This is a genomic window from Paenibacillus sp. RS8, from assembly GCF_041956825.1.
GTDB lineage: Bacteria > Bacillota > Bacilli > Paenibacillales > Paenibacillaceae > Paenibacillus_AQ.
In genome coordinates this window covers 3680666-3796008 of record NZ_CP168131.1, presented here as the reverse complement: position 1 = coordinate 3796008, position 115343 = coordinate 3680666, and the positions used below count along the sequence as shown (strand labels likewise).

Below are 115343 nucleotides of genomic sequence, written 5' to 3'. Positions count from 1 at the left end.
ACTGCATTATCCTGGACGTAGCAAAAGTAACGATAGGTGAGAATGTTCTCTTTGGACCTAGAGTAAGCGTATATACCGCTGGCCACCCTATAGATGCGGACGTTCGTATTAGTCTGCTCGAATTCGGTACACCGATTACCATTGGAAACAATGTCTGGGTTGGCGGAAATGCCGTAATCAATCCTGGAGTAAATATCGGTAACAATGTAATCATCGGCGCAGGTTCAGTCGTGACTAAAGATATCCCTGACAATGTAATTGCCGTGGGGAATCCTTGCAGAGTGCTAAGAGAAATTACGGAGGACGATAAACAACACTGGGAAAAACTTAAAGAAGAGTACTATAGAGACACCGAGCAATAAAGATACCCGATTCTGGAGGTTCTCACGTTGAAAAATCGCTTTGGCGGATTTAATAAGGTTTATGCCATGCAATTGGCAACGATCTTTTTGGGGTTTATTGTGTTTGGGATATCCGAAAATATTAAAGGGCCAGCCATTCCAAGAATTCAGTTTGACTTCAGTCTGGACGAAAAGCAGCTAGGTACCCTTTTATCCCTAAACGCACTAGGTTATTTGATCGCCTGTTCCTTCACAGCTTTATTGGTTCGTAAGTGGGGGATCAAGGCTGTCAGTATTATTGCTTTCGCATCCATGATATTCTCTGGCGTTCTAATTTACATCTCACATAGCTATCCCCTCTTCTCGGCTTCATACTTCCTGATGTATATCGGAAACGGAATGCTTGAGATTGGACTTGCCATTCTGGGAGCACGTATCTTCATTAAAAATACCGGGACCATGATGAACTTATCCCATTTCTTTTACGGATTTAGTTCCACGTTAGCTCCCCTAATGGCAACAGGGCTGATGACAGTAAGTATATTCGGTCATACTCTGGATTGGCGCGGAATGTATCTAATAATGCTTAGCTTATCTTTACTGCCTATTGTATTTGCCTTAAGGAGTACGTTTCCAGGTGACGATCTTCCACATGAAGACCGTATTCCCTTAAAAACGCTTGTCCGTGACCCTGCTTTATGGCTAATGGTTCTTATCCTTTCCTTCGGAGTAGTGTCGGAGCTTGCTGTAGGCGGATGGCTCGTAAATTTCCTTGAAAAAGCATACCTGTGGGATACGGTTACTGCATCTGGGATGCTGTCTACCTTCTTTCTTTGCTTCTCGTTAGCAAGACTCCTACTCGGACCCGTTACTGATAAGATTGGATTTAACCTATCGCTTATCATCTTTTCAGCCTTCTCTGCCCTGTGTACGTTTGCCGCAATTTTGGGTGGAGAAAAGCTCGCATTTCTATTTGCCGCTGCAGGAATCGGGATTGCGATGATTTATCCCACGGTTATGGCTTTTATCGCCAAAAGATATCCACATGGTAGCGACACCGCCATCACATTTACGGTCACGTTAATGGGAGTAGGTAGCGTGATTGGTAACTATGCTATAGGTGCTGTGATCGAAGGCGTGAAGCGGCTTTACGGTGCGGAGACGCAAACAGGCTTGCTGCGCGGACTTCAAGCTGGCTATGGATTTATCGGATTATGTGCGGCGATATGCGCCATATCCGGCTGTGTACTCTATCGTTATTTACATCGCCGCCAAGAACTTATCTAACCTAATAGTTGTTACACTTATTTCAGCTTATACATGCCAAAACCTGCCGATATAAATGGCAGGTTTTTTATTGAACTATGGTCTCGCTATCCTTGCTAGGTCAGCTGATGGACTCCGAGCTATTGAGCTGCTGAGTTAAGTGTCAACGAGCAAACGGGCTAATGAGATATTGTGCGATTGACCGAGGAAGATCCCCATCGGACTCAGATAACCTTATTTGCTTCAAAAGAGTCCGTATACTCCGCCAAAAGAAGCAAAATCATGTAATAGCCACTATACAGTCCGCAATCATAGTCCATTCATACTTAAAGCCATCATTCCCACACGTATGGTGCATGCAACAATGGCGTTTGAGCTAGTGATCAGCACTAAACGAAGATCGCAGCCCTTCCGCCAGTTCCATTATTTTTCTAACAATCTGCTCTTCTCCGTTACTCACCTGTTCCGTTGCTATTTCTCCCAAGGCTATATGTTCGCCAACACAAACCGAGTGTGCGGATTGTCTAAACATTTCTATGTCATTAGCATCGTTGCCAAAAGCAATAAATTGCTGCGGTTCTACGCCCAATCTTTGTAGTCCGGTCCATTTGTTTACGCCTTTAGGGCTTATATCAATAATGTCCTCTTGTCCATGTTTATAGATCACAACAGGCATTCTATGTAGCTGCTCTATTAACTGTTCCCCGTTCAGACTACTCAAAAAAACTACTTTCACAAGCTCATCCAGCTCAGATGGACTAACATTTTTGGCGCGTTGCTCTGGATCTACATTTTTACGAATGGGATGGTCATGGGAACCCGAATACGCATAGTCCCAGTGACTGTCAATCAAATAAGTGGCTTTGAATTCTTCGATTAACTTCAAGATCCTATCCGAAGTCTGCGAGTCAAAATGTATGGTCGAAATTACCTCTCCATCCTTTGCAATAAATGCGCCATTCCCCCCTACCATTGGACAATGATGCATATGGGCAGGTAATACAGGTAATAAATCACGAATAGGTCTGGCTGACGCGAAAATGACCTCATGTCCTTTTTCAATAAGTGCATCCAAGGCTTGTACGATAAATTCACTCAAAGGTTTGCCACTAAAACAAATGGTCCCATCTAAATCAAAAACAAATTTCATCGTCTATATCCTCTCCTTTTCCTCTATAATAACGAGTTCATATATAATAGAAAGGACCGATGTCCAAAAAGGAGTTAGCCATGAAAACTATTCAAGATCCACATCTTATAGCACATTACATTACACAATTTAATCTAGACGAAGTTTTCCCTGAATCAATGTATTCTTTGATCCAAATACGTGTTTACGAGCAGAATGAAATCATTTTGCGTGAGGGCGATGAGCTGGACGGAATTTATTTTCAAGTGGAGGGACGTACTAAGGTCTCTTCTAGCGTGGGGACAGGGAAATCCTTGTTATTGCGCTTCTGCTCCGCCTTGTCTTTATTTGGAGATATTGAGTTCGTGCAAGAGGTAATGATCCAATCTCAAGTGGAAGCCGTACAACAGACCAGCCTCTTATTTATTCCGATACAAAAGGTTGAGTCCGACCTAATGGATAACCATAGCTTTAAAGACTTATTGTTGAAACATCTATCTTACAAGCTTCTAACCTGCACATCCGCATCACGGACGAACTTACTGGGCGCTGTCGAGGAACGACTCGCAAGTTATTTATTAACGATACAGCTTCAACGGGAGTTTGGAAAAGAAATTCAGACGCCTTATATCCCAGATATAGCTTCTTTGATTGGGACTACGCCCCGCCACTTAAACCGTGTCATTCAAAGACTCACCGACATGGAGATCTTATATAAAGTTAAGCAAGAAATTGTTGTACTCGATTGGGAGCGTTTGGATGAAATGTCTAACGGAATACGGTATGAGTAGGAGCGCAGTTAATCATTCCGTCAATCAGCGATGGTAACTGCTTTATCGACGATAAAAGGATCGATGTCATCCTAACGGATATCGATCTTTTCTTCGTGCCAGGTTATGTAATGTTAGATTAGTCCTAACTGTCTAGGCAGCCCCCATAGTTGCACTTTATACAATTATAATTTCTCTATCTGACGTCAACACCCATTTAGTTGCACATTGTACACTTTTTTAATAGAAAATGAACAGAATTGTGTGTGATCGGGATTTTTAGTTGTACAAATTACACTTATTTATGGAAAATAGTATCCGCCCCGGCAGCGTCAAGAAGTTTGTGTAAGAGAGTAGAAGGTAACTTCTCGGGTGTTCGTTAGTTAGTGCAGATGTTCCTTGGGGCGGGGGCCCCGCCCCAAGGGAAAAGGGAATTCGAGCTACTTGTTTTACTCTGCCTGCGGTGGATATCGTGCTTCAAACATCTCATTTAGTTTCTTCTTTACTTCTAGATCGCCGAAACCGCGAATGACCCGTTCGCTAAAGCGTTCGTTGTAGTCCATCACGTCGAGGTAAACAATTTTCTCTGCTGCATCCATATTCGTGAGGCTATTCATGGGTTTCAGACGCTTTCGGATTTCCTTGTTCATTCGTTCAATTGGATTGGACGTGTAGATGGCTTCCTTTATGAGCGCAGGATACTTGTAAAAGGTCAGCAGCGTTGGCAACTGTTCTTCCCAAGACCGCATTTCTTTCGGGTAGAGCTTGCCCCATTTGGCCTTCACCGTGTCAAACGCAGCCCGAGCCAGATCGTGGTCTGCAGCCGTGTAGATCGTCTTCAGATCTTCAATGACTTCCGTTTTGTGCTGAATCCGAATTTTCGGGAAGGTCGAACGCACTTTGTGGACGATACAATGCTGCACATCCGCCTTCGGATAAGTTTCACGGAACGCTGCATCGAGTCCCGGAAGCCCATCAAACACGCCCAGCAAGACTTCCTGGACACCACGGTCGTAGAGGTCTTTGAGCACCTCGCGCCAGCCGTTTGCGCTCTCCTGGCCGCCTACGTAAAAGCCAAGGATCTGGCGGTGACCGTCTTCGTCGATCCCCATGGCGAAATAAACGACTTCTCCGCTAACGGTGCTGCGCTTGAGTTTCACATATAGGCCATCCAGGTAGATAACGGAGTAGCGTTTGTTTAACGGGCGCTTCTGCCACTGATGAATGTCGTCAAGTACCGTAGCTGTAATGTTGCTAACGGTCGTGGGTGAATAGTGGCTGCCGAACATACTTTCAATGAACCGGGCCACATCTCGCGTTCCCATACCACTTTTGTACATCTGGATGACAGCCTCCTCTAGCCATCCATCTCGCCGCTGGTAGGGCTCGAACAACTGCGTTTGGAAGGCTCCTTGACGGTCCCTAGGAACGGCCAGATCCTCTACATTTCCGTATTTCGTGTGTAGATCCCGGGTGTAGTATCCGTTGCGGCTGTTGTGGTTCCCGGCTTCTTCACTGGTCATGAATTGCTGGATTTCCGCTTTCATAATGGACTCTAGATTATCTTTTACAAATTGGGTGACAAGATTTTCAAATAGATTATTTAACATGTTTTCGGGTAGAATAGTCATCGAGTAGGGTTCCTTTCTTAGTGGACTTCGACAATCCCGAGAATACCCTACTTTTTTGTTGCCTGACTAGGCTCCAAATCTTGGTACACAACTTACTTTACGCCATCTCCGCCCCTCATATAGTTGTACTTTTTTACAATTAAAATAGCCCTACTGTGCCAGTGAAACTCTTAGGGTTCAGACAAACAGCTAGAATGCACACTAAAATGCCGGGAGTTCACTCTAAAGGTCAAATCCTGAGACAGGTGCTCGCGTATGAAGTATTCGGAAAGATTAACTTTAGCAGCGGCACCTCTTCCAGTAACAAAACAAAGAGCCGATCCTTAAAAACAGGATCGGCCCTATCACTATCACTTCCTAATATTAACGTGTAACCAAGGCCAACTTTTCGTTTATCTTCACAGAAGTACCCGCCTGATTTATGACTTCTGTCGTTTCAGTCGTATTCGTGATGATGATCGGTGTAATAATGCTGAAGCCTTCACGGCGGATGCTTTCCAGTTCAACTTCCATCAAGATGTCGCCTGCCTTCACCGTGTCACCCGGCTGAACCCGAGTGTTAAAGTATTTCCCTTTCAGCTTAACCGTATCTATACCCACATGAATCAATACTTCTGTACCATCATGGCCTACAATGGCGATAGCATGCTTCGATTTAGCAAGGGTAGCAACTATACCGTCAATAGGTGAAGCTACCTGCCTGAAGAAGGTTCAAGCGCCAGTCCTTTGCCCATCGCCCCACTTGCGAACGCCTCATCCGGCACCGCAGAGAGCGGCAATACGTTACCTGTCATCGGACTGGACAACAATGTAGCATTACCCTTGTCCATTTCTACGGCATTGAAGTTTACTTCATTGTTTATCGAATCCTGCACGAACTTGTTACCCGACTCCGGAGATGATACTAGTGTATCATCCTCAATATCTTTGAAACCGAGCATGAGGCATAGCAGAAATGCTGCGACAAAGGAAACAACCATCATAATTACACCATATATAATGTTTGAAGTTCCTTTTTCTCCGGAAAAAGCAAGAAGTGCCATAAGGTTGTTCTGCGGTACATACAAGGTAACATGTACAATCCCAGCGAAGCAGCCCGCGATGCCCGCTGAGATGGCAGCGGCAATCATCGGTCTCTTCAACTTCAAGGCTACACCATACAAAGCTGGTTCTGTGATGCCCATCGTTGAAGAAATCCATGAAGCAGAAGCTAATTGCTTCATCGATTTGCTCTTAGAGCGAATAGCAACGGCTAGTGTAGCTCCACCCTGAGCAAGGTTCGCACAAATCTGAGCGACCAGAATTAACGCTTCCTGCCCGGTAGCTGCGAAGGCAGAGATAAAAATCGGTGTGAGCGCATGGTGCATCCCGGTCATAACAATGAAAGGGAATGCGGCAGCAAGGAGAGCCACCATGACAAAACCGAGCGTGCCTTGCATCAATTCAATCACATAAGCCAGTCCTTGTCCTGCATAATTCCCCAGCGGTCCGACAACGATAAGGGCCAAAGGTGCGCTGATGAGCAGCAGCAGCGTTGGATTCAACAGAATTTTCAGCATATTAGGGACGATTCGGTCTATATATTTCTCAATATAGGACATCATCCATACTGTCAGCAGGACAGGAATGACTGAGGCTGCATAAATGACAGATGGAACCGTCATTCCTAGGAAGGATATCGGATCCTTGGAAGCCACCCAGGAAGAGAAGTTAGGATGGAGTAGAACACCAGCGACGATAACTGCAACTGAAGTATTCACTCTGAATTTCCGGGAAGCACTAACCGCTAACAGAATCGGCATGAAATAGAATGCAGCATCTCCGATAATATCCAAGATTCGATAGGTGTCTGCTTCTGGAGACATCAGATCGAAGGTGGTCAACAGTGACAGAATGACCTTGATCATCCCTGCAGCCGTTAATGCCGGAATCATTGGTGTCATACAACCGGTAATCGTGTCAATGACCTGGCCTATTACTCCCTTGGTTTTGCCGTTCCCAGAAGGCTTACCGGACCCGCTGTCATCAACACTCTGCACACTATGATCAATAATTTCTTTATATACAGCATTTACTTCATTGCCGATAATAACCTGATATTGGTCGGACGTTACGTTCACCCCCGCTACAGCCTCCATCCGGTTTAATGCTTCCTTGTCGGCTTTATCATTGTCTTTTAAACGGAACCGCAAGCGAGTCATGCAATGTTCCAGATCAATGATATTTTCCTTCCCGCCGACCAGATGTATGATTTGTTCAGCAATTAGTTTGTAGTCTTTTTTCATATGCTCTTCCCCTTTAACCGTTTTCATTCGAACGCTTTGAAAATAACGGAGCCGCAAGTCCTCTTCCATAGGACCGCCGCTTTCGTTTACATACACCTCATTAGAGGCACTCGCCGCCTGATTCAATCACTTTTTTATACCAGTGATAACTGGCTTTTTTATAACGTTTAAAAGTACCGTTACCATAGTCATCAGCGTCCACATAAATATATCCGTAACGTTTGGACATTTTGCCCTCACTTACACTAACCAAGTCGATGCAGCCCCATGACAGATAGCCAATTAGCTCTACTCCGTCCTGTTCCACAGCATCCTTCATGTTGCGTAAATGATTGGACAGGTATTCAATCCGGTAATCATCCTGAACATGAAAATCCTTATCCGGTTCATCAGCGATCCCAAGGCCATTCTCGACGATAAACAACGGAATTCGGTAACGATCATACAATTGATTCATTGTTATACGAAGTCCGATCGGATCTATTTGCCACACACTTCCACTAGGTGGCAGATAAGGATTTTTTACCGTCTCAAAACCATTTGTACGACGAGTCTCCAGTCCTTCCGTGGATGCAGCCGTACAAGCGCTTGAGTAATAGCTGAAGGAGACAAAATCTACGGTATTGTTCTTCAGAATTTCAAAATCTCCCGGTTCCGTGTGAATGTTGATCTTATGCTTGGCAAAATACGGTGCAATATAATTTGGATATTTGCCGTATACCTGCACATCAGAGAAGAATAGTGTATGCTTGTCACTTTCCAGAGAAGCGAATACATCCTCCGGTTTACATGTATATGGATACGTCTTGCCAGCCGCTAGCATACAGCCAAACTGAATATCCGGAACCATTTTCTTGCCCGCTTCCACAGTCAGAGCGTTAGCTAGAAGCTGATGATGCGCAGCCTGATATTTTTTCTCCAGCTTGTTGTCAGCCGCTGTAAAGGTTAAGCCCCCTCCTATAAAAGGGATATGCAGGACCATATTCATCTCATTGAATGGAATCCAATATTTCACTCTGTGCCCAAATCGGCTAAGTAGCGTCTTGGCATAAATGACGTAAAAACCAACCACTTGGCGGTTCGCCCACCCCCCGTAATGCTCAACTAAATGCATCGGCAAGTCAAAGTGACTGATAGTAATCACTGGCTCAATGTTATGTTTCTCAAGCTCGTCCAAAATGCTCTCATAAAATGCGAGGCCTGACTCCAGCGCAGTTGCTTCGTCCCCGTTCGGAAATAGACGCGGCCAAGAGATAGAGAATCGGAATGCATTGATACCCATTTCCGCCAGCATGGCGATATCCTCTTTGTAATGTTCTCGGAAATGAATCCCCGTATGGCTCGGATAATGTTGGCCCTCTTCTGTAAAAATATTATCCTCGTCCATCATTACGTCTTTCAAACGACGGTCATTCATTGGCAGAACATCAAAATTGGATAGACCTTTGCCATCCTCCAAATGCGCACCCTCGGTCTGTATTGCCGAAATAGCGCCGCCCCACAGGAAATCTCGGGATAATTTCATAATAAACCTCCAAGTTGCTAACAGTTTGTAAATGCTCTCATTTATAAGCATCAACCTGTTTTCTTTAGTTGCCTATGCCTATAATAAGGCTTGCTGGAGGAGATTGAATCCCTTGATTTTGTCAAATTGTTCTCATATTTGGTCCTGTCCAAAAGCAACTTTGATGGTTGAGCTTTTATATTGCAGAGGAGCGATACCAATACTTTCCTTGAACAAACGATAAAAAGTCTTCGTACTTCCGAAGCCTACCTTACCGGCAATTTCTGTCACAGGATCATCTTCATTGAGGAGAATCCACTTCGCCTTATCAATCCGGTATTCGTTTAAAAAGGTGACGAAGGTTTTGCCGGTATGCTTCTTGAAGAATTTGGTGAAATACGATGGAGTGAAGCCTAGAATTTTCGCAGCATCCGAAAGTTTGATAGGATGGGTATAGTTTTTCTCCACATACTGGAAGACCATAGACAACTGCTCGAGAATTTCACGGGAATAAGGCTTATTGGTAACCATTCGCGGCTTAAAATGATCCATTTCGCGATACATAACAGTGATCAGCTCACACAAGAGGCTTTTGATAGCATATGCGTAACCGATCTGTTGTTCCTTGCCTTCCTGGTATAGCTTATTCAATAACTGAACAATTTTCTGCTGAATAGCCGGTCTCCAGTATGTCGAATACGGTTCAATTGAGGCAAACAGCTCCTCCAGCGAAAAAGGTGTGTTATTCAGAACCATCACGTCCTGAAAAAAACTAAGGTCAAATTGGAAGACCAGCCGCTCACTTTTAGGTGAAGCCATCACATAATGAATATCTCCACCTTTGATGAAGACGAACTCATTTTCTTTTAGCTGCATCGGCTGGTCATTTACTCCAAGGTTCACTTTCCCTTTAACAATCCAGATAATTTCCGTTTCCTTATGCCAATGTGGTGTAGTTAATATACTGCCATCGTTCTCAATACAGCGGTACGGAAAGGCTTTATCAAGTCGTGGGAATTCCAAATAAATGGCCATCTGATCATCTCTCTTACTTATTTAGTGGATTTATAATCTCATTTATAGCGGAGAAAGGCGAGTTTGGCTATTGAAGCTGAAACGTAAAAAGAGCTATCCAGTACCCAACTAGGGAAGCATGGATAGCAACTTTTAGGGATCGTTAATGATTCGATTTCTCTCATTTCGTAATTGATCCACCGTCCCGGCGAAACTGCTTCGGGGTCAAGCCCGTGTATTTTTTAAATAACTGTGTATAGTAACTTTGGCTGCAAAATTTAAACATCAAAGCGATTTCGGAAATAGACTGATTCGTGTGAATGAGGATCGACTGCGACTCCTCAATTCTACGCCGGTTGATAAATTCCGTGAGCGGCATACCCGTTTCACGCTTGAAGCGGTCGGACAAATAACTGGGATGCACACCGACATGCCGAGAGATCAGGCTAAGGTTCAAATCTTGAAACAAATGCTCGCGTATAAAATATACGGATAGATTGACAATATGTGAATAGTGAAGATTCTCCTTTTGCTGGCGCATCACTGTAATGAATTGCAGGACCATTTCATATTCGTATCGATGAAGTGCCTCAAGCTCCGTCGTAGCTTCCACCGCACGAATGAACGTATCACTCAGCTGAAAAGCTGTCTCAGGGTCAACACCACCCCGGATAATCGCACGTGTAAACAAGGTGCAGGATGCAATCATAGCGTTTTTCTTGGAACGCAGCGGATATCGGGCTAGCGTAGCAGCTTCCATTGCGTTAATTCTATGCAGTGCTTCTAGTGCCCGCTTCTCGTCACCGAGTCGGATTGCTTCCAAAAGCTCATGTTCATAATCCAGCGGAGGATGGACAAATCCCTCTGAAAGATCCACAGAACGTGTGGACCAATATTCCGGCAGTTTATGTTGTCCTTTAAGTTGATCCATACATGTTAACCTCACCTAAAAATTTTGATAATATCCTAAATAATTTAGTATAATTCTAGCCCTTTCAGACTTAAAATTCAATTCATAACCATCAAGGGAGGAAACATAAGCATGAGCTGGAGCATTGCCAATCAGGGATTGTCGGCAGATACCCTGCTGAATTTAGAAAGTATTTTTGCGCTGGGGAATGGATATTTGGGCGTGCGTGGCAATTTTGAAGAAGGGTATTCCGATAAAGAAATCCGCAGTATCCGCGGAACATATTTGAACGCCTTTCACGATGTGATTGACATTCCCTATGGGGAGAAGCTATTCGCCTTTCCAGGTACCCAGCAAAAACTGGTTAATATTATAGATTCCCAAGGGATAAATATTTATATAGGCGAAGATATGGAGCCATTTGCACTTACAGCAGAGAGTGTCCTCGCCTATGAGCGTAACCTCCATCTGGACAAGGGATACTCGGAGCGTAAAATCCACTGGAAATCCCCCTCCGGTAAAGAACTCAAGCTGCATTTCCGTAGACTCGTTTCTTTCACTACCCGTGAACTTTTTGCCATTCATCTGACTATTGAGCCTGTCAATTTCAATGGCCCAATCCGAGTTGTATCTCGTGTAAATGGCGATGTTAGCAACTATACGAACCCGAATGACCCGCGTGTAGCTGCAGGACATTCCAAACGACTGAGCGTAGTAGCGTGCGAAGCTCGGGGTGAATATGTATGCTTGGAGAATGAGACGATGGCTTCGGGTCTGCGAACCTCCTGTGTCACCCGTCATGAATGGGTAGGTGACTGGCAAGTTGAAACTCAGGCAGGAGAAACCGATGCTACAGTGACTGCAACCTCCTCCTTGTCTGGGCCACTATTGCTGACCAAATGGAATGTCTATACCGATACACTACGACATGAACAAATGCTTGTAGATACCGGTATTCAGGTACAGGAATCATTGAAGCACCTCTCCTTTGAAGACATGCTGGAACAGCAGGTGCATTATTTGGCTGACTTCTGGAAGCGTTCCGATGTAGTCATTGAGAACGACTTATCGCTTCAGGAAGGAATTCGTTTCAACCTTTATCAACTGCTACAATCAGCCGGACGCGACGCGCATAGCAACATCTCTGCCAAAGGTTTATCCGGAGAAGGATACGAAGGCCATTATTTCTGGGATACGGAAATTTATATGTTCCCCGTGTTCCTAATGACTTCTCCTGATTTGGCCCGGCAGCTCCTATTATACCGGTACTCCAAGCTGGGGGAAGCACGGGAACGAGCTAAAGAAATGGGCCATGCCCAAGGGGCATTGTTCCCATGGCGGACGATCTCAGGTACAGAATGTTCCTCCTTCTTCCCTTCCGGCACAGCCCAATATCATATCAGTGCCGATGTAGCCTATAGCTATATCCAATATCATCTGGCGGAAGAAGATGACGCCTTTTTGCTCCAATACGGCGCAGAGGTGCTATTTGAGACCGCGCGGTTGTGGATGGAAATCGGTCATTTTTACGAAGGTAAATTCCACATTGACGAAGTAACCGGTCCAGATGAGTACACTTGTCTGGTGAACAATAACTATTACACCAATGTAATGGCCAAACATAATCTAAAATGGGCCGCACGCAGTTTCGCTCGGCTTCAGGCGTATGATAAGGTTGCCTTCCAAGCGCTGTGTATCCGACTGCATGTTACTGAACAGGAAGCGGATAGCTGGCTGAAAGCGGCGAATGCCATGTTCCTCCCTTACGATGAGAAGCTAGGCATTAACCCGCAGGATGATACTTTTTTACGCAAAGCAGTCTGGGATTTCGAGAATACACCACCGGAGAAACATCCGCTGCTGCTGCATTACCACCCGCTTACCCTGTACCGTTATCAGGTCTGCAAGCAAGCGGATACCGTACTGGCTCATTACTTGCTGGAAGACGAGCAGTCGCAAGAAACGATTCGCAAATCGTATGATTATTATGAGCAAATCACTACCCATGACTCTTCTCTGTCCTCTTGCATATTTAGCATCATGGCCTCGAAAATCGGGTACAAGGACAAGGCGTATAACTACTTTATCGAGACTGCACGACTGGATCTCGATAATACACACGGCAACACCAAAGACGGATTACATCTCGCTAATATGGGTGGAACGTGGATGGCCATTGTGTACGGTTTTGCCGGAACACGTCTTAAGGAAAACGGCCTATCGCTCGCTCCGTCCCTACCAACTGGCTGGCAGAAATACAACTTCCGGCTCACCTTCCGCGGGCGTCTCATTGCTGTAACCATTCGCGAGGAAGGCGTGGAGCTGGAATTGTTAGAGGGTGAAGCACTTGATCTAATTCTCTACGGCCAATCAGTGACTCTGGGCAACGATAAAACGTTAACTCAGGCACTACAAGCCTAATTCATAAGGAGCACAACACAATGAATGCAGCCTCTCAAATTCAAGCCGTAATCTTTGATCTAGACGGCGTTATTACGGATACCGCAGAATATCATTATCAGGCTTGGGGTATGATCGCGAAAGAACTGGGACTTCCGTTCACCCGAGAGTTCAATGAGAACCTAAAAGGTGTATCACGCATAGCTTCACTGGAATTGCTGCTTGGACAAGCAGCAATTCCGCACACTTACTCCCCCGAAGAGATGGAGAAAATGGCGACCCGCAAAAATGAGTTCTATCAGCAGCTCATTCAGCAGGTAACCCCGGCTGATGTGCTGCCTGGCATCTCTGAATTGCTCACCGAGCTGAAGGCCCACGGAGTGAAGACCGGCATTGCCTCCGCAAGCAAAAATGCCTTTACAGTTATCCGTCTTCTAGGTATGGAGAAAGACTTCGGAGTTATTGTAGATGCAGCCAAGCTTGCCCGCAACAAACCAGACCCGGAAGTATTCTTGACCGCCGCGGACGCGCTTGGGGTAGATCCGCAATTCTGCGTCGGGGTAGAAGATGCAGTCGCCGGGGTAGAAGCGATCAAAGCCGCCGGTATGTTCGCTGTATATATCTCCTTACAGGAGAACTTGTCCATCGCTGATATGAACTTGAACCATACTGCTGAACTTAATTACTCCGAGCTAAACCAGCAATTCGTTGCTACAAAGAATAGAGTAAGCTAAATAATTGGGCATCCCAGCCTCAATATATGTAAATCACGAACTAAGCCGGCAAGCTTCTAAGGGAAGCTTGCCGGCTTTTGTTTGAAATATGATTTTAGCTTGAATGTAGGCTGTTGTAATATGATAGGAAAGCGCAACATCCCTCAGAACATCTGCTTCCGATCGTTTATTATAAACTTTTTCAGACCATCCCAGCGTTATCAGATCTATCTTTAAATAGTTTCTTTATCGTTAGTCCAAATAAAACACAGCAAGTCAGTGCCGCACAAAAATCAGCAATAGGTTCAGCAATAATCACTGCATCTGTTTTCGGGCTAATAAATGTCGGGAGCAAAAGTACTAATGGAATAAGCAAGATAATCTTACGCAAGATCGCGATAAAAATAGAAACTCGTGCTTGTCCCAAAGCAATAAATACTTGTTGAAAAGCTAATTGAATACCAAAAATACAGGTGCCAAGGAAGAATATTTTCATTAATCTAGCAGTCAGAGCCACAAGCTCAGTATTATTAGTAAAAATGATAATGGGCAACTGCGGGACAAAAATGGCTATGCTCCACATCGACAATCCAAAAGCAGCACAAAAAACACTGCAATATAAAATGGTGGATTTTACACGTGCAAAATCGCGAGCTCCATAATTATAGCTAATAATAGGTTGTGCCCCTTGCGCAAACCCAGATAACAACGTCCCAAAGATTTGCATTAGTGTTCCCATAATCCCCATGGCAGCAACGTACATATCGCCTCCAAATTTAGCTAAGGACGTGTTAAACACGATTTGAATTAAACTTTCGGTCGACGTCATAATAAATGGAGATAGTCCCAATGCAAGTACCTTAGCGGCTTCTTTAGGTTTAATACGCATGTTCGATAGACGCAAGCGCAGATGAGCTCGTTTAGAGACTAAGAACCCCAATACCCAAGTAGCTGAAATAAATTGTGCAATGACAGTAGCCAATGCTGCTCCCTTAATTCCCATATTCATCTCAAAAATAAAAATGGCGTCAAGGACGATATTCACAACTGCACCAATGCATACCGTGAGCATGGCTGTTTTGGCATATCCTTGTGCTGCAATAAATGGATTCAACCCTAAAGAAATAAGCACTGCCACAGTTCCAATAAGATATATGCTTAAAAAATCGTCGGCTAGCGGCAATGTATCGTGGCTCGCTCCGAACAACGTTAAGAATGGGGACTTAAAGATAAGAAACAAAGCTGTCAGGATTACGGATGCCATTAGTAGCATAGTACAACAACTTCCTAGTAATTCTTCAGCTTTTTTATGTTCACCTTCGCCCATCTTTATGGACGCTAGGGGAGCCCCTCCAGCTCCGATTAGAGCGGCAAATGCTGAAATCAACATAATAATCGGAAAAGAAATTCCTATAGCGGATAAGGCTAGCGTTCCCCCCTCCTCCATCCTTCCGAGGAACATCCGATCAACTACACTGTACATGGCATTGATTAGCTGAGCTATAACGGCAGGAATAGCCAATAAGAAAATAAGCTTGGGTATACTTTGGTTGGCAAAACGATCCTTCATTTGATTATTCATTAATTCATTTCCACTATAGCTTCTCGGAGGCTTTTAGGAAGCTTTTTGACAACCATATCGTAGGAATGGTCAATCATGTCAAAGACATCCGACGTCGGCAGGGATCCATCGATCATGATTGAATTCCAGTGCTTTTTGTTCATATGAAAGCCTGGTCGTACGCAATCATGCTGCTCTCTTAAGTTCTCCGCAATAATCGGGTCACATTTTAAGTTTAAGCGAACAACCTTCCCTGTTTCCTCAAAAATAAGTGCGAACATTTTATCAGCCACTTTGATGACCAATGGAGTGGGTCCAAACGGATGCTCCTGAGTCGCCCCTTTCTTTTTCAAACAGTATTCGATAATAGTATTCTTCAAATCAGTCTCTCTCCTTCGCTGATCAACAATCTGATCATTTTTGCCATTAACCACGTTTCTTAATTATATCATTTTGTTCACCCTCTCGAAGAGAAGAAGATCATTTTAACAGAGAAAAGACCGTCTCCATCGAGAGCGGTCATTAAGTTCATCGATATATAAATAATAGTAATGTTACAACTTCCCTCAAAATACCCGCTTCTGGTTCCGATCATCAATAATAATCTGCACCGCTTCCTTAAACCGAATGGCATGGATAATCTCCCGCTCCCTAAGGAACTTAAGGCTATCCTGCAGATCCACATCATCTGTCATGTCAATCAGCCACTGGTATGTAGCCCGGGCCTTTTCTTCCGCTGCAATGTCTTCATAAAGATCAGCCAGCGGGTCACCCTTAGCTTGAATGTAGGCTGCTGTAAAAGGTACGCCGGCAGAGTTCGAATAGAACAACGCGTGATCATGCTGCGCAAAATGTGGACCTAGCCCAGCTTCCTCTAGCTCGCATACCGAAGCGTCCTTCGTCAGCTTATAAATCATAGTGGCTATCATTTCCAAATGGGCGAATTCCTCAGTAGAAATATCGTTCAAAACGCCAATCACTTTATCTGGGATCGTGTATCTTTGATTCATATAGCGCAGGGCTGCGGCGAGCTCGCCATCCGCTCCTCCATATTGCTCACTTAAATAACGCGCCATCCGGATATCACATTTACCGACCCGTACCGGATATTGCAGTTTTTTTTCGTAGATCCACATTCGGAAACTTCCCCTCCTCTAGAAATTTAGTTCCTTACAGTTGCACTCTTCTTACACCTGCCAAGGCCAAGGCGTCTGATTCCATTCCCACGGACATTTCGAATAAGCTCGGCCAAAATTCTGAAGCGGACCGTATAATTCCTGAAATTGATTCGCGAGCTTGGTACGTTCCTGAGTCAGCTGATTAAATTGTTCAATACTTCTCAAATCATCAGGATGAGTATTTAGATATAAGTTCAACTCCACTAAGGCAAAGTCAAGTGTCTGCAGCTGCTCAAGCAATTCATAATAACGTTGATCGCAAGGATTTGCCTCCATAATCTATTTCCCTCCTCCTTTGCACTTGGACTCATACGGGCTGTAAAATGCTGGCCATAACGTGCCAACCCTTAGCGCCTCCTGCAAACTAAACTGAGGTAAATCTGGCGGCTGAAAATTAACGAACTGATTGGGTGGAACTACATAAGTCTTGAACGGCACCGGCGGGCAAGGATCAAACGGGCCCCTAAAGGGGGTGTACCTCCGTACCTGTGATTCCATCTTTTCGTACCTCCTTTGTTCCTGTTCCTTCTTTGAAGAATCTGAACATTGCTTCCTTAGCTAACTTATGACAGCAGAACACAATATAAAACGTTATTTACAAAAAAAGCCCCTAGGCTTGAACTTTTCGTGTAATTTACACGAAAAATAAGCTGTCCCCGGAAATATACCGGAAACAGCTTTTCAATTGGACCTTTTTTTAGTATTACGCTTAGGGGTTCGCTCCTTTGAAAGAATCCTCGTGCTTAATCTCAAGGATATCCAACATAAATACAAAGATGGGAATGCCAAGAATAAGTCCCCAGACACCTATATAATGCTCAGAGAACAATAACACGCTGAAGGTGTAGAACATCGGCAAATTCATTTTTGTGGACATCAACTTGGGATTCAAGAAATAGCCTTCGATAAAATGCAACACCGCAATGATCGCCAGCACATAAGTGACTGTTGTCAGACCGCCGATGTTGTAGCCGATGATTAAGAGCGGAATGAGCGAAATCAAAAAACCAACCACCGGAATGAGACTGAGCAGAAAAATCAAGATCGATAGGGCAAATAAATATGGGAAGTTAAGCAACCATAAGCCAATAACAGTAAGGCAGGTATTGAACAAGGCAATAAGAATTTGCGCTTCAATTACTTTCCCAAAGGAAACGATGAATTGTCGGCTGAAATACTCCAGCTCTATATAAAACCAGGCAATCCGGCTCTCTCTCATCCTAGAAGTAAAACTGACGATCCGGTTCTTCTCAAGAATAAACACAAAGCTTAGAATGGTTGATACAACGAAAGTCGCGCCCCAGTTGCTAACCTTCAGTACATAATCGATGCCTCTTTTGATGTAGATCTGATAGTTTAGGTCCTTGAACATATCATACAAATACAATGTAATCTTGTTCTGCGGGAGGTCGTCTGATTTGAGATTGGTAAGGAAGATGGTTAATTGCTTAATCTGCTCCAATACTTTTGGAAGATATTTAGCAAGGGCCAGTACAATCACAGCGATTAAAGCGAGGTATAAAATGACAATAATCACCTTACTGTTAACCTTCACAAATTTACCAATTCCTTTACTAAGCAAGGTCTGAAAGCTGTTCATGACAAAAGCAATCAAAAACGTCAGCAACACCAGATTAAGCATCCCTCGAACACTGTACAGCAGCAGCCCGATAAGTGCGAGAATTAAAAAGCGTCTGGTGGTTATGTTCGCGTAGAATCGCTTGAATACATTCATTGATCTTGCTCCATTCGATTGCGATTAATGATGCTATCATCCAATGACTATAAAAAGGAAAACCTAGCCCCCACAAAAAAGCCGATGGAAACAAAAAGAAGTGACCAGGTTAGCGCTCCTGCAGTCGTTATGAGTATATATTTTTTGAAAGACATAGCACTGATACCAGAAATATAGCTTGATACATGCCTCAGACCGGGAATAAAATAGGCAATAAAAATGGTCCAGTTACCGAACCGCAAAAACCATCTTTTCATACTGGCAAAACGCTTGGGTGTAATCCCCACCCACTTGCCGAATTTTTCTACCACAGGTTGCCCTAGTCTTAAACCAATAGTATAGCTGATAAGCATCCCTGTGATAGATCCCATGAAACAAACCAATACCGAAAGTGAAAAATCCAAAACCATAACGGAGGATAAATAACCTACAAACAGCATTAATACCTCATCGGGTACAGGAAGTCCGATAATCCCAAGTGCCATAAGAGCAAATATGGCTAAATATCCGTACTGCGAAATGATCTCAATAATCCAAGGCATGGGTGTTTCACTTCCTGTTGAAGGATTTTTTAAGGGACGGAAAAGGGATACGACTGACCATCATTACGGATAGTAATGCCATTAACACGATGACCAGACCCGGTTTCATACGTTCATCTAGTAAAGAAATCATCGACAGAATGACTCCGGCAGCAGTGATCGGCATTCCCACGAACCCCTTGGAAGGCGCCGACAGATTAAATCTGGCCAAACGAAGTGCACCACAGATCAAAAAGAAAACCGAAACTGCAGGTCCAATCCAGTGAGCATCTTCTAACTTATACAACAAGATAAGGAAGGTTGGCGCTAAACCAAAGGATATAATATCCGCCAATGAGTCCAATTGTTTACCGAATTCGCTGGTACAATGCAGTATTCTTGCCAGTAATCCATCCAATACATCACATATTGCCGCGAGTAATATCATCAATAAAGCCAGACTATATCGTTCTTGAATCGTGAAATACAAGGATAGGGATCCGAGTCCTAAGTTTGCAAGTGTGCACATTGAAGGCAACCAATTCAATTTCATACGATTTCACCCCTTTCAATATAGTATTTTTAGTGATTCGCTTAACCTTCAAAAGTCACAGTAAAGCTGACACCTTTCTCCGTATTTTTCACTGTATAAATACAAGCGTGCATATCTAGTATTCGCTTCGCAATAGAAAGCCCCAGACCCGTACCGCCCGTCATTCGACTGCGAGAGGGCTCAGACCGATAGAACCGTTCCCAGATCTGCTCCAGCTGATCTTCAGGGATTGATTCTCCTATATTTTGAATCGTGAATACAATAGTCTGGGCATGACTCTCAATATTGACGGTGATGGAGCTTCTCTCTTCCGCATGTCTGATAGCATTGGTCATAAAATTTAGTACCACTTGTTCGATCCAGTTCACATCAGCATAGACCGGTAATTCATTTGCAGGAATAATAATGACCTCCAAATGTTTTTCACTCAGCAAGTGAACCAGCTTGTCCGTCACCTTTTCCGTCAGTTCACTTAACATAAAGGAAGTTTTCCGAAGTTTAATCGTGCCCGACTCCAACCGCGCTAGATCAAGCATGTTTTTAACAAGAAACTCCATTTTATCTGCTTCCTCAATAATCACCTTAATATAGTGATCCTGCTTGCCTGCACTAACGCCGTCTTCCAATCCCTCGGCAAAACCTTTGATAATACTGAGCGGTGTCTTCAATTCATGCGAGGCGTTGGCAAAAAAGTCTTGCTGCATGATCTCCATTCTTTGTTTCTGCTCCATATCCTCAACTAGCTGCTGATTGGCCTCTCTTAACTCTCGTAAAGCAGAATCCAGACTTAGCGATAAGGTGAACATGCTGTTAGACAGGCTGCCTAACTCATCCTTTTGCCGAATCGATGTGTCCCCTGTAAAGTCCAGAGAAACCATCCGTTTGGCTATGTTGTTTAACTTAATAAGCGGACGTGTTACCATTTTTGAAAAGAAGAGAGAAAGAACCAGAATTAGAACAATGCCGCCTATTCCCAGATATAAAAAGAACCAACGCAACGCCTCGTTCGAATCCTTGACTTCCTGTAATGAGGTGACTGTGAATAGTAATTCGATTTCTCCGGTACTTTGCTTCAGGGGCAAAATAATCACAGAATTGCGACTACCACTCCAGGGAGCAATCCAGTCTTGCTTCTGCATTTTCAAATTTTTGAAGTCGTCTATCTGCGCCGGTGTCAAAGGAAACCATTCCTCTAGCGCCTCAAACAATATTCCCTGGCGTGGATTCCATATTTTCAGATCAGGCAGAACAATTTCTGCAACTGTACCAGATGCATGAATCATCCCACTCTCTTCCGCATCCCCTATTGTTCCGCCCCCTTTTTTCGTAATACTTATGGGGTAGAGAATAACGGGTGAAGAATTGTCTTCATCCAGTAGTTCGCCTTCAACACTCAACTGATCATCTACTTTAATGTTCGCTGCTCTAAGCGCATCTCCGTACTGATTCATGAACAGGGATAAAGAGACAAGCATACTCTTTCCGTCATCATCGATTAACTTTATATGAAATGGATCTTCCGAATTCATCTTTCCATCCAGCTTCAAAATAACCATTTGTGTTTTATTCCGCAGCATAAACCGAACGAGTTCCTGGGAGGTCCGAGTGCTTCCCCACGGCTCGCTTATATACCTTGCAGCAAAGCTCTTAAGGTGTTTCTCTACACGGTGCTCTTTTTGCTTCTGATAGAAATTGTCAAATAACAGCAATTGGCTTAGAATCACCATGCCATAGAAGCAAAGGAAAAAGATAACGGTCATCACAAACAGTTTAAAAGTAATCCCCCGTCTTCTCATACCTCTTCCTCGAACATGTACCCTGTGCCAATCACTGTACGAATAAAACGTGATTCATAACCCAATTTACTTCGCAGCTTTTTGATGTGACTGTCCACAACTCTGGAATCTCCTTCAAATTCAATTCCCCAGATCCGGCTAAGGATCGTATCCCTTGAAATGACAATCCCTTTATTTCGTATTAAAAGCCATAAAAGATCGTATTCCTTAGGGGTAAGCTCCACTTCCGCATCTTCTACCTCTAAACGATGAGCCAAGGTATTAAACATCGCGGAACCAAATTTTATTATGCTAGATTCAGGCTGATGGGTGCCTTCAACTCGCTTCATAAGCGCATTTGCACGGGCTACCAGCACCTTTGGACTAAATGGCTTTGTAACATAATCATCCGCTCCTAATTCAAATCCGTAAATTTTGTCGTCATCTGTGGATTTGGCGGTTAACAAAATGATAGGTACCGCTGATTTTTCACGAACTTCACGGCATACTTCGAAGCCATTCTTAGCAGGCATCATGATATCCAAAATCAGCAGATCCGGCAGCAGTGAGTCAAACCAAACCAATGCATCTCTTCCATTATCCGCTTCAAGTACTTCCCAATCATTCTGTATGAAATAATCAGACACCAGTTCACGAATACGAATTTCATCCTCAACGAGAAGAAGTTTCTTTTTCAATCTAGACCCCGCTTTCAAACCATATATAATCATTAGCATAGTCGAGCGTTATGTCCTTTATGTGTCCACAAAAAACTCCCCCTGTCATGAGCTATACAGCTCTAGCAGGAGGAGTTCATTTTATCCTTGATCACCCGGAACAATACGTTACAAATTTCAATAGGTTATTCTTTATCCTCATCTTGTTCTGAAGAGTTTTCTTCATCCTCGGCACGCGGTTCATGATGAATATTAATTCTGGTAATCCGCAGTCTCGTCGATTCCTCAACTTCAAAAACAACATCCTCAACCTTCACTCGTTTTCCCTTGCTTGGATTCCCTTCCAGCTCCTTAAACAACCAGCCTCCGATAGAATCCACTTCATCATCCTCGATCACTACACCTGTAAGATCGTTGACATCTTCAATCAACATCCGGCCCTCAACAGAAATATACTCTCCGTTGCGTTCCACACTAGGACGCTCATCTTCGAATTCGTCATGCAGATCGCCTACGATTTCTTCCAGAATTTCTTCTGCTGTCAGTAGACCAGCTGTACCTCCGTATTCATCGACAACCAGCGTTAGCTGAGCTTTGTTCTTCTGCATAAATCGCAGAGTATGGCTAATCTCCATCGACTCCGGTACGTTAAGGATCGGTCGTACCAGCGTCGTAAGATCATTCTGCTGCTCAGGTGGAGCAAACAGCAGGTCGGTAATATGAATAAAACCAATAATACGGTCCTTATCTTCAAAAGCAACCGGATATCGTGAATGTCTCGTTTCGGTAATAATCTTCATATTTTCTTCGAGCGAAAGATTGCTGTACAGCACATCCATATCCGTACGAGGCAACATGACTTCACGAGCGAGTAGATCAGAGAACTCAAAGATGTTATCCATCAGCTTCATCTCATCTTTATCAATGACACCACTCTTAGCACTCTGATTCATCAGGATGCGAATTTCCTCTTCAGAGTGGGCGGCCTCACTCTCATTTGCAGGCTCAACACCCACTAAACGAAGCAATGCGTTCGCCGATGCATTCAGTACCCAGATAAATGGCATGAACAAATTATAGAAGAACATCAGAGGAGCCGAGAGCAATAAAGCGGACCCTTCTGTTCTTTGAATGGCAAGTGATTTCGGTGCAAGCTCACCAAGTACAATATGTAAAAATGTAATAATCGAAAATCCGATAACGACAGAGACGGTAGAAATCAGAGTACCATCGGTAATTCCCATCTTATACATTAACGGCTCGACGAGCAGCTCCGAAATGGCCGGCTCACCGACCCAACCTAACCCCAGCGACGCAAGTGTAATCCCAAACTGGGTGGCAGATAAGTACGAATCCAGCTTCTTATTTACCTTGAGCGCATATCCTGCCATTTTATTGCCTTCACTGACAAGTTGGGTCAGACGAGACTGCCTGACCTTAACTAATGAGAACTCCGCTGCTACAAAAATACCGTTCAATAATACGAGCACCAGAACAAGCAAAAGATTAAGCATTAATCTCCCTACTTCAAATTCCGTATGCACCACTTTAACAACGCCTCGTTTCTACAGATTAATCGCTTTTCTAGTTTTGAAATCAACTTCCGGATAATACATATCCGCTACTAACAGATTAGGTCCGCAACAACCTGCTGCATCGCAGTAACAGTTCACCTTCTGGTTCAGCGGATGCTTGGTCTGCCAATCGATAAATATATCATCCAGTTTTTGGTTGTCTATATTGCCAAAGGCTGCGATATCAGCGAAATCTGTAACAAAAACATCTCCAGTAAACATATTTACGTTCACACGATTCCGGCCATCCGGATCATTACGAAGTGTAACATTCTTCTCTGCACGCATTCTTCTTAATAACTTCTGATCTTCCTCTAGGAAGCTGCAAGCAAAAAACGGAAGCGTGCCGAATAGCATCCATACCTCTGGATCACGCTGGTCCAATAACGAATGGATCGCTGTCCGCATTTCATTCAAAGATAACACTGGCAGAGCGGAAGCAAAGCTCGAATTGTACATCGGATGAACCTCATGCCGTTTTGCTCCCATGTCGAGAATCAGCTTATGAATTTCAGGCAACTTAGTGTGGGTACGGTAATTAATCATAGTTTCCGCAGAAATTAACATACCATCCTCACTTAGTTGGCGAGAGTTCTCAATCATTGTATTATATAGCCGGTAAGCGGCTTCCTTGGCAACCGCATGACCACTGTTCGCAAAACCGACTTCATGAAAATCGTCACCGTTCACATAATTAAATGAAATATGCATAACATCCAGATACGGAAGCAGCTTCTCATAACGGGAATACGGCATCGTCAGATTTGAATTAATTTGTGATCTGATTCCCCGCTCCTTGGCGTATTTTAACAATGGTACAATGACATTATCCACCGTTCCGGCGCGGAACATGGGCTCACCGCCCGTAATACTAATGGTCTCGAGATGCTCAACTTCCTCTAAACGGTCCAGCATATTCTTAAGCGGTAGCATATCTCCTTCTTTGGAGGTTAAACTATCACCTACAGCACAGTGCTCACAACGCATGTTGCATAAATTGGTTACAGTGAATTCCACACTCGTTAGCACATGGCGGCCATGCTTACGTAGAGAAGTGATTGGATCCCATGGATCGTAACTTGGCGACAGCTCCCTCGGTGAAGATGTTAATGGTCTAAAAACATTCATTTGTACTAGCTCCTTTAAATCTTATTCCTATTATTAACCCAAAATCATGAAGAAAGAACGATGACTTACCCTATATCATACCACGATAGTCAAAAAAACTGCACTTTTGATGTCTTTCTGGCTCTCTTTACTTGCTTCACATTTCAAAAAAATAAAAGCAGCGAGACGAAAAATAGGCTTCCGACATATCTTCGGACAAGCCTAATCTTCTCTCCACGCTGCTATAAATTATCAATTTGGCGTTCCTAGAGAATCACCTTGTTCTGCGACGTCAACTATAACAACGGAGAGGGCTTTACTCAGATCTCGTTCAAACGGTACGACTTTCTCTCCTTCAGGACCCGTAATCACACGTACGGTGGGTCTATGAGGCGTACTTGGATCTATTTTGACCACAACCCCGCTCTCCCCCGTGCTGAGCTTCACCGTAAGACCCAGCGGATAGATAGCTACGCGATCTCTAAACAACTCTAAATGCTTCTGCTCATACAAAGTACCGGAACCAACATAAAGTGCCTCTACGGCTTGATGTGGCAGCATAGCCTTTTTGTAGACTCTATTGGAAGTCATGGCATCGTAGGAGTCCGCTACACCCAGCCACTTGGCATATTCATGGATTTGGGGTCCAGTTAATCCGCGAGGATATCCTGAACCGTCAATGCGTTCATGATGCTGCAAGGCACAATGTGCTGCGAGCAGCGGGATATTCGGCTCCTCCTTTAGAATCTGAAACCCGATCTCAGTATGAGCCTGCATATGGCGGAATTCTTCATCACTGAGCCTGCCGGGTTTCTGTACGATTTTTATCGGGATTTGTGTCTTTCCAATATCATGCAGCAGTGCACCTAGCCCAATTACTCGAAGTTCTTCTTTACTATACCCGTGAGCAATGCCTAGCACCAAAGTGTACAAGCAGACATTCAGGGAATGGACATATAAGTAGTTATCAGCAGTGTGCATATCCATCAGCATGATCATCGGATCTTCTTGTAAAGACATATCGTCTAAAATGTTGTCCATGATCCTAGAAAATTTTTTGTCCAAATGATACAGACCCTTAGTAATTCCTGAAGCCCCGGACATTTGCTGAAATTGATTACGAATCACCTTTAGGGCTTGATTGCGCGTCTCATCCTGGAGTATACCAGTAATCACAATATCGTCCGTGACAGAATCCTCTATGTAGATATAGCCGATATCAATTCTAGCGAGACGCTTGATCAATGCATCCGTAAGCTCCACCCCGTCCGCGAGTAGAGTTAGACCTTCATCATTATATATTTTTTTACCTAATTTCATGCCTGCTTGAAGTTGATTCACGGATACTAAACGCACTAAACTCACTCCTGCCTTTAACGGTAAAATGCTATTCTGTATTGAAATCCTTGGGTCACACGCTTTGTCTATACCGTTTCTTTGGAAATTCAGACAGGTGTACCTTAAAGAAAATCAGATGTGTCCAGGTCTATGCCACGGGCATTAACGCATAATAAACAACCAGAATACAGCAGCAAGAATAAATCGATAAATCGCGAAATGCGTTAATCGAATCTTTTGAATCCATTTCATAAACAAAATGACTACTAAATATGCCACTACAAAGGAAATCAGAAATCCAATTACAAAATAACCAATCGTCTCACTTGTGAAGTTTTTATACGAATCGAGCAGTTCATACCCGGAAGCCGCACACATAATAGGAATCGCTATGAGGAAGGAAAAATCCGCAGAAGCCTTATAGCTGACTCCGCTTAACATCCCCCCAGAAATCGTAGACCCGGAACGGGAGAAGCCCGGCCAAAGTACCGAAATAATCTGATACAATCCAATCGCCAGCGCCTGTCCATAAGACAAATCATCCAGTTCGTGGGCAGTAATACGTATTTTGCGTCTGTTCACCCATTCTGCAACAATCATTAGAATCCCTCCGGCGACAAGCGCCCAGAGTACAGTCGAAGCTCCAAAGAGGCTTTTGATAAAGTCGCGGGCAAAAAATGCCACAGCAAGTGCTGGGGCAATTCCAAGAATCACATGAATTAAGTTCAGACGGGCTGCCGGCATAACGCCTCCTCTGCCTGAACTACTACGTCCAATCCCTAGCAAATTGAGCACTCGCTTGCGGTAAACAAGTGCAATCGCCAAAATCGCCCCTAGTTGAATTACAATTTCATAAGTCTTCATAATCGAATCTTGCTCAGCGAAACCTAATAGCTTCGTAGTCAAGATCATGTGTCCGGTCGAAGATACAGGAATAAATTCTGTGATCCCTTCGACAATTGCTAAAATAATAGCTGTAATCGTGTCCATAACGTCCTCCTATTTTTGGGAATCTAGCACTGTTAAATGGAGTCTATAAGTGTAGATTATGAGCTGTCGGCCTTATTCAGACTTAGCCTCCCAGCGAGTGAGCATGCATTCATCGAGACTGTTTGGACGCTGTAACTCCATCCTTAAGAGATCGCGCAAAAAATGAGGCAATAGAAACAACGCATCCTTCCCATTCGCGATCGTCTCATAGCCGGCTCTGAAAGTAAACATGTCTAGCGTACCAACATTATACTCTCTTTCATCCTCCAGCGGGTTTCCTTCGACAAAAACTGCAACACTCTTATCATACGGTATCATCCGTGGGTCGTACAAGATTTTTAATCCATCTACTGCCAAACTGCCCAGATGATTCCCTCGGAATCCGTACCCGTAAATGACCTTATTATAAAACTCCTCTGTAAGACTCTGTTCCAAAGCTGTGCGAATATCTATACCCTTCAGCTTAATGATGCAAGTATTGATGGGAGAAGGACATAGTGCGTGCAGCATCCCAGTCGTAACCTCGCCTTCCGGCAATGGTCCTAGTAACTGACCCGTGTTGACTAATGACAGACTAGTTCCTGTAAATCTACGTACAGCTTGTGCCAAAAGATTGCCAAAGGGAGACTCTCCCCGCAAGCTCAAAGGAAGCTCACGGTCAGTAATCGCAGCGGTCGTCTGAAGAGATTCTTGGCCATGCTTCAAATGAATAGCCACTGCAGGACCTATAACCTCCTCCTTCAGAAGGGGGTCAATAGGAATACATTCACCCAGCACTAATCTGAAATCAGACTGAGGATCTAGTCGCTCAAATTGAAGACGCCCGAGATACCGACCGAATTTCCCGGCACCGCATACAGCAGTCCCATTAATCATAATAGGCTCCTCTAACAGATGATGCGTATGTCCACCAAGAATGGCATGAATGCCCTCTAGCCGCTCTGCCAACATTTTATCCGTAGGAAGTCCAAGATGAGATAGAACGATTAATATATCCACCTGTGGTGCTAAAAGTAGGCATTGCTCCCGGAGCGCTGTCTCAGGATCTAAAGCATCCCAGCCCAAAAGGGAATAGAACGAAGTAAATGCCGCTGTTGCTCCGGTCACACCTATTCTAATTCCATCCTTCTCCAAGATCGCATGACGCTGCATCCAGCTTGGTGGCTCCCCAGTCGAAGACTCCACAAAATTACAGCATACTACCGGACACTGTAACCCGGAAAAAATGGATGACAACATCTCCTGAGAGAACGTAAGTCCCTCATTATTGCCAATGGTTACAGCATCATATCCTGTTAAGTTTAATACGTCGATGTTAGCCTGACCCATAGTGCCTTCTGTCTCGACAGCTGCACGATCCATATGATCACCAATATCCAGCAGCAGTACAGGCTCTTCTCCCGCTGCAGCCCTTTGTGCGGCGATTTCCGCTGCCACCGGACTTACCATCTCAAAATGGCTATGTATATCATTGGTATGAAGTATGGTCAGTCTTTGCGGCACATGCCCCATAAGCTACATTCCCCCTACCCTAGAGCTGCTCTTTAATGAAGCAGTCGGTGCGTGATCTTACAGAGCCTAGCATAACATTTTCAGACACATTATGGTATATTGAAGACATCAGAACATACATCAGAGGAGAATAAAAATGCATATTACTATCCGACTATTCGCGGGTCTGGCTGAGACCATCGGCTCTTCTTCTCTGTCCTTCCAAACGACTGAGATTCCCTTAACTGCCGGCAAGCTAAAGGAGCTTCTATCCGTCTCTTATCCGGCTGCAGCATCCCAAATTGAGGCTTCTTTAATTGCCATTGACCGGGAATATGCTCCTGATGATTCTATCATCACAGCGTCTTCCGAAGTCGCACTTATTCCTCCAGTTTCCGGGGGTGAGAACGGCACTATATATGAAACTACTACTGATGGTCTCTATATCATAACGGACCAGCCTTTAAATGCGGAGAAGCTTCTAGATGCCGTTCTTGACGTCAATCACGGTGCATCCTTATTATTTATCGGTACGACACGTGAAATGACCGGAGAACAACGGACAACTGCACTTCATTATGATGCCTATATCCCTATGGCCTTAAGTAAGCTGGAGGAGATTGGCATAGAGGTCAAGAACCGCTGGAACGCAAACTGCGCCATATCTCACCGCATTGGGCTTGTAGGTTTAAAGGAAGCAAGTGTTATCATTGCCGTCTCCACCCCCCATCGCGATACCTGCTACGAAGCCAGTCGCTTTGCCATTGAACGATTGAAACAGACGGTTCCCGTTTGGAAAAAAGACATTAATGAATCGGGCCAACATTGGGTGAACTCTGATCAAAAAGCTAACGATACAATCCACAAATAATCTTTTCTCCTTTTTGATTGAAAAATCTGAACTTTGTTGATATTCTGGATAAAATCGGATAAAAGGTGGCATAGGCATTGAGAGTACACGTCTCGGATCTAAAACCTGGTAATCACCTTAACGCGGACGCGTATAGTTCTAGGGGTTTACATGTATTACCAAAGGGATCACTGCTCCAAATAAATGATATCGCCAAGCTGATGCAGCTTGGAGTTGATTATGTTGATATCGAGACGTTAGAAGAAGAGGTATCCCCCCTCAGCAGACCTTCAATCATTCAGACGGTGACCACTAGTTTTGATACTATGATTGACGGCTTCGAGTCTCTTTATATGGAAGCGTTATTAAAAGGAAGCTTCAACCAATCCGTGGTAAACGACATTCTTCAGCCTTCGCTTCAAACTTTGGACAAGCATAAAGATGTAGTGTCACTCCTGCTTTTGCTGGATCGGGAAGATAACTATACCTATAATCACTCCCTTCAGGTAGGCATGCTCTCTTATTATATTGCGATATGGCTTGGTTATTCCAAACAAGAATGTTATGAAATTGGTCGTGCAGGATATTTGATTGATATTGGAAAATGCCGAATTTCACCCTCCCTGTTGAATAAACCAGGTAAGCTAACGCCAGATGAGTTCGAGGAAATTAAACTACATACTAAGTACGGCTACGAAATCATACGTAATTCCATGGACGATTCTTACACAGCTTTGGCTGCTCTCCAGCATCATGAGCGTGAGGATGGCTCTGGCTATCCGAGCGGTCTAACCAAAACCGATATTCATCCTTATGCACAAATTGCAGCTGTAGCTGATATCTATAGTGCGATGACTTCTAAACGAGTCTATCAGTCGAAGCAAGAGCTGATTTCCGTCCTGCGTGAAATAAACAATCTAAGTTTTGGTAAACTGAGCGCTAAAACCGTTCAAGCCTTTATCCAGCATTTAATGCCCAACTTCATCGGCAAGCGTGTGTTGCTGAATACAGGTGATATTGGCGTAATTATTATGAACAATCTGGTCGATATTTTCCGTCCACTGGTACAGGTTGACGGAATGTTCGTGGATTTATCCCGTGAGCGTAACGTTGCGATTGTAGAGATTTACATGGACTAGGGTGCTTCATTCTTCCTCAAAGCTATCTTTTAATCCATGATCCCCCATTTTTTCGGGGGATTTTTTCTGTTGTATTTTTTGCAATTAAAAATAAGAAATTCTTTAGAAACACATTTTTCTGATACTGTTGCACAAAGTGCAGCAGATATTATTTGGTGAGCGGGAGAAATGTTTTCTACTGTAGATACTGCAATGGATGATTGAATTACAATTTACTTGGCTAGACTAATATGTGGCTTAACTATTTCCAGGAGGTAAAAGAGTATGCTTCCAGTCCATGAACGTCTTGCCGAGCTCTTCACTCTAAGTCGTCTACGCCAGCTTACAGCCTCCGAAGAAACGGAACAACAGCAATGCCTTCAGGTGAATGCCACTTACTGTTGGGAGATGGCCCGACTACAGAATGAAATACTGTTAGCAGAACAAACAACGGATACACACTGGCATCAGGATATTTGTGCCCAAATGTTTGAGCTACGTGTAACGGGTAGGCTGCCCAAACGCCCGAAATAATTGAATCTACGATATATAAAACAGCCCATTCCTCATTTGCTTTCGCAAAGGGAATGGGCTGTTGTTCTGAGCTATAGGAAGCGGAATTGCGCTTCTATCAAGCCGTTATACACACCATCACGTGACGTCAGTTCTCGGTGGGTTCCTTCTTCTTTGATTTCACCGTGATCCAGAACGACGATTTTATCCGCATGGCGGATGGTAGATAGTCTATGGGCTACGATAAAGGAGGTCCGGCCCTGAAGTAAGATTTTGAGTGCCTCCTGAATCTTAAGCTCCGTCTCTGTATCGATACTGGCTGTAGCTTCATCAAGGATCAGAATCCTTGGATTCGCCAATAGTGCGCGGGCAAAGGAGAGCAGCTGACGCTGTCCCATGGACAAGGCGCTGCCGCGTTCTTCTACCTCAGTCTCATATCCTCCTGGAAGCTTCATAATAAAGTCATGGGCATCTACTGCTTTTGCAGCATTTTCCACTTCTTCATCGGTAGCATCCAGTCGACCAAACCGGATATTATCGCGAATCGTTCCTGAGAAAATAAAGGTATCCTGCAGCACGATTCCGATCTGCCTTCTCAGACTGTCCAGTGTGACTTCACGGATATCTTCACCGTCAATCGTAATTCGTCCGCTCTTAATATCATAGAACCGGCCAATCAGGTTAATAATCGTACTTTTCCCTGAGCCAGTATGACCCACAAGCGCGATCGATTGCCCCGCTTTTACATCCAGATCGATGCCTTTTAAAGCCGCACGACCTTTTTCATATTCAAAGACAACCTTATTAAAGTTAATATCTCCACGAATCGTGTTTAATGGCTTAGCCCCTGGATTATCTTGAACCGAAGGCTGCTCATCCAAGTATTCAAAGATCCGTTCCGAGGAAGCCATCGCTACAAGCAACTGATTATACATCTGCCCCAAACGGTTAATCGGGTCCCAGAAGTTGCTGACATAAGAGCTGAATGCGACCAGCATACCGACTGTTAGTTCACCGGATTGGATCAGATAAGCTCCTAACCAAAAGAGGATCATCGTTCCAAAACCACCAGTGATCTCGATCATCGGCCCGAAAGCTTGGTTCATCGCAGATGCTTTATTCCAGGACTTTTTGCTGTCTGTATTCATAAAATCGAAATAATTCATATTTTCACGTTCTTGCGTATAAGCCTGTGTGACTCTGATCCCCTGAATCGATTCATTCAAGTGAGAATTAATTCTGGAGTTCTTCATCCGCACATCCTGCCAAGCGATCCGAATCTTCTGACGCAGCTTAGTAGAAATAAAGAACATGATCGGAACCGTAACCATTACTGCAAGACCAAGTTTCCAGTTGATCAATAACAGAATTATGGTAATTCCAAGAAGCTGCACACAGTCAATCATTAGATTGACTACCCCGTTCGTGAACAAATCCTGCAGTGAGTTGATATCATTCGTCACACGGACTAATACCGAGCCAGCTGGACGTTTATCGAAGAAGTTAAAAGAGAGCTTCTGGATATGCTTGAACAAATCAGAACGCAAGTCATAAATGACTCTTTGTCCAATGATGTTCGTGTACTTAATTCGGTATACACCTGCAATCCATTGAATGAGATATAAGACAATCACACCTGCCGTAAGCGAATAAAGAAGTGTTAAGCTGGGATTCCCAACCTTAGGTGCTATGGCACGGTCGATAGCTAAACTTGTCAAGAAAGGAACGGTCAGCTTCGTAATGGTTCCCAGAATCATCATGATAGAAACCAGTGGAAGCATCTGTTTGGCGTAAGGCTTCATATAGCTGAATAATCTGGTGAACTGCTTCCAGTCAAACGCTTTGTCGATAACATCATCATCTTTATACACGAAACGTTCATCAAGTGTCTGCTGCTCGGCTGCTTTACGCTTTGCTCCCGTAGCGGTGTTCTGTTTGGCTTCAAGTTTCATATGCCTCACTCCTCCCCTCTTCCGGTAGCTCTGGCCAGATAGTCAGCATATTGTATCCGGTATACATCTTGGTATGGACCCGGAACTTCAATTAGCTCTTGATGGGTACCACGCTGCTGAACACGACCTTCATTCATGACAATGATTTGGTCAGCATGTCGCAAGGAGGATATCCGATGGGCGATAATAAGTGTTGTACGCCCATTCATGACCTCTTGGAAACCAGCTTGAATCTCATGCTCTGTTTCCATATCGACGGCACTAGTTGCATCATCGAGAATAAGAATACGTGGATTCTTAAGCAATGCTCTTGCGATGGCAATCCGCTGCTTCTGTCCACCAGAGAGCCCCATTCCGCGTTCGCCCACTACAGTGTCATAACCGTCTTCCATCTCCATAATGAAATCATGCGCCTTAGCCAACTGCGCAGCACGGATAATCTCTTCCATGCTTACATTTTTCAAGCCATAAGAAATATTGTTGCGGATGGACGAGGAGAACAGGAATGTTTCCTGGAATACAGTGGCAATCTGTGACCGCAGGCTGCGCACATTGTATTCTCTAATATCAATGCCATCCAGCGTAATACTACCTTCATTAACATCATAAGCACGCATCATCAGTTGAGTAATTGTAGATTTACCTGAACCTGTGCCTCCAAGAAATCCAATAATTTCACCTGATTTAGCTTCAAAATGAATATCAGTAACCGCAGGCAATTTGTTCCCATATGCAAATGTCACGTGATTAAAGGCAACATCCCCCTTAACCTCTGAAGATACCAGTTCACGAGCATTCTCTTTATCCTTCACATCAATATTCTGATTAAGTACTTCTAATACACGTTCTCCCGATGCCTTGGACTGTGTATAGTTATTAATATGGAATCCAAGACCCCACATCGGTCCAATGATATACCAAATCAAGCTGAAAAAGGCAACCAGTTCACCTAGTGACATTTTCCCCTTGATAACTAACGTCCCGCCAACTCCAAGCAGAATAGCTGCACTGATTGAAGCTAAAAACTCCATCGCCGGGAAAAACTTACTCCAGAGCTCTGCCGCAAAAATCTGATTATTCTTATAACGTTCATTACGGTGTGAGAATTTCTCTACCTCGTGAGCCTCTCTGGCAAACGATTTAACTGTACGCACACCGGTAATATTCTCTTGTACAGCCGTTGTCAGAGAACTGAGCGCAAGACGCATCTCTTGAAAGGCTGGGTGAATCTTCGATTCAAATTTTAATGCTATAAACGCCAGAATTGGCATCGTAATCAGAGTTACTAAGGTTAGCTGCCAATTGAGCGAGAACATCATAATTGAACCAAAAAACACCATAAAAAACACATTGAGCAGCTGAGCAAAACCAAAACCGATAAAGTTCCGGATCGCTTCCAAATCCCCGGTCAGCCGGGACATCAGATCTCCTGTTTTCGCGGTATCATAATAACGGAAAGATAGAAATTGCAATTTCTCATAACAAGCGTTACGCAGCCGGTATGCTAGAAAATTACCTAACCGTCCTCCAAAAAAACCATGTGCAAATTGCAGACATGCTTTTACAATTACTACCGCTAACACACTAAGGGCTAACACGGGTACCTCATCAAACTTTAGGGGTACAATTACATCATCGATCAGTCTTCTTAACAAATTGGGGGTAATTAGCCCCACTGCAGTTGCGGCGGCCAAGCATACAATCGAAAGAATTAAATAGTGCAGCTTCTCTCGGTAATAGCCTCGCAGTTGCCTGAGAACATCCATATCTCTCCTCCTTAGAGCTTTACGAAGTAAAGCGGCTTCGTAAGCATTGGCTTAGAGCTTTACGTAGTAAAGCTATTTTTTAGCGCTTACAATTTTAGTGACTTTAAGCAGTGTATCATCCCTAATTTAAAGCGGCAAAGGGTAGATTTGAGCGTTTATCCTGTTATTTCGGAAAAAAGACCCATATATAGGTGATAAACGACCATCATTGTCTTAAAATACTCGAGTTTCCTCCTTAATGCTGTTGAATTAAGAAAGATCATGATCCTTGTCAAGATCAGGTCCCTCAAAGAAAGCCTTTATCAGGTTTTTTACATAAAATTTGGATTAAATCCTATCGATAGAAAAATTCCCTCCGATTCCCAAATGAACCAGTCTTGTTGGATTAAATACAAATGACCTACAAGAAGGACACTCTTTTTCAAAGTGTTTAACTTGTAGGTCACATTTGGGCGCCCCTGCAGTAACTATTCTATTGGAAAATAAAGATCCATGTATTCCGAACCGTTGATCTCCAGTTTCTCTTCCAGCCAGAAGCGTTCCTGATCACAAGAGGTTTTGTAGCCTCTGCTGTTTACCCATCCGGCAAGCTTTTTCCATCCTAGCGGAATACGCTCAAAAGGGTCAATCATCGGCTCGGTAATCCGCAGGATTGCATATTTACAGTCCTCAACATCTTTAAATTTAAGCCCCGATTCAAGGTGATAAGGCTTTTCTTCTACAACCACCCAATATTCGTAGCCCCGTAGCCCTTCCTCTTGATCCTCATCACTAACAGGAATATCAAAACCAAATTGTCTTGCATCTGTCTTAATTCCAGACTTCTTAGCCCATTCAGTGACAAAGTTAATGACCTCATCTTCAGGATTATCACTGACCCTTACCCCACTCACTACCTTCATTGCGCCCAAGCTGCCTATCGTAACGTCACTTAAATAGTCCACTTTAATTCCTCCGCGTAATTGGTTTATTTGTTCATTTAGCAGCGGTTTTGGTGGCAAGGCATATCTTACATTTCTGCAACTACTGGGTACTTGACCGAACTCCTGCTGAAAGGCTCTACTAAATGATCTCTCTGAGCTATAGCCGTAGTCCAGCGCAATGTCCAGAATTCTTCTGCCATTAATGACATCAACCATCGCATAACCCAACCGTCTCCTGCGAACATATTCCATTAGAGTGACATCAAGGTGGATACCAAAGATCCGATGAAAATGAAATTTGGAGAACCCTGACCGCTGCGCACATTCCTCAATGGAAATCGGACCTTTTAGATTTTCTTCGATGTAATCAATAGTTTCCTGCAAACATTCTAGATAACCCAGCTTCTTCACTTCCTCGTTGCAACGATTGATTTTATTATAATCTTAACCTCCGTCCAGGACAGGACATTTCTTGCTGCTTCCATAAGCTTACTGTTCATTGACTAAATTTTGACACAAAAAAAATACGTATCCGAGTGACTTGAGCATAAAAGACTCAAGACCACTGCGAATACGTATTTGATATTAACTATTAGAGTGAAGCCGATACCCCTTGATAAATAAGGTTAACCGATACTTCCTTCCATTTCGAATTTGATTAAACGGTTCATTTCGACCGCATATTCCATCGGCAGTTCTTTCGTGAACGGCTCGATGAAGCCCATAACGATCATTTGAGTCGCTTCAGCTTCTGTGAGGCCGCGGCTCATCAAGTAGAACAGCTGCTCCTCAGAAACTTTAGACACGGTCGCTTCGTGCTCAAGCACGATGTTATCGTTCATAATTTCATTGTAAGGAATAGTATCCGAAGTGGATTCGTTATCCAAAATGAGCGTATCACATTTGATGTTCGATTTCGCACCTTCTGCCTGACGGCCGAAGGAAGCAAGACCACGATAAGTTACTTTACCGCCGTGCTTACTGATCGATTTCGAGACAATAGTGGATGTTGTGTCTGGAGCCAGATGGATCATCTTGGCACCTGCATCCTGATGCTGGTTTTTACCCGCTACCGCAATGGACAGTACTGAACCTTTAGCGCCACGGCCTTTAAGAACCACCGCAGGGTATTTCATAGTCAGCTTGGAACCGATGTTGCCATCGACCCATTCCATCGTAGCATTCTCTTCTGCAACCGCACGTTTAGTAACGAGGTTGTAGATATTTGGAGCCCAGTTCTGGATTGTAGTATAACGAACGCGAGCGTTCTTCATACACAGGATTTCAACAACTGCACTATGCAGGGAGTTCGTGCTGTAGATTGGAGCTGTACATCCTTCTACATAATGCACAAAGCTGTCTTCGTCCGCTAAGATCAAAGTACGCTCAAATTGTCCCATGTTCTCGGAGTTAATACGGAAGTAAGCCTGCAAAGGAACCTCGCATTTCACACCCTTAGGAACATAGATGAAGCTTCCGCCTGACCAAACGGCACTGTTAAGTGCAGCAAACTTGTTGTCAGCAGGTGGAATGATCGTTCCGAAGAACTTCTTGAACAATTCCGGATGTTCACGAAGTGCAGTGTCGGTATCTGTAAAAATTACCCCTTGATCTTCAAGGCTCTTCTGCATGCTGTGGTATACAACCTCAGATTCATATTGTGCCGAGACACCAGCGAGGAATTTTTGTTCCGCTTCTGGGATACCCAGTTTATCAAAGGTTTCTTTAATTTCAGAAGGTACTTCTTCCCAAGTCTTTCCTTGCTTCTCGGAAGGTCTTACATAATACTGGATATCATCGAAATCGAGATCATCCAAGTTGCCGCCCCATTTTGGCATCGGCATTTTGTAAAATTGCTCTAGAGATTTTAAGCGGAAGTCAAGCATCCACTGTGGTTCATTTTTGATTGCTGAAATTTCTTTAACAATTTCGGCCGTCAAACCTTTACCAGACTGGAATATCGACTTATGCTCATCACGGAACCCGTACTGGTATTCTTCCATATCAGGCGCTTTCTTAGCCATGGTGTCAGCCTCCTTGTTCTACTGTTATTTATGTTGCTCTTCTTCGTCAATTCCTTTACGAAGCGCGTTCCAAGCCAGTGTAGCGCATTTGATCCGCGCAGGGAATTTATTCACACCCGATAGGGCTTCAATATCTTCATAATCTCCAAAATCCACGTCTTCACCCTTCATCAGTAAGGAGAAGTTATCGGCTAGTTCAAGTGCACGTTCAACCGTCTGTCCTTTGATCGCTTCAGTCATCATCGAAGCCGACGACATACTGATCGAACAACCTTCACCGTTATAACGGGCATCTTTTACAATTCCATCTTCTACCTTAAGCTGAAGTGTAATACGGTCACCACAAGTTGGGTTATTCAGTTCAATTTTCAGAGCATCATCTTCAAATGAACCACGATTCCGAGGACTTTTATAATGATCCATAATTACGCGTCTGTACAAGTCATCCAAGTTCATAGCCGAAGTACTCCTTTGTCTTGATTAAAGCGTCCACCAGTCGATCTACATCCTGCTCTGTATTATACAGGTAAAAGCTCGCCCGTGCTGTAGAGCTAGCTTCCAGCCAGCGCATCAGCGGCTGACAGCAGTGATGGCCAGCACGGATGGCAATGCCCTCCGCATCTAACACTGTAGCGACATCATGCGGGTGAACGTCACCCAGATTAAAAGTAACAACGCCAACTTCACGACTCATGGGACCATAAATGGTCAAGCCATCAATTTCAGATAGACGCTGCTCTGCGTATGCTGCAAGCTTCTTCTCATGGCTGTGAATCTCATCCATACCGATTTCCTGTAAGAAATCTACGGCTGCACCTAATCCAACAGCACCAGCAATGATCGGTGTACCTCCCTCAAACTTCCAAGGGAGTTCTTTCCATGTCGATTCATAGAGACCTACATCATCAATCATTTCGCCACCAAACTCAACAGGCTCCATGGCTTCGAGTAGTGCTCTTTTGCCGTACAAAGCTCCAATTCCAGTCGGTGCTAGCATTTTATGTCCGGAAAGTGCATAGAAATCACAATCCAGATCTTGCATATCGACCTTCATATGAGGCGTGCTCTGTGCACCGTCTACGACAATGACCGCACCGTGACGATGAGCAATAGCCGCAAGCTCTTTAATCGGATGTGTAACTCCCATAACGTTAGATACATAAGCGATAGCAACGATCTTGGTTTTATCCGTAATCGTCTTCTCAGCATCTTCAAGTGTAATCGTTCCGTCGGGCTGCAACGGTATATATTTTAATGTAGCACCTGTCTTCTTAGCTAGCTGCTGCCAAGGAATCAAATTACTATGATGTTCCATCAGAGTGATGACAATTTCGTCGCCTTCACCCACTGCAGATGGCCCGTAAGAAGAGGCTACAAGATTTAGAGCAGTGGTCGTACCGCGCGTAAAGATAATTTCTTTAGTGCTGCGGGCGTTAATAAACTTAGCTAGCTTCTCCCGGGCTCCCTCGTAGGCATCTGTTGCACGGCTGCCTAGAGTATGAACGCCACGGTGAACGTTGGCGTTATCCCACTCATAATACGACTTGACCGCCTCAATCACTTGGCGAGGCTTCTGTGAAGTAGCAGCACTGTCTAGATAGACTAGTGGATGCCCGTTCACATTTTGGTTCAGTATGGGAAATTGCTCCCGGATGGCGTTGCTAATCATTGACCTAACTTCCTTTCCACAAGAGATTGGAGCTGATTGCGCAGTCCCTCTAGTGGAATTTGCGACACAACAGGAGCCAAGAAGCCATAGATGATCAGAGTTTCTGCATCATGCCGTGTAATTCCGCGGGACATCAGGTAAAAGACTTGCTCGTGATTGACCTGTCCTACGGAAGCGGCATGGCCTGCTGTAACATCATCTTCATCAATCAGCAGGATCGGATTGGCGTCACCACGGGCTTTTGGACTCAGCATCAATACTTTCTCCGTTTGCTGACCGTCGGCTCTTGTAGCACCTTTCTCGATCTTGGTAATTCCGTTAATGATAGAAGTAGCATTATCACGCATAACCGCACGAGTGATCATGTCACTTGGGGTATTTTTGCCGAAATGCTGAACTTGAGTAGTGTAATTCAGTTTCTGTGATCCCGTACCTACAGCAATTACTTTAGCATCCGAGCTAGAGCCATTGCCTTTCAGTACAGACTTGGTATCACTTGCTGTATCACCATAGTTCATCTCACCAACAATCCATTCGATGGTTCCGTCATTCTCAACAACAGCACGGCGGTAAGTTACATCTGTTGTATCTACGCCCAGCTGATGTACTGTAGCATAACGAACTTTAGCACCTGCACCCACGAATACTTCTACAGCACCATTGTGCAATCCAGCTTCCTCTTTATCCGACACGTAGTTGTCTACGTATGTCAGGGAACTGTTAGTATCCGCTACAATCAGAATGTGAGGAACAAATGAAGCTTCCGCATCATCTGTTAAGAGCACCGCCTGAAGTGGAGTTTCAACCACTACATTCTTAGGAACATAGAGGAATACTCCACCGTTCCACAATGCTGCATGAAGCGCAGCGATAGAATGCTCGTCAGGCTGAATTGCCTTATGCAAGTAACGTTGTACCAAATCTCCGTGCTCTTTAACAGCCGTTTGCAAATCGGTAAAAATAACACCTTGTGCTGCAAGCTCAGGAGCCAGTCGTGTATATACTGCACCAGAGTTACGTTGAATAATCAGACTGCCTTCTTCCTGATCCTTGATCAAGGAGGAAATGGAAGCAGGTGCATCCTTCAGTGAAGCAATAGGTTCGCTTGCTTTGTAGCTACCATAATTGTTCACGTTCCAACGATCAATCCGTGTCTTCTCTAATTTAGGCAGTGTCAGAGTAGCTGCCAGTTCAAGTGCTTTCAAGCGGCTTTCTTTCAGCCAACCCGGTTCGCCGCTACTATGCGATAATTCGCTCAAGCGCTCGGCATCCACCGGAAGAATGGTCTGTGTCGTCATAAGTGTTCTCCTCCTTCCTGGCGTTTCTTACGCTTCTTGCCCTACTGTTTCGTCTTCAATTCCAAGTTCCTCTTTAATCCACTCATAGCCTTCAGCTTCCAGACGTTGTGCAAGCTCAGGACCGCCGGATTTCACAATTCTGCCCTGCATCATAACATGTACAAAATCAGGTTTGATGTAGTTCAAGAGACGTTGATAGTGGGTAATAACTAGGAAGCCGCGATCTTCACTCCGCATGGAGTTTACGCCTTCAGCTACAATTTTCAAAGCATCAATATCAAGACCAGAGTCAATTTCGTCCAGAATCACGATTTTTGGATCTAGCATCATCATTTGAAGAATTTCGTTACGTTTCTTCTCACCACCGGAGAAGCCTTCGTTCAGGTAACGGTGTAGAAACTCAGGATTCATGTCCAGTTCCTTCATCTTCGCTTCCATAAGACGGATAAAACGAATCAAAGAGATTTCGCTTCCCTCTTCACGACGGGCATTAATGGCAGAGCGCAAGAAATCGGAGTTCGTTACCCCGGAAATTTCACTCGGATACTGCATAGCAAGGAATAGACCTGCACGTGCGCGTTCATCAACCGCCATCTCCAGAAGGTCTTCACCTTCAAGTGTTGCCGTTCCTTCAGTTACTTCATATTTAGGGTGACCCATAAGTGCGGATGCCAAGGTACTTTTACCTGTACCGTTTGGTCCCATAATGGCGTGAATTTCGCCACCTTTCATTTGAAGGTTAATCCCCTTCAAAATCTCTTTTCCCTCAATCGTCGCTTTAAGTCCCTCAATGACAAAATCTGCTGCCATAATATTATTCCCTCCATTGATCGATTTGCGAAATCAAAAGTTGTATTGAAACAGGATGATCCTGATTCCCAGCACAATTAGATTCTATATCACATTATAATTATTATAAATTGAATCACAGTGATTATCAATGATTCTCAACAATTTTATAACAAACCCTGTTTTTTTACAAATATCTCTTTTTATTTCCCCTATGATATACCGTATAATTCCGCTATTTTCAGCGCTAATCACCCATACAGATTTTTGAGCGGCCTAACGCAAAAAATAAGACCTCCCGCAGGAAGCCTTATTTCATCCGCTTTATCGTTTAGCTAAGGTAAGAACGCAGCATCCATTGATGTTTCTCAAGATCACCACGAATTTTTATAAACATGTCAGATGTTGGCTGATCCTTAATTTCCTCGGCAAGCTCAATACCTTCTGTCAATTCTTCAGAAATGGTAGCGAAGTCTTCAATCAGTGACTGAACCATTCCCCGCGTATCCTCTTTACCGGTAGCTTCTTGTATCGTTGCCAATTCTAGATATTCTTTCATCGTCGCAGCTGGACTTCCTTTGATGCTCAGCAAACGTTCTGCAACTTCATCCATTTGGAGGGTCACTTCATTATATAGATCCTCAAATTTCACGTGAAGTGAGAAGAATTGTTCTCCTTTTACGTACCAATGAAAATTGTGAATTTTAACGTACAATACATTTAAGTTAGCAACCTGACGGTTCAAAATTTGTTCCAGTGAAGTTGTGTTTACTTTATTAGATGCTTTAGCCATGATATGATCCCATCCTTATCCTTTATATTTACCGGTTCACTTCATCTTTCGTCCGGCAGTAACTTGTCTATTCTTAATTTACCCCTTAGCATGTATGACGAAACAAGGAGAACCCTTCCATAAACCTTCGATTGAAATTATTAACACTAAAGACACTACCGATTACGTTAAAATTCTAATCCTTGCAAAAAAAACACAAGAGGCCCAAGGCCTCTTGTGTTTTGGATTTCGTAAGATTGTTCAGTCAGATCATAAGAAGCAATGCATCCGCACCTGTCATGCCTGGTACGATACCTAAACGCTCCGCTTCTAAGGTTACAGACTCCAATGGGGCAGCTAACAGCTGTGACAGTGTTCGTACACCAACTGCCCGGGCTGCGATAATTTGCCGATCACTGAGCTTCTCATTGAGCAGGCCAACATCCAGCGCACCACACATTATATAACCTCGGCTTGTGCTGATTGAGAGCAGCGTTGTTTTCGGAAGCTTAACCTCTACTCCGATCAGCGTATGTTCACCTACGGTAATAGGCTCCATGGTAACCAATAGCAGCACCTCCTTTATTAACGATCCACGTTGTATATGTATGCTCCACGCCCTGCTGATGTGCGGTTGGTAGTCCTAGGCTTTTCGTAAAAAACACAGTACCTTGGTCCCATTTTCTCTAGTGTCAGGTATATGATTATTACTTGTTTAATGTTATAGTTTATTTACATTCTTATAATTGTAAAGGAATGTTCAAACGAAAAGCTGGGGGATCTATGGACGAGAAACTACAACACACAGACGGCAACTATTTATTCAATGTCGACATCCTGATTAATGCCCGTACCAACCCGCTTGCATTGCAATATCTGCTTGAAATGTTGAACAATAATGACAAAATCACAGATTTCAACATTAACTCCGGTCTTGAATTGGGGAGAACCATTGACAGCTTGCTTCGTTCTGCCAAAATAGCCTTGAATCAAAGCTCTGCTCCTCCCACTTCATTAAAGCTGCCACCAAAGACCTCTAAGAAGCAGCTCGATAAACCGATAGATAAACAGGCAGATTTGCCTGCACAGCAGTCAGCTATTGAGACGCCAGCTGATGCATACGGGAAGATTCGACAGTACATTCAGAACAACCAATTAGTACGTTTACGAGCGAATCGGTACGGGAAACAAGTGTCCATGCCCTGTCGGATTTTAAATTTTGATGAAGCAGCCAACTCTATTAGTGTCTATCACGTGGATGAGAAACAGGTATACCGCTTTAATCTAAATGAGATTGACGAATTTCTGTAAGCGCATGCCTTTTATGCAAATAAGCACCCATTCTCTTAGAGAGAATGGGTGCTTATTTGCTGTTATCAAAGTCGCAATAGCCCTAAAACGGAGCTACTACCTCTTTGCACTTACTACGATCCCTTCATTTTCACGCAATGCCCAAATCCTGCTGGTCATTCTTAACGTCTAGAGCGTAGTTTTACGGGAGAATGCCTCTAGGGCTAGGAATAACCAACCCATAATAAAGCATACGCCACCAATAGGTGTAATCGCTCCAAGCACTTTAATCCCTGAGATACTCAGAACATACAAGCTACCTGAGAACAAAATAGTTCCTGCTATTAACAGACGTCCTGCCCAGCGTAACCGGGTGCTTTCTCCCCATTGCCCTACAATCAGTGCAATTAGAATCACACCAAGTGCATGTATCATGTGGTATTGCACACCGGTCTCATATACCTTCATATAATCTTCAGTGATCCTTGACTTTAGTAAATGAGCTCCGAAAGCACCTATTCCTACTGCCAGCATAGCTAGCAAAGCCCCCCAGGCCATCAATTTCCGTTGCATACCAATACAACTCCTTACTATTAGACTTCTTCTATCATAAACGATTGCAGGTTGCTTTTTCCAGCAGCCATTTACGAATTAGCCACAATCAGGGGTTGCTTTTTTAGCATCTATATGAAAAAGTGGATATTAACAACATTTCATTCTTATCTCTCAAGGAGTGCAACCCATGGACCTTAATTCTCTCTCAAAATCTAATGTGCCTACAGCAGAGGTAGGAAATCCCCAACCTTATCCGAGTCAACCAGATGTGGATTCTCAGTCTTCGTATCAAAAAGTAGATCGTGACTTACAACACTCTGGACCGGGTATTGCTTCTTTCATCATCAGCCTAGTGACCATTTTAGGTTATGCAGCCCTCTTTCTCTTCATTATTATGAAGGCTTCTTCAATGGTTAACGAGAACTCGAATCTACTAGCCGAATCATCGCAGTCCATCATGCTTCTCGGAATGACTGTTATTATTCTTTCAGCTCTAAATGTAATTGGTGTTGTCATCGGCATTATAGGACTCTCTATCCGGAAACGGCGTAAGGTGTTTGGCGTTATAGGCACCCTCATCAACGGTATTATTATCCTACTCTTTATGCTTCTTATTACTATTTTCTTAGTCAATGCTGGGACGCTATAACGTTCATTGCAAAATCAAAGATAAAAAGGCTGTTCCTGAAATCAATCAGGAACAGCCTTTTTGTTATTCATAAATGAGTTCTTTTACTTTGCAAGTGACAGCTTTGAAAGCACACGTTGTTTAACTGTTGCATCGCCTTCGACTGCTTTTTCTACATATTCAAAAACTACGGAATCATCCGTATTCAGCTTCTCAAGTATGCTCTCCATTCCAGCTGTAATCTCAAAGGCCGTAGGACCTTCTTTGGTCTCAATCTCAACAGAATGACTATCTATTTGTCCGACGTAAACGCCTGTTCCTTTAATCACTTTAGCTTCTGAATTTGCAGTTGGTTTTGGTGCTGGTGTGCTTGGATTCTCTGTTGGTGCAGTTGTACTCGTACTTTCTGTAGGTACAGGTGTGCTTGTGCTCTCCTCTGTTGGTACTGGAGAAGCTGTTGCAGTTGGTTCTGCAGATGGCTGTGCTGAATTATTAGTAGCACCGCAAGCGGTTAAGGCTAGTGTTAATGCTGCGATTGCAGCTATGGCGGGTAAGGTACGTTGTTTTTTCATGTTGACTGCCTCCTCTATGTTTAGCTGTTGTTTTCAAAGTCATTTTCCACAAGCCTACTCCTTTAAACGTTATCAACTCTGCTTAGGTTTCATAATACGTTAATTATTAATAACTTCCATTGTTTAATAGGCATCCGCCGGATGCAGGCTGAAGCGGGGTTAATACAATAGTGTTGAGCCTGATTTATCCCTAAGGAGTGGTCGCCTTGAGAATCGATATCGGCTGCGGATCCAGTAAAGAAACAGGTTATCTCGGGATCGATCGTATCGCGGGTCCCGATGTGGATATTGTCTGTGACATTAGCCAAGGCATCCCTTTGCCGGACAATACCGCCGAGTTTGTAATGGCTAGTCGTGTATTACCCTATATGGAGGATTTATACGCGGTTATGTCGGAAATTCACAGAATTAGCATCCACAAAGCCATTGTTTGTATTCTGGCTCCTTATGCCCACAGCTTTGCCCATATGTCCAATCCTGCCTTCAAGCAGAAGTTTGATGAATATACTCCGCGTTATTTTACAGGGTCTTTTTTTCAGCCCTCATCCGGCCCAGTATGCCCAGCAATTCCAGACTATCCCATACCCGTGCCACCGTTCGATTACCGGTTGCTACGGATGGAGCTATTCTATCAATATCCATATGAAAGCCCTCTTTACGAAACAGAAGAACTAGAAATATTAAAGACGCTTCAAGCCAATGTTGTGCATGAAATCATGTATCATTTTACCGTAATCAAAGAGGATATTTCCATTCATGAGCTGGAATTGATGAGTAGAGGACATTTCGCTGAACCCCGTGTTCTTATGAAACGCAGGCTAAAATCACACGATAGACAAACTTTCCTATAATTTATTGATGGGACATACAATTATACCCGATTTGCGTCATAGGCTAACATACAGGTATTAACTGTGCCGTCCTGAATATGGGGCGGTTCACTTTTTTAAAAGCAAATTAACCTCGAAGGAGGTGAGAATCATTCCACTAGTCGTACGGGCAACGATCAATGCGACCGGTGCTATCACATTTACAGGCAACACACTTGGACTTAGTCGCTCTGATACAATCGGAGTGCCAGGGACACTGGACAGCATCGGCGGTTTTACCACTGTTAACACTTCATCCGTATTTGGCACCTATCCTAATGGAACTACTAGTCTTTATACTAGCAACAGCTCATCAGCCATACTGGTCCTACCGTCAGGTAGCACTGTACTATATGCAGAGCTGATTTGGGGCGGTACCTATATTAATGGAACCGTGAATCTCAGTGCGGCCATAAACAACCCAGTCTCCTTCATAACCCCTGCCGGGACTACCTTTAGCGTTACTCCTGACTCTGCGACAAGTAACGTAGTCGATTTGGGAGGTGGTGCTTCCGCATATGTACGTTCTGCCAGTGTTACCAGTATTATTTCGCAAGGCGGCGCCGGAACCTACACCACTGGCGGTGTAGTTGGCACGATCGTTATTCCTAGTGATTCCACAGCTAACCATGCGGGCTGGACACTCGGTGTAATCTATCAAAATACATCATTGCCCTTCCGTAATATGTCCTTACGGGCAGGTGCAATACTTGTACAGGCAACATCTGCCCCGGTTTCAACTACGATCACTGGATTCGCAACACCAATAACTGGTGCGCTAGGAGGCAGAGCATTATTCAGCGCACAGGAGGGAGATGCAAACCGTTCAGGCGTTCAGGCCCTATTTGGTCCAACTGCAGCTACACTCGTAGCGTTATCTGGACCCAATAACTTTGCTAACAATTTTTTCGCATCACAGATCAACAATGATTCAGGTAATCTCAATACAACCGGAACATTCGGAACGCGCAATCAGACGAACGGGAATCCAGGAACTAACATCATCGGTGGTCGACAAGGTTGGGATATTACCAATGTTGACGTGTCGGCCAGACTTGTAAATAACCAGTCTTCAGCGATCTTACAATTAACTACCTCTGGCGATGCTTATGTACTCAATGGAAATGCTATACAAGTCGATATCAATGCGCCCAAAATAAACGTTACTAAAAGTGCCAATGTGTCCGGACCTATAGTTGGTGATACAGTAACTTATACAGTAACTGTCAGTAACACTGGTACAGCGAGTGCAGCTAGCGTCGTCTTATCAGATGCGCTGCCTACAGGATCAGCCTTTGTCACCGGAAGTGTTGTAGTGGCCGGCGTATCGAAGCCCACCTTTGATATTACAGCAGGGATCTCTTTGGGCTCATTAGCCTTGAGCACTTCAATAACGGTTACATATCAAGCCAAAGTCACTTCATTACCAAATCCACAAAATATAGCTAATACCGCCAATGCTGCTTTTACGTTTCAAAGCGTAGCTGGCGGTCCTATCATGACGGGGGTCATTCCATCTAATACAGTAACTTTACCGGTATATTCCCCCATTCTTAACATTGTAAAAACTGCCAATACTGCAAATGCGACGGTCGGCGATCAGATCACCTATACTCTTCAAATCACCAACACTGGAAATATCGGTGCTGTAACAACCCTTACCGACAATATTCCTTCAGGAAGCTCATATATTGCGGGTAGCTTTACCGTCAATGGAGCACCTGTCGCTGGAAATCCTGCTACAGGTATTGCTATTGGAACGATAGCTGCTGGCGGAAGCTCTACCGTCCAATTCCGCGTAGTGGTGAACAGTCTTCCTTCTCCTCCGCAGCTGGTCGATCAAGCGAGCGCCGCTTATACCTTTCAAGTTCCAGATGGGCGAACCGTAGCTGGATCAGCCTCATCCAACTCACTATCTATTCCAGTTACAACACCCAATGTTACGGTTGTCAAAAGCGCTGGATTTGCTGACGTCGCTGTAGGTGATACATTACTCTACACCTCAGTAATCAGCAATAATGGAATTGCAGCAGTTTCCAACGTATCGCTTTCAGACAGTATCCCTGTTGGGACTTCACTAGTCTCGGGAAGTGTTACGGTTGGTGGAACGGCACAGCCTTCCGCTAATCCTGGGACCGGGATCTCTATTGGGTCCATCACTCCTGGAGGTTCGGTTACAGTCACCTTTCAGGTCAACGTGATTTCATTGCCAAGTCCTGCACAACTATTAAATAGATCTTCTGCGTCCTTCAGCTCGGGATCGTTTACTGGCATTTCACTTTCCAACACGACTACAACTCCCGTGTACCAACCCGTTATCCAGATTGTCAAAAGTTCGAATGTTTCCAGTGCCACTGTAGGGGGCAATATTCTCTACACGTTGAATGTTCAGAATTCTGGAAATATCGGGGCAACTGTTCTCATCAGTGACAATATCCCTTCGGGAAGTACCTTTGTGTCGGGAAGTGTCACAGTTAACGGTGTTGCTAGGCCTTCTGACTCTCCACTTACAGGGATTAACTTAGGAACTGTAGCTTCCGGGGCTAGTGTTCCTGTAACCTTTCTGGTCTCTGTACAATCTTTGCCTTCACCACCAGTTCTGAACAATCAAGGCAGCAGCAGCTACACCTACCAACTACCAAGCGGAAGATCATTATCCGGGGCCAGCCTCTCTAACATCTTAAGCATTCCAGTCTCCGCTCCAAATATTACGCTAACCAAATCCGCTAACCTTGCTTCTGTAGCTGTCGGTGAAAATCTGACTTACACAATCACAGTGTCCAACACAAGTAGCGTAGCTGTGAATAACGTTGTAGTCTCTGACCCTATACCTACTGGAGGCACTTTTGTAGCAGGTAGCGTTATTGTGGGCGGTTCATCTGTACCAGCCGCTAATCCAGGTACAGGAATATCTATCGGTAGTATTACGGCAGGCAGCTCAACAACCGTCTCTTTTAAAGTGAATGCATCTTCTTTACCAAATCCTGCGCAGTTTTCAAATAGAGCTAGTGCCTCTTTCTCATCCGGTGCCTTCACCGGTTCTTCACTTTCGAATACGGTAGTAACACCTGTGTATCAACCTATTATCAGTATGATCAAAAGCGCGAATACAACTCAGGCATCCGTTGGGGGATCCTTATCTTATTCAATTCTCATCAGCAATACCGGGAATATTGCAGCCACATTACTATTAACTGATACACTTCCACCCCAAGCTGTATTCGAAACGAACAGTGTAATTATTGGTGGAACCCCTCTTCCCGGATATAATCCAGCAACGGGCATTCCAGTTGGACCACTGGCACCAGGTGACAGCGTATCGGTGAGCTTTTTGGTCACGATAACAGCATTACCTCCTTCACAGATGTTGTTGAACTCCGCTTCGGCAACTTATAGCTTCACCCTCCCAGACGGGCGGCAACTCGGAGGAAATGTAGCATCCAACACGCTCTCTGTTCCTGTTTCTGCGCCTAACGTCAAAGTTGTAAAAAGCGTGAACGCTTCTACTGCCGTTACAGGTGATGTTTTGACATTCACCTCTGTATTGACGAACAACAGTATTGCTTCAGTAAGTAACATCATTCTCAGTGATCCTTTACCTGAGAATGTAACCTTTATTTCCGGAACCGTAATTGTAGGCGGCATTGCTCAGCCGTTTGCAGTTCCGTCCGCCGGCATTCCAATCGGTAGTCTGAGCCCAGGCGCGACAGCTACCGTAACATTCGAGGTGAGGATAACAATGCCGATACCATCACAGATTAATAATCAGTCATCCGTCAGTTTTACATCCGGTGTATTCTCCGGTTCTTCTTCATCTAATATTACTAGCACTCCAGTCATTCAACCCCAAATCTCCTTAGTCAAAAGTGCCGTAGATGGAGACGGTGATTTCGATGCGCTAGTTGTAGGCGATACAGTCATCTACACAGTGGTAGTAAGTAATACAGGTAATCTTGCTGCAAATGTAACCTTAACTGATAACATTCCAGCTGGGACTGTTTTTAACCCTAACAGTGTAATTGTAGGGGGTATGCCGCAACCAGGTGCAGCACCCGATACCGGCATCGCTGTAGGAAGTGTCGCACCGGGAACCAGTGTCCCTGTTAGCTTCTCAGTTAACATTGTTTCCCTGCCTTCACCACAACAAATCAGTAATCAAGCTTCTGCGAGCTTTACCTTTACCCCTCCTGACGGTAGACCTTTAAGCGGAACTGCTGTATCTAATACAGTCACACTGCAAGTCTCAGCTCCTAATATCGTCGTTGTCAAAAGCTCAAACTCAACTTCCGTAGCGATCGGAGATACGGTCACTTATAACGTAAATATTACAAATAACGGCTTAGAAGCTGTTAATAGCGTATTACTTAATGATCCAACACCAGCAGGTGCTGCTTTTGTAACGGGTAGCGTATCCGTGAACGGAGTGCCTTTTCCAAACCTGAGCCCTTCTTCCGGAATTTCTATTGGTACCTTGGGACCTGGAGCGTCAGCGCTGGTTGCATACAGTGTTACTGTCACTTCTATTCCTCCCACAGCTACACTCATCAATAAAGCATCCGTAACCTTTACATCAGGTGTTTTTTCCGGCTCCACTTTTTCCAATACCGTTACCATCCCTGTGTACCAGCCGAACATCTCTGTTGTCAAAACAGCTAGTACAAATAACGCTACAACAGGTGACGCTGTCAGTTACACCCTGACCGTTAGTAACACGGGAAATTACCCGGCAAGTTTGATTGTTACTGACAACATACCAGCTGGCACTACCTTCGTTACGAACAGTGTGCTTATTAATGGACTCCCCTTAGCACAAGCAGATCCATCTACGGGGATTCCTGCCGGAGTTATTCCTCCAGGTGGTACAACAGCAGTAGTGTTCACAGTAAATATCACCTCATTGCCAAACCCACAACAACTGGTCAATCAGGGTACGGTAGCGTATAGCTTCACGCTTCCGGATGGGCGTACACTTGGCGGTTCTGTCCTATCTAATACGATTACTATCCCCGTCTCTTCTCCTAATTTGGCAGTAGTGAAATCCACACCAACTACATCAACTACAGTGGGAGACACGATTACCTATACGGTTACGATTACCAATAATGGAATTGAAGCGGTGAATAATGCCGTCTTCACGGATGCCCTTCCTGCAGGTACTACATTTGTATCAGGAAGCGTGCTAGTAGATGGAGTGCCTCGTACGGGGGTTAGTCCTTCCACAGGGGTAACCTTAGGCAGTATAGCACCCGGTGTAACCGTAACTGTAGCCTTCACAGTGAACACAGTCTCATTGCCACCTTCAGGCCTGCTAAATAACCAATCAACAGTTAGCTTCACCTCAGGGGTACTCTCTAATGTAGCTTTTTCAAATATTGTATCAACACCTATTTATTTACCTATTCTAGCCGCAGCGAAAAGCTCAAATTCAGTTCATGCGACCGTCGGTGATACCATTACCTACACAATTAACGTAACCAATACAGGTAATTACGGGGCTTTGGCTACGCTGAGTGATACTATTCCTTCTGGGACGACATTTGTGCCTAACAGCGTACTTATTCAAGGCGCCCCGGCTCCGGGAGCGGATCCTGCAGCTGGCATACCACTCGGCGTGATATCCGCAGGTGCAACACTTTCTGTCATGTTCTCAGTACTCATTACAACACTGCCGGCAAGCCAGCAGCTAATTAACCAAGCATCCGTTGCCTTTGCTTACACCTTACCTGATGGCCGGACATTTAACAGCTCGATCAATTCCAACACGTCGACTATTTCAGTATCCTCACCGAATGTTATTGTAACTAAGTCATCACCAGCTACAGATGCCGTTGTAGGCGATACTATTATCTACAACCTGACAGTTACCAATAGTGGAATAGCCAATATCAGCAATGTAAACATCAGTGATCCCATACCGGCGGGCTCTTCGTTTATCGCTGGCAGTGTGCTCGTTGATGGTATCCCACACCTTAATGCCAACCCTGCGAATGGTATCTCATTGGGCACAATTGCACCGGGCGTTACGGTCAATATCTCGTTTAGCACTATCGTCAATGTACTGCCTAATCCAGCAACGCTAACCGACCAAGCTTCCGTCAGCTTCACTTCTGGAGCCTTCTCGGGATCCTCCTTCTCTAATACACTTGTTATTCCGGTATATCAGCCTATCATCGTTGTTGTCAAAGGTGCGGATAGAACTGCAGCAACTGTCGGAGATACGATTACTTATTCTCTAAATGTAACGAACACTGGTAATCTTATAGCAAATGTAGTTATAACTGACACGATTCCTAATGGAGCTATCTTTGTTCCAAACAGCGTGCTCGTTAACGGAGTGCCACAACCAGGTGCCGACCCGTCTACCGGATTAAATATTGGAGCAGTTGCTCCGGGAAGTACGGTAACAGTGACCATAACCCTTCAGGTTACTATAGCCTCTCTCCCGTCACCGCAGCAATTAGTCAATCAAGCTTCATCAACTTTCTCATTCACGCCACCAGATGGTCGTCTGCTCACCGGAACTTCACTTTCAAACGTCCTTATTATCCCTGTCTCTTCTCCGGATGTGAGTGTCGTTAAGAGCACCACCTCTATCGATGCGGTTGTCGGCGATATCATCACCTATACGATTGTTGTCACCAACTTGGGGATTTCACCAGTTAATAACGTCATCATGGTTGACCCTATCCCAGCAGGCAGCCAGTTTGTAACCGGCAGTATCACTGTAGACGGAACCCCACGACCAAATGGCAGCCCGGCTTCCGGTATTGCCATCGGAACGATTGCTGCTGGTGCTTCTTCAACCATCACCTTCCAGGTTCAGGTAGTAGCGTTATGATTCCCGGCTCACGTACCCAGCCTGTCGTAACCAATCAATCCATGGTACTCTTCAACTCGGCAGCGGGTGTTGACGGCATTGTCTATTCCAATACCGTTAACACCCCGGTCGTGGGCCCGGTACTTTCATTGCTGAAGAGTACAGATAAACTCCATGCCTCATTAGGTGACACCCTTGTGTATACCATTACAGCTTCTAATAATGGAAACACAGAAGCTGTGCTAACGGTGTATGACATTCTTCCAGAGGGTGTTTCCTTTATTTCCAACAGTGTGCTAAGAGACGGTGTGCCTCTCCCAGGGGCTACACCGTCTTCGGGCATAACGCTAGGTTCTATTGCTCCGCAGAGTCAAGTGAGCATCGCCTTTCAAGTCGTCATCATTTCATTGCCCTCTTCGTTAATGCTGCAAAATAAAGCGCTAGGCCGTTTTTCTTTTACTACACCGGAGGGAAGAATCATTAATGGAGATTTTTATTCTAATTACGTACTAGTTTCTTTACGGTCGTACCAGCTCTCTACTTCGTTGACTGCAAGCACTCCAACTTCTTTTATAGGAGATGTAGTTACCTATACATTGCGGCTCACGAACGAAGGCAACAGCCTATTAAACCAAATTACCGCAACGATTTCTATCCCAAATGGAGCCGTATTCATTCCAGGGAGTGTCGTTGCAGGTGGAATCTATTATCCAGAATCAGATCCTACGCAAGGAATAGTACTCGGTCAACTGGATAAAGACCTAAGCATTGATATTACATTTCGGGTTAGAGTTACAGAGATCCCTCCATCCTTGGACCTGACAAATCGTGCATTGGTCACTTATTCCGTCGATGAGGATCCAAATACGACGGAGAGCAACACTGTGGTTGTCTCCCTTGTTCTGGCAGGTGTCAGTATCAGCAAAAGAGTAGATCATGTTACAGCTGCTCCAGGAGACAACCTAAGATATGAGCTAACGATAACCAACAGCGGAACCTTGGCCGTAAATGCGGTTCTGACGGATGCCATCCCTTCTGGTACTCTTTTTGTATGGGATAGCGTTCTTTTAAACGGAGTGATGCTAAAAGGAGCCCGTCCAGCAGATGGCATTCAGCTTGGTACATTAAGAGGTGGAACCTCTACGGTCGTGGTCTTTCAAGTGAGCATACCTGCAGCTATAAATATCCATGCCATTGCAGCTGTACAAAACCATGGTAGTGTTCAATATACCTTTGTGCTCCCGGACGGACGAACAGTAAGACAAACCTCCCGCTCCAATACTGTTACCACCTTAATAGTCACACCTGTCATTTCTCTCGAAACACATGCAAAGCCTACCCTTGTGGAAGCAGGAGAACACGTCCAGTGCTGGATCTCCCTAACGAATAGTGGAAATTGGCCAGCTGAAGTATCCCTTAATCGGCTAACGCCAGAGGAATGTCTTTTGGATCCTAGCAGCATTGTGATTGATGGAATTCCACATCCCCAATCATCATTTAATGGCACTTTGTCGCTAGGGACAGTCAAAGCTGCTGCTACTGTAAACATCCATTATTTTGTCAGGGTAAGTGAACATGTACTGGGTCGTTTCCTTAAAGGCTTAGTAACCGCTCAATATTTCTTCAATCTTGATGGACGTGAATACACTGGCGAGAGCCAGTCAAACAGTTATACATTGACCGTGGAAGAGATCAGTGAATAAGAAATCACATATCCCCCATCCCCATGAATATACTTTAGTTACACCCCAAGAAGTTCAAACTTTGCATAGGTTCCTTCAATCAACATTTATATTCCATGGGAGGTGGTCATCCTGTCGCAATCATCTGGTCCCTTTTCCTTTGTCGTCTCAAAAGAAGACTGGTCCCTTCACCGCAAAGGCCATCAGGATCAGGAACGTCATCAGCAGAAGGTCAGAGAAGCTATCAAGGATAATTTGCCGGATCTCGTGACCGAAGAAAATATTATTTTGTCAGGCGGTAAGCAGATTGTAAAGGTTCCGATCCGCAGCCTGGATGAGTATCGAATCATCTATAACTTTCGTAAGCAAAAGCATGTAGGACAGGGCGACGGGGAAAGTCAGGTCGGTGATGTACTTGGGCGCGATTCACAATCTGCACAGCCCGGTAAAGGGGAAAAAGCAGGCGATCAACCCGGTCAAGATACTGTGGAAGCAGAGGTCAATCTGGAGGATCTGGAGGACATCTTGTTTCAGGATATGGAGCTGCCTCATCTGAAGCCAAAGAATAAGGAAGAGATCGAGGTTAAATCTATCATCTTCAACGATATCCGTAAAAAAGGTATGATGTCTAACATCGATAAGAAACGTACCCTTCTGGAGAATCTGCGGCGTAATGCAAGCAGAGGCAATCCCGGAATACACAGCATAAGTCCTGATGATCTGCGGTACAAAACATGGGATGACATTAGAACGCCTCACTCGAATGCGGTCATTATTGCGATGATGGATACGTCAGGTTCGATGGGTTCTTTTGAAAAATATTGCGCCCGTAGCTTCTTTTTCTGGATGACCCGCTTTCTACGCCGCCAGTATGAAAAGGTGGAGATTGTCTTCCTTGCCCACCACACGGAGGCTAAAGAGGTCAGCGAGCATGATTTCTTCACTCGTGGTGAGAGTGGGGGAACCATCTGTTCCTCCGCTTATCAAAAAGCGATTGAGATTATCGATAGCCGATACCCGCCAGCGCAGTACAACATTTATCCGTTTCACTTCTCTGATGGTGATAACCTTACTTCTGATAACGAACGTTGTGTGAAGCTAATTGGAGAACTGCTTAAACGGAGCAATATGTTCGGCTACGGCGAAGTAAATCAGTACAACCGCAGCAGCACATTAATGTCTGCTTATCGTCATCTGAAGCACGAACAGTTCATGCATTATGTCATCAAAGACAAAAAAGAAGTGTACCAGGCGCTAAAAACCTTCTTCAGTCAAAAGGGTGTTGTTAATTCATAACTCCTTCACTCAAAAACGCGGATGTCCCATCAGCCATTTTATGGTTTTTGGACACCCGTGTTTTTTGACGTTCCTCTCCTTTGAACAAAACACCAAAAATTAACCTCTTTCAATGCAATAGCACTGGAGTCCGAAGCCACGTAAAAGGCGATTCATCGCTAAAAAGCGTCTTCTGGATCCGAAAATATCAGGAGATGAGCTAGAAATTGCGTTTAGGCAACTGAAGAGTAAGCAATGTTTCGAACGCTTTGTGTTTCGCATTTCTGGATCACACCCTTCCATTGCTGGAGGATCACGGTTTTGTTTTTGATTAGGGCAGCTTGCATCAGCATTGGAATATTGACCTATCCATATAAAAAGCCTCCATTCCAGAGCTTGGGAAGGGAGGCTTTTTTCATAATGGAAATCTATTTAATTCTCCAAAACTGTTCCACAATACTATTATTACCACTCAGAAAATAGATGGCAGGAGAAGTCATATTCCAAGTGACTGAAAACTCTACTGCCTAATGTACCTTCTCTCTATCCTTACCTTTGTCAGATTCTCCGGCATTTTTATTCGCTGCTTCCCGGTCTTGCATCATCTCGTCCACTGTCTTTACCTTCAGGCGAGCAGCGCCTTCATTGTTGGCATTCGTTGGAATAATCTCCCCTGAAGCTAAGCGTTCCTTCGCTTTAGCAATAGCTTCGCTGTATTGAGGCAGCCACTGCTCTCCAGCTACGAGCATCTCATCGACCATCTGCCAAATTTCTTTTGGATTACATACGGCACCTACCAACGGATCCATCATAAACGCTTGACGCAGTAGCTTGTCATCACCGTGTACAGCAGCTTCGACGGCTAAACGTTGCACTGAGATACTAACGTTGCACACTGCGGCTGCTCCTAAAGGCAATTCACCCACAAGCGGCATCGATATACCGTTCCGATCCACATACCCCGGTGCTTCAATGATCGCATCATCTGGCAGATTTGAAATTACGCCATTATTCACAGTGTTAAAGTGACCTCTGTACACTCTGCCCGTTTCCAATCCTTCGATAATGAAAGAACCATGCTCTTCTCCGCGATTCTCCACCGTATATTCCAGTGCCGAGTCCTTCATCCAATTCGGAAAATCCGTTTCGAACCAATTCCGTCCTTCTGTGCAGACACGCAGATATCCACCGGTCTCACCGTTAATCCAGCTTCCGAGATCAATCCAATCCATGATTTCCTCACTGCGTTTACGGTACCATGGCACATATTCACTTAAGTGACCATTGGATTCTGTACTGTAATAACCAAAGCGGCGCAGCATATCAATTCGAACTTTTTCCGTGCGACTAAATTCCGGATGATTCTCAAAAGCTTCTAGAAGACCTTCGGTCAAATCCTTCCCCTTATGACTTGCTGAAATGTACCAGGTCTGATGATTGATACCTGCACAAATAATATCGACTTCCGATTTCTTCAAACCATACACATCTGCAATTTGTTGATGCCCATGCTGTACTCCATGACACAGACCAATAGTCCGCACACCACCGTATTTGTTGCAAGCCCAAGTCAGCATCGCCATAGGGTTCGAATAGTTAAGCAGGAGTACATCCGGGGCAGCCATCTCCCTAATATCACGGCAAATATTCAGCATTTCCGCAATCCCGCGCTGCCCGTACATGATGCCTCCCGCACAAAGAGTATCACCTACGCACTGATCAACTCCGTATTTCAATGGAATATCTACATCCGTGGCAAAAGCTTCAAGCCCACCCATTCGAATAGTACAAAATACGTACTTTGCATCCTTCAGCGCTTCTCTGCGATCCGTCGTCGCCTGGATTTGAATATCTAATCCATTCTCTTTAATATCACGTTGGCACAGCTCGGTAACCATCTCCAAATTGTGACTATTAATATCCATAAATGAGACTTCAATATTTTTAAATTCCGGCACGGTTAGTAAGTCTCTCAACAATCCACGGGTAAATCCAATGCTGCCTGCCCCTATAAAAGACACTTTAAATGACATCCTGATCATCCTCCGGTAATGAATTGGTTGTTCCTGTCCATTGTAGCAATTGAACTGAGGGAAGCGTTACCAAAATCATGACCTCTTTTGAAGGAAGGTGTCAAATATCCTAACCTATCTTCTACTGAAGATCCTTCTCTTCATAGCTCCAGGAATGGCGCTCAATAGAATTGCGATATTCTACAGGTGTACAGTCGGCGTATTTTTTGAAGAGGAGATGAAAGTATTGTCTGCTGCTAATTCCTACATAATCGGCAATTTCAGCAATCGGAATATCACTCTGTCCCAGCAGCATTTTTGCTTTTTCCATTCGGAGCATATTCAAATAATCACTGAGTGTCCGGCCAGTATGTGACTTAAAAATACGATGCAGATATCCTGGATGCAGATTGACTGCGGCAGCGATATCCTTAACCTGGATACTTTGGTCATAGTTCTGATACAAAAATTCGATACTCCGCCTGACATAGAGCTGTGAAGGCTGTTGGTTGGCACGAAGTTGATCCTGTCGCAAGCTAGATAATCTAAGCATAAGCTCACAGAACAATAAGTCGACCATACTTCCACCTTTCCCGCCACTTTGATCGAGCTCCAGTACAAGTCCTTTTAGAACATGATAAAGTTCCTCTGGATCAGTCATGACTAGACTGGAAAAGGGAACCTGTAACCATTCAGCAAGTGCCTTTTCTTCTCGAGCGAGCTTGCCGATCGATGGAGCAACCCCTGTATATTCCATAAATCCAAACTCTACATTCAGCATTCGACAGGGCCCCCCCTCCTCGACAATCAATCTGTGCGGTACATTCGCATCGAGGATGATCAATTCTCCCCGCTTTAACCTAAATCTCTCTTCTTGACCCGCCCTCGGATGAACATCCACGACACAGCCTCCAGAGATCAGATACATGATTTCGGTTGAATTGTGCTGATGGTAAGACATATTGTAGTTGTTCCATTGTTTATAATAGTAAGCAAAAAAATGAGGACTATAATCTCCATCAATTAATGCCTGCTGAAAAAGACTCCCACTAAGATGTAGAGGCAAATTCGTCAATCGATCACTCCTTTCTTCTATTAAAATGTTAACCCAAGTGTATCTCTCAAACTACTCCTAAGACAAGAAGAGCTACTTGAAGTGATTAAATTAGAAAAAACGAGCAAAACTCCAATATACAGGAGAGTTACTCGTTTCTATTTTTACTATGAAGTTCTAATTCTCATACTTGAAAAGAAATCATTGATTGCTTTAGATCTGCTGCTAAACTTTCTAGCTTTTGAGATAAGGCCACAAGCTCCTCACTTACAGTAAATTGCTGTGAAGACATAGAAGCTACCTCCTCAGTCGAAGCCGTCGTCTGCTGCACAATGGAACTGACACTTGCCATGGATTCACCTAATTGACGCTGAAACGCTATCAGTTCATGGATAGAAGCAGAGGATTCACTAAGATGCCCCATGAAGTGTTCCATTTCCTCTTTGACACTTGCAAAGATCGTCGACGACTCACGTACGGAAGAAATCTGCTCACGGAACTTTGGAGCGGTCTCATTGATATCTTTAACCGTGTTCTCAATGTGTAGACCAATCTCTTCCGTAATCTTGGAGACCGATTGGATCGAATCATTCGATTGATTTGCGAGCTGTCTGATTTCATCAGCAATCACTATAAAGCCTCTGCCTGCTGCACCGGCTCTTACCGCCTCTATAGTGGCATTTAGCGCCAAAATATTGGTCTGCTTATTCACAGCAATCATAGGACTAAGAATACTGCGAATTAAATGAGTACTCTCTCTTAGCTTATTGGAGTTCTCTTGTATTCGATTGAACATTTCCACCGTAGACTCACTCTGCTCTACTAGCAGCTTCATCAGCTCTGTCCCTTGATCACTAACCTCAATAACTCGTTCCGCCGAAGCGTCCATTACTGTATTTAGTTCGGTTACTTCACTCATCTTGCTGCCAATGATTTCGACATTAGCATGGCTTCTTTCTGCTTCGACAGCAAGGCTAGCTGCTCCAAGTGCAATCTCACCTGTAGCGGATGCAACCTCTCTGGCATGAAGTGAGGTTGTACCTGATGCTTTGACTAATTGTTCCGAAGTACCAAGCACTTCATCCGCTGACATCTCACTCTGGCTTGCAAGCAGAGAAATTTGCTCCATCATTTTGTTAAAGCTATGCCCGAGCCGGCCAATCTCATCCTTACCCTTAAAATTTGTTCGTACACGAAGGTTTCCTCGCTCACCTTCTTCCATTAAGGTCGCCAGTTTACCTAGTGGACGCCCAACCAAACGAACAAGAACATAACCAATTAACAGGGCTATCACGGCAGCTGCAAGCACCACAGAGAACGTAATATAAAGAAGCTTGTCCGCCGACTTCGTAAAATCACTAACTGGTGCATATCCCATGAGTGTCCACTTAGCGGTCGTTAAAGGCTGATAAACGACAAGCTGAGGACTTCCCTTCTCATCGGCTGCTGTAAATGAATGATTCTTTTCTATATCTTGCTCTTCTGATACTTTTATGTAAGAGGGTTGACCCAGTTTAGCATTATCCGTACCATAAACAATGTTACCATCTGTGTTCAAAATTCGAATCTCACCGGTAATTCCAATCTGAAGATTAGATAACATTTCAGTCATGGCCTTCCCTTTAACTTCGATGAGCATGTAGTACTCCGCTTCAGGATGCAATAGATTGCGAAGCAATCTCCCCATAGTTAAAGATGGTTCAGTATAAGCATCAAAGAAGCCCTTCTCACGAACCGGAAACCATACTGGCTCTCCTTTAGCATCCTCAATTTGTTTCAGTCTCTCAGCAATACCTTCATCACTACGGAGACCACTAATACCTGCAGATTTATAAGATTCTGTTTCTTCCAAGCTCTTAGATACCAGTCTGACGCCATACATCCGCTCATCTGAACCTTTAACTAAGTCTAGCTTTCTGCGAATCCGATCTTCTGCAGCAACTTTAGCTACCGTTGTAAGTTCACCACTATTTATTTTTTCCAAGTCACCTTTTAATGCGGAGTCGAGTGCAAATTGCCTCGAAAGCGCTTCATATTCGGTTAGAACAAAATCCAGCTTGTCCGCTGCTTGAACTACAGACTGTGAGGAGGCCGCGGCAACCTCATCTGTAATGATATCTTTGGCAGCAAAATATGAAGTCAATCCTAGAACAGTGGATAAGAGCACTATGGAGCTGAAAAGAATAACGAACAATTTTATCCCAACTGATCTAAACTGTAGAGTCCATAGCTTTTTCATTAAGTTCACTCCCTATGATGGAAAAAGGGTACAGCCTTCCATTTCTGTACAAAGGCTGTACCCAGTTCATTCTTTAGTATGAAGCGAAATTGTTACCCCTTACTAGCTCCTGCAGTCAATCCATCAACAAGCAGACGTTGCAAGAATACAAACAAAATCATAATCGGGATAGAGATCAGAACAGCACCGGCAGAGAATAAGGTAAAGTTAGTGTTTTGGTTCGTGTTAACCATATCCCACATTCCGACTGCGACGGTCCAGTTCTCCTTCGTCCGCAAAATAAGTCTGGCGAAAATGAAATCCACCCAAGGACCGACAAATTGAGTCAGTGCCATGTAAGTGATCATAGGGCGTGACAAGGGAAGAATAACTCGCATAAATATTCCGAAATTGCTCGCCCCGTCAATTCGAGCTGCCTCATCCAAAGAACGAGGAATCGTGTCGAGGAAGCCTTTGGCGATAAAGGTTCCCCCAAGCGGTGCCCCAGCTGCATAAACGATAATCAAGGCAATATGTGTATCCAGCAAATTAAACTCCTTAAGGAGCATATAAATAGCAATCATACTCATAAAACCAGGGAACATACCAAGAATTAGAACGGTGGATAACGCTGTTTTACGCGCTTTAAACCGGAATCTGGATACAGCATAACTAGTTAACAAGGTAAGTACTACACCGATAAGCATGGAGAACACGGCTATTTTCAATGTATTAGCATACCAAGTCCCAAACATATAACTCGGCGATGTGAACAATTCTCTGTAGTGATCGAAGGTGAATTGCTCAGGGATAAATGATTTACTGTACAATGATTTACCAGGCCGGAAAGAAGCAAATAGAATCCAGAGGGCCGGATAGAGTGCCGCTATCGACAAAGCAATCAAGATGATGTAACTACCACTTAAGCGAATAAAGTTCGCGATCTTTCTGCTCATTGGATCATATCCTCCTCTTTGAATGATTTCGTCCGGCGGTAATTGTACAGGGAGAATGAAGCAACAATGATAAAGATAATAATCCCTATTGCCGAAGCCATGTTGTTTTTATTCTGATCAAGTGTTAATTTGTATAGCCAGGTTACTAGCAAGTCCGTGGAACCGGCATATTGATAATCACCATTTACAGGACTACCACCTGTTAATAGGAAGATCGCATTAAAGTTGTTAATGTTACCTGCGAACTGCGTAATTAGAGTAGGCGCTGTGGAGAACAATACCATCGGTAGCGTAACAATACGGAACTTCTGATAACCCGATGCTCCATCCACTTCAGCTGCTTCATACATATCCCGAGGAATTGTAGTCAGTACGCCCATAATAAGTAACATCGAGACTGGAATACCAACCCACATGTTTACAATAATTACGGTAACCTTAGCCCAGAATGGATCTGTCAGCCATGGCAATCCGCCCATTCCAAAATACCCGAGGTATTGGTTGATAGGGCCGAATTGACCGTTAAATAGATTGCGCATGAGCAGCAAAGAGATTAACTGCGGTACTGCGTAAGGCACAATCAGAATAACTCTCCACATTCCTTTGAAACGAATACCCTTTTGGCTCACCAGTAAGGCTACCAATAGTCCTCCGAAATATGTAGTAATCGTTGAAAGAACTGCCCATATAATCGTCCATGTTAATACGCCATAAAAAGTGTGACTCCAGGTTTTGAGAACCAATAAATTACGGAAGGTCTGAAATCCAACCCAGTCAACCAATTTAGCGGGTGGAAGATGATCAGGTGCGGAATAGTTCGTAAACGCTAGCAGGATCATGAAGATGATTGGCATGATCGTAAAGAATAGAACACCAATACCCGGCAAGACCAAGAACGTCTGAGCGAACTTATAATCCAGTATATAGCGAACACTTTGTTTAAAGGTGTTTGCCTGAAGACCGTTATCGCGTTTCTCTCCAGTCTTATAAGCATCTTTAATGTTCAAATACCAAGCGAGGATTATGATGATAAGCATTAGGATGGTGATCAAGCTTTGAATCAAAATATAAATCGAGTGATCCCCAGCTACCATCTTAGCGATGCCTTTTACTTTTACCAACCGGCTAGGGTTTTCTCCTAGTGTAACAAAACCCCATAATGCAGTAGCAAGATTCTGAATAAAATAATAAACAGCGGCGGCTTCTACAACTAAAAACATGATTCCTTTGATGAATTGGCGGTTATATATTTGTCCCAATCCCATGAAAATCGTCGACAGTACTGCGGCCCTCGTGCGATGTCGCTGCATTTCGCTTCCGTTCTCCTCTCCGAGTGAAAATAAGAAGCTGCCCTCCGCTAAACATGCGACGGGCAGCTTGATTCACTGTATGCTGTTAAGACTGTGATTTATGATCCTTATTGAGCAGCACCGTTATTCAAATCTTTGATTTGTTGAACGGCTTTGTCCATTGCTGCTTTTGGATCTACATTCTTATCCCAAATTTCTGGAAGCGCTGCATTTACAGGGCTCCAAACGTTACCCATTTCAGGGATAGAAGGCATTGGTTGGGAACTCTTAGCTTGTGCTGCAAAAGCGGATACGAATGGATCGTCAACGATTTGTGGATCAAGAAGCGCTTCATTGTTTGTAGGAACAGAACCGATCGTTTTGTTCAGTAACAATTGAGCGTCTTTGCTTGATGCAAAATGAGCGTACAATCTAGCAGCATTCGGATATTGAGTAAACGAGTTAACCGCGAAAATCTTGATACCAGAGAATGTAATAGCTGTTTTGCCATTTACTGTAGGGATCGGTGCGATACCAAGGTTATCTCCAAGAGCTGCTTTGTATCCTCCAAGCTCCCAAGGACCTGTGATATCCATCGCTACATCACCTGAGTTGAACAAGCTGCGTTTGATATCACTATTGATATCTCCGCTCTTAATTGGCAATGCTTCTTTCATTTTCACAAATTCTTTAAGGCCTGCAATCGCTCCATCGTTAGCAAGTCCGATATCTTCTTTATCAGTACCGTCCTTACCGAACAGATATCCACCATCAGAAGCGATAAACATGTAGTTGAAGTACAGGTTTCCTACTTCCCACATAATTCCGTATCTGTTCTTGGATTTATCTGTGAATGTTTTGCTGAAAGCAAGAACATCGTCGAAAGACTTAGGTGCTTCTTTAACGAGTGATTTATTGTAGAACAATGCATAAGTTTCTGCTGCTCTTGGGTAGCCATACAATTCGCCATCGTACGAAGATCCGATAATTGAAGCTTCAGTATTGCTAGCTTTTGTTTCTTCACCGAAGACGTCATTAGGAAGAACCAAGCTCGCACTTGCCGCTTTACCTAAGTTGTCGTGAGGGATAAGAACAACGTCTGCTGCTAATCCTGAAGGACCATCTTGCGTAAGTTTAGTTACTTGATCTGGTGGTGCCAACTCTTCAATCTTGACTGGAACGTTATATTTTGCTGTGAACTGCTTAGCAATTTCATCTGCGAATGGTCTTTCTTCCTTACTTTCCCATACAACTAGTGTCGCTCCATCTTCAGGCACAATTTCTTCTGTTGCTGCTGCATCTGTGGTCTCTGGCGCTGCAGTCTCTGTAGTGTTGTTAGCAGCATTAGTAGCTTTTGCTGCGTTGTTACCCCCGGTATTCCCATTGTTGTTCGAACCACACGCTGTAACGGACAGTGCCATAGAAACAGCAGCGGTGATAACCATCACTTTTTTTAACTTCATTACTTTAACCCCTCCCAATTTTAAAAAAGCATAAGATGGTAAAATAGTAGAGCTAGAAATTTGCGCAAACGATTTCAGAAAAGCTAAAAAAAAGTTGTTCTTTTAGCTCGCTCCTTCAAAAGCTGCATTTGGCAGTGCAAGAAAGCGCTTCATTCATGAATACATCATACAACAGTATCGTTTGTTTTTAAAAACGTTTGCACATACCATATTTGACCATTTTCCATTAATTTATAAACTATATAGGCATTTATCTCCATTTTTCACATGATATCTTTTAATTAATCGATTATTCATGTGTTTAAAAATGGAATTGCTTTTTTATTTGCCCCTGATATGCCACAAATTCACTTTTCCAATAGATTTACAATTTTCAGGCAGTAGAAATGCACATATACTCAAGTGAAAATTTGTGCAATGGTTTGAACAAGAGTATTGAAAGCCCTTTTATTCCATGCTATAATCCAAATCGTTAAGAGGCTATCCAACACGAATCATTGCATCTATTGTCTGCCTCCTGTTCTATATAATTAAAAGGCAATGTTACTTATGAAAGGTACAACCTCGGACAAGCTACTTCGCGGCGGTTGTGCCTCTTTGTTATGTGCAAGTTTGCTTCATCATTTGCGCATGTTGCATAAAAAACTGTGCAACCAATAACAATAGCGACATTCTAACACCCGTGCTGTGGTGAATTGTTCGAGGAAGTATTGCTTACCACTCTAAGCGTATGCTTTTGAGGTAGTTTTGCCGAAGCTGATCAGGGAAGTATCGCTTACAAAACTAAGCGTATGCTTTCGAAGTAGTTTTGCCGAAGCTGATCAGGGAAGTATCGCTTACAAAACTAGGCCTATGCTTTCGAAGTGGTTTTGCCGAAGCTGATCAGGGAAGTATCGCTTACAAAACTTTAGGAGGACTTATTCATGTTACTGGAAGCTGTGTACCATCGCCCGCGGTTAAATTGGTCTTACGCCTATAATGAGAGCACGATTCATTTGCGTCTCCGCGCTAAAAAAGGAGATTTAACAGAAGTATTTGCTTTTGCAGGAGATAAATACACTTGGGATACCACAAAAGAGCTAATTCCCATGACCCTCTTCACCTCTGATGCTATGTTCGATTATTGGGAATGTGCCTCTGTTCCCATCTATCGTAGATTGAAATACGGATTCTTACTGCAAAAGGATAATGAGAAAATTTGGATGACCGAAAATGATTTTCAAACGAACCGTCCAGAAAATCCAAACAAGCTGTTCGAGTTCCCATTTATTAACCCCGTTGATGTATTCACTCCACCTGCCTGGGTAAAGGATGCTGTTTTCTATCAGATCTTCCCTGAACGCTTTGCAAATGGCGACCCTAGTCTTGATCCAAAAGATGTTCAGCCATGGGGAGCAGAGCCAACACCAACCAACTTTTTTGGCGGCGACCTGCAAGGGGTTATTGATCATCTGGATCATCTTAACGAGCTTGGCATCAATGCTATTTATTTCACACCACTCTTCACAGCAACTACTAATCATAAATACGATACAGAAGATTATATGCAAGTTGATCCGCATTTTGGGGATATTGCAACGTTAAAAACACTCGTCGATAACTGCCATAAACGTGGTATTCGTGTGCTATTAGACGCTGTATTTAATCATTCCGGTGGAACTTTCGCTCCGTTTTTGGATGTTAAGGAAAAGGGAGAAGACTCCATCTACAAAGATTGGTTCCATATTCGTGAATTCCCACTTCAGGTTGTAAACGGCATTCCTACTTATGACACTTTTGCGTTTGAAGCACATATGCCAAAGCTTAATACAGAACATCCTGAAGTTAAAGAGTACTTGCTGAAGGTCGCAGAATTTTGGATCACAGAAGTTGGAATCGATGGTTGGCGCCTAGATGTGGCCAATGAAGTAGATCATGATTTCTGGCGTGAATTCCGAAAAGTGGTAAAGCGCGCTAATCCTGAGGCCTACATCCTTGGAGAAATCTGGCATGAATCTGCTCCGTGGCTGGAAGGTGATAAATTTGATGCCGTTATGAATTATCCTTTTACTGATGCCGTCCTTGACTTCTTTGTTCATGGAAGCCTTGATGCTGAAGGATTCGCCAACTCTATTGGCCGGCAGTTATCGCGCTACCCACTGCAAGCAAGTGAAGTTGCCTTCAATCTGTTAGATAGTCATGATACTCCGCGGTTGCTTACGCTGGCTGCAGGGGATAAAAATAAAATGCGATTAGCTTCACTATTCCAATTCACCTTTATGGGTACTCCTTGTATCTATTATGGCGACGAGTTCGGAATGGACGGTGATGGTGATCCAGGTTGTCGTAAATGCATGGAATGGAACCCTGAACAGCAGGATCATAATCTATTCGAATTCTATCGCCAGCTCATTCAAATACGCCATGAGCAACCAGCACTTCGTACGGGGACATTTACCTTCTTGGAGGCAGGTCGACAAGGCAGTAAGCTAGCCTATGAGCGCCGAATAGATCTTGAGACTATAGTTGTACTGATTAACAGTGAAGAGACTGCTCAGACGTTCCGTATTGACGTAGACGAGAAAAATTGGGAGAACTTGTTCACTGGCGATACAGTGCGTGCAGAAAGAGGCAAGCTAATCATGAAGATGCCTGCTTATGGTTTCACTATACTTAAGGCAATCGTTTAGTTACAAATACCTCCGATCATATTAAACATAACAAAAACAGGGTATCTCACTAGCTATGATAGCTGCGAGATACCCTGTTTTCTATTAGAGCTTAATAAGAATGACTGTCATATTACTAGCAACTACTAATACTTCGGTGCACTAACATCAGCACACCGAAGTCCAGTTTTACTTGCTCAGTAGCGTATAAATAATTTGTGCGCTTTCGGCGCGGGTCATCCATCCTTTAGGAGCAAAATGATTATTCCCTCTGCCCTGAAGCAATCCTAGCTCTGCTGCAGCCTTCACATAGCTGTCTGCCCACTTGCTTATGCTAGAAGCATCTGCAAACGCCTTAGAACCCGCTACAGGTTCGATCTTCTTAACAGACTTCACTTCAAGCGCACGGATCACCATGACAGCCATTTCCTCACGGGTAATGGAAGCATTCGGCGCAAATGTATCATTGCTGCGACCACTCACAATACCCAGCTTAGAAGCTGTTGCTACATATGATAAATACCATGCATCTGACTTGATATCCGTAAATTGAACCTGCCCTTCTGCCTTTAAACCAAGTGCGCGAACTAGCAATGCGGTAAATTCCGCACGGCTAACATTGCTCTTAGGATCATACTCGGTTGTTGTAACCCCTGAAACAATTTGTTTTGCAGCAAGGGACTGAATGGCGTGGAATGCCCAATAAGTAGATGGAACATCCTTGAACGACTTAACAATCTCAAGTACGGCATATTTACTAAAGTGCGTGACTTGTGTAGATATCACGTCTCCATTGAGCTGTCCACCTACGTACTCAAGCTCGCCATTATCGCCTAAATAGTAAATCCCCAATAGATCTTTATTCGATTGACCTTTAATCTTAAACGATATCGTAATTGGCTCATCGAACTTCTTAACTACTATCCGAGTACCATCTTTCTTCAGAATGCTAAGTCTCAGTTCAAACACATCGGAAAGCGAAGTTACGGTCCCCATCTCTTTGTTTAAACCATCGATTAATGCTTTTGTAGCAGACTGGATCAATGGTTTCAGCTCCAACAGGATTTGAGCACCATCCGCATCCACACCTGAAGCTAAACTTGGTATTGTGCTTAACAGTTTGTTAGGGATAGTAACTAATAGATCCCCCACTTTAAGAACTAAGTCATCAGTTCCCAACGTTTGTGCAGCATGCAATGGTAAGAGGATTGATGTCTTACCAGAGGCGATTTCAATTTGCACCTTACCATCTTTACCGTTTTTCAAACTGTCTTCACTGATAACTTGAGTATCAGCAGGAGTTGTAGGGTTAACAACAGCTCCACCAGGTGTTGGTGTCACTTTAGATACTCCAGATAGAATAACCGTTCCACCATCATCTCTACTCGGTAGATCAATGATTACTTTTTGATCAGCGGATACTGTGTAGGTTTTGCCGCTATATTCATCTGTTACAGATGAGTTAGGAACAAACGGTACAGGAATCGTTGCGGATACTACACTGTTGTTGGTGTTGATAGCCGTCACAACATTCTCATTGCCATAATATTTGTTGAAAGCTAAATAACCTAAATCATCTGAACCCGCCAGCTTCGTGCGCGTACCTTTGGAATACACTTTGGAGTATTTTGCACGAATATTTAACAGCTTCTGATAATGATCATGAAGTGGCTTTTCTGCAGTCAACTGATCCCAAGGCATATCTTTACGATTCTCGTTGAACTCACCTTTAGACATGTCTCCTGCTTTTTTGCCCGATTTCCCCAGCTCTTCTCCGTAGTAAATGACTGGCTGTCCCTTGGCTGTGATTTGCAGAGCGGCTGCGATTTTCAGCTTGCCTTTATCTCCATCCACGTAATTAGACAAGAAGCCATCCTCATCATGACTACTCAGGAATTGAGCCATCATCTTCGTGTTATCAATCTTTAACTCTCGTTCCTGCAAATAGGAATCAACACTGTTAACTTTACCATCAGTAAAGTCTTTCGCAGCATCATTAAATCCAAAATCAAGCAGTCCGTCCATCTGGCCTGTTTCGAGCATTCCACCATTGCTATCAATGGTTCCGCCAAAGTATTCACCGGTCATTTTGAAGTTTGGATCAATTGAAGTCAGTGCATTTTTAAATGCTTTCCAAGTTGTATCTTCTACATGTTTGACTGTATCCACACGGAAATAGTCAATCGTATCTCCACGTTCCGTCCGAGCGTTATCTAACCATCCTGTTTGCCAAGCAATAATTTTTTCACGAACGGCTGGATCTTCCGTTTTGAAATCCGGCAATCCTGCAAGCTCGCCTTTGATTGGATCTGTATCCGCGGATACACCATCCGTACGAAGCATTCCTTCAAAACGTGCTTTATCCTCAGCTGTAATCGTCGGCTCTTTATCCTCAGCCTTTAAACCGTAGCCCGTATGATTGAGTACAACGTCGACCATGATCTTGATGCCCTTGTCATGTGCCTTTTCGATCAATTCCTTGAAGGTCTCCATATCACCAAGATGCTCGTCAAGCTTTGTAAAGTCCTTGGCCCAATATCCATGATATCCGTATTGTTTGAAGCCATCACCTTTATTAAAATCAATATTATCTACAATTGGCGTAATCCAAAGCGTGTTAATACCAAGTTCTTGCAAATAATCGAGATTGTCGATCATTCCTCGGAAATCACCACCGTGGTATGCTTCCAGTTGATCTTTATCTACATTCTCATTATTTGTTGGATCTCCGTCTTTGAAGCGGTCTGTAAGCGCGAAGTATATACGGGCCTCATCCCAATCAAAATCAAGCTTATCACCTGTATAGGTTCTAGCTTTAACCTCGATTGTTGCATTTTGCTTATGCGCATTGCCGTATTGGTCCACGAGTGTAATCGGAATATTCTTGATTCCTGCTGACACCGTGTCCTTTACAGCAACCGTCTGTTTCAGCAGCTCCGTATCCAGTTGAACTTTACTTGGTCCGCCAAGACTGGTCAAATCCATAAACCCATCCGTATAGATGATTTCTTCTAAAGCAGAAGTTTTAACGGTCACGACAGCATTCTGATTATAGAGGTTATAACCTCCGGACTCACGGATGTCGTAATCGCAATTTCAGGGGTACGATATTCAAAAGATGATTCATCATTTACGGTATTCTTTGGATCTGTGTATTCAGTTGTAACTCCGTTTTTCGTGATTAAGTAAGTATACTTATACGTGCCTACTTTTAAATCACGTAATGTGTAAGTGAATAATTCATTAACGGAATCATAAACCATTGGATACTCTTTACCATTTACTTTTACGATTGCAGAAGTGATTGCATCAACATTTCCAATACGGAACAAGGCAGGATCTCGATACCTAAAAGTAGCTGTTCCATCCTTTAAGATCGGTTTTCCAATGCTAGGCTTGATTACAAAATCCTTTACCCCGCTGCTGACGTTCACTTTAATGAACCCATCACCAGGTGTCAAAGGAATAAACCGATCATCACCATAAGGATCCTTATTTGACCAATCTTCGCCTTTACGAATGACGAACCCTACCTTTTTCGCGTCCTCAGCAACCTCAATTAGAACACTCGCAGTATCATTTTCGAAGGTTGTAAAATTAATCTGGTCATTTTTAGCTCCTGTATCCCAAGCCCAGATATTCCATCCCTTATAATCCTTATCGCTACGCGTATAAGTGAATTGGACATATCGCTTGTCGGTAACATTAACAGTAGCCGTTTTAGAAATACCACCATAAGTTATGGTGATTCTGGCTGTTCCTTCAGAGATCCCTTTCACTTGACCTTTACTAGTTACTGTAGCCACTTCAGGGTTGTTGGATGTGTACTTAGCCAATTGGGTAATGTTTCTTCTGCTGTTATCATCATATTTTGCGAAAGCAGAAGATTTGTGCGTTTGACCTATTGGCAGGCTGTAGCTCGTGCTGTCAAGCTCCAAGGCTGTAAATCCAGCGGCTGCAGCTTCCTTTTTAATAATCACAGCAGTCAAAGGATCTAGGGTAATTGAATTTGCTGTTAAGGAGAAGCCACTCCATTGACCAACCGGAATCGCAGCAACACCTGCTTCATCATTGTCGACAAGCACCTGACCAGTCGTCAAATCCTCTGAAAGGGTCAGTGTTCTAGCTGTGCTATCGCCATTCATGAAAACATAATAGATACCTGTGCCATCTGTAGCTTTGTTTGAATAACCAATAACAAGATCATCTGTCTTCATTTCTGGAGCAGGAATTAGGTTAACATTGGAATCTACCAGATCCTTGTCTCCCAATCGGAATGCGTCGGTAGACTTTCTCAGTTCCATTAGACCTGAAGTATATTTTCTTGTCGTATTCTGAACAGGGAACTGTGATTCATCCGTTGCTTTCGTCCAGTCAAACATGTTGACCGCATCCGAAGAATCATACGAATCGTGAATGAAATAACCAAAGGATTTACCTTCGCTATCAAACATTTCAGTGTATTTATCCTGAGGAACCGCAGTATCCTTCCACTGCTTAGTACGACCATATTCCTGGCCTGCATGAATAAAGGCCGTTCCTTGAGAGGTTAGAACAAGCATGTTGCCAAGTCTAATCCGCTTCTGGATTTCAAGCTCATTCTCTGCAATTGTAGGATCCTTCTTGATCGTTTGTGCGATCACATCATGTAGCGTCAAGTTGTCATGCGCTTCGATGTACGGAACGATATCCCCTGGATCATCAGCGGGCGTATTTGATGGTTGTGCTTTAATATTGTTAAAGATTGTCGTAATTGGACGCGCACCGCCGGTAATAAATCTAGGTTGACCTTCAGAGCCATAACCAGATTTCAATTCATTACGGAATTCATCAGAGAAAACACCGACGCTATCCGTTTTGTCCATCCAGTCCTGATCCGCACCTTTCCCAGCAAGGGAAGGATCGGCTGCAGCGCCACCAAATGTTCTCCACCCTTCACCGATAAAAAGAGCCTTCGGATTAATTTCTGCCGCGGCATCATAAGCATGCTGCACAGCCTCTGCTGTCGCATCGCCCATCATATCCCAGCGCATTCCATCAATCTTGTACTCTTCAAACCAGTATTTCACGGAATCTACCATCAATTTCTCAGCCATTTTGTGGTTGGTGGCCAGATTGTTTCCGAAGCCTCCGATAAAGCTGCCATTTGCATCTTGGAATGCGTAATAATTAGGTACGATGTCGTTTAAAAATTCTTTTTTAGCCATGTGTGTGTACACTACATCCAGAATGACACCCATTCCAGCTTCATGTACAGCGTCAATCAAACCTTTTAATTCTTTGATTCGCGCTTCAGGATCAGCAGGATGCTGAGAATAAGCACCATCTGGGGAGAAGTAGTTGTGAGGATCATATCCCCAGTTGTATTCATTGTTTTTAGCGGAATAATCTGTTTCTCTATTCCCCATCTTCGTTTCGTCCCCATAATACCAAGCCATTACAGGAAGCAATTGAATATGAGTTACACCGAGAGACTTAATATAATCGAGCTTCTTTTCAAAGGCGCTATAAGAGCCCCATCTTTCGCCACTCAAGCTATCCACGATCGACACATCCGATGTAAAGTCTCGAACATGAACTTCGTAAATGATAGCGTCCTCGCGTTTTTCGTAACCTTCTATGTCAGCATAACCAAAAGTATCAGGATTCGTCTGACTTAAATCAACGATAGCCGCTTTACCAACTGTATCCCCGCCAGCACCAGCAGCACCAGTGGTATCCACAGTAAATACCGCCATTGACTTAGCATAAGGATCAAGCACGTTATTGGTTAAACCATCATTCGTTACTTCATATTGATAAAAGAATCCTCTTACATCATTCGTGTTTGTGCCAGTCAAATCAGTCGGCTTCAAATTGACCGACCATACTCCCTTCTCTCCGCTCGTTAAATCCACACTACCCACGTGCACGTTGGAGTCATTTTTATCGTATACATTAACAACGACCGAACTTGCTTTAGGTGCCCACAATTTTAATGTGGCTGTTTTGTCAGCGTTATACGTAGCCCCTAAATCGTCTCCTGTATAATTGTACATTTCATCAAGCATTCTCCAGCCACTAACGGCTGAAACTGTTTTACCAGAGTAAGTAATACTAAGCGGAACATTATCCAGATCAAAAGCTTCTGTATCCACTTCTATTGAAGTTTTGCTAGTAATGGTTACAGCAGACACAGGAATAGAAGCACCGTCTTTATCTTTAACGGTAATCTCATTCTTTAATACTGCTGCATCCAAACCGTCAGTTAACGTGAAGCCAAGAAGTATTTTGCTTGTCGATAACACTTCTGCGGAAACTAAACCGATAGGTGTTTCACCAAACGGTGAAACATATACATTGTTGTCTCCTTCTTTAACCCACAGCTGATTATAACGATCTAACAAGCTGAAGGTTTTATTGTCCCCGTCTTTATCTCCGTTCGAAGGCTTCATTACAATAAAGCCAATTTTCTTGGCACCCTCTATGAGTGGAACATCGACATAAGCACCGAAATTGTCCTTTTGATCCACTTGGAAAGGCGTCGCAGGAGTCGGCCAAGAACCAAGTGTATCCGAAGGTGTGGACACATCATCCCACAGCCATAATCCATACTGATCATGATTAGTATCAGATCTCATATAGTGGATCCGAACGGTATTTTCCGGAAGCTTAACAGGTTCATAAGGTGTAACCACATCGGAACCTTCAGTGATCCATACTTCATTAGTTTGTGGAGTGTTAATTGAGAAGTTCTTGTCTCCACCGTCTTTGGCACCACTAGCACGTTTAAGTGCAATAAAAGAGATTTTCTTAGCCCCATCCTTAATCGGCACATCAACGTAAACTCCAAAGGAATCAATTTGCCCATCAGGGAAAGGAGTCGCACCCATAGCCCAATCAACAGAAGGAGTTACAACATCACCCCACAGCCACAATCCCTTATCGGTGTAATCGCTAGCCTTATAGTGAACACGTATGTGTCCTGCTGGAACTGGAGTAACCTCTACTGGTCCAGTAGGAATTTTATATTCTGCGCTCACACTGTGATCTGCAGAATTGTACATGAAGGTTACCTTAAGATCTAACGGTAAACTCAATGTCAGATCGGTCTCTGGATAAGATATATCTTCTGATTCTATAGCTCCCGGTACAAGCACCTTATAGGTGTAATCTCCCTGCGGCACAGTAACAACTGTACTGTACACACCATCAAAATCAGGATCTGATAATGTGGATAATGCATCTGCTGGCAGGCTTCCTGTCAATCTTGGCAGCTTACCCGCAGCAATTGGCGTATAGTACGTAGAATCAGCTATTTTATGAGTAATATCATTATAATAAAAGGTTACAGTTGAATCTGTTTCTAGCTTTATGTGGATATTCTCCCCATCATTTTTCCCTTGAGGATTTGTGTACTTTGAAAATCCATAGTTCTCAGTCCAGCTATCATTTAGGGTAACCTTGTAGTTATATTCCCCTGCTGGCAAATTGCCTGTAAATGTATACAGACCATTTTCCGAGTATGTCATTTGGGTGACTACTGATTTCTCATCCCAATTCTTTCCAGGAGTTTCTGACCCAGTGGATGTAAACTTGGACTGTAAATCTCCGACCAAAACTACCTTAGTCGTTTCTGCTGAAACCTTAACTGGGTGTAACCCGAGACTGGAGAACACAAGAGCAAAGATCATGAAGATCGCGAACGCCCTCTTGCCCCATAAAGTTATTTTCATTCTGTAAAACCTCCCATGATTATGAATTCCCTTTGTGCAAGCGGATACATGATTTCTCGGAAGTAGTCAATTTTTCTTATGTAATGAAATCATGTGTGTTCCTTCTTATAGTTTGAGAAGGTCTATGTTGCGGCTCGTCGGACCAAATTAACAGCATCACCACCCTTATCATAATAAAAAAATCTCCATTAACACAAAAATAGTGCAAACGTTTGCAATTAGTCGTGCACAAACCTAAATACATAAAACTCATTTCTCAGCACAACTGATATCGACCCAAATTACCCCAATGTAAACGCTTGCTATATTTTGATTTACATACTAATCCTGTATTTATGGTATTGTCAACCAGTATTTTTATGTGCTGAACAAACTCGAATTCTTATAAAAGTAAAAATAAAGAAAATATATCCAGATAATCCTATCGGGAATAACCTGATGATATATAAATATCACTCATTTCATTTCTCGATTTGAATTGAATATATGCTTCATCGAATATAACAAAAAAATTTAAGCCACACGTTTGCATTTACTAATTGCTCCTTTCGAAGAAATTGGATATCTTTTATTCATATTAAGATCAATCTTGCTAAATCATTCATTCTTTTTTGGTGAAAACAAACAATTTTACACATAAATTTCTAATACTCTTTCCAAAAGTTGCAATATCGCCCTTCCAAATGACTTTATCTATTTACAATTTAGAACTCTTGGATTAATATTACTTTGTAAAGCAAACGGTTCCATAAGGAGGTTTCTATGACAGTTACCATTAAGGATGTGGCCAAGAAAGCGGGAGTATCTCCCTCCACGGTATCCCGGGTATTGTCCAATCACCCCAGAATCAGCCTGGAAACTTCCCGCAAGGTTAAAGCTATTATGGAAGATATGGGCTATACACCTAACATGATGGCTAAGAGTCTAGTGTCGAAAACTACAAACAGCATATGCTTCAGTCTTCCTAAACCAGCTGAAGAGCTGTTCTCAAATCTATTTTTTATGGAATTAATCCGGGGGATCGTTACACAAGCTAGCCGTTCCGGCTACGATGTGTTAATTAGCTCCGGAGCAAACGAGAAGGAAGAATTGGAAGCCGTTTCAAGACTTCTAAAGGGTCGTCGAGTAGATGGTGTTATTCTGCTTTACTCTCGTACAGATGATGCTGTTATTGACTTTCTAGAGAGTAACGATTACCCATTCGTACTGGTAGGCCGAAGTGATCGATATGAGAATATTTTATCTGTCGATAACGATAATGTGATGGCAGCATATGATGCTACAAACCACCTCATTTCAATGGGTCATGAACGTATTGGCTTCGTAAGTGGACCGCCGAATCTAATTGTTTCTCGCGATCGTCTCGCAGGATACCGTAAAGCATTGCTGAATAGCGGTCTTGAAATGCGTGATGAATGGATTGTAGAAGGTGAATTTCTACAGGATAGCGGATATAGAGCGATGTCTTTTTTCATGAATTTGCCTAACCGGCCTACTGCTCTTGTTGCAGTGGATGATATGGTGTCGTTCGGAATTTTACGCGGATTGAATGAACTGAACTACAAAGTTCCTGACGATCTCGCTATTGTAAGCTTTAACAATATTCCATTATCTGAATTATCCAGCCCTCCGATCAGTAGCATTGATATCGGAATTTATCATCTTGGATACACTGCATCTCAGGTACTTATTCAGAATATCAAGAGTCCGAATCACGATGCTGGTTATACGAACCGATTTGTTATTCCACATCGCCTGATCGTGAGAGAGTCTTCTATGTACTCTCATGCTAAGAACAAAACCGAATGAATAAGTGAAGCGATTAAACGCTTCATTTATTTTTTGAAAATGTGTACAAACGTTTGCGCTAAATCATTTAAATCTTCTTGATCCAGTTCTTTTCAGGGTGAATATTCGATTGTGAGGTTAGGATAAACTTAACTATCTTAAGCTAAGCTTATACGTTCGAAATAAAACTCAGATACGATTAGCAACGGATCACGATACTGTCACAACTTTTTAGGAGGTACTACAATGACGGAAATTAAAGCCTGCTTGTTCGATTTGGATGGTGTTATCGTTGATACTGCCAAATACCATTATATCGCATGGAAAGAGCTTGCAGATGGACTGGGGTTTCTCTTCACAGAACAAGATAACGAACGCCTTAAAGGAGTCAGCAGAACTGCCTCATTAAATATTTTGCTGGAAATCGGCGGACTAACTATCGATGAAGAAGAGAAAGCTAAGCTTGCGGAACAAAAGAATAATCGTTATGTCGAATATATTGCGAAGATGGATAGCTCAGAGATTTTGCCAGGTGCGCTTGATTTTCTGAAAGAATGCCGTGAGAATGGCATCAAAGTTGCCCTCGGTTCTGCTAGTAAGAACGCAATGACGATATTGAATAATACAGGATTGACCCCTTACTTTGATGCGATCATCGATGGCACACACACTAGTGCTGCTAAACCTGATCCGGAAGTTTTTCTTTTAGGAGCCAAAGCACTAGGTGCTGATCCTAAACACTGTGTTGTCTTCGAAGATGCAGAAGCAGGAATTGAAGCTGCGTCGCGTGCTGGAATGTTCAGCGTTGGAATTGGTTCACCAGAAACACTCAATGCTGCAAACATCGTCGTTCCTTCGCTCGCTCATATGAGTGTGCCACAACTCAAAAAATCTTTTGCTTAAATTCTAACGAACATTAATCAACTGAACGTGTTAATGTGATTCGCCCTGCTGCATCCCACTTATAAATGAAATGTCTAGAGGTTAGCTTGAAGTGGAGATGGCGAAAGGATTATGTAGAAGCGTTTGCGTTCGCCTTTGTCCCCAGATGCTTACCTTTAATTCTCAAGTCTATGCATCTGAGGACAACAGCGATCGGAACAACCTTCGCCATCGGAGCGTCTCACAAGCACCAAAGTAGAGATATAGTTCATTATATATCCCCACAACATATTTAAAGGAGCCGGTTATCGTGAAACAATATTTAACAATTGATGAATGGTCCATTATTGAAGAATCTTTTGATCCACAGACACAAGAAATCTCTGAAAGTGTATTTAGCCTTGGCAACGGATTTATGGGTGGCCGAGCTAATTTTGAAGAACAATATAGTGGAAGTAGCCTGCAAGGCAGCTACATGGCTGGCGTGTACTATCCTGACAAAACACGGGTCGGCTGGTGGAAAAACGGCTATCCTGAATATTTTGCAAAAGTACTGAACAGCACGAACTGGATCGGTATTAACATCGATATTGACGGAACTCCTTTAGACCTGGCAAAATGTACGGTTTCCGATTTCCGTCGTGTCCTTAACATGAAGGAAGGTACGCTTTCCCGTTGCTTCACTGCCACACTCGAAGATGGTAAGGAAGTTAAAGTTGAGAGTATCCGTTTCGTCAGCATGACTCGTCAAGAAATTGGGGCTATTCGTTACTCCATCGTTCCTGTTAATTTCTCAGGTAAGATTACAATCACACCTTATCTCGACGGTGATGTGAAGAATAAGGATTCCAACTATGACGAGAAGTTCTGGAATGAAGTTGAGAAGCAAGCAGGCACTGAAGGCGGGTATCTTACCCTCAAGACCAAAAAACTCGATTTCCATGTAACCTCTACTATGGCTTTTGATGTCCTAATCAACGGTGAGAAGGTCAACACTGAAGCTGAAGCCATTGAACAAGAGAAATATGTAGCCAGCAAAATGAATGTATCCGTACAATCTGGCGACCAAATCGTCATCTATAAATATGTTGCTAACGTAACCTCGCGTAATCACGGTCTTGGACAATTGGTCGATGCCGCTCAAACTGCTCTGCAAGCTGCTAAGGAAGCTGGTTTTGTAACCCTTCTGAAAGAACAAATAGACGCTTGGAGAGAAAAATGGAAAGAAAGCGACATCATTATTGAAGGCGACGTGTCGGCACAGCAAGCGATTCGCTTCAATATTTTCCAGCTGAATCAAACTTACAATGGTGAAGATGATCGTCTGAACATCGGACCTAAAGGCTTTACAGGTGAAAAATACGGCGGCAGCACTTACTGGGACACAGAGGCGTATTGCGTTCCCTTCTATCTCAGTACAGCAGACTCCTCTATTGCCCGCAACCTGTTGATTTATCGTTACAAGCATTTGGAGAAGGCTAAGGAGAATGCTCGTAAGCTAGGTTTCGCAAAAGGTGCATTGTACCCAATGGTTACCATGAACGGAGAAGAGTGCCACAATGAGTGGGAAATTACATTTGAAGAAATTCACCGTAACGGCGCCATTGCTTATGCGATTTACAACTATGTGAACTACACAGGAGACAAAGCTTATCTTGGTCAATATGGCCTTGAAGTTCTGGTGGAAATCTCCCGCTTCTGGGAAGAACGTGTTCACTATGCAAATCGTAAAGACAAATACGTGATGCTTGGCGTAACGGGACCTAATGAATATGAAAATAACGTAAATAATAACTGGTACACCAACCGGATGGCTTCTTGGACTATGGAATATACCTTAGAAGCTCTGGATTATCTGAAAAAGAACGAATCCACACGCTATGCAGAACTAGTTGACAAACTAGGACTCCAAGAGAGCGAAACCGCAAAATGGAATGATATCATTGCCAAAATGTATTATCCTGCGGATGAAGAACTGGGTATCTTCTTACAACAAGATGGCTTCCTAGATAAAGAGATTATACAAGTCAAGGATCTGGCAGCTGAGAACCTGCCATTAAACCAAAAATGGTCTTGGGATCGTATCCTTCGTTCTTGCTTCATTAAACAAGCGGACGTTCTGCAGGGATTATATTTCCTAGGGGACCGTTACGATCTGGATACCAAAAAACGGAATTTCGACTTTTACGAGCCGATCACTGTTCATGAGTCCTCCCTATCCCCTTGTATCCACTCTATTCTAGCCAGCGAACTAGGATATAAGGATAAGGCTTATGAAATGTACTTGCGTACTTCAAGACTGGATCTTGATAACTATAACAATGATACCGAAGACGGCTTACACAGCACTAGTATGGCCGGTACTTGGATGTCCATCGTACATGGCTTCGGCGGATTACGTGTTCATGATGGTAGACTGACTCTGAGCCCATCGAACCCAGGTCACTGGACAGCGTACTCTTTCAAAATCATGTTCCGCGGCTCCCGTCTAAAAGTAAGCGTTTCGGACGCACAGGTTACGGTTACGAATGAAACTGATATTCCAGCTTCTATTACTATCTATGACAAAGAATATACCGTGAACGGACTAAGCAGCATCACTGCTGACAGCAATTCCGTCACAGTATAAACCGACACCACAAGAGACCCTTGAAGCTAATAGCTTTTAGGGTCTCTTTATTTTTTCTCTAAATGGATAACTTATATAAGGAGTGATTATTAATGAAAAGAACCTTTTGGAAGGAAGCTGTCGTTTATCAAATCTATCCACGCAGCTTTCAAGATAGTAATGGTGACGGTATTGGAGATCTGCAAGGAATCATTTCACGTCTGGATTATTTGCAGAAGCTCGGTGTCGATGTAGTTTGGTTATCACCTGTATATAAATCGCCAAATGATGATAATGGTTATGACATCAGCGATTATGAAGACATTATGGATGAATTCGGTACGCTAAAAGACTGGGAAGAACTACTGACCGGACTTCATGATCGTGGCATTAAACTAATGATGGACCTTGTAATCAACCACTCTTCAGATGAACATCAATGGTTCGTAGAGTCCCGTTCGTCAAAAGATAATCCGTACCGTGATTACTATATTTGGCGTCCAGGTGGACCAAATGGCGAACGCCCAAACAATTGGAGCTCCATATTCAGCGGACCCGCTTGGGAGCTAGATGAAACTACCGGTGAATACTATCTACATCTGTTCTCACGCAAGCAACCGGATCTCAACTGGGACAATCCAAAGCTGCGTGAAGAACTATACAAGATGATCACCTTCTGGCTCGACAAGGGTGTGGATGGATTGCGGATGGACGTCATTAATTTGATTTCTAAAGCGGAAGGTCTACCTTCCTTTCAAATCGAAGGCCAAGCGCCAGAGGAACTAGCTTGGGGCGGCGATTACTTTATGAATGGACCCCGGGTCCATGAGTTTTTACATGAAATGAACCAAAAGGTGCTTTCGAGCTATGACATTATGACCGTCGGGGAAACGCCAGGAGCTTCGGTAGAGGATGCCGTTCTTTACACCGACGAAGATCGCGAAGAGCTTCAGATGGTATTCCAATTCGAGCATATGGACGTAGATTCCGGCCCTGGAGGCAAATGGGACGTAGCTCCATGGACATTAACCAAGCTGCGCGACATACTCCATAAATGGCAGGTTGGTCTGGCTGACAAGGGTTGGAATAGTCTATATTTAAACAACCATGACCAGCCGCGCATGGTTTCACGATTTGGCGATGATGGGAAGTACCGCGTAATATCTGCCAAAATGCTTGCTACCTTACTACATACACTTAAAGGCACCCCCTATATTTACCAAGGCGAAGAGATTGGAATGACGAATGTAAAGTTCACAACGCTGGAAGATTACAAAGACATCGAAATTCTGAATATGTACCGTGAAAAAGTTACGGAGGGTGGCGCAGATCATGATACAATTCTGAACGCTATCCATATCAAAGGCCGGGACAACGCCCGTACTCCAATGCAATGGGACGCATCATTTAATGCTGGATTTTCAGAGGGAGAACCATGGCTCAAAGTGAATCCGATCTACAAAGATATTAACGTAGAACAAGCATTGGCGGATTCTGATTCAATCTTCTACTACTACCAAAAGCTGATTGCTTTGCGCAAAGAGAATCCGATTATGGTATATGGGGAGTATAAGCTAGTGCTACCTGACCATGAAAATATCTATGCCTACACTAGAACTTTAGATGATGAGCAATGGCTAATCCTGCTGAACTTTAGCGGGGCTCCTCAAACCGTTGATCTCTCCGCTGAGCTGAGCACCGTTACTGATTTAATCATTGGAAATTACCCAGATGAATCACCAACACAAGAAATTCTGCGTCCTTACGAAGCAAGAGTGTACAGATTACAAAGCTGACTCTCTCCACCTTCCTGAGTTATACTATATAGGATGATTTTGTTAAGATCATTCTTCCATCAGCAACCTGTCATTAGAGAGCAAGGAATAACAGGATTTGCAAATGGTGGCATGATAGTATGAACTCAAAGGGAGATGGCAGACTTGGAATGGCTTATCCGCATGAAAGAAGCTTTAGATTATATGGAGAGCAAGATGGAGGAACCCTTTAATACAGAAGATATAGCAAAGGTAGCTTATTCCTCCCCCTTTCACTTCCAGCGCATGTTCTTCATGCTTACCGGAGTATCAGTCAAAGACTATATCCGTAAACGGAGATTAACTCTGGCGGCACAGGAACTCGCTATTTCTAAAGTTAGGGTGCTAGATGTAGCATTAAAATACGGATATGACTCTCCCGAATCGTTTGCCAAAGCATTCCGCAAGGCACATGGAATTACACCATCAGCTGCGCGGGAGTCAGGGGTAGAGCTCAAAGCTTTCCCAAGACTCTCCTTCCATCTATCACTGAAGGGAGATAAAGAAATGGACTACAGAATTGAGACAAGAGACGCCTTTAATGTTATCGGACTTGTTGAGGAAATGACAACAAAAAATGGGGAGAATCTGCGCCGCATCCCCCAGTTGTGGATAGAAGCAAACGCAAATGGTACGTCGGATAAACTGATTGAGATAGGTGTTGATAAGGACATCCTTGGTATTTGTAAAGATTTTAATCACGAAAAAGAAACTTTCTCCTATTGGATTGCTGTCGAAGCCTCTCCAGAGACGGATGCTCAGGGATTTGCTTCTACGACGATACCAGCTGCGAGTTGGGCTGTGTTCACCTCAGTTGGGCCGATGCCGGATGCTATCCAGCAGGTATGGGCACGTATTTTCCAAGAGTGGTTCCCTTCCACAGGCTACGAGCATACAGGTGGACCTGAGTTTGAGTTATACCTTCCGGGAAGACCTGATGCAGAGGATTATCGCTGTGAGATCTGGATACCGGTTATGAAAAAAAATTAATGCTTACTTAGACTATCCGGAATTGCGGATAGTCTTTTTTTCTTTCAGAATTTCTACGATTTCATTTTGAGAATCGGCTCAATCTTGGTATAATAAATAGATTATGTGATTCAATAATGACGATTGTCGTCCGATTATCGGTGAAGGAGAAATTCATGTCTAATGTAAAAATATTTTCAGACAGCACTTCCGATTTACCTCAGAACTGGAAGGATACTTATAACATCGGCATCGTTCCGCTTTATGTAGTATTTGAAGAAGGAACCTACAAAGATGGTGAAGATATTACACCCGAGGAAGTGTATCGCCGTGTAGCCGCTAGTGGTGTATTGCCCAAAACGGCAGCACCTTCGCCTGCAGATTTCATTGCTGCATTTCAACCCGTAATTAGCAGTGGAAATGATATTGTATATATTAGCCTCTCCTCGTCACTATCCTCTACATATCAGAATGCACTTTTGGCTGCTGGGGAATTTCCTGAGGGGCGTGTACAGGTTATTGATTCACAGACTTTATGTGGAGGCATTGCTCTTCTCGTTATGAAAGCTGTCAGAGCCGCTGAAAAAGGTCTAAGTGCTGTTGAGATTTCAGCTATGCTGGAACGCAGCCGCAGCCTTGTAGAAACTGAATTCGTTGTGGATACGCTAGATTACTTATATATGGGTGGACGCTGTTCAGGTATGCAGAATTTCATCGGTAGCCTGCTCAAAATTCGTCCTGTTCTTAGACTTGTAGACGGCAGCATCGTACCTACTAGTAAAATACGTGGTAAAAAAGAAAAAGCCGTGGAACAAATGCTCCAGAACGCCATGGTTAACGTTGATCGAATGGATAAAGAGCTGCTCATCGTTGTCCATACCTTGGCGGAAGAGGATGCTCGCTATCTGGAGACAGCACTACGAGAAAAAACTCAAGTGAACGAAATTGCTACGCTCCATGCTGGCTGTGTAATTGGCAGCCATTGCGGCCCGCATACTGTAGGACTTATGTATATGCTTCAAGATTAATAATCACACACAAATCTCCGGCCATTACTTCGTAAGTCAATGGACCGGAGATTTGTGTTTACCCCTCTTGATTTGAAGTTAGTTTTAACTCAGCCTCTTCTTTTATGAAGGGTAGCATAAACCGGAACGTTGAACCTATATTCTCTTCGCTTTCTACAAAGATTGTCCCCCCCATCAACTCAACAAGCTGCTTACAAATAGCGAGTCCTAATCCTGTACCGCCATATTTACGGTTGATGGTTGGGTGCAGCTGAGAGAAGGATTGAAACAATAAGTTGAGTTTATTATCGGCAATCCCTACTCCTGTATCGCGTACCGAGAATTCCAGTAAATATTCTTTTGAATCCGAAAGTGGAATGTTCTTAACCGATAGCGTGACGCTTCCATATTCTGTGAATTTCAGAGCATTGCCTACCAGATTGACAATAATCTGCCGCAAACGGATCGGATCGGCTAGTAATGTTGTGGGAACACTCGTATCCGCCCACCACCGTAATGCCAGTTTCTTCTCTTCCGCTTTAGGCGTAAATAAATCAATGATGCCCGCCATCATCTCTCGGAGCTCAAACGATTCGGTTTGCAGTGGCATTTTACCCGCTTCCATCTTGCTGAAATCAAGAATGTCATTCAAGATCTGTAATAGCGTGTAACTACTGCTTCGTAAAATCTCGACATACCCTCGCTGTTCTTCTCCTAGATCCGTTTCAAGTAAAAGATCTGACATGCCAATCATTCCATTCATCGGTGTCCGGATTTCATGACTCATCATCGCTAAGAAATCAGATTTGGCTTGCGCCGCCTGCTCTGCAGATTCCTTAGCGCGAATGATTTCTTTTGCATTCGTGATATCGCTAAAAGCAATAACCGCACCTGCAATCATCCCCCCATCCATAAGAGGAGACACCCGATAATTCACAAAAAAGCTGGTTCCATCCTTACGCCAGAAGATCTCATCATCTTTTCTGCGGATAATACCATCTGCAATTGTAAGACTGATCTGACAGTCAGGAGTTGAATAACGTGAGCCATCACCTTGGATTTGATGAATATATTCCATCAGCTTCATACCAATCAATTCTATAGGCTGGTAGCCCAGCATATCTGCTCCCTCACGGTTAATAAAGAGCGTTCGCCCCATATTATCTAGTACGAATATCCCAGCTGAGACGGAATTCAGAATAAGGTTCGCTCGCTTCTCCTCGACTACAGCAGTAAAAGTTGGTTTGAAGGTTGTCTCCAGTTCACCCTTACCAAATAATTTAGCTTTAAAAGAATCCGCCAATCCATTTAGCCAGTCATGTAACCCTTCCGAATAATGATGATAGTTGCCGTTATCCACTTGAATAATCGCAAATACCCCGACAATTCCCTCATCTATCGTTATAGGAATAAAGTTCCCCCTCACGGCATCCGCTTTGGGGTCATTCACATCTTGTAACTCAAAGCTAGAGGAACTTCCTTGGAGTGCAGCCTCAAAATCAGCTATATCAACAAGGTATATTCTCTTAAGTGCTGTCAGACCTATATCTTGGACCGATGCATCTGCACTGGATTCCAGATAGAACGTACGATTCGTTCCTACGCAGCGACCTTGCCGATCCAAAACAAATATCACATTAGGATGATGGTTGTATAACGATGTATAAGCGCTCTCTTCGGAAAGCAATCGTTTTAGAATGGACGTCCAGTCTTTATCCACAATTCATTTCACCTCAGGCTCTCTCATCCATTATCATTACCCTAAAATGAACGGAAATTATCTCAAATTTTAAATTATTCTATTATGACCATTATAGCAAATTTACTTTATTCAGTCGCAGATAAACACCAAATCCCCCTATAGAATCCAGCCACGATGACTTACACATCGTACTGAGATTCTTAAGAGGGATTACTGTAACTGTCTTAGGCTATATCTTTATGGTCAATATTACGAATCGCCATATAGGCAATACCTGCTCCTAACAAGCCAAGCGAGATCGACACCGCCGCTAAATTACCTAAGCGAGCTTGATCAAATCCACCAGAAATTAAGGAAGTAACCAACACAGCAGACACGATGGTAGCAGGGACTGATTTTTTCTTCATCCCAAAGTACAATGGAATTAGAGCGATACCCGCTGCATAAAATGCGTTTGCGCCTAACTTGATCAACTCTGAACTGATCATTGAAAGGTCTAACTCACCCGGAATAAGCCCTACAAAGGAATTGAATCCTATTAGGATAGCGCCAACCACAATGTCAGACACGATGATGGCAACAAATGTGAAGGCGAACACTATCAATATTTTCGCAGTCATTAGCTTTTTGCGTGAGATAGGATACATGAAGAGAAGAGTGATGGTGTTGTTCTTGTACTCATCAATCACCAGCTTGCTAATAATAACCGAAGCGAAAATAATATAAGCAGCCTTCACAAAAACGAACACACCCTCAAACATATCTGCATACGAAGCGAAGGACGGTTCACTCTCATTTCGATCAACGAATAACACCATAATCATAAAAGCTAGAATAGCAAGATTGACGATTGATGCGCCTGTAAGAAGCGTTTTTAGCTTATTCTTCCGAATCTCCAAGGATATTAATTTAAGCAACACCCTCACCTCCGATCAGTTGTAAAAAAAAAATCTTCCAGCGTATGTTGTTTCTTGCTGATGCTCTCAATTTCCACATCTGCCAGCACTAGCGCCTTATTCAGATCACGTTGTGAGATTCCACCGTCATATATTCTTACTGTAATATGATCCAACACTTTGAAATTATTGAGGCCAAGCTTGTGCTCCAACACGTACACTGCTTTGTTAATCTCATTCGTCACCACTTCGATATATTCTGTATTTTGACCGCGAATGGAATCCATCGCCACTTCTTCTACCAGAGCACCCTCCCGGATCACACCGATAGTATCAGCAATCTGTTCGATTTCTCCCAAAATGTGGCTAGATACGAGTAACGTCATCCCATATTCACGACTAAGCATCCGGAACACTTCACGCATCTCTTTGATTCCCACGGGGTCTAATCCATTAATCGGCTCATCCAGAATGAGTAGCTCAGGTTTCGTCATGAAGGCTCTGGCAATACCAAGCCGCTGCTTCATCCCAAGCGAAAATTGCTTCACCGGCTTTTTATCGATACCCGTAAGCTTTACCAGCTCCAGTGCTTCACCAATCGCTTGCGGATCATAATAGCCCATGTATTCTCCATGCAGGATCAGATTTTCTTTGGCTGTCAGCTTATCATAGAACACTGGATATTCAATGATGCAGCCCATCCGTTTGAGCATTTCATAAGAATGATTTGTCATTTTTTCATTAAAAAATTCAATCTCGCCACTCGTAGGTTTAACGAGGTTCGTGATCATTTTCATGACCGTTGTTTTGCCGGCACCGTTCGGTCCAAGAAAGCCATAGATTTCACCTTGTTTAATATTCATGTTTACATTGCTAACGGCTTCTTTGCCTTGATAGTTTTTTGTTAAATTTCTTGTTCGAAGTATCGTAGTCATTTCCGCGCTCCCCTTTGTTTTCGTCTCGTCTTCCTTAGTTCTTATTGTACACAGCAGAATTTTCTTTTTTATTACTCGATTCTTACGAAAATCTTAAGCTGTGCATAATTTCATTCCTTAGAAGCTTAATCTGCGAAAAGAAAGGGTAAATACCGTTCTCACAAACGGTTGACTAACCAGTGTAATGGTTCCATTCATCTGCTCCGTTAATCTTTTGGTGATGGTCAGACCCAGACCGCTGCCTTGATACGATCGATTTCTCGAATCCTCCAGTGTATATAGCCGTTCGAATACTTTATCCTGGTGTGCTTCGCTAATGCCTTTTCCCCGGTCCCAAACATCTATGTATACTTTGTTCTTATCACTATAGAGTTTCAAGCCTAATACACCTCCGGCATCGCCATAAGCAATCGCATTCGATAACAAATTAGACAAGATCCGGTCAAGCGCCTCTTCGTTCCCCATGAAGTAAAGTAACTCATCAGGGATCTCTATTTCCACCTCACTGCCCTTGGCGCTAAGGATATCATAGAAGGAAAGAATATTTCGTCTGCATACTTCGCCTGCCTCAACACGTGTAAGATTGATATCTCGATCCCCCGACTCCAGCTTGGCCAAATCAAAGAACTTGTTCATCAGACGGATCACTTCATTCGCTTTTTGGTGAATCGTATCCATCATGCGTTCCCGTTCCTCGGCTGGCATATGCTCATCCTGCTGAATCGTTTCAATATAACCGAGTACTACCGTTAGCGGAGTCTTAAGATCGTGGGAAATATTTGACAGCATATTACGCATGGACTTCTCCAGCTTCACGCGCTCAATGCTTCCTTTATGGTTAACATCGAGCAGCCGGTTTAGATCGATCAGCACACTTTGCAGCTCCGCATTACTGCTGAATAACAGCAGTCTTTCATGTGAACCTTCAGCCATGATGCTGCTTAGCTTGTCATGAATATATTTCAGATCACTTGAAGCTTTACGCGAATTCTGATATTGCCATCCAATGACGACGAGCAGGAGTACAATGACCATACTAAGCGCCATGCTCATTATAGCTGCTCTCCCAGCTTATACCCGATCCCCCATAACGTCTTGATGTACTCTGGATGGGAGGGATCATCTTCTATTTTTTCGCGTAATCTTCTCATATGTACATTAATAACGTTCTCATCCCCGAAATAATCATCTGCCCACACGATTGCATAAATCTGTGCTTTGGTGAAGACTCTACCCGGATGCGTGACAAACAGCTTAAGAATATGAAATTCCTTAGATGTTAACTTCACTTCTTCCCCGTTCTTTAGTGCAGAGAAATTATCCAAGTCCACGGTCAGGCCACCAATGGAAATCTTTTGCTTCACCGGAATCGAAGCTTCCGCTTGGATGGTGGGTGTAGCATAACCCGCTCTTCGTATCGCAGCCTTCACTCTTGCAGCTAATTCGATCATGGAAAAAGGCTTGGTAATATAATCATCCGCTCCAAAGCCAAGTCCAAGTGCTTTATCCACATCGCTGTCCTTGGCTGACATGATCAACACAGGAACTAGACTTGTCGCACGGATCGTCTGGAGAATGTCAGTGCCGCTGCGCTTGGGCAGCATGAGATCTAATAATACAAGATCAAAAGGATTACTGATACGGAATGCCCTTTCTGCTACTTCACCATCAAACGCTGTTTCCACTTCATAGCCCTCTTTTACTAAATAGGACCTAACCATTTCACTAATCGCTTCGTCATCTTCAATTAACAATATACGGTGCATGAATGCTGCCTCCAATGATTTGAGAATAAAAATCAGTTACAGTTCCAAAATTCCCTCCGTCACTCCGTTCCCTTTTCTAAAGTTTCAAAATTCAATTTATATATTGTAATTATTCGTAATGCCCCTTAACCTCAGGCAGTTGCTTATAAATACTTCCAGCCTGCACGATCTTAATGATCGCTTGAGCCAATTCAGTCATTTGACCATCATCCTCAGTATTCTGGCATTCTGTCCACTGATAATGACGCTCTCCACTATTAATCTGAACCGTTAAATCGTAACTCACAGCAGGTTTTCGATTACACTCTGTAGATACTTCTTTTTCATCTAAATAATTCGCCAGAACCATTTCTTTATAGATTTGTCCACGTTCCTGTTCAGTAAGCACAAAATCGTTAACACTGGCAACTTCCCCATTCTGGAGATCTTTCACTAGCTTCATATCAATGGTGTTGATCTCATTCTTTAAGTTCACGCCATACTTTAAAACAAACTCAAACTTATCTTGTTTCGTTACGTCAAAAGAAATCTGGAGCAGTTCGATCTTTGCTTGTTCGCCCTCGCAGCCCGTTAAGGTATACGACAGAAGTTTATCCGTTTCGTTTCTAACAAGGTTCTGACAAGTGTATGTGGTTACTTGGGGACTACCAAACGTATCTTCAGAATTATCATGCCGCATTTCAATCCCTTGGTCAGTATATTTCAAGTCATTAAAGATCGGATCACCTTCAATTGTGTAATGAACCACACGCTGTGTACCCGTTTTATTTTGGATAAAGTCATCCAGCTTCTCAAGATTCTTAACAATCATTCCATGGCTGTTTATCACATCTTCTTGTTCATTAATGGTTGTAGTAAACTTGTCTTCTCCATTAGATAGCTGATTAAAGCAACCGGTTATTACAAGTGCTATAAAAAGAAGAAGAATTCCGCTCGATCTCATCGACCATAACCTCCTTAAACACTCCATAAGTAGATTCATTTGTTAAAGTATACCAATAATTACGGGGGCTGGGTATCCCTTAAGGGGGTATCAGAAGATTGAGTGATTGATAGAAATTCAAACTAGATAGCAAAAAAGCCGATTGGAAAACCAATCAGCTGTGCTCCAGTGTAAGACTCAAATTAACTTCTGCAGATCGTCTCCAAAATGGGTTATCGAATGAGCTGTAACAGCTCAGCTGGATCAGACACATACTGAGGATTAAAGTCATTCGATTTCATGTAAGTGATGATACTGGAAAGAAACTGTCTTCCTTCTGGCACCTCACAAACCTTCTCAGCATCTATCGCACTTATAAGTAGCTTCCCCTTGCCAACACGACATTCGAAGAGTAAACCTAATTTATGATTTCGTTCAAAATTATCGATCGATTGAACGATTGGACTCCAGTCTTTACTCACACCATCCATAATAATCGACTTAGCATTCGATACGATGTTCCACCAAGGATACGTGGAGAATTCATCGGATGGGAAATTTGCGAACACCGGATGATCCTTAGCAATCACTAATCCCATTGTTCCAACTGGCACCGGGCGGTTCATGCTTTCAGATATGGAGCGAAACATGGGGTAACACCAAAAATCAGTACAATAATAACCTTCAATTGCATTAGATAAATGCTCCGGCTTTGGCATCAATAATACATTCTCACCCGCCTCCAGTAAGGACAGCGCTTGACTCGTAAGCGAATCAAAATGATGAATATCTGAAAAATCCACATCTACTTGCTTCGGATAAATCCAAAGTGGATAGGTTTTACGAACATCCGTCCCTACGATGCTGAGATTCAAATTCACCTTACACATCTTATTAACGCGCGGCAAACTGATGTTCAGATCACATAAATCCAAATAATTTGACTTGCTTGGAACAGTCACAGTTACTGACCCGTCTGACCATACTTCACTCTCATAAGCCAGCTCCCACTTTAAATCGAACTGCTTAGGAGGATCATTGCGGAACCAGGACAGCTCAACATGCGCATGAAATTGTTCTTCAGCTACACAATTATAGCTTGAGAACCTAGCCATAAGGACAGCATCGTTACAGAAGGTACGCCATTCGTCAGGTTCGATTAATCCTTTTGAATCCATAAATGCATCTAACATGCCTACCAACGCTGTTCCTTGTCCACTGAAATCTTGAAGATCTAAAAGTTGGAATCCAGCGAGTTTCTTCGAACGAAATGCTGCTTCGAGCTCCTCTTTATAGCAAGCAACCGCCAGCTGGCCAGAGCATTCAAAGAATTTAGCTGCCAAATGTCCCATACCTTTCTCTTCTAACCGCTCACGAAAAATCTCGAAGTTTTTTGCCTTCAACGATCCTGTATATTTCTGAATTTCATCAAAATTAGGGAAGGTCGCATATTGTCCAATCTCATGAGAGATAACAGGTATCTCAGGAATCCATTCTTCCTTTATATCATCAACCTTCACATTTTTTGCTTCTGTTCCATACTGAATTTGAATGGTATCGCCAGCCTCATTGGATTCAATGTTGCTAACCTCCAGATTCGCAGGGCTAATCATTTCATCATAATCCCAAAGTGTATTTGGTACTAAGGTCTGAACATTCCCCAGCGGTGCATCGCACATGGCATAGGAACCCCGAATCAGCCTCTCCTTTGAGAACCGAACTCCGCAGAAGAAATCATCATGCTCCAATATTTCCGGAATAAATTGATGATTATTCGAACCTTGCGTGTACAATCTTCTATTATCGAATGACTTATAAGCCTTCAATATAGCATCTATCGTAGACCTGCTTCCCCATAGCTCATTGCCTAGCGACATCATGACAAAAGATGGATGATTCCCAAACGCTTTTAGAATAGCATATCCTTCTTGGATTAAATATTCCTGTTCTGCAGGATTATGCCCTTCATCTGACGCCTCTGTGATCGTCCCCCAGAACGGCAGCTCTGGCTCCATGTATATGCCAAGCATATCTGCTGCTGTAAAAGCTGCTTCTGGAGGACAGCAAGTATGAAAACGATAATGATTAATACCATATGATTTAGCAATGCTAAGAACGCTGATCCAGTCCTCCAAATCGGTTGGAGCAAAACCTGTAAGCGGAAAGATAAGTCCATCGTGCTTGCCACGGAGAAAGGTTTTCTCCCCATTAATAGTGAATTTATCCCCTTCCGCTTTAAATTCCCGAAGTCCGAAAGTGATCTCTTGTCGGTCAAGAACCTCACCTGATTCCCCCTGTAATACAACCTTTAATTGATATAGATTCGGTTCCGCCTCACTCCACAGCATTGCGGCTGGACCCATATCATACGTAATAGAAACCTTTGAATCGAGCATGTCATATACTTGTTCAGCTGCATCATGTTTATTGGCAGAGTTCAGGCTTGAGGCGGAAACGAATAATTTCCCTTTGACCTCACCCATCATATCGGCAATAACTTCTATGGATCGTGCCGAGATATTCGGGTAAATTTGAATACCACTGAGATAAGATTCGCTAAAGAACTGCAACTCCATTCTCCCTGTAATTCCGTTCCAATTGGTCTGTGTATCCGGAGAGGTCATATGCCCACCTTTCGTCGGATAATCGGTATTATTCACACAGATCGTAAGGGTCTGCGATCCACAAGATAGATGTCCTGTCAGATCATAAAGATGTGGAGCATTCAGACTATGACTTGATCCAATTTGCACATCATTTATCCACACTCTCGTCATTCTTGTCCGCTCTAAATAAAGAAAACAGTTTTTCTCTACTAGCTCCATAGGAATATCAATCTCTCTTGAAAACCAAGCGTATCCTTCAAATAAATATTCATCGGTCAATGATTCTACGAGAGCGCTTACGTTTTTAGGACCTTTTCTAGCATGTGAGGTCGTACCAGGTAAATCCATAGAATCAATAAACGGTAAAGATAACCCTTCTTTTCTACCATCCAATTGCAACTTCCATTCACCAGCAAGATTTATATTTGTTAGCAAAAAAATCACTCCTTATAATAATAATCTCTAAACCGTATATGAAATAATCTAAGTATTCTATCATTTGGACACCCCCAAAGTAAAGAATTAATAGGGTCATAGCATAGTTGAATTTTAGATTTACTGAAATGTTAAAGAGTAATAACAATTATCCCCTAACAAAATAACCAGTCACCGAAAATTGATCGGTAACTGGTTATTTTATAGTCTCATTTAACAACGATTCCAGAGAATGATCGGATGCTCATAATGCATGACCATAAGGCGGAGAGCCTCGATTATTACGTCATTGTAATTCAGCAGAATCCAGGAAGTAGGTGATATCGTAGTTGCCTTTCCCGAGCCAATAGGACCCTGGTCCGAACGTGATGATGAAGGTTGTTTGGTGAACTGGTAATTGAATGCGGTCTTTGAAGTTGTCTATCTTGCCTTGTGCTTCTGGAACAAAATAATCTGCAATCTTGGCATCCGAAAAATAACCCAATGCACGGTTCTCTGTAATATTCTCTTTAAAGTACGTACGAAGCTCTTCGCTTGTCTTCATAAAGCTATCGGTGCCGATAAAAACCGTCTTATGCCCTTTTTGTTCCAATACATCTATCAGCCTGGCTAGAACATGCTGATATTGGGCATCGTGCGTACCGTCAATAGCAACGTGAATAACACTAGTGGTATTCAGCGCTGCTTGTTGAAGTAGAGGGGGCAATATTGCCTCAAAACCTAGCTGTACTCCGTCTTTTGCATAAGGCTTAACTGTATCTGGCTTCATTTGTTGAATGAACCGAATGGGGTTTATAGGTCTATTTTCGAACATAGTTGTCACTCCTCTACAGTTGTATGCGTTCTAACCCGCTCATGGTAACTATACCTTAGGGCAATATGCCTGATTCTAATGCCTTCCACACAAGCTGTGCGAACTGGCTGTTCGACCAAGCGAACCATTCACGAGTAAAGCTAGTTGGATCATTAACATCAAAGCCTTCATGCATAAACCCAGTACCCGCATCTGTCGATTCACAGATTTCAATCATCTCAAGAATCTCTTGCGGATCAACTGCCGTTAAGCCCTGCATCGTGTAAGCAAGATGCCATACGAATCCTGCGCTTGTATGCGGACTGCCAATGCCGCTCAGCTTCTCCCCTTTGAAAAAATAGGGATTATCCTCACTCAAAGCAAATTTGCGGGTATTCAAATATACCGGATCGTCTGGCGCACAGTAACCTAGATAAGGCGCTGACATCAAACTAGGAGTACCTGCATCATCCATCAGTAAATGGTTACCGAAACCATCCGTTTCGAACGCGTACATTTTGCCGTATTTGGAATGGTCAATAATTCCATAAAGCTCAATGGCATGCCGGATTTCTTCTTCCATGGCCGACATTCGGGCTACGAGATTTGAATCTCTATATACATATTGAGCAATTTCCTGCAATTGTCGAAGCGTTACAGCAGCGAACATATTCGATGGAATATTGAAGTGAAAGTCACACGCATCGTCGCTTGGGCGGAAGCCTGACCAGATCAGTCCAACATTATTTACCGGCATCCCCAAACCGTTCTTACGTAAAGTATCTATCATGATGCCGTTGTGACGTTGAAAGCGGTAGGTTGACTGCTCCTTGTGCTCCTGTTCAATCTGCCATACATTCAGCATCTTCAGTAGTGATGTTCGAAATACTTCATCAAAGATCCCTGTACGCCCGGTTTCCTTCCAATAGAGATATGCCAAGCGGAAGGAGAAGCACATGGAATCCAGCTCAAATTTACGCTCCCATACCCAAGGCGAACTGTCTGTCACATCCGTTGCATTCCAGTGCCAATCATTTGCAGACTCGTTAAAGGCATTCGCATAGGGATCGATCTGAATATAGAACATATGACGGCGTATTAAGCCTTCTAGAATCCGCCTAAGCTCAGCATCTTCCTTAGCAAAAGGAACATAGTGAATTACCTGCTCAACGGAATCACGCAGCCACATCGCCGGAATATCTCCAGTTAACACAAATGTTGTTCCGTCATCCAGCAGCTTAGTAGTTGTTTCTAATGTATTCGGAAAACAATTTTGGAACAATTGACGAAGCTTCGGACGATCAGCCAGACGTTCACTAGTGTCCTTCATTACTTGTTGAACAGCCTGAGGCAGAGGAAACTTCTTAATTTCAATAGTAGGCAAACGATGCTCTTTCATGATTGACAACCCTCCAGTGATAACTAACTCAAGCTACGAGGAACAACCTCCAAGCTTGTTGAAATGGTGGCGCTTACATTTGATCCTATCATGATCTCAAATTTGCCGGGCTCAACCATCCATTGCAAATCAGGGCCGACAAACTGCAGTTCCTGCGGAGTAATATGAAATTGAACCCTGCGCTTCTCACCAGGCTCAATATAAATCTTCTGAAATCCTTTTAGCTCTCGCTCCGGGCGTGTGATCATGCTGGTGCAATCTTTTATATATAGTTGAACCACCTCATGACCGGCTACATCGCCAATATTCGTTACCTCCACGGATACAGTGCAACAATCATCCAACTCTATTTGCGGTTGATCCAAGCGAATATGATCGTATTGATAACTTGTATAGCTAAGGCCATAACCGAATACATATTGTGGATGAAAGTCCACCTCAAGATAGCGGTGACCTCGGGAGCGCTTCTTATTATAGTAAACTGGTAATTGCCCTAGATGCTTCGGAATGGACAACGTAAGCCGACCGGATGGGTTATAATCTCCGAATAAAATATCAGCAATTGCATGCCCTCCCATCTGTCCCGGATACCAAGCCTCCAAAATAGCATCCGCATGCTCATCTACCCAAGGCTCGACAATGGGCCGACCGTTGATATAAACAACAATCAGTTTTTTGTTCAAGCTGTGCAGCTCCTGCAGCAGCTCAAGCTGTACACCGCATAAGTTCAGCTCTGCACGATCGAAGCCTTCTCCACATTCCATATCACTAAGACTAAATTGATCCGTAATGACGGCAGCCCCTGTCTTCAAATCAATCGTGCCTTCACCGAAATCACGTGCACTTGATCCCCCGACAACTGCAATAATGGTATCCGCTGCTGACGCCACCTCCATTGCCAACTTAAAGCCTGCTTTCGATGGATCTTTCACGCGGCAGCCCGGGGCATACAGCACTTCGCTATGTCCTGCACATTTAGCACGTACCCCGTCCAACACGGTAACGATGCGATGACGCTCCTGTGGGGAGGTATAGTCACCCAATTGATTGTATATATTGTTGGCGTTCGGTCCAATAACGGCAATTTTACCAAGTGACGGAGAAAGCGGTAGAGCCTGTGCATGATTCTTCAAAAGAATGATACCTTCACGCGCAGCTTGTCGCGCCATATCTAAATGCGATTGTTGTCCAACGACCCGCTGTGCTGTAGCTGGATCAACAAATGGACGTTCAAACAATCCTAATTCGAACTTCACATGCAGAATCCGTTCAACTGCGAGATCAATATCGGTGATGTTAATCAGCTGTTGCCGCAATGCGCTTATCAGACATCTCCCAAAGGTTTCACCAGACATCTCCATATCCACACCAGCTTTAAGTGCAAGACTCGCCGCCTCTTCTTCGGTCTCACAAATCTGGTGACCGTGTTTAAGCTGGCTGATCGCACCACAATCCGTAATGACGAAGCCATCAAAGCCCCATTGCTCACGAAGCACCTCTGTTAATAACTCTTTACTCGAAGTACACGGAACACCGTCAATCTCATTGTAAGCGGTCATAACAGATTTAGCCCCAGCTTCAATTGCCTTCTGGAATGGCAGCAAATCCTTCTCCATTAACTCGCGTTTTCCCATCCGTACGGTGTCAGCATTACGACCACCATCCGAGCTGCCATACGCAACGAAATGCTTTAATGTTGCCAGGATCGTATGGTCTGTATTTAATGAATCACCTTGTAAGCCCCTCACTGCAGCAGATGCCATTTCACTATTTAAATATGGATCTTCTCCAAAGCATTCTTCTGTTCGGCCCCAACGCGGATCACGTACGATATCTAACACTGGGGAGTAGGTTGCTGCCCCTCCTTGAGCGCGAGTCTCTGCAGCCACTGCTTGGCAGATCTGCCGGAATAATTCCCTATTCCATGTACTTCCAATGGCAAGCGGTACGGGAAAGACGGTGTTGCCAATCGCCATATGACCATGAGAGCATTCCTCGCCCAGCAGAATCGGAATACCCAGACGTGTATGCTCAATCGCATATTGCTGGATCAGATTCGTTACTTCTGCGCCTTCCAAAGGTGACAACCCAGTTTCCAATGTTACCTCTGTCCAAGGATCTGCACGCAGCACACCATACAAAGAACCCACGCCACCGTTAGCAATTGCTTCCTTAAATACTTCTGTCAATTGAATCTTGCCTTCTGATTTCTCATACGCCTTCCAGCCAAAGGGCTGGAGGAGCTGCCCGATCTTCTCCTCCAGCGTCATTTGAGCCAATAAATCTATAGCACGCTCATGAATTGGCAAGGATGAATCTTTATATCTCATAGCTTACAATTCCTCCCGTTCACATGAACTAGAATTGTCTCCACGCCAGGATTCCGGCATTCATCCCCCGACACATGTCGAACGATACTTCAGGGCTGTTAAACTTCTCCCCCCATGTAATGTAATAGCGGAATTCATAGAAGCCGCCAAGCGTAGCTGCAAAGTTGGTTTCCCAATAGTTATTCATCACCCAGGCGTACAAGTGCGCAGGGTCCTGTTCCAGTCTTGCATCGCCATTAAGTAGACGATATTTATGCTCTAAAGCACCCACTTGAATCAACGGAGTGTCTGGCATCGCAATCACAATACCTTGCTCCTTTGAAATGTATGCAGCACCTTCGCCAACAGCCGTATAATCGGCCAAGCTGCCTGGTAATTGATCCTTGCGCAGACGAGTTAGTGCATCCATCTTATCTACCCACAGCTCCTGCGTAGAGGTTGTCAATGCGCCGCCAAACGGAAGTGAAATATACAAATTCTCAGGCTTCCATACACTTTCCTTATGCATCCGTACCGACACGTCGACACGAGGACGATCCGCATACACGGTTAAGAATAAGGAATAATGCTCACAACCGGAGACTTCATAGGTCAATTGAATCATGCTATAAAGCTCTCCCTGTCCAACAATTTCTGCACTTGTCAACACACCTGTAGATACAATCGCATTCGGACCTTTCCGATTACGGCCCATAAGACGACGAACCTCCGTCATTTCGACCACCTTTGTGGCTGGCGTAACATCATATACCGGTGTGAATGCATGATGGTTCCGGTCTGCACGTAGCAGCTCCTGTCCAGTCTCCTTATCCTTCCAAGAGGTGATTCCTTCACCCTTCTTCCATTCAATACGTACAAATGGTGTTTCAGCATATGTGGATGTCACATGGAAGTCCTTTACTTCATGGGTAACATCCAAATCCAATACACGATCCGATGCCACATAATCGTTCATATATGCGGTTTTGATTGTTGGCTTAACCGCTACGATATGAAGCACTTTTTCTTCCTGAGGCTCCAGCATGACCGGAATGGTTACAATAACCCCGCGATGCGCAAGACGCAGTTGAGATGGGAGCACCTCACCTGTATTGAAATCACGCACCTCAAACCCTTCTTTAATCTGCTCGTAATACCAACCCTCAAGAATAAGATGAGCATGATCCTCCTGAACATAGCTGTAAGGATTGCAAATTTTGAACTTCATCGGCCGACCCGGTGCAAGCAGTGCATCTCCCTTGGCTTCAAGGATTTCGTACAATGCGCGATGTGCAGCGGTGCTCGCATTTGCAGCAAATGCCTCCTTACGCAAGCCCAACTCCTGAACAAACGGGTTCCAAGGCTCCGAAATGGAAGAATGATAGCCCCATGTGTGCTCAGCGAACATCGTTAATTGATATTCCATTTCCTTAATAGCTTCCGGGGAAATGATGTCATAATTAGGATCTAGTCTTCTTACCTTCTGGTACACCCGCTGCGCCTCACGGAATACTTGTACATGCTTTGGTGTCGAGCCAACCCCATCCGTCCACCAATCTGGCCAATCTCCCCGATAGACAGGAATATCTTCCGGGTGCTGTGCTGCATGGGCACGAACTTCTGCAAAGAAGTCATCTAGCGTTGCCATTTGAATTAAAATCCGGTCCCCATGCTTGGTGTTCCATTGTTGGATAAACTCTATTGCCGCCGCATTTGGCGGGTTATTATCCGTTGGCAAGCCTGAGAACATCGCCGGAAAGAAATCAAATGCATAGCCATCCTCTGTCAGACGATCGATATAACGCCCGATCCGTTGTTCAGCTATTTCAAAATCCGCGCCCTTGCTCATATCGAATTCATCTTTAATTGTATATTTTCCACCCATGCCAGGTACCAGCCCCAGATCATTTCCGAACACATAATGCTCTCCGCTCCACGTCAACAGGCGGTCCCCTGAAGGCATCTCCCACCAGAACGGCTGCTGCTTCTTCCAGCAAGGAAACATTCCATGATGCGTATGAATACAGGTGGACAGGTTCTGAATCCCAGCATCCAGCAATACCTGACCATATCCCCAGCTAAAACCGTTAATGTCCGCTGTCATTGCCGATGTTACAGGAATTTGAATGGACTGTCCGTAATCACACACACGCGCAATCATGGATTGGAACAGCTCTTTACCCATCAACTCTGTCATATTCAAATACGTTCCCGACAAGCCGATATCTCCCTGTTTCACACCTTCAGAGAACTCTATCTTCTCTTGCTCGGTAGCCTGCTTCAGGAAAGTTTCGATCGGCCAAAATGTCTCACAGACCCACTTAAAGCCTTGCCATTCCGGATGACGTCCCGATTTGCTTTCCCGTAAAATATGCAGGACCTGGCGAATGAAATTGACATGATATTGCTGAATTTTCTCTTGACGCTCTGTATACCCGATATCTGTATGAGAATGATGAATTGCGTATATCTTCCAAGGTCTTTTGGCGGACATTGCGATCTCTCCCTATGGTTATTTATACTTGCCACGACGCTTCGCCTTCTCTACTAGTTCTGGAGCGGATACTTATCCATATAGTCGAACAACTCATCCACAGTTGTGAAGGCTACGCCTGTTACGGTATCAGCACAGCCATAGTAAATTGCAATTCGGCCTGTATCGCCATCCGAAAGTGCTGCGCAAGGGAAGGTGACATTCGGCACATCTCCTACACACTCATACAATGTCTCTGGTCCGAGAATATAATTTCGTGAACGTGCTAACACCTTCCATGGCTCATGCAAATCTAATAAAGCAACACCCATCCGATATACGAACCCGTTACACGTATTTATTACACCATGATAGATTAACAACCATCCGCGATTTGTTTCAATTGGAATCGGCCCTGGACCAATTTTCTTCGATTGCCATGCAGAAGCGTCCGAGTTGATCGTACCCATCACGTAACGATGCTTTCCCCAGTACGTCAGGTCAGGGCTCTCACTAAAAAAGATATCTCCAAATGGTGTATGCCCCGTATCACTTGGGCGGCTTAACATGGCATATTTGCCATTTATTTTGCGCGGAAATAATACACCATTCCGGTTGTATGGCAGGAAAGCGTTTTCTAATTGGTGAAAGATTTTGAAATCATACGTATATGCGAGACCAATTGTAGGACCATGGTATCCATTACACCAAGAAACATAATATTTATCCTCGATTTTGCAGACGCGTGGATCGTAACGATACTCCCGCTTTGTTACATATTCGTCGCCTTCGAAGTGGATCGGATTCTCATTAATCTCCCATTGAAGCCCGTCCTGACTGAAGCCAGCGAATATGTCCATACTTACAGATCTGGAGTCACAACGGAATACCCCTGCATATCCCTCTTCAAAAGGAATCACCGCGGAATTAAAAATACTGTTCGAGTTTAACTGTGCATCTCGCTGAATAATCGGATTATGGGTATACCGCCACACTGGAGCGTTATAGCCACTCGGCTTATCCTGCCAAGGAATATTTGATAGTGCTTCACCAATTATTTTGCTCATTTCATAAACTCCTTCCATGTATACAATTGTGATCTGCAACAACGTTTTCAGGATATCTAACCCTACTTGCACCCCTACTTTAAATCATAATAAAGCGCATTAAAAGGGAATTTATCCTGAATCTAACGTTTGTTGACTGAAGTATCATGTTTCTTAACTAATTGAACAGGTAGCTCACTTCACGCTCTCATATAAGCCTGCATACAGTGCATCAAGCAACGTGTGTGTCTTATCACAGCTATATTCCCAGAACATGGCACCCGCAAGTTTTTCACGTTTGACATACTCACATTTATGTGTAATCGAATCCACGTCATCGTAGGAAATAAACGTGTCTCCATTAAATAAAAACGGTGCTTTGGCCTCATCGTCCCAATGTCGTGTGTAGCCATTCTGATTGATGTAATTAGCAAACAGCTCTGTATATTCTGGGCCATAGCCACCCGTTGTGCCCGCCATTTGTAGAAATCCATGATTCTTATCCGGCACCTGCTTCCACATTCGGGAATAGAACGCCACGCCAATGACGATTTTCTCTCGGGGAACGCCTGCCTGAATGAACATATTCACCGATGCCTCTGTACTGATACGATACAAATCTCCTGTCGTATGAAATAAATTCGTATGATGTCCCGTTAGAATCTGGAAACCGCCACGCATATCGTAGGTCATCAGCTGTATAAAATCCAAATATTGCTGTACTTGATCCATCTCGGTGCCATCAATATAATACTGATCAGCACCTGCCGCAATTGTAAGCAAGTAATGCCTGCTATCCGCTGTACCTTTTACATCCAGTGCATCTCGAATCGCCTTTAATAGCAGTGTGAAATTGTATTTATCATCCGGCGACGATTTAATATCCGCTTCACTGTAACAAGGATATTCCCAATCCAAATCGATTCCATCGAACGGGAAATCTGTTACCACTTGCACAGCCGACGCTGCAAATTTCTGACGTCCTTCTTCGGTAGAGGCAGCCTCAGAGAAGCCCCCATTCCCCCATCCGCCTACGGAGAGCATCAGCGTCAGATTCGGATACATCGCTTTCATCTCTTGTAGCTGGTTTGTGCATTTCAAATGTGCTGTTGTAATCTGATCATCTTTCACATAACCAAATGCAACGTTGAGATGCGTTAACTTCATCAAGTGGTCACCCGATAACTCAGATAGTTTGGAATCACTCATGTAGCCTGCTACAATCATCTGTTGATCCATCCTTTCACACCCTTGTTAAGATTTGAATCGCTTCCTTGCTCGCTGCAATCTTATATCCTGATGACATGTAACGAATCTGATCTTCACGGTCCACAATGATAAGATGCGGGAAGCCCGCTTCACTCGCTTGGGACGATGCAAATAATTCGGGCAATAGATTATACGTTGAATCACGTACAAACACTGCATTTGCAGGAAGATCTGGATAGTCCTCGGGATGAAACGAAGCTGCCCATTGCTTATCACCAATAATAAGAATGATGGGAGCACCTAGCGCATTGAACTCCTGCTTCAACTCAGAGAGTTCACGAAGTAAATGCTTTGAAGGCTCTCGTTCCGGCTCCAGCCAAGCGACATAGGCGCCCTTTCCACCAATAAGATCTGCGAAAGTCTGTTCTACTCCTGCCCATGAGGTCAGCTGCTTGAGTCGTTCCACCTTGCCGTACACTGGAATTTCCAATGTAGATTGACGATATTTCATGACCAGCTTCGTCTCTTCCCCTTCTGCAATATGAAAATAAGTGAACTTGATAAGCACAGTACCATCTTTTAATCGTACGCCTGGTCGTCAGACGGTATACTCCCTGCTCAACCTCAAGTGGTGTATCATATAGGTCATTTGCGCCATGCGGGTAACATAAGGTTTTATAAAAACCGTTCTCCAGCCGAGCTAATGTGAAATTCTCATAGTATGAAGCCGTTGGTTGGACTGTCCCTGCACCCTGATCACGCTGAAGTATGAGAGTGCCATTCGCTAATTCTATCCCGCCTCCAACAACGCCTTTGGTAAATTGAGCATCCACGAAAATATGATCCACCATAAATTGCGGCTTGGATTCAATGGGATGAATTCGCGCTGGGATTCCTAAACTACGACAAATGGATACGAACATGATATCCAGGGAACTGCGATCGCCTACGCGCAATTCAAAGGTACCCACTGCCGTTCCCTTCCCTTTCAGATTCGGAAGGTCTGTCCATATATCCCACGTTTCATCTATGAATTGAACCAGCTTCGTTGGGTCCTTACGGAACAATGCCACTTCATCCGAAGTGAAAGCTTGTTGGAAAAATGTACGATACGGTGTAATCATCTCGTAGTGAACACGAGGACGCAGAATGTAGGGAACGAACACTTCCTCTGTGAGCTCACCACGTACAGCAAGCGCACCAGCCACATGATCTGTAAGAGTAGGAATAAATGTGTCAATTAAATCCTTGTCATTACTACATTCCAATAACCGTAAAGCCCATTCTCCATACACGGATGTGGCTGCCTCCAGAAATGCAGCTATCTCTACACTGTTACCACGTGCCTTCTGAAGCACTGCCCATACACGATCTTCCGGGAGACCCAGTGTTTCCCCGAGCTTCCTCGCTGCTTCTTCTGTCACAAAAGTCGCTTCATATTTCGCACGGATTGAGATCCCTTCCTCCAAACGTTCATTATGTCGCTGGATACGAATTTCAGACAGTTCCACTAATACCTCACCTTCACACGCTGGAGGTGGAACCATATCATAATCGGCCATCGTTCCTGCAGCGGGCTGATTTTCTTGATTCAGTACAAGCTCAACGCATTCACTGTCCGCCACTGAAATTTTCAGTTCCCCCCAAGTACCACCCTTTGCCGCACGAATCATGAGGTCACCGAGACCTGTTTTGAAAGTTGCTTCTCCTTGAGCATTGGTAGGAAGGATGGCAATCGGGAAAAATTCCGCCATGTTATACACTTGGAACTGTACTTCGGCATCCTGCACAGACTGTCCGAATTCATCTTTCACATGAATCGTAATTGCCCGCGTGGATGCGTAATTTTCCAATACATTAATTTCAGTGAACCACTCATCTGCAAGCGTAATATCTTCTGGACCTTGATAATTAGCAAGAATACGCGTGTTAATTAACATTGCTCTACGCGCTGGAGGTCCAAACCATCCTTGATTAGGACGGGCTTCCGGCTCACAAGCCCCAATAAAATACCATTCACCGTCTGCCCATGCCTCCACCCATGCGTGGTTATCATCACAATGTGCCCAACGTGGCGTATACACTTGACGTGCAGGTATACCTATACTGCGAAGGGCTGCCACAGCTAGTGTGGATTCTTCACCGCAACGACCGCGTGCATTTCGAATCATCGATAATGGTGAAATCGTCCGCAAATCACTCCCAATATACGTTGCCACCTCATGACACCAGTAATTTGTCTCCAGAATGGCTTCCGTCATGGACAACTTACTAGTTCGTTCTGCTAATTGTTCATGAAGAATTTGGCGGTGTTCTTCAATATTTTCGGTATTAACACGGTAGGGCAGTACGAAATGTAAAAATATATGATCCGGGACTTGCCATGGCATATCTCGGCGAATCTTTAGTGTCGTTCTCACATGATTCAAGAAAAGCTCACCATTGTAATCCGCCAAATCATTCACTGGCATGTACGCATAGAGATACTTAAGTGCAATTATTTCTTCTTCTGTCAAGTCCTGTTCAAAGATTTGAAATAACTGCGTTGCACGTGCCTGAGCCAAACTCATCTTCTCCTGAAACTTACGTTCAATCTGTTCCATATCTGATTACTCCTTCCAGAGAAACCCATCCTCGCGAATGTAAAGACGGGAAGTCTCATCTGATGTTGGTGCAGATATAATAAAAGTTTTAGTCGTCGTTTCAATGTTTGGTTCTATGGTCCATGTATCTTCTTTACACAATGCATTAAAATGGGCTGTGAACATGCCGTGTGTTTCGTAATAGTTCCGCTCACGATAATAGAGCTTCCGTAATTCCCATTTGATATGTTCATCCCGAGGGATGTCGAAGTGATATGGACCCGCTTCATTCACGAATACAACATAGCCCCACCGTTCTGGATAATGCATATTAATGATTCCTTGTGGTGACCACACCCAATTATCCTCAGGATAAGGTTTCCCTGTGTCGGGGTTAAGAAGCTTACGATACTTGCCATCGACAACCTCGGTCCGCCATTCAACACGTGAAAAATTAACACGCCAAAACTCCCCAGCGTAAGGTGATCGTCGATCCGTGGCACATTCTTTTAAACTATTCCATGGTATTGCAACTTCAACCGTCCATTTCCGATTGTCAGCGTGCGGGTTATTTAACTCACCTTCGATATGAACAGCCGTCTTCAAGCCTTGGATATCCCAACCGTTAATTGGAGGACCTCCGTCACGATAAGGTTTCACAAGAAGTAAGTCCCATACCGTGTTCAAGGCGTTAATCTCAAACTCGTAATATTGATGGGAATCTCCTGTTGGATCTATAAAAATCTCAAAATCATTATCGTAAAAAATAACGGAATCACGTTCTGTCAGCGTTCCCCAGATCTGATCTTCCATCAGCTCTGCACCAAAGTAAAAATACTCATCATCCCATAGCATCTTTACCCTCGTATCCTTTCCTGGCATCGGACGCAAATCCCCTTCAATATCAACAAACTTTTCTGTCCATGCTGCATGCTGCCAAAAGGGCTTATCTAGCTTCCCATCCAAGACAAGCGACTCCGTCGCTCGTCTGCACAGATAATGCTTAGGGGTGTATGAAACAATGTGTGGCTCTGGTACTCCACTTCGATTTATCATACGAATGCTCCTTTATCGGTTAATGTACTTTAGTTGTGCGTTACAACTGCACCTGAACCGCCGTACATCTCAATTTCTTCATCGAATTCCAATTTAAGTACCGTCACTTGTTCATGCATATCTTCAGGTGTTATATGAATCCAAGTTGTACCTGGTATGTGAAACCATGGCACACCACCGTGAATTTCATGGGTGAGCTCCTTGCCTGAGTGAAGCACCGTAATCTTTGTAATGGGATTACACAGCCCTTTGAGGCAAATGTTCTCCTTCGGCGTATCGTAAACGAAGAGGTACAAGTTCTTCTTATCTGGAGACAATGTACTGCCACCCAGATAGTAGCGTGTCATAATACCCTCTTGTGTTCCAAAGATGGCTTCTTCATGTGTACGTATCCAATCACCTAATCCCAGTAAGATCGCTTCCTGCCTAGGATCAATCGTTCCATCCTCCATGGGCCCAATATCTAACAGCATATTCCCGCCCATGCTGATACAGTCACAGAACATTCGGATCATTTGATTCAATGATTTATAATTGTGGTCTGTATGCACATAACCCCAGGATGTATTTATCGTCGTGCAGAATTCCCACGGCCCTTCCGGGCGCGTAATGGGAAGACCTTGCTCGGGAGTCTTATAATCCCCATACCCTTGCAAGCGTGAGTTTATAATAAGGTCAGGATTAAATGATTTTAAATAATCTTTGAATGCTGGCAATCCCCACTGCTCTGCACTTCGTTCCCAATCTCCATCGAACCATAACAGATCAACCTGACCATAATCTGTTAACACTTCTCCTAGTTGATTACGGTTAAATGCCAAAAATCTCTCCCATCGCTCTGGATCTTGGACACCATCCATCGGACTTGAATAACGATTTACATGTCTCAAATCATCTGGTACGACACCATTCTCATAGACTGAAGGATAATCAGGATGAGACCAGTCAATGAGGGAGTAATACATCCCTACGCGAAGACCCTGATCTCGAATCGCCTCAGACCACTCCTTAATAATATCTCTCTTGGCAGGTGTTGCCTTCATAACGCTCAAATCACTGAACTTCGTATCAAATAATGCTACCCCGTCATGATGCTTCGTCGTTAGAACAGAATACTTGGCTCCTGACTTCGCAATCAGATCTGCCCAATACTTCGCATCAAAATTAGAGGCTGTAAAACCATTCAATTGCTTCATATAGTCCTCATAAGACATTCTCCCGTTATAGAAAGACCATGATTCTGCAACGCCTTGTACCGCATAAATCCCATAGTGAATGAAAATTCCTAGCTTTGCATCCGTAAACCATTGTTGCATCGGCTCTTCCTCCCATAGTTCAACTCGTTATTTTATGCGAAACACATGTGCAATTGGGGCAATTCCCGTAAGCTCGCTCTCTGGTAAATGAACGATCAATCCCGTTGTTGTTCGTTCGAATGTTAGATTCTCTTGTCCGCCAACAAGATCTATTTGCGTCACAGCCTGCTCGAGTGGAATACAAATCTCACTGATCACGAGTTCCTGCCCTTTTGAGTACAGATGGATAGCATAGATAACATCGCCTTTTTTTGTGAAATGTGTATTTCCAACGGAGTATGGCGCACATATGCGTGTTCCATAAATCGCCTCACCATGGACTTTGAGCCAACTGCCCATTCCTTTCATCCGATCCATCGCTGCTCTTGACAAGCGGCCATCTGGTTGTGGTGCGACATTAAGTGCCAGGTTACCACCTTTGGCTACAACTTCAACGAGCAAATGAATTAATTGACGTGTCGTCTTGTAATGATCCTCATACCGATAAGAGAACGCAGTCCCCATCGTAATACAGCTTTCCCATGGGATATGCAGGGGACGCGCGGGCAACGTTTGCTCTGGTGTAACGACATTCTCATAAGGTCCGCCAACGGTACGGTCTGCACTTAGTAGCCATGGCTGATGCTGACGTGCCTTCTCCACCACTTCACCCAACCGAATATCCTGTGGATTATTCTTATTCTGTGGACACACCCACCCCGCATCCAACCAGAGCATTTCAATCCGGCCATATTTCGTCATCAATTCCATGATCTGATCATGTGTGTACTGTACGAATTGCTCCCATAGCCAAGGATAATCTTGTGTTGGATACGAAGGACCTCGATTCATGAACGTCCCCGTCTCCATACCTGGAGCCCAGTATGTTGGTGTGTGCCAATCCGCTTTGGAGAAGTAAGCAGAGATCCCAAGTCCCTTGGCCCGAAAAGCATCAAATACGTTCTTACAAATATCCGCGTACTTATGTGCATGGAAAGGACAATCCTTACCCGTGATGCGATAATCTGTTGTCTGCGTATCCCACATACAGAAGCCATCGTGATGCTTCGTTGTGAAATTTAAATATTTGAAGCCACCTTCTGCAGCAACCTCTGCCCACTTCTCAGGCTCAAAACGGAGCGGATTAAAGGTTTTATTCAGCCCGAAGTATTGCCGCTTCAGCTCCGTCGAATCAACCCCCCAATCAATATCGTCCCGTGACCAATCTCCATCTTTATCACTAAGCGCCCAAGATTCAACAAGTCCAAGCTGCGAATAAGGTCCCCAGTGCATCATCAAGCCCAGCTTCTGATCCTTGAACCATTCCAGCTGATCTAATAGCTGCGAATCCTCCGGCTTAACGTACTCCTCCTCTGTGCTGTAATTGTGAACTCCTTCAACAACAATTTGCTCCTCGACAACATTAGCGTCACTCATTTGCACGACCTCCTTGCAGCTCTTCTGAGGCTGCGATTCTATTGATTTAGTATGATATATTTTCAAAAAAACATTTGACATAAAAATAACTATCCGCTATAAACATCCTATTATGGAATATAAATAAGGATTCAAGCACCGATCTATACCTGCTGTATTCATAGCTTGATAGGAACATCTCCATGTATACGCCATAAAAAGGGGGAAAACACTTTGAACTATAACTATTTCAAATCGAAATTGTTTCTGAAATTCACCGGTTCGTATCTACTTATCCTTCTTATTCCGCTTATATTTGTAATCGTTTTCATTTACCGAAATGCTACCGATAATTTACAAAAAGAGATTGAAAATGCTCACTTTAATCAGCTCACCCAAATTAAAACGGTGGTGGATGGACGCATGAATGATTTAAGAGATATGGCGTCACGGATGTCATACGACGCTCGTCTCGCTCATTATCGCATACTGGATCCTTATGAAAGTCGTGACGCGATAGCGGCACTGGATAGCTACAAATCTTCCAATTCCATTGTGGAGGATATATTTCTGTACTACCATCATGACCCTAATATTTATTCCAACCATGGCATGTATAGCCTGGATGTATTTCGTAGCTCCTATCAGTTTGGAAGCTGGATGAATGATGAACTTGTGACTGCTTTAAACACGTCCAAATTTCCATCCATTCGACTTACGAACATGCTGAATCAAAATTCACCACTCGAGAAATCTGTATTAACCTATATCCTGCCGATCATTCCCAACACCTCAGATCCATATGCTTCTGTCATGTACCTCATTAAAGAGAAAGAGTTGGCATATCTGATCGATTCCGTTCTCGGTAACTATCGAGGATTAACGTATATTTTTGATAATCATGGACGTGTTTTGTCCTATAGTGGCCATGGAGATACAGCTCGCCAGCAGGATATCCAACGGTTATCAGAGCTTCCACCCGGCATACATAATCTATCGATAAACAATGAAGATCATTCGGTTATTTCCGTCACATCGGATGTTAATGGCTGGTCATATGTGACTTTAATGGCGAGTAATCAATTTTTCAGTAGCGTACTTAATGTTCGGAGCTTCATCATTATTTTATTCATTGTGATCGCCATTGTAGGAACGGCCATCGCTCTATTATTCGCTCGGATGCAATATCTTCCGATTGCTGAGCTCGTTCGCTTCACGAACAAAAAAACAGATACACTGGCCTCCGGAAATGAGCTCGAGTATATACGAACAACATTACAGCAGTATAGCTCCAAGGTTGATCTCCAAGAGCCCTATGCACGCAACCATGTTCTCTCCATGCTATTAAAGCATGGACATGCACAAATGATGACGCATGGAATATTCGATACCTTTCATCTGCACTTCGACCAAAGTCATCATTTTGTCATGATGATGGGCTGGGATGACTTAGAACAGCAGCATCTTCAGGCGCGACAAGAAGTACATCGCAAGCTTGCGTATATTGAATTTCCAGCGCTTGCTGCACAAATATACGGTGTAGAGCTCCCGCAATTGGATCAGCTCGCACTCATTGTGAGCTTACAGCTCGAAGATGATGAGGCACTCGCTGCACAAATCGTTCACATCGTGGATGCGATTCGTAAATATACGTTAGGCATAATGGATATCCACCCGATGATCGGTGTAGGCAAATGTTATGAGAGCCCTCAGCAGCTTAATCAATCCTTTGTTGAGGCTTGCTCCGCCTTCGAATTGCGTAAATCGACCGAGCATGGAACCACCGTGTATTTTGAAAAGCTATCCAGTGCCCATGATCAAACGGTGTTACTCCCTAGTAACGAGCTATTAAAGCTTGCACAAAGCTTGAAGCAGGGCAACTACGAAGTCGCCAAACAAATTATTCACACAGCCATCCATGGGCTTGATAATAAACAACGATCTACCCTGCTGATGCGATGCGTACTGTTCGACCTGTTGAATACCATGCTCAAAACTGCAGCTGAGCTAAAAATGGATAACATGATGCAGTCTGCTTCTCCCCATTTCATGAATGGTCCCGTCCATCTTATAGAGCAGAATTTCTACCGTTTAGCCACTCAGATTTGTACACAGGTAGAGCAGACGCATAAAAAAGAAGAACATTCACTCATGGATCATATCGTTGCTTTTATCGACCAGCACTATGATGATCATTCACTTAGCCTTGAATCTGTTTCTGCTGCGTTTACGATTTCACCTTCCCATCTCAGTCGTTCATTCAAGGATAAGGTCGGCATCAACTTCGTCCAATATATTTGGCAAAAACGATTAGATAAGGTCAAGGAACAGCTCGTAATAACAAGTGATCCGTTAAAAGATATTATCCAGCGCGTCGGCTACCTCGACACACCAAACTTTATTCGAAAATTCAAAAAGGAAACCGGTTATACCCCGGGCCAGTATCGACAGATGAATAATAATCATCCCAATACTGAGCCTAACGATACCGTATAATCCTTCCTCGCTTAGGGATTATCATAACTTACCGGTCATGCCTAGCATGACCGGTAAGTTTTTCAAAATATGAGAATGTATAAGCTTCACAAATTATTTGCTAGCAGCCCATGTATCGTATGCTTGTTGATACGTTGATTCGAGCTTCTCATACCCCATTTTTTTCATTTGAGCGATATATTTGTCCCAATTGGATAATGGCTCTGCACCTGTAACGAATTTCGCTTCCATTTCCTTCACGTATTTATCCAAATCGGAACGGAGTGTTTTGATTTCCGTCTGTTGGTCTACCGTCAGGAATACCGATGGGAAGGGAGCCTTTGCAATAGGCGTAAGCTTTGTAGCTGTTTCTTTATCAATCCAGTCATCAAAGCTAGTACGAAGACCTAAAACATAGCTGTTCTCATAGGAACCTGGTGTATTAATCCCGTAGTTTGGCGTGATTGTACCGCGGTATTCTTCACGATCCGTACCATCTGGAACTGGCAGCCATTCTTTCTCGCCTGTTGCTTTATCTTTGTATTTAAATAACGTACCTTCAGGTCCATACGCCCAGAAGGAATACCCTTCTTCGCTAAATTGGTAATCAATCCAGCGCATACTTGCTTCCGGGTTCGGGTTTGTGTTTGAAATCGCGAAACCGCCAATGGTGTTAATACCAGGATGCTTGCCGTATACAGGTGTTCCAGCAATATCACTAGATACAGGCTGCATCATCGGGTTATCTTCACTCGGTTCACCACCAAGCGTGAAGTATGGGAAATAATCGGAGAATAAAGCCACTTGATTGTTTTTTCCTTTTGCTTTCTTCTGCTCATCTGTTTGAGAGAATGTTTCATGATCCAGCAAATTCTCGTTCCATAAGCGATTCAAGAAGGTTAGATATTCTTTGTAGGCTGGTTCAGCTTGTGGAAAGTGTACTTTATTCTCCTTATCTACGTAGATATCCTCGTTATACATCCCCCAGAATCCGAGGAAGAACATCCGTAAATCATCTAATTTCACAGAGGATAGAGGAACCTCATCGTCTTTACCGTTTCCGTTCGCATCTTCCTCTTTAACCTTCTTCAAATAGTTGTATAGCTCTTCTGTTGTCTGCGGTAATTTGTTTTCCATGCCGAACTTCTTCAGGAACTTCCCGTTATACCACATCGGTCCACGATACCATACCGCAGATGGCTGAATATTGCGTAGTGCATAGATATGTCCATCTGGTGTTGTCATTGATTTGCGAATATCCGGATTTGCATCGAGAATTTTTTTTAAATTAGGTGCGTAGCCCTCATCAATGTATTTTTCTAAAGGCAGCAACAATCCTTGACTTCCGTAGGTAACTTGATCCGATCCTTTTAGATCCGCCGCATAGAAAATATCGGGAAGTGTACCGCTTGCAAATACCAAGTTCTTTTTCGTCTCAAAGCTGTCTTGTGGGGCGTTTTGAATCTTTAACTTAATATTCGTCATCTTCTCGTATTCCTGAATAACAGGCATCTTGTTCCAATCCTGACGCCCTACATCCGGTGCCATAATAGAAAGCTCAATCGGATTATCCACGATAGGAAAGCCCGTCTTATGAACCTCTGCGGCTGTGTCTGAGCTTTCTGAGCTTTCTGTGCTTGCCGTCCCCTTATCGCTACTCGATCCACATGCAGTAAAAATAGAAATTGACATGGAAAGACATAACAACATGAGTCCAGTTTTACGATAATTCGTCATACAAAAACCTCCCCTTTTTTACTTGTATCTTAAGATCAACCCTTAACAGAGCCAATCATGACACCTTGCACGAAATAACGTTGCAAGAATGGATAGACAGCAATAATCGGAAGTGTAGATACGATAATGACCCCATACTTCACAAGTGAAGCAATTTCCGCCTTGTTGTTCTGGGCTGCTGCAGCTGTCGCATCGATAATGCCACCTACTTGAGATTGCATTTCCTGAAGAACGAGAATCTGACGAAGCACAAGCTGCAATGGATATTTCGCATCATCATTGAGGTAGATCATGGCGCCGAAATAGCTGTTCCAATGCCCTACCCCGTAGAATAAGGCCATCACTGCGATAATTGGCATCGATAACGGGAGAACAATCCGCAGGAATAATCGAATATTCGTCGCGCCATCGATTTGAGCCGCATCTTGAAGCTCAGCTGGAATGGAGTTCGCGAAGAAGGTACGAGAGACGATAATATTCCAGATTGACGCTGCGCCAGGAATTACCAGTGCCCACATCGTGTTGACCATGCCTAGCCCTTTTACCAACATGTATGTAGGGACGAGACCGCCTCCAATGAACATCGTTACCATGAACATCCCCATGAAAAACCCACGGCCTACAAAGTCCTTACGACTGAGTGCATATGCCGCTGGCATCGTAACGACCAAGTTAATCGTTGTGCCTATCAATGTATACAAAATCGTATTTCCATACCCCGTCCAAATCTTCGAGTTCTGAAATACAATCTCATACCCCTTAAAGGTAATTCCTTTTGGAAAGAGCCACATTTCACCGGAAGCAACCATCTTCGGATCACTGATGGATGCGCTAATAATATATAAGATGGGATATGCGACTAACAGCAATGCAATTGCCACATACGTATAGATGCAAATTAGGAATATTCGGTCTCGTTTAGATAGCTTTATACCTGATACCATAAATTCCAACCTCCTTCTACCATAGACTGTTCTCGCTCGTACGGCGGACAATCTGATTCACCGTAATGAGCAGGATGCAATTGACAATGGAGTTAAATAAACCAACAGCTGTTGAGAAGCTATATTGCGCATCGACAAGACCAGATCGATAGACAAAGGTTGAAATCACATCAGAGCTTGACATATTTAACGAATTTTGCAGAAGTAATATTTTCTCAAAACCTACACTTAACAAGCCACCCATATTCAGAATTAATAGAATGGTCATGGTCGGTATAAGCGCTGGTATATTGATGTGGCGAACACGTTGAAAGCGAGTGGCCCCGTCAATGATTGCCGCTTCATGCAAGCCTGGGTCTACACCCGAGAGAGCCGCCAAATAAATAATCGTCCCCCAACCCGCACTCTGCCACACGCCTGAGAATACATACATCGTCTTAAACCAACCAGGACTTGTCAGAAACTGCGGTGCACTAAAGCCTAAACCTTCAATGGCATGAATAATCATACCGTTCGATGGAGACAAGAAGGTAATAATCATCCCCGCCATAACAACGACAGAAATGAAATGAGGTGCATACGTAACGGTCTGAACAAGTCGCTTGAAGAAGCCATCCTTCACTTCGTTAAACGCAAGCGCCAGAATAATTGGGATTGGGAATCCAATGGCTAATTCATACAAGCTAATACTGAGCGTGTTCCACAGCAAATCCCAGAAATAGTACGAGTTAAAAAATCGAATGAAATGATCAAAGCCTACCCATTCACTGCCAAAATAGCCCTTTGACGGAATGTAGTTCTTAAAAGCAATCTGAATCCCATACATCGGTCCATAGCTGAAAATGAGGAAGTAAAAGAATGCGGGTGCGATAAAAATGTAAAGCTCCCAATTCTGACAAATCTTCTTCCATGTCTCGTTTCTGCCCTTACGCTTTTCTTTCGGTGCTGAATTCACAGTTCGCATATGTACGCTTCCTGTTTCATGCATCGCGACATCCCCTCCTTATAGGTAATGATGAGAACATTCTGATCATCGAGTGAGCATCATTATCTATCGAATTGTTATCAATCGCATTAATGCTAGCGCTTACATTTACAC

At 43.7% G+C, this 115343-nt stretch carries 82 protein-coding genes and 2 pseudogenes (1 of these 84 cut by a window edge); 22 read left to right on the top strand and 62 right to left on the bottom strand.

Annotated features, from left to right (window positions below):
* Positions 1-362, top strand: the 3' portion of a protein-coding gene (locus ACDZ28_RS18150) for a sugar O-acetyltransferase (protein ID WP_375102430.1). It extends 256 nt beyond the left edge of the window; the window shows 362 of its 618 coding nt (coding positions 257-618); its start codon lies beyond the left edge, outside the window; its stop codon occupies positions 360-362.
* Positions 363-428: 66 nt separating this feature from the next.
* Positions 429-1628, top strand: coding sequence for a sugar MFS transporter (locus ACDZ28_RS18145; protein WP_375105375.1), 1200 nt, complete (start codon positions 429-431; stop codon positions 1626-1628).
* A 355-nt stretch (positions 1629-1983) separates the two neighbouring features.
* On the opposite strand, the gene ACDZ28_RS18140 is transcribed toward ACDZ28_RS18145, so the two are convergent.
* Positions 1984-2757 (bottom strand): HAD-IIB family hydrolase, encoded by a 774-nt coding sequence (locus tag ACDZ28_RS18140; RefSeq protein WP_375102429.1) that lies wholly within the window; start codon positions 2755-2757, stop codon positions 1984-1986.
* Positions 2758-2837: 80 nt separating this feature from the next.
* Between ACDZ28_RS18140 and ACDZ28_RS18135 the strand changes: the two genes are divergently transcribed.
* Positions 2838-3527 carry a Crp/Fnr family transcriptional regulator gene (locus ACDZ28_RS18135; RefSeq protein WP_375102428.1) on the top strand — a complete coding sequence of 230 codons (690 nt, stop codon included), beginning with the start codon at positions 2838-2840 and terminating at the stop codon, positions 3525-3527.
* A gap of 428 nt (positions 3528-3955) precedes the next feature.
* Here the strand turns inward: ACDZ28_RS18135 and ACDZ28_RS18130 are convergent, their stop codons facing one another.
* The 5 genes and pseudogenes from ACDZ28_RS18130 to ACDZ28_RS18110 form a co-directional block, all read right to left on the bottom strand.
* Positions 3956-5137 carry an IS256 family transposase gene (locus tag ACDZ28_RS18130; protein WP_375102427.1) on the bottom strand — a complete coding sequence of 394 codons (1182 nt, stop codon included), beginning with the start codon at positions 5135-5137 and terminating at the stop codon, positions 3956-3958.
* 363 nt (positions 5138-5500) lie between these two features.
* A pseudogene (locus ACDZ28_RS18125) lies at positions 5501-7422 on the bottom strand (beta-glucoside-specific PTS transporter subunit IIABC).
* Positions 7423-7522: 100 nt separating this feature from the next.
* The gene (locus ACDZ28_RS18120) at positions 7523-8947 is read right to left on the bottom strand and encodes a family 1 glycosylhydrolase (protein WP_375102426.1); all 1425 of its coding nucleotides are present in this window, start codon (positions 8945-8947) and stop codon (positions 7523-7525) included.
* A gap of 132 nt (positions 8948-9079) precedes the next feature.
* Positions 9080-9961: a helix-turn-helix domain-containing protein gene (locus ACDZ28_RS18115; RefSeq protein WP_375102425.1), complete on the bottom strand. Its 882-nt coding sequence runs from the start codon at positions 9959-9961 to the stop codon at positions 9080-9082.
* A 160-nt stretch (positions 9962-10121) separates the two neighbouring features.
* Positions 10122-10871 (bottom strand): AraC family transcriptional regulator, encoded by a 750-nt coding sequence (locus ACDZ28_RS18110; RefSeq protein WP_375102424.1) that lies wholly within the window; start codon positions 10869-10871, stop codon positions 10122-10124.
* A gap of 111 nt (positions 10872-10982) precedes the next feature.
* Between ACDZ28_RS18110 and ACDZ28_RS18105 the strand changes: the two genes are divergently transcribed.
* Positions 10983-13271 (top strand): glycoside hydrolase family 65 protein, encoded by a 2289-nt coding sequence (locus ACDZ28_RS18105; protein ID WP_375102423.1) that lies wholly within the window; start codon positions 10983-10985, stop codon positions 13269-13271.
* A 20-nt stretch (positions 13272-13291) separates the two neighbouring features.
* Positions 13292-13984 carry a beta-phosphoglucomutase gene (gene pgmB / locus ACDZ28_RS18100; RefSeq protein ID WP_375102422.1) on the top strand — a complete coding sequence of 231 codons (693 nt, stop codon included), beginning with the start codon at positions 13292-13294 and terminating at the stop codon, positions 13982-13984.
* 181 nt (positions 13985-14165) lie between these two features.
* On the opposite strand, the gene ACDZ28_RS18095 is transcribed toward pgmB (ACDZ28_RS18100), so the two are convergent.
* The 15 genes from ACDZ28_RS18095 to ACDZ28_RS18025 all read right to left on the bottom strand — a co-directional run bounded on the left by ACDZ28_RS18095 (position 14166) and on the right by ACDZ28_RS18025 (position 28484).
* Positions 14166-15545 carry an MATE family efflux transporter gene (locus ACDZ28_RS18095; protein ID WP_375102421.1) on the bottom strand — a complete coding sequence of 460 codons (1380 nt, stop codon included), beginning with the start codon at positions 15543-15545 and terminating at the stop codon, positions 14166-14168.
* Positions 15545-15904, bottom strand: coding sequence for an MmcQ/YjbR family DNA-binding protein (locus ACDZ28_RS18090; protein WP_341111630.1), 360 nt, complete (start codon positions 15902-15904; stop codon positions 15545-15547). The genes ACDZ28_RS18095 and ACDZ28_RS18090 overlap by 1 nt, the downstream gene beginning before the upstream one ends.
* 186 nt (positions 15905-16090) lie before the next feature.
* On the bottom strand, positions 16091-16660 hold the full coding sequence (locus tag ACDZ28_RS18085; protein WP_042125896.1) for a manganese catalase family protein: 570 nt from the start codon (positions 16658-16660) through the stop codon (positions 16091-16093).
* A gap of 51 nt (positions 16661-16711) precedes the next feature.
* Complete coding sequence (locus ACDZ28_RS18080; RefSeq protein WP_094870385.1) at positions 16712-16978, bottom strand: spore coat protein CotJB; 267 nt, start codon at positions 16976-16978, stop codon at positions 16712-16714.
* Between the two features lie 3 nt (positions 16979-16981).
* Positions 16982-17200, bottom strand: coding sequence for a spore coat associated protein CotJA (locus ACDZ28_RS18075; protein ID WP_042125890.1), 219 nt, complete (start codon positions 17198-17200; stop codon positions 16982-16984).
* A gap of 211 nt (positions 17201-17411) precedes the next feature.
* Positions 17412-18437 carry an AI-2E family transporter gene (locus ACDZ28_RS18070; protein WP_042125888.1) on the bottom strand — a complete coding sequence of 342 codons (1026 nt, stop codon included), beginning with the start codon at positions 18435-18437 and terminating at the stop codon, positions 17412-17414.
* A gap of 47 nt (positions 18438-18484) precedes the next feature.
* Positions 18485-18979: a DedA family protein gene (locus ACDZ28_RS18065; RefSeq protein ID WP_375102420.1), complete on the bottom strand. Its 495-nt coding sequence runs from the start codon at positions 18977-18979 to the stop codon at positions 18485-18487.
* A 7-nt stretch (positions 18980-18986) separates the two neighbouring features.
* A complete protein-coding gene (gene pssA, locus ACDZ28_RS18060; protein ID WP_341111625.1) occupies positions 18987-19511 on the bottom strand; it encodes a CDP-diacylglycerol--serine O-phosphatidyltransferase in 525 nt (174 codons plus the stop codon).
* 41 nt (positions 19512-19552) lie between these two features.
* Positions 19553-21307: an ATP-binding protein gene (locus ACDZ28_RS18055; protein WP_375102419.1), complete on the bottom strand. Its 1755-nt coding sequence runs from the start codon at positions 21305-21307 to the stop codon at positions 19553-19555.
* On the bottom strand, positions 21304-21984 hold the full coding sequence (locus ACDZ28_RS18050; protein WP_341111623.1) for a response regulator transcription factor: 681 nt from the start codon (positions 21982-21984) through the stop codon (positions 21304-21306). The genes ACDZ28_RS18055 and ACDZ28_RS18050 overlap by 4 nt, the downstream gene beginning before the upstream one ends.
* A 164-nt stretch (positions 21985-22148) precedes the next feature.
* Positions 22149-23477: a hemolysin family protein gene (locus ACDZ28_RS18045; protein WP_341115857.1), complete on the bottom strand. Its 1329-nt coding sequence runs from the start codon at positions 23475-23477 to the stop codon at positions 22149-22151.
* 51 nt (positions 23478-23528) lie between these two features.
* Entirely contained in the window at positions 23529-24665 is a 1137-nt protein-coding gene (gene yfkAB / locus ACDZ28_RS18040) for a radical SAM/CxCxxxxC motif protein YfkAB (RefSeq protein ID WP_375102418.1), read from the bottom strand.
* 231 nt (positions 24666-24896) lie between these two features.
* The gene (locus tag ACDZ28_RS18035; RefSeq protein ID WP_375102417.1) at positions 24897-26000 is read right to left on the bottom strand and encodes an HD-GYP domain-containing protein; all 1104 of its coding nucleotides are present in this window, start codon (positions 25998-26000) and stop codon (positions 24897-24899) included.
* A 144-nt stretch (positions 26001-26144) separates the two neighbouring features.
* Positions 26145-26972 carry an undecaprenyl-diphosphate phosphatase gene (locus ACDZ28_RS18030; RefSeq protein ID WP_042125875.1) on the bottom strand — a complete coding sequence of 276 codons (828 nt, stop codon included), beginning with the start codon at positions 26970-26972 and terminating at the stop codon, positions 26145-26147.
* A gap of 72 nt (positions 26973-27044) precedes the next feature.
* The gene (locus ACDZ28_RS18025) at positions 27045-28484 is read right to left on the bottom strand and encodes a bifunctional metallophosphatase/5'-nucleotidase (protein ID WP_375102416.1); all 1440 of its coding nucleotides are present in this window, start codon (positions 28482-28484) and stop codon (positions 27045-27047) included.
* Positions 28485-28620: 136 nt separating this feature from the next.
* Here ACDZ28_RS18025 and ACDZ28_RS18020 point away from each other — a divergent pair, with 136 nt between their 5' ends.
* The 3 genes from ACDZ28_RS18020 (at position 28621) to ACDZ28_RS18010 (ending at position 30965) form a co-directional block, all read left to right on the top strand.
* Positions 28621-29334 (top strand): molybdenum cofactor biosynthesis protein MoaE, encoded by a 714-nt coding sequence (locus ACDZ28_RS18020; protein WP_375102415.1) that lies wholly within the window; start codon positions 28621-28623, stop codon positions 29332-29334.
* Positions 29335-29411: 77 nt separating this feature from the next.
* Entirely contained in the window at positions 29412-30452 is a 1041-nt protein-coding gene (locus ACDZ28_RS18015) for an HD-GYP domain-containing protein (RefSeq protein ID WP_341111618.1), read from the top strand.
* A 264-nt stretch (positions 30453-30716) separates the two neighbouring features.
* Positions 30717-30965 carry a hypothetical protein gene (locus tag ACDZ28_RS18010; RefSeq protein WP_042125867.1) on the top strand — a complete coding sequence of 83 codons (249 nt, stop codon included), beginning with the start codon at positions 30717-30719 and terminating at the stop codon, positions 30963-30965.
* Positions 30966-31036: 71 nt separating this feature from the next.
* Here the strand turns inward: ACDZ28_RS18010 and ACDZ28_RS18005 are convergent, their stop codons facing one another.
* From ACDZ28_RS18005 to ACDZ28_RS17960, 10 genes are all read right to left on the bottom strand, one after another.
* Positions 31037-32896 carry an ABC transporter ATP-binding protein gene (locus ACDZ28_RS18005; protein ID WP_375102414.1) on the bottom strand — a complete coding sequence of 620 codons (1860 nt, stop codon included), beginning with the start codon at positions 32894-32896 and terminating at the stop codon, positions 31037-31039.
* A gap of 5 nt (positions 32897-32901) precedes the next feature.
* The gene (locus ACDZ28_RS18000) at positions 32902-34662 is read right to left on the bottom strand and encodes an ABC transporter ATP-binding protein (RefSeq protein ID WP_042125863.1); all 1761 of its coding nucleotides are present in this window, start codon (positions 34660-34662) and stop codon (positions 32902-32904) included.
* A 467-nt stretch (positions 34663-35129) separates the two neighbouring features.
* Complete coding sequence (locus tag ACDZ28_RS17995; protein WP_231574103.1) at positions 35130-35996, bottom strand: helix-turn-helix domain-containing protein; 867 nt, start codon at positions 35994-35996, stop codon at positions 35130-35132.
* Between the two features lie 215 nt (positions 35997-36211).
* A complete protein-coding gene (sufB, locus tag ACDZ28_RS17990) occupies positions 36212-37609 on the bottom strand; it encodes a Fe-S cluster assembly protein SufB (RefSeq protein WP_042125862.1) in 1398 nt (465 codons plus the stop codon).
* Between the two features lie 24 nt (positions 37610-37633).
* A complete protein-coding gene (sufU, locus tag ACDZ28_RS17985; RefSeq protein ID WP_036684339.1) occupies positions 37634-38065 on the bottom strand; it encodes a Fe-S cluster assembly sulfur transfer protein SufU in 432 nt (143 codons plus the stop codon).
* Positions 38052-39278, bottom strand: a complete 1227-nt coding sequence (locus tag ACDZ28_RS17980) for a cysteine desulfurase (protein WP_042125858.1) — start codon at positions 39276-39278, stop codon at positions 38052-38054. The genes sufU and ACDZ28_RS17980 overlap by 14 nt, the downstream gene beginning before the upstream one ends.
* Entirely contained in the window at positions 39275-40576 is a 1302-nt protein-coding gene (gene sufD, locus ACDZ28_RS17975; RefSeq protein ID WP_375102413.1) for a Fe-S cluster assembly protein SufD, read from the bottom strand. Before sufD ends, ACDZ28_RS17980 begins: the two co-directional genes overlap by 4 nt.
* A 27-nt stretch (positions 40577-40603) precedes the next feature.
* Positions 40604-41386 carry a Fe-S cluster assembly ATPase SufC gene (gene sufC, locus ACDZ28_RS17970; RefSeq protein ID WP_042125854.1) on the bottom strand — a complete coding sequence of 261 codons (783 nt, stop codon included), beginning with the start codon at positions 41384-41386 and terminating at the stop codon, positions 40604-40606.
* Between the two features lie 310 nt (positions 41387-41696).
* Positions 41697-42158, bottom strand: a complete 462-nt coding sequence (locus ACDZ28_RS17965) for a Dps family protein (protein ID WP_042125852.1) — start codon at positions 42156-42158, stop codon at positions 41697-41699.
* 244 nt (positions 42159-42402) lie between these two features.
* Complete coding sequence (locus ACDZ28_RS17960; RefSeq protein ID WP_042125850.1) at positions 42403-42705, bottom strand: YunC family protein; 303 nt, start codon at positions 42703-42705, stop codon at positions 42403-42405.
* Positions 42706-42920: 215 nt separating this feature from the next.
* Here ACDZ28_RS17960 and ACDZ28_RS17955 point away from each other — a divergent pair, with 215 nt between their 5' ends.
* The gene (locus ACDZ28_RS17955) at positions 42921-43448 is read left to right on the top strand and encodes a hypothetical protein (protein WP_042125848.1); all 528 of its coding nucleotides are present in this window, start codon (positions 42921-42923) and stop codon (positions 43446-43448) included.
* A 168-nt stretch (positions 43449-43616) separates the two neighbouring features.
* On the opposite strand, the gene ACDZ28_RS17950 is transcribed toward ACDZ28_RS17955, so the two are convergent.
* Entirely contained in the window at positions 43617-44000 is a 384-nt protein-coding gene (locus ACDZ28_RS17950; protein WP_042125846.1) for a DUF423 domain-containing protein, read from the bottom strand.
* A gap of 169 nt (positions 44001-44169) precedes the next feature.
* On the opposite strand from ACDZ28_RS17950, the gene ACDZ28_RS17945 reads away from it, so the two are divergent.
* The gene (locus ACDZ28_RS17945; RefSeq protein WP_076121107.1) at positions 44170-44631 is read left to right on the top strand and encodes a hypothetical protein; all 462 of its coding nucleotides are present in this window, start codon (positions 44170-44172) and stop codon (positions 44629-44631) included.
* An 83-nt stretch (positions 44632-44714) separates the two neighbouring features.
* On the opposite strand, the gene ACDZ28_RS17940 is transcribed toward ACDZ28_RS17945, so the two are convergent.
* Entirely contained in the window at positions 44715-45182 is a 468-nt protein-coding gene (locus tag ACDZ28_RS17940; protein ID WP_375102412.1) for a hypothetical protein, read from the bottom strand.
* 206 nt (positions 45183-45388) lie between these two features.
* Here ACDZ28_RS17940 and ACDZ28_RS17935 point away from each other — a divergent pair, with 206 nt between their 5' ends.
* The 4 genes from ACDZ28_RS17935 (at position 45389) to yhbH (ending at position 55846) form a co-directional block, all read left to right on the top strand.
* Positions 45389-46033, top strand: a complete 645-nt coding sequence (locus ACDZ28_RS17935) for a methyltransferase domain-containing protein (protein ID WP_375102411.1) — start codon at positions 45389-45391, stop codon at positions 46031-46033.
* Positions 46034-46154: 121 nt separating this feature from the next.
* On the top strand, positions 46155-52889 hold the full coding sequence (locus ACDZ28_RS17930; RefSeq protein WP_375102410.1) for a hypothetical protein: 6735 nt from the start codon (positions 46155-46157) through the stop codon (positions 52887-52889).
* A complete protein-coding gene (locus tag ACDZ28_RS17925; protein ID WP_375102409.1) occupies positions 52886-54571 on the top strand; it encodes a hypothetical protein in 1686 nt (561 codons plus the stop codon). The genes ACDZ28_RS17930 and ACDZ28_RS17925 overlap by 4 nt, the downstream gene beginning before the upstream one ends.
* Positions 54572-54682: 111 nt before the next feature.
* Positions 54683-55846, top strand: a complete 1164-nt coding sequence (gene yhbH, locus ACDZ28_RS17920; protein ID WP_076121114.1) for a sporulation protein YhbH — start codon at positions 54683-54685, stop codon at positions 55844-55846.
* 506 nt (positions 55847-56352) lie between these two features.
* Here yhbH and ACDZ28_RS17915 read toward each other — a convergent pair.
* The 6 genes from ACDZ28_RS17915 to ACDZ28_RS17890 all read right to left on the bottom strand — a co-directional run bounded on the left by ACDZ28_RS17915 (position 56353) and on the right by ACDZ28_RS17890 (position 64817).
* Complete coding sequence (locus ACDZ28_RS17915; protein WP_375102408.1) at positions 56353-57858, bottom strand: alpha-glucosidase/alpha-galactosidase; 1506 nt, start codon at positions 57856-57858, stop codon at positions 56353-56355.
* 121 nt (positions 57859-57979) lie between these two features.
* Entirely contained in the window at positions 57980-58903 is a 924-nt protein-coding gene (locus ACDZ28_RS17910; protein ID WP_375105374.1) for an AraC family transcriptional regulator, read from the bottom strand.
* A 172-nt stretch (positions 58904-59075) separates the two neighbouring features.
* Complete coding sequence (locus ACDZ28_RS17905) at positions 59076-61130, bottom strand: methyl-accepting chemotaxis protein (RefSeq protein ID WP_375102407.1); 2055 nt, start codon at positions 61128-61130, stop codon at positions 59076-59078.
* A 92-nt stretch (positions 61131-61222) separates the two neighbouring features.
* Positions 61223-62065 carry a sugar ABC transporter permease gene (locus tag ACDZ28_RS17900; RefSeq protein ID WP_042125831.1) on the bottom strand — a complete coding sequence of 281 codons (843 nt, stop codon included), beginning with the start codon at positions 62063-62065 and terminating at the stop codon, positions 61223-61225.
* Positions 62062-63375 (bottom strand): carbohydrate ABC transporter permease, encoded by a 1314-nt coding sequence (locus ACDZ28_RS17895; protein ID WP_042125830.1) that lies wholly within the window; start codon positions 63373-63375, stop codon positions 62062-62064. Before ACDZ28_RS17895 ends, ACDZ28_RS17900 begins: the two co-directional genes overlap by 4 nt.
* Positions 63376-63482: 107 nt before the next feature.
* Positions 63483-64817, bottom strand: a complete 1335-nt coding sequence (locus ACDZ28_RS17890) for a maltose ABC transporter substrate-binding protein (protein ID WP_375102406.1) — start codon at positions 64815-64817, stop codon at positions 63483-63485.
* A gap of 923 nt (positions 64818-65740) precedes the next feature.
* Between ACDZ28_RS17890 and ACDZ28_RS17885 the strand changes: the two genes are divergently transcribed.
* Positions 65741-67486, top strand: coding sequence for an alpha-glycosidase (locus ACDZ28_RS17885; RefSeq protein WP_076117494.1), 1746 nt, complete (start codon positions 65741-65743; stop codon positions 67484-67486).
* Between the two features lie 168 nt (positions 67487-67654).
* Here ACDZ28_RS17885 and ACDZ28_RS17880 read toward each other — a convergent pair whose 3' ends face one another.
* Together ACDZ28_RS17880 and ACDZ28_RS17875 are read right to left on the bottom strand one after the other, a co-directional pair.
* Entirely contained in the window at positions 67655-70501 is a 2847-nt protein-coding gene (locus ACDZ28_RS17880; protein ID WP_375102405.1) for an alpha-amylase family glycosyl hydrolase, read from the bottom strand.
* Entirely contained in the window at positions 70498-75180 is a 4683-nt protein-coding gene (locus ACDZ28_RS17875; protein ID WP_375102404.1) for a pullulanase, read from the bottom strand. Before ACDZ28_RS17875 ends, ACDZ28_RS17880 begins: the two co-directional genes overlap by 4 nt.
* 762 nt (positions 75181-75942) lie before the next feature.
* Here ACDZ28_RS17875 and ACDZ28_RS17870 point away from each other — a divergent pair.
* The 6 genes from ACDZ28_RS17870 to ACDZ28_RS17845 all read left to right on the top strand — a co-directional run bounded on the left by ACDZ28_RS17870 (position 75943) and on the right by ACDZ28_RS17845 (position 84269).
* Positions 75943-76989, top strand: coding sequence for a LacI family DNA-binding transcriptional regulator (locus ACDZ28_RS17870; protein WP_339290024.1), 1047 nt, complete (start codon positions 75943-75945; stop codon positions 76987-76989).
* 225 nt (positions 76990-77214) lie between these two features.
* Positions 77215-77871 (top strand): beta-phosphoglucomutase, encoded by a 657-nt coding sequence (pgmB, locus tag ACDZ28_RS17865; protein ID WP_042125822.1) that lies wholly within the window; start codon positions 77215-77217, stop codon positions 77869-77871.
* Positions 77872-78160: 289 nt separating this feature from the next.
* Positions 78161-80479: a glycoside hydrolase family 65 protein gene (locus ACDZ28_RS17860; RefSeq protein ID WP_076117497.1), complete on the top strand. Its 2319-nt coding sequence runs from the start codon at positions 78161-78163 to the stop codon at positions 80477-80479.
* 92 nt (positions 80480-80571) lie between these two features.
* The gene (locus ACDZ28_RS17855; RefSeq protein WP_375102403.1) at positions 80572-82254 is read left to right on the top strand and encodes an alpha-glucosidase; all 1683 of its coding nucleotides are present in this window, start codon (positions 80572-80574) and stop codon (positions 82252-82254) included.
* A 144-nt stretch (positions 82255-82398) separates the two neighbouring features.
* Entirely contained in the window at positions 82399-83262 is an 864-nt protein-coding gene (locus ACDZ28_RS17850) for an AraC family transcriptional regulator (protein ID WP_197069763.1), read from the top strand.
* A gap of 155 nt (positions 83263-83417) precedes the next feature.
* Positions 83418-84269 carry a DegV family protein gene (locus tag ACDZ28_RS17845; protein WP_375102402.1) on the top strand — a complete coding sequence of 284 codons (852 nt, stop codon included), beginning with the start codon at positions 83418-83420 and terminating at the stop codon, positions 84267-84269.
* 58 nt (positions 84270-84327) lie between these two features.
* On the opposite strand, the gene ACDZ28_RS17840 is transcribed toward ACDZ28_RS17845, so the two are convergent.
* From ACDZ28_RS17840 to ACDZ28_RS17755, 18 genes and pseudogenes are all read right to left on the bottom strand, one after another.
* Entirely contained in the window at positions 84328-85968 is a 1641-nt protein-coding gene (locus ACDZ28_RS17840) for a PAS domain-containing sensor histidine kinase (RefSeq protein WP_375102401.1), read from the bottom strand.
* A 206-nt stretch (positions 85969-86174) separates the two neighbouring features.
* Positions 86175-86870, bottom strand: a complete 696-nt coding sequence (locus tag ACDZ28_RS17835) for an ABC transporter permease (protein WP_375102400.1) — start codon at positions 86868-86870, stop codon at positions 86175-86177.
* Positions 86860-87781 (bottom strand): annotated as a pseudogene (locus tag ACDZ28_RS17830) (ABC transporter ATP-binding protein). Before ACDZ28_RS17830 ends, ACDZ28_RS17835 begins: the two are co-directional and overlap by 11 nt.
* A gap of 117 nt (positions 87782-87898) precedes the next feature.
* Positions 87899-88834, bottom strand: coding sequence for a sensor histidine kinase (locus ACDZ28_RS17825; RefSeq protein ID WP_375102399.1), 936 nt, complete (start codon positions 88832-88834; stop codon positions 87899-87901).
* A complete protein-coding gene (locus ACDZ28_RS17820; protein ID WP_375102398.1) occupies positions 88834-89547 on the bottom strand; it encodes a response regulator transcription factor in 714 nt (237 codons plus the stop codon). The genes ACDZ28_RS17825 and ACDZ28_RS17820 overlap by 1 nt, the downstream gene beginning before the upstream one ends.
* A 109-nt stretch (positions 89548-89656) precedes the next feature.
* Positions 89657-90490, bottom strand: a complete 834-nt coding sequence (locus ACDZ28_RS17815; RefSeq protein WP_042125803.1) for a DUF4362 domain-containing protein — start codon at positions 90488-90490, stop codon at positions 89657-89659.
* A gap of 212 nt (positions 90491-90702) precedes the next feature.
* The gene (locus ACDZ28_RS17810) at positions 90703-93519 is read right to left on the bottom strand and encodes a glycoside hydrolase family 2 TIM barrel-domain containing protein (protein ID WP_375102397.1); all 2817 of its coding nucleotides are present in this window, start codon (positions 93517-93519) and stop codon (positions 90703-90705) included.
* Positions 93520-93796: 277 nt separating this feature from the next.
* Positions 93797-94324 carry a hypothetical protein gene (locus tag ACDZ28_RS17805; RefSeq protein WP_375102396.1) on the bottom strand — a complete coding sequence of 176 codons (528 nt, stop codon included), beginning with the start codon at positions 94322-94324 and terminating at the stop codon, positions 93797-93799.
* A 55-nt stretch (positions 94325-94379) separates the two neighbouring features.
* Complete coding sequence (locus ACDZ28_RS17800) at positions 94380-95702, bottom strand: glycoside hydrolase family 125 protein (protein WP_375102395.1); 1323 nt, start codon at positions 95700-95702, stop codon at positions 94380-94382.
* 23 nt (positions 95703-95725) lie between these two features.
* Positions 95726-98032: a glycoside hydrolase family 3 N-terminal domain-containing protein gene (locus ACDZ28_RS17795; RefSeq protein WP_375102394.1), complete on the bottom strand. Its 2307-nt coding sequence runs from the start codon at positions 98030-98032 to the stop codon at positions 95726-95728.
* Positions 98033-98060: 28 nt separating this feature from the next.
* Entirely contained in the window at positions 98061-100505 is a 2445-nt protein-coding gene (locus tag ACDZ28_RS17790; RefSeq protein ID WP_375102393.1) for a glycoside hydrolase, read from the bottom strand.
* 53 nt (positions 100506-100558) lie between these two features.
* Positions 100559-101551 (bottom strand): glycoside hydrolase family 130 protein, encoded by a 993-nt coding sequence (locus tag ACDZ28_RS17785; RefSeq protein WP_375102392.1) that lies wholly within the window; start codon positions 101549-101551, stop codon positions 100559-100561.
* Positions 101552-101725: 174 nt separating this feature from the next.
* A complete protein-coding gene (locus tag ACDZ28_RS17780; RefSeq protein ID WP_375102391.1) occupies positions 101726-102769 on the bottom strand; it encodes a glycoside hydrolase family 18 protein in 1044 nt (347 codons plus the stop codon).
* A 4-nt stretch (positions 102770-102773) separates the two neighbouring features.
* On the bottom strand, positions 102774-103064 hold the full coding sequence (locus ACDZ28_RS17775; RefSeq protein WP_375102390.1) for a hypothetical protein: 291 nt from the start codon (positions 103062-103064) through the stop codon (positions 102774-102776).
* Between the two features lie 10 nt (positions 103065-103074).
* Positions 103075-105342: a transglutaminase domain-containing protein gene (locus tag ACDZ28_RS17770; protein WP_375102389.1), complete on the bottom strand. Its 2268-nt coding sequence runs from the start codon at positions 105340-105342 to the stop codon at positions 103075-103077.
* Positions 105343-105348: 6 nt separating this feature from the next.
* The gene (locus ACDZ28_RS17765) at positions 105349-106374 is read right to left on the bottom strand and encodes a carbohydrate-binding family 9-like protein (RefSeq protein ID WP_375105373.1); all 1026 of its coding nucleotides are present in this window, start codon (positions 106372-106374) and stop codon (positions 105349-105351) included.
* Positions 106375-106406: 32 nt separating this feature from the next.
* Complete coding sequence (locus ACDZ28_RS17760) at positions 106407-107693, bottom strand: alpha-L-fucosidase (RefSeq protein WP_375102388.1); 1287 nt, start codon at positions 107691-107693, stop codon at positions 106407-106409.
* Between the two features lie 27 nt (positions 107694-107720).
* Positions 107721-109109, bottom strand: coding sequence for an alpha-L-fucosidase (locus ACDZ28_RS17755; protein ID WP_375102387.1), 1389 nt, complete (start codon positions 109107-109109; stop codon positions 107721-107723).
* Positions 109110-109322: 213 nt separating this feature from the next.
* Between ACDZ28_RS17755 and ACDZ28_RS17750 the strand changes: the two genes are divergently transcribed.
* Positions 109323-111584, top strand: coding sequence for a helix-turn-helix domain-containing protein (locus ACDZ28_RS17750; RefSeq protein WP_042125778.1), 2262 nt, complete (start codon positions 109323-109325; stop codon positions 111582-111584).
* A gap of 93 nt (positions 111585-111677) precedes the next feature.
* On the opposite strand, the gene ACDZ28_RS17745 is transcribed toward ACDZ28_RS17750, so the two are convergent.
* Genes ACDZ28_RS17745 through ACDZ28_RS17735 form a run of 3 tightly spaced genes read right to left on the bottom strand, consistent with a single transcriptional unit; the run spans position 111678 to position 115208 of the window.
* On the bottom strand, positions 111678-113300 hold the full coding sequence (locus tag ACDZ28_RS17745) for an extracellular solute-binding protein (RefSeq protein ID WP_375102386.1): 1623 nt from the start codon (positions 113298-113300) through the stop codon (positions 111678-111680).
* A gap of 35 nt (positions 113301-113335) precedes the next feature.
* On the bottom strand, positions 113336-114244 hold the full coding sequence (locus tag ACDZ28_RS17740) for a carbohydrate ABC transporter permease (RefSeq protein WP_042125774.1): 909 nt from the start codon (positions 114242-114244) through the stop codon (positions 113336-113338).
* Positions 114245-114260: 16 nt separating this feature from the next.
* The gene (locus ACDZ28_RS17735) at positions 114261-115208 is read right to left on the bottom strand and encodes an ABC transporter permease subunit (protein WP_339291294.1); all 948 of its coding nucleotides are present in this window, start codon (positions 115206-115208) and stop codon (positions 114261-114263) included.
* Positions 115209-115343 lie beyond the last annotated feature (135 nt).

Bases quoted from the DNA above. Each gene is read 5' to 3' on its own strand.
- ACDZ28_RS17855 (WP_375102403.1), top strand. From the start codon at position 80,572: ATGAAAAGAACCTTTTGGAAGGAAGCTGTCGTTTATCAAATCTATCCA.
- sufB (WP_042125862.1), bottom strand. From the start codon at position 37,609: ATGGCTAAGAAAGCGCCTGATATGGAAGAATACCAGTACGGGTTCCGT.
- ACDZ28_RS18130 (WP_375102427.1), bottom strand. From the start codon at position 5,137: ATGACTATTCTACCCGAAAACATGTTAAATAATCTATTTGAAAATCTT.
- ACDZ28_RS18045 (WP_341115857.1), bottom strand. From the start codon at position 23,477: ATGCTTAATCTTTTGCTTGTTCTGGTGCTCGTATTATTGAACGGTATT.
- ACDZ28_RS18070 (WP_042125888.1), bottom strand. From the start codon at position 18,437: ATGAATGTATTCAAGCGATTCTACGCGAACATAACCACCAGACGCTTT.
- ACDZ28_RS18020 (WP_375102415.1), top strand. From the start codon at position 28,621: ATGCATATTACTATCCGACTATTCGCGGGTCTGGCTGAGACCATCGGC.
- ACDZ28_RS18140 (WP_375102429.1), bottom strand. From the start codon at position 2,757: ATGAAATTTGTTTTTGATTTAGATGGGACCATTTGTTTTAGTGGCAAA.
- ACDZ28_RS18135 (WP_375102428.1), top strand. From the start codon at position 2,838: ATGAAAACTATTCAAGATCCACATCTTATAGCACATTACATTACACAA.
- ACDZ28_RS17820 (WP_375102398.1), bottom strand. From the start codon at position 89,547: ATGCACCGTATATTGTTAATTGAAGATGACGAAGCGATTAGTGAAATG.
- ACDZ28_RS17925 (WP_375102409.1), top strand. From the start codon at position 52,886: ATGATTCCCGGCTCACGTACCCAGCCTGTCGTAACCAATCAATCCATG.
- ACDZ28_RS17785 (WP_375102392.1), bottom strand. From the start codon at position 101,551: ATGAGCAAAATAATTGGTGAAGCACTATCAAATATTCCTTGGCAGGAT.
- ACDZ28_RS18000 (WP_042125863.1), bottom strand. From the start codon at position 34,662: ATGGATGTTCTCAGGCAACTGCGAGGCTATTACCGAGAGAAGCTGCAC.
- ACDZ28_RS18095 (WP_375102421.1), bottom strand. From the start codon at position 15,545: ATGAATAATCAAATGAAGGATCGTTTTGCCAACCAAAGTATACCCAAG.
- pgmB (WP_042125822.1), top strand. From the start codon at position 77,215: ATGACGGAAATTAAAGCCTGCTTGTTCGATTTGGATGGTGTTATCGTT.
- ACDZ28_RS17870 (WP_339290024.1), top strand. From the start codon at position 75,943: ATGACAGTTACCATTAAGGATGTGGCCAAGAAAGCGGGAGTATCTCCC.
- ACDZ28_RS17815 (WP_042125803.1), bottom strand. From the start codon at position 90,490: ATGAGATCGAGCGGAATTCTTCTTCTTTTTATAGCACTTGTAATAACC.
- ACDZ28_RS17795 (WP_375102394.1), bottom strand. From the start codon at position 98,032: ATGAGATATAAAGATTCATCCTTGCCAATTCATGAGCGTGCTATAGAT.
- ACDZ28_RS17805 (WP_375102396.1), bottom strand. From the start codon at position 94,324: ATGTTCGAAAATAGACCTATAAACCCCATTCGGTTCATTCAACAAATG.
- ACDZ28_RS18005 (WP_375102414.1), bottom strand. From the start codon at position 32,896: ATGAAACTTGAAGCCAAACAGAACACCGCTACGGGAGCAAAGCGTAAA.
- ACDZ28_RS17755 (WP_375102387.1), bottom strand. From the start codon at position 109,109: ATGAGTGACGCTAATGTTGTCGAGGAGCAAATTGTTGTTGAAGGAGTT.
- ACDZ28_RS18075 (WP_042125890.1), bottom strand. From the start codon at position 17,200: ATGGAATCACAGGTACGGAGGTACACCCCCTTTAGGGGCCCGTTTGAT.
- ACDZ28_RS17745 (WP_375102386.1), bottom strand. From the start codon at position 113,300: ATGACGAATTATCGTAAAACTGGACTCATGTTGTTATGTCTTTCCATG.
- pgmB (WP_375102422.1), top strand. From the start codon at position 13,292: ATGAATGCAGCCTCTCAAATTCAAGCCGTAATCTTTGATCTAGACGGC.
- ACDZ28_RS18065 (WP_375102420.1), bottom strand. From the start codon at position 18,979: ATGCCTTGGATTATTGAGATCATTTCGCAGTACGGATATTTAGCCATA.
- yfkAB (WP_375102418.1), bottom strand. From the start codon at position 24,665: ATGAATGTTTTTAGACCATTAACATCTTCACCGAGGGAGCTGTCGCCA.
- ACDZ28_RS18025 (WP_375102416.1), bottom strand. From the start codon at position 28,484: ATGGGGCATGTGCCGCAAAGACTGACCATACTTCATACCAATGATATA.
- ACDZ28_RS17825 (WP_375102399.1), bottom strand. From the start codon at position 88,834: ATGAGCATGGCGCTTAGTATGGTCATTGTACTCCTGCTCGTCGTCATT.
- ACDZ28_RS17770 (WP_375102389.1), bottom strand. From the start codon at position 105,342: ATGGAACAGATTGAACGTAAGTTTCAGGAGAAGATGAGTTTGGCTCAG.
- ACDZ28_RS17955 (WP_042125848.1), top strand. From the start codon at position 42,921: ATGGACGAGAAACTACAACACACAGACGGCAACTATTTATTCAATGTC.
- ACDZ28_RS18080 (WP_094870385.1), bottom strand. From the start codon at position 16,978: ATGGAGGCAAATCCTTGCGATCAACGTTATTATGAATTGCTTGAGCAG.
- ACDZ28_RS17790 (WP_375102393.1), bottom strand. From the start codon at position 100,505: ATGTCCGCCAAAAGACCTTGGAAGATATACGCAATTCATCATTCTCAT.
- ACDZ28_RS17780 (WP_375102391.1), bottom strand. From the start codon at position 102,769: ATGGATCAACAGATGATTGTAGCAGGCTACATGAGTGATTCCAAACTA.
- ACDZ28_RS17845 (WP_375102402.1), top strand. From the start codon at position 83,418: ATGTCTAATGTAAAAATATTTTCAGACAGCACTTCCGATTTACCTCAG.
- ACDZ28_RS18120 (WP_375102426.1), bottom strand. From the start codon at position 8,947: ATGAAATTATCCCGAGATTTCCTGTGGGGCGGCGCTATTTCGGCAATA.
- ACDZ28_RS18110 (WP_375102424.1), bottom strand. From the start codon at position 10,871: ATGGATCAACTTAAAGGACAACATAAACTGCCGGAATATTGGTCCACA.
- pssA (WP_341111625.1), bottom strand. From the start codon at position 19,511: ATGAAATTGAATTGGTTGCCTTCAATGTGCACACTTGCAAACTTAGGA.
- ACDZ28_RS17875 (WP_375102404.1), bottom strand. From the start codon at position 75,180: ATGAAAATAACTTTATGGGGCAAGAGGGCGTTCGCGATCTTCATGATC.
- ACDZ28_RS17760 (WP_375102388.1), bottom strand. From the start codon at position 107,693: ATGCAACAATGGTTTACGGATGCAAAGCTAGGAATTTTCATTCACTAT.
- ACDZ28_RS17885 (WP_076117494.1), top strand. From the start codon at position 65,741: ATGTTACTGGAAGCTGTGTACCATCGCCCGCGGTTAAATTGGTCTTAC.
- ACDZ28_RS17895 (WP_042125830.1), bottom strand. From the start codon at position 63,375: ATGCAGCGACATCGCACGAGGGCCGCAGTACTGTCGACGATTTTCATG.
- ACDZ28_RS17945 (WP_076121107.1), top strand. From the start codon at position 44,170: ATGGACCTTAATTCTCTCTCAAAATCTAATGTGCCTACAGCAGAGGTA.
- ACDZ28_RS17965 (WP_042125852.1), bottom strand. From the start codon at position 42,158: ATGGCTAAAGCATCTAATAAAGTAAACACAACTTCACTGGAACAAATT.
- sufC (WP_042125854.1), bottom strand. From the start codon at position 41,386: ATGGCAGCAGATTTTGTCATTGAGGGACTTAAAGCGACGATTGAGGGA.
- ACDZ28_RS17740 (WP_042125774.1), bottom strand. From the start codon at position 114,244: ATGGTATCAGGTATAAAGCTATCTAAACGAGACCGAATATTCCTAATT.
- ACDZ28_RS17900 (WP_042125831.1), bottom strand. From the start codon at position 62,065: ATGAGCAGAAAGATCGCGAACTTTATTCGCTTAAGTGGTAGTTACATC.
- ACDZ28_RS18055 (WP_375102419.1), bottom strand. From the start codon at position 21,307: ATGAGAAGACGGGGGATTACTTTTAAACTGTTTGTGATGACCGTTATC.
- sufU (WP_036684339.1), bottom strand. From the start codon at position 38,065: ATGAACTTGGATGACTTGTACAGACGCGTAATTATGGATCATTATAAA.
- ACDZ28_RS17950 (WP_042125846.1), bottom strand. From the start codon at position 44,000: ATGCAACGGAAATTGATGGCCTGGGGGGCTTTGCTAGCTATGCTGGCA.
- ACDZ28_RS18145 (WP_375105375.1), top strand. From the start codon at position 429: ATGCAATTGGCAACGATCTTTTTGGGGTTTATTGTGTTTGGGATATCC.
- ACDZ28_RS17980 (WP_042125858.1), bottom strand. From the start codon at position 39,278: ATGATTAGCAACGCCATCCGGGAGCAATTTCCCATACTGAACCAAAAT.
- sufD (WP_375102413.1), bottom strand. From the start codon at position 40,576: ATGACGACACAGACCATTCTTCCGGTGGATGCCGAGCGCTTGAGCGAA.
- ACDZ28_RS17915 (WP_375102408.1), bottom strand. From the start codon at position 57,858: ATGTCATTTAAAGTGTCTTTTATAGGGGCAGGCAGCATTGGATTTACC.
- ACDZ28_RS17890 (WP_375102406.1), bottom strand. From the start codon at position 64,817: ATGAAGTTAAAAAAAGTGATGGTTATCACCGCTGCTGTTTCTATGGCA.
- ACDZ28_RS18105 (WP_375102423.1), top strand. From the start codon at position 10,983: ATGAGCTGGAGCATTGCCAATCAGGGATTGTCGGCAGATACCCTGCTG.
- ACDZ28_RS18030 (WP_042125875.1), bottom strand. From the start codon at position 26,972: ATGGACACGATTACAGCTATTATTTTAGCAATTGTCGAAGGGATCACA.
- ACDZ28_RS18115 (WP_375102425.1), bottom strand. From the start codon at position 9,961: ATGGCCATTTATTTGGAATTCCCACGACTTGATAAAGCCTTTCCGTAC.
- ACDZ28_RS18085 (WP_042125896.1), bottom strand. From the start codon at position 16,660: ATGTGGATCTACGAAAAAAAACTGCAATATCCGGTACGGGTCGGTAAA.
- ACDZ28_RS17905 (WP_375102407.1), bottom strand. From the start codon at position 61,130: ATGAAAAAGCTATGGACTCTACAGTTTAGATCAGTTGGGATAAAATTG.
- ACDZ28_RS17800 (WP_375102395.1), bottom strand. From the start codon at position 95,702: ATGAAAGAGCATCGTTTGCCTACTATTGAAATTAAGAAGTTTCCTCTG.
- ACDZ28_RS17940 (WP_375102412.1), bottom strand. From the start codon at position 45,182: ATGAAAAAACAACGTACCTTACCCGCCATAGCTGCAATCGCAGCATTA.
- ACDZ28_RS17735 (WP_339291294.1), bottom strand. From the start codon at position 115,208: ATGCGAACTGTGAATTCAGCACCGAAAGAAAAGCGTAAGGGCAGAAAC.
- ACDZ28_RS18010 (WP_042125867.1), top strand. From the start codon at position 30,717: ATGCTTCCAGTCCATGAACGTCTTGCCGAGCTCTTCACTCTAAGTCGT.